Origin of the sequence: Desulfofalx alkaliphila DSM 12257 (assembly GCF_000711975.1) — a bacterium.
GTDB lineage: Bacteria > Bacillota > Desulfotomaculia > Desulfotomaculales > Desulfohalotomaculaceae > Desulfofalx > Desulfofalx alkaliphila.
Map to the genome: position 1 here is coordinate 1 of NZ_JONT01000002.1, position 115,343 is coordinate 115,343.

The 115,343-nt window shown below is 45.0% G+C and carries 109 protein-coding genes, 7 tRNA genes and 5 riboswitches (1 of these 121 running past the window's edge); of the genes, 94 read left to right on the forward strand and 22 right to left on the reverse strand.

What is annotated here, in order from left to right; all coding sequences use genetic code 11:
• The first annotated feature begins 796 nt into the window (after positions 1–796).
• From BR02_RS0101770 to BR02_RS0101780, 3 genes are all read left to right on the forward strand, one after another.
• A complete protein-coding gene (locus BR02_RS0101770) occupies positions 797–1,312 on the forward strand; it encodes a CBS domain-containing protein (RefSeq protein ID WP_031513625.1) in 516 nt (171 codons plus the stop codon).
• A gap of 323 nt (positions 1,313–1,635) precedes the next feature.
• Positions 1,636–1,884 carry a hypothetical protein gene (locus tag BR02_RS0101775; RefSeq protein WP_034638676.1) on the forward strand — a complete coding sequence of 83 codons (249 nt, stop codon included), beginning with the start codon at positions 1,636–1,638 and terminating at the stop codon, positions 1,882–1,884.
• 21 nt (positions 1,885–1,905) lie between these two features.
• Entirely contained in the window at positions 1,906–3,339 is a 1,434-nt protein-coding gene (locus BR02_RS0101780; RefSeq protein WP_051688072.1) for an FMN-binding glutamate synthase family protein, read from the forward strand.
• Positions 3,340–3,409: 70 nt separating this feature from the next.
• On the opposite strand, the gene BR02_RS0101785 is transcribed toward BR02_RS0101780, so the two are convergent.
• Positions 3,410–4,480 (reverse strand): GerAB/ArcD/ProY family transporter, encoded by a 1,071-nt coding sequence (locus BR02_RS0101785; RefSeq protein WP_031513631.1) that lies wholly within the window; start codon positions 4,478–4,480, stop codon positions 3,410–3,412.
• Between the two features lie 196 nt (positions 4,481–4,676).
• Between BR02_RS0101785 and BR02_RS14660 the strand changes: the two genes are divergently transcribed.
• Positions 4,677–4,865 (forward strand): hypothetical protein, encoded by a 189-nt coding sequence (locus BR02_RS14660; protein WP_051688073.1) that lies wholly within the window; start codon positions 4,677–4,679, stop codon positions 4,863–4,865.
• A gap of 62 nt (positions 4,866–4,927) precedes the next feature.
• Positions 4,928–5,497, forward strand: a complete 570-nt coding sequence (locus BR02_RS14250) for a methyl-accepting chemotaxis protein (RefSeq protein ID WP_274377099.1) — start codon at positions 4,928–4,930, stop codon at positions 5,495–5,497.
• Between the two features lie 10 nt (positions 5,498–5,507).
• Here the strand turns inward: BR02_RS14250 and BR02_RS0101795 are convergent, their stop codons facing one another.
• A complete protein-coding gene (locus BR02_RS0101795) occupies positions 5,508–5,825 on the reverse strand; it encodes a hypothetical protein (RefSeq protein ID WP_031513633.1) in 318 nt (105 codons plus the stop codon).
• Positions 5,803–7,026 carry a DNA polymerase IV gene (gene dinB, locus BR02_RS0101800; RefSeq protein WP_337999109.1) on the reverse strand — a complete coding sequence of 408 codons (1,224 nt, stop codon included), beginning with the start codon at positions 7,024–7,026 and terminating at the stop codon, positions 5,803–5,805. Before dinB ends, BR02_RS0101795 begins: the two co-directional genes overlap by 23 nt.
• A gap of 199 nt (positions 7,027–7,225) precedes the next feature.
• Between dinB and BR02_RS0101805 the strand changes: the two genes are divergently transcribed.
• The 39 genes from BR02_RS0101805 to BR02_RS0101995 all read left to right on the forward strand — a co-directional run bounded on the left by BR02_RS0101805 (position 7,226) and on the right by BR02_RS0101995 (position 50,124).
• Positions 7,226–7,777, forward strand: a complete 552-nt coding sequence (locus BR02_RS0101805; protein WP_031513637.1) for a helix-turn-helix domain-containing protein — start codon at positions 7,226–7,228, stop codon at positions 7,775–7,777.
• A gap of 44 nt (positions 7,778–7,821) precedes the next feature.
• Positions 7,822–8,313 carry an NADH-quinone oxidoreductase subunit NuoE family protein gene (locus BR02_RS0101810; RefSeq protein WP_031513639.1) on the forward strand — a complete coding sequence of 164 codons (492 nt, stop codon included), beginning with the start codon at positions 7,822–7,824 and terminating at the stop codon, positions 8,311–8,313.
• Positions 8,314–8,352: 39 nt separating this feature from the next.
• The gene (nuoF, locus tag BR02_RS0101815; protein ID WP_031513641.1) at positions 8,353–10,233 is read left to right on the forward strand and encodes an NADH-quinone oxidoreductase subunit NuoF; all 1,881 of its coding nucleotides are present in this window, start codon (positions 8,353–8,355) and stop codon (positions 10,231–10,233) included.
• A gap of 36 nt (positions 10,234–10,269) precedes the next feature.
• On the forward strand, positions 10,270–12,297 hold the full coding sequence (locus tag BR02_RS0101820; protein WP_031513643.1) for a [FeFe] hydrogenase, group A: 2,028 nt from the start codon (positions 10,270–10,272) through the stop codon (positions 12,295–12,297).
• Positions 12,298–12,386: 89 nt separating this feature from the next.
• The gene (locus tag BR02_RS0101825; RefSeq protein ID WP_031513645.1) at positions 12,387–14,120 is read left to right on the forward strand and encodes a [Fe-Fe] hydrogenase large subunit C-terminal domain-containing protein; all 1,734 of its coding nucleotides are present in this window, start codon (positions 12,387–12,389) and stop codon (positions 14,118–14,120) included.
• A gap of 7 nt (positions 14,121–14,127) precedes the next feature.
• Complete coding sequence (locus tag BR02_RS0101830; RefSeq protein ID WP_031513647.1) at positions 14,128–15,279, forward strand: SpoIIE family protein phosphatase; 1,152 nt, start codon at positions 14,128–14,130, stop codon at positions 15,277–15,279.
• 23 nt (positions 15,280–15,302) lie between these two features.
• The gene (locus tag BR02_RS0101835; RefSeq protein ID WP_051688075.1) at positions 15,303–15,641 is read left to right on the forward strand and encodes an NADH-quinone oxidoreductase subunit NuoE family protein; all 339 of its coding nucleotides are present in this window, start codon (positions 15,303–15,305) and stop codon (positions 15,639–15,641) included.
• Positions 15,642–15,773: 132 nt separating this feature from the next.
• Entirely contained in the window at positions 15,774–16,739 is a 966-nt protein-coding gene (locus tag BR02_RS0101840) for a polyprenyl synthetase family protein (protein ID WP_031513651.1), read from the forward strand.
• 36 nt (positions 16,740–16,775) lie between these two features.
• Positions 16,776–17,417 carry a precorrin-2 dehydrogenase/sirohydrochlorin ferrochelatase family protein gene (locus BR02_RS0101845; RefSeq protein WP_031513653.1) on the forward strand — a complete coding sequence of 214 codons (642 nt, stop codon included), beginning with the start codon at positions 16,776–16,778 and terminating at the stop codon, positions 17,415–17,417.
• Positions 17,392–18,780, forward strand: coding sequence for a glutamyl-tRNA reductase (gene hemA / locus BR02_RS0101850; protein WP_034638679.1), 1,389 nt, complete (start codon positions 17,392–17,394; stop codon positions 18,778–18,780). The genes BR02_RS0101845 and hemA overlap by 26 nt, the downstream gene beginning before the upstream one ends.
• Positions 18,764–19,699: a hydroxymethylbilane synthase gene (gene hemC, locus BR02_RS0101855; RefSeq protein ID WP_031513657.1), complete on the forward strand. Its 936-nt coding sequence runs from the start codon at positions 18,764–18,766 to the stop codon at positions 19,697–19,699. The genes hemA and hemC overlap by 17 nt, the downstream gene beginning before the upstream one ends.
• Before the next feature lie 2 nt (positions 19,700–19,701).
• The gene (cobA, locus tag BR02_RS0101860; RefSeq protein WP_031513659.1) at positions 19,702–21,219 is read left to right on the forward strand and encodes a uroporphyrinogen-III C-methyltransferase; all 1,518 of its coding nucleotides are present in this window, start codon (positions 19,702–19,704) and stop codon (positions 21,217–21,219) included.
• A 40-nt stretch (positions 21,220–21,259) separates the two neighbouring features.
• Entirely contained in the window at positions 21,260–22,441 is a 1,182-nt protein-coding gene (gene nirJ1 / locus BR02_RS0101865; RefSeq protein ID WP_031513661.1) for a putative heme d1 biosynthesis radical SAM protein NirJ1, read from the forward strand.
• Positions 22,442–22,483: 42 nt separating this feature from the next.
• The gene (hemB, locus tag BR02_RS0101870; protein WP_031513663.1) at positions 22,484–23,446 is read left to right on the forward strand and encodes a porphobilinogen synthase; all 963 of its coding nucleotides are present in this window, start codon (positions 22,484–22,486) and stop codon (positions 23,444–23,446) included.
• Positions 23,447–23,448: 2 nt separating this feature from the next.
• Positions 23,449–24,441 carry a putative heme d1 biosynthesis radical SAM protein NirJ2 gene (gene nirJ2 / locus BR02_RS0101875; RefSeq protein ID WP_031513665.1) on the forward strand — a complete coding sequence of 331 codons (993 nt, stop codon included), beginning with the start codon at positions 23,449–23,451 and terminating at the stop codon, positions 24,439–24,441.
• Between the two features lie 102 nt (positions 24,442–24,543).
• Entirely contained in the window at positions 24,544–25,005 is a 462-nt protein-coding gene (ahbA, locus tag BR02_RS0101880) for a siroheme decarboxylase subunit alpha (RefSeq protein WP_031513667.1), read from the forward strand.
• Position 25,006: 1 nt separating this feature from the next.
• Positions 25,007–25,483 carry a siroheme decarboxylase subunit beta gene (gene ahbB, locus BR02_RS0101885; protein ID WP_031513669.1) on the forward strand — a complete coding sequence of 159 codons (477 nt, stop codon included), beginning with the start codon at positions 25,007–25,009 and terminating at the stop codon, positions 25,481–25,483.
• 106 nt (positions 25,484–25,589) lie between these two features.
• On the forward strand, positions 25,590–26,876 hold the full coding sequence (hemL, locus tag BR02_RS0101890) for a glutamate-1-semialdehyde 2,1-aminomutase (protein ID WP_031513671.1): 1,287 nt from the start codon (positions 25,590–25,592) through the stop codon (positions 26,874–26,876).
• A gap of 220 nt (positions 26,877–27,096) precedes the next feature.
• Positions 27,097–27,213, forward strand: a riboswitch (molybdenum cofactor riboswitch).
• Between the two features lie 166 nt (positions 27,214–27,379).
• Positions 27,380–28,222 (forward strand): ABC transporter substrate-binding protein, encoded by an 843-nt coding sequence (locus BR02_RS0101895; protein WP_114638770.1) that lies wholly within the window; start codon positions 27,380–27,382, stop codon positions 28,220–28,222.
• A 17-nt stretch (positions 28,223–28,239) separates the two neighbouring features.
• Positions 28,240–28,359, forward strand: a riboswitch (molybdenum cofactor riboswitch).
• Between the two features lie 116 nt (positions 28,360–28,475).
• A complete protein-coding gene (locus BR02_RS0101900; protein ID WP_207640973.1) occupies positions 28,476–28,919 on the forward strand; it encodes a hypothetical protein in 444 nt (147 codons plus the stop codon).
• A 10-nt stretch (positions 28,920–28,929) separates the two neighbouring features.
• Positions 28,930–29,370, forward strand: a complete 441-nt coding sequence (locus BR02_RS0101905; RefSeq protein ID WP_031513677.1) for a hypothetical protein — start codon at positions 28,930–28,932, stop codon at positions 29,368–29,370.
• A 129-nt stretch (positions 29,371–29,499) separates the two neighbouring features.
• Positions 29,500–31,071 carry a [FeFe] hydrogenase, group A gene (locus BR02_RS0101910; RefSeq protein WP_031513679.1) on the forward strand — a complete coding sequence of 524 codons (1,572 nt, stop codon included), beginning with the start codon at positions 29,500–29,502 and terminating at the stop codon, positions 31,069–31,071.
• Positions 31,072–31,097: 26 nt separating this feature from the next.
• Positions 31,098–31,904, forward strand: coding sequence for a 4Fe-4S dicluster domain-containing protein (locus BR02_RS0101915; RefSeq protein WP_031513681.1), 807 nt, complete (start codon positions 31,098–31,100; stop codon positions 31,902–31,904).
• 24 nt (positions 31,905–31,928) lie between these two features.
• Positions 31,929–33,071, forward strand: coding sequence for an NrfD/PsrC family molybdoenzyme membrane anchor subunit (gene nrfD / locus BR02_RS0101920; RefSeq protein WP_031513683.1), 1,143 nt, complete (start codon positions 31,929–31,931; stop codon positions 33,069–33,071).
• Between the two features lie 43 nt (positions 33,072–33,114).
• The gene (gene pruA / locus BR02_RS0101925) at positions 33,115–34,662 is read left to right on the forward strand and encodes an L-glutamate gamma-semialdehyde dehydrogenase (protein WP_031513686.1); all 1,548 of its coding nucleotides are present in this window, start codon (positions 33,115–33,117) and stop codon (positions 34,660–34,662) included.
• A 107-nt stretch (positions 34,663–34,769) separates the two neighbouring features.
• Entirely contained in the window at positions 34,770–35,012 is a 243-nt protein-coding gene (locus tag BR02_RS0101930; RefSeq protein ID WP_031513688.1) for a hypothetical protein, read from the forward strand.
• 304 nt (positions 35,013–35,316) lie between these two features.
• Positions 35,317–35,435, forward strand: a riboswitch (molybdenum cofactor riboswitch).
• Between the two features lie 112 nt (positions 35,436–35,547).
• Positions 35,548–35,874, forward strand: a complete 327-nt coding sequence (locus BR02_RS0101935; RefSeq protein ID WP_157834910.1) for a DUF3909 family protein — start codon at positions 35,548–35,550, stop codon at positions 35,872–35,874.
• Between the two features lie 36 nt (positions 35,875–35,910).
• A riboswitch (molybdenum cofactor riboswitch) is annotated at positions 35,911–36,029 on the forward strand.
• Positions 36,030–36,107: 78 nt separating this feature from the next.
• Positions 36,108–37,133 (forward strand): molybdopterin-binding protein, encoded by a 1,026-nt coding sequence (locus tag BR02_RS0101940; RefSeq protein ID WP_031513692.1) that lies wholly within the window; start codon positions 36,108–36,110, stop codon positions 37,131–37,133.
• Between the two features lie 65 nt (positions 37,134–37,198).
• Positions 37,199–39,976, forward strand: a complete 2,778-nt coding sequence (locus tag BR02_RS0101945; RefSeq protein WP_031513693.1) for a molybdopterin-dependent aldehyde oxidoreductase — start codon at positions 37,199–37,201, stop codon at positions 39,974–39,976.
• Positions 39,977–40,125: 149 nt separating this feature from the next.
• Complete coding sequence (locus tag BR02_RS0101950) at positions 40,126–42,429, forward strand: pyridine nucleotide-disulfide oxidoreductase/dicluster-binding protein (RefSeq protein ID WP_031513695.1); 2,304 nt, start codon at positions 40,126–40,128, stop codon at positions 42,427–42,429.
• Positions 42,426–42,614, forward strand: a complete 189-nt coding sequence (locus BR02_RS0101955; protein WP_031513697.1) for a DVU_1557 family redox protein — start codon at positions 42,426–42,428, stop codon at positions 42,612–42,614. Before BR02_RS0101950 ends, BR02_RS0101955 begins: the two co-directional genes overlap by 4 nt.
• A gap of 18 nt (positions 42,615–42,632) precedes the next feature.
• Entirely contained in the window at positions 42,633–43,373 is a 741-nt protein-coding gene (trsM, locus tag BR02_RS0101960) for a DVU_1556 family methyltransferase (RefSeq protein ID WP_031513698.1), read from the forward strand.
• Between the two features lie 4 nt (positions 43,374–43,377).
• Positions 43,378–43,809, forward strand: a complete 432-nt coding sequence (locus tag BR02_RS0101965) for a DVU_1555 family C-GCAxxG-C-C protein (protein WP_031513700.1) — start codon at positions 43,378–43,380, stop codon at positions 43,807–43,809.
• 23 nt (positions 43,810–43,832) lie between these two features.
• Positions 43,833–45,167, forward strand: coding sequence for a radical SAM (seleno)protein TrsS (gene trsS / locus BR02_RS0101970; protein WP_031513702.1), 1,335 nt, complete (start codon positions 43,833–43,835; stop codon positions 45,165–45,167).
• Between the two features lie 13 nt (positions 45,168–45,180).
• Positions 45,181–46,500 (forward strand): DVU_1553 family AMP-dependent CoA ligase, encoded by a 1,320-nt coding sequence (locus BR02_RS0101975; protein WP_031513704.1) that lies wholly within the window; start codon positions 45,181–45,183, stop codon positions 46,498–46,500.
• Positions 46,501–46,507: 7 nt separating this feature from the next.
• Complete coding sequence (locus tag BR02_RS0101980; protein ID WP_031513706.1) at positions 46,508–47,545, forward strand: XdhC family aldehyde oxidoreductase maturation factor; 1,038 nt, start codon at positions 46,508–46,510, stop codon at positions 47,543–47,545.
• On the forward strand, positions 47,545–48,663 hold the full coding sequence (locus BR02_RS0101985) for a DVU_1551 family NTP transferase (RefSeq protein WP_031513708.1): 1,119 nt from the start codon (positions 47,545–47,547) through the stop codon (positions 48,661–48,663). The genes BR02_RS0101980 and BR02_RS0101985 overlap by 1 nt, the downstream gene beginning before the upstream one ends.
• A 15-nt stretch (positions 48,664–48,678) precedes the next feature.
• Positions 48,679–49,281 (forward strand): alpha-ribazole phosphatase, encoded by a 603-nt coding sequence (cobC, locus tag BR02_RS0101990; RefSeq protein ID WP_031513710.1) that lies wholly within the window; start codon positions 48,679–48,681, stop codon positions 49,279–49,281.
• Between the two features lie 147 nt (positions 49,282–49,428).
• On the forward strand, positions 49,429–50,124 hold the full coding sequence (locus BR02_RS0101995) for a geranylgeranylglyceryl/heptaprenylglyceryl phosphate synthase (RefSeq protein ID WP_031513712.1): 696 nt from the start codon (positions 49,429–49,431) through the stop codon (positions 50,122–50,124).
• Between the two features lie 129 nt (positions 50,125–50,253).
• On the opposite strand, the gene trkA is transcribed toward BR02_RS0101995, so the two are convergent.
• The 3 genes from trkA to BR02_RS0102015 form a co-directional block, all read right to left on the reverse strand.
• Positions 50,254–51,606 carry a Trk system potassium transporter TrkA gene (gene trkA, locus BR02_RS0102000; protein ID WP_031513714.1) on the reverse strand — a complete coding sequence of 451 codons (1,353 nt, stop codon included), beginning with the start codon at positions 51,604–51,606 and terminating at the stop codon, positions 50,254–50,256.
• A gap of 23 nt (positions 51,607–51,629) precedes the next feature.
• The gene (locus BR02_RS0102005; RefSeq protein ID WP_238442380.1) at positions 51,630–52,727 is read right to left on the reverse strand and encodes a cation:proton antiporter; all 1,098 of its coding nucleotides are present in this window, start codon (positions 52,725–52,727) and stop codon (positions 51,630–51,632) included.
• Between the two features lie 234 nt (positions 52,728–52,961).
• Positions 52,962–53,384, reverse strand: a complete 423-nt coding sequence (locus tag BR02_RS0102015; RefSeq protein ID WP_031513718.1) for a chemotaxis protein CheW — start codon at positions 53,382–53,384, stop codon at positions 52,962–52,964.
• A 478-nt stretch (positions 53,385–53,862) separates the two neighbouring features.
• Here BR02_RS0102015 and BR02_RS0102020 point away from each other — a divergent pair, with 478 nt between their 5' ends.
• From BR02_RS0102020 to BR02_RS0102040, 5 genes are all read left to right on the forward strand, one after another.
• Positions 53,863–54,117: a TM1266 family iron-only hydrogenase system putative regulator gene (locus tag BR02_RS0102020; protein WP_031513720.1), complete on the forward strand. Its 255-nt coding sequence runs from the start codon at positions 53,863–53,865 to the stop codon at positions 54,115–54,117.
• A 27-nt stretch (positions 54,118–54,144) separates the two neighbouring features.
• Entirely contained in the window at positions 54,145–55,338 is a 1,194-nt protein-coding gene (hydF, locus tag BR02_RS0102025) for a [FeFe] hydrogenase H-cluster maturation GTPase HydF (RefSeq protein ID WP_031513721.1), read from the forward strand.
• A 50-nt stretch (positions 55,339–55,388) separates the two neighbouring features.
• The gene (gene hydE / locus BR02_RS0102030; protein WP_031513723.1) at positions 55,389–56,453 is read left to right on the forward strand and encodes a [FeFe] hydrogenase H-cluster radical SAM maturase HydE; all 1,065 of its coding nucleotides are present in this window, start codon (positions 55,389–55,391) and stop codon (positions 56,451–56,453) included.
• A gap of 36 nt (positions 56,454–56,489) precedes the next feature.
• Positions 56,490–57,926, forward strand: coding sequence for a [FeFe] hydrogenase H-cluster radical SAM maturase HydG (gene hydG / locus BR02_RS0102035; RefSeq protein WP_031513725.1), 1,437 nt, complete (start codon positions 56,490–56,492; stop codon positions 57,924–57,926).
• Positions 57,927–58,069: 143 nt separating this feature from the next.
• Positions 58,070–58,990: a hypothetical protein gene (locus tag BR02_RS0102040; RefSeq protein WP_031513731.1), complete on the forward strand. Its 921-nt coding sequence runs from the start codon at positions 58,070–58,072 to the stop codon at positions 58,988–58,990.
• A gap of 28 nt (positions 58,991–59,018) precedes the next feature.
• On the opposite strand, the gene BR02_RS0102045 is transcribed toward BR02_RS0102040, so the two are convergent.
• On the reverse strand, positions 59,019–59,861 hold the full coding sequence (locus BR02_RS0102045) for a zinc metalloprotease HtpX (protein ID WP_031513733.1): 843 nt from the start codon (positions 59,859–59,861) through the stop codon (positions 59,019–59,021).
• A gap of 128 nt (positions 59,862–59,989) precedes the next feature.
• Positions 59,990–60,310 (reverse strand): helix-turn-helix domain-containing protein, encoded by a 321-nt coding sequence (locus tag BR02_RS14665; RefSeq protein ID WP_031513735.1) that lies wholly within the window; start codon positions 60,308–60,310, stop codon positions 59,990–59,992.
• Between the two features lie 380 nt (positions 60,311–60,690).
• Here BR02_RS14665 and BR02_RS0102060 point away from each other — a divergent pair.
• From BR02_RS0102060 to BR02_RS0102075, 4 genes are all read left to right on the forward strand, one after another.
• Positions 60,691–60,767: transfer RNA gene (locus BR02_RS0102060), tRNA-Pro, on the forward strand.
• Positions 60,768–61,038: 271 nt separating this feature from the next.
• Positions 61,039–61,114: transfer RNA gene (locus BR02_RS0102065), tRNA-Glu, on the forward strand.
• Between the two features lie 9 nt (positions 61,115–61,123).
• Positions 61,124–61,209: transfer RNA gene (locus BR02_RS0102070), tRNA-Tyr, on the forward strand.
• Positions 61,210–61,222: 13 nt separating this feature from the next.
• A tRNA-Gln gene (locus BR02_RS0102075) sits at positions 61,223–61,297 on the forward strand.
• 39 nt (positions 61,298–61,336) lie between these two features.
• Here BR02_RS0102075 and BR02_RS15360 read toward each other — a convergent pair.
• Positions 61,337–61,495 (reverse strand): hypothetical protein, encoded by a 159-nt coding sequence (locus BR02_RS15360; protein WP_157834911.1) that lies wholly within the window; start codon positions 61,493–61,495, stop codon positions 61,337–61,339.
• A 128-nt stretch (positions 61,496–61,623) separates the two neighbouring features.
• Between BR02_RS15360 and BR02_RS15365 the strand changes: the two genes are divergently transcribed.
• From BR02_RS15365 to BR02_RS0102095, 3 genes are all read left to right on the forward strand, one after another.
• Entirely contained in the window at positions 61,624–61,776 is a 153-nt protein-coding gene (locus tag BR02_RS15365) for a hypothetical protein (protein WP_157834912.1), read from the forward strand.
• A 111-nt stretch (positions 61,777–61,887) separates the two neighbouring features.
• A tRNA-Leu gene (locus BR02_RS0102090) sits at positions 61,888–61,974 on the forward strand.
• 23 nt (positions 61,975–61,997) lie between these two features.
• A tRNA-Leu gene (locus BR02_RS0102095) sits at positions 61,998–62,083 on the forward strand.
• 27 nt (positions 62,084–62,110) lie between these two features.
• Here the strand turns inward: BR02_RS0102095 and BR02_RS0102100 are convergent.
• Positions 62,111–62,596 (reverse strand): hypothetical protein, encoded by a 486-nt coding sequence (locus tag BR02_RS0102100; protein WP_031513737.1) that lies wholly within the window; start codon positions 62,594–62,596, stop codon positions 62,111–62,113.
• Between the two features lie 132 nt (positions 62,597–62,728).
• Here BR02_RS0102100 and BR02_RS15370 point away from each other — a divergent pair, with 132 nt between their 5' ends.
• From BR02_RS15370 to BR02_RS0102145, 9 genes are all read left to right on the forward strand, one after another.
• Positions 62,729–63,112 carry a phasin family protein gene (locus tag BR02_RS15370; protein WP_034638688.1) on the forward strand — a complete coding sequence of 128 codons (384 nt, stop codon included), beginning with the start codon at positions 62,729–62,731 and terminating at the stop codon, positions 63,110–63,112.
• Between the two features lie 153 nt (positions 63,113–63,265).
• Entirely contained in the window at positions 63,266–64,414 is a 1,149-nt protein-coding gene (locus BR02_RS0102110) for an alkaline phosphatase family protein (RefSeq protein WP_031513739.1), read from the forward strand.
• Between the two features lie 82 nt (positions 64,415–64,496).
• On the forward strand, positions 64,497–65,027 hold the full coding sequence (locus BR02_RS0102115; RefSeq protein ID WP_157834913.1) for a 4Fe-4S dicluster domain-containing protein: 531 nt from the start codon (positions 64,497–64,499) through the stop codon (positions 65,025–65,027).
• Between the two features lie 6 nt (positions 65,028–65,033).
• Positions 65,034–65,897 carry a CoB--CoM heterodisulfide reductase iron-sulfur subunit B family protein gene (locus tag BR02_RS0102120; protein WP_031513744.1) on the forward strand — a complete coding sequence of 288 codons (864 nt, stop codon included), beginning with the start codon at positions 65,034–65,036 and terminating at the stop codon, positions 65,895–65,897.
• Positions 65,898–65,917: 20 nt separating this feature from the next.
• Positions 65,918–68,950, forward strand: a complete 3,033-nt coding sequence (locus BR02_RS0102125; RefSeq protein WP_051688076.1) for an FAD-dependent oxidoreductase — start codon at positions 65,918–65,920, stop codon at positions 68,948–68,950.
• The gene (locus BR02_RS0102130) at positions 68,947–69,366 is read left to right on the forward strand and encodes a hydrogenase iron-sulfur subunit (protein ID WP_031513747.1); all 420 of its coding nucleotides are present in this window, start codon (positions 68,947–68,949) and stop codon (positions 69,364–69,366) included. Before BR02_RS0102125 ends, BR02_RS0102130 begins: the two co-directional genes overlap by 4 nt.
• On the forward strand, positions 69,363–70,031 hold the full coding sequence (locus BR02_RS0102135) for a methylenetetrahydrofolate reductase C-terminal domain-containing protein (protein WP_031513749.1): 669 nt from the start codon (positions 69,363–69,365) through the stop codon (positions 70,029–70,031). Before BR02_RS0102130 ends, BR02_RS0102135 begins: the two co-directional genes overlap by 4 nt.
• Positions 70,028–70,927 carry a methylenetetrahydrofolate reductase gene (locus BR02_RS0102140; protein WP_031513751.1) on the forward strand — a complete coding sequence of 300 codons (900 nt, stop codon included), beginning with the start codon at positions 70,028–70,030 and terminating at the stop codon, positions 70,925–70,927. The genes BR02_RS0102135 and BR02_RS0102140 overlap by 4 nt, the downstream gene beginning before the upstream one ends.
• Before the next feature lie 65 nt (positions 70,928–70,992).
• On the forward strand, positions 70,993–72,132 hold the full coding sequence (locus BR02_RS0102145) for a glycerate kinase (RefSeq protein ID WP_031513753.1): 1,140 nt from the start codon (positions 70,993–70,995) through the stop codon (positions 72,130–72,132).
• Positions 72,133–72,196: 64 nt separating this feature from the next.
• On the opposite strand, the gene BR02_RS15375 is transcribed toward BR02_RS0102145, so the two are convergent.
• Together BR02_RS15375 and BR02_RS0102155 are read right to left on the reverse strand one after the other, a co-directional pair.
• Positions 72,197–72,349, reverse strand: coding sequence for a hypothetical protein (locus BR02_RS15375; protein ID WP_157834914.1), 153 nt, complete (start codon positions 72,347–72,349; stop codon positions 72,197–72,199).
• Positions 72,350–72,426: 77 nt separating this feature from the next.
• A complete protein-coding gene (locus BR02_RS0102155) occupies positions 72,427–72,873 on the reverse strand; it encodes a GNAT family protein (RefSeq protein WP_031513755.1) in 447 nt (148 codons plus the stop codon).
• Between the two features lie 153 nt (positions 72,874–73,026).
• On the opposite strand from BR02_RS0102155, the gene BR02_RS0102160 reads away from it, so the two are divergent.
• Both BR02_RS0102160 and BR02_RS0102165 read left to right on the forward strand, forming a co-directional pair.
• Positions 73,027–73,449: a hypothetical protein gene (locus BR02_RS0102160; RefSeq protein ID WP_031513757.1), complete on the forward strand. Its 423-nt coding sequence runs from the start codon at positions 73,027–73,029 to the stop codon at positions 73,447–73,449.
• A gap of 262 nt (positions 73,450–73,711) precedes the next feature.
• A riboswitch (cyclic di-GMP riboswitch) is annotated at positions 73,712–73,796 on the forward strand.
• A 199-nt stretch (positions 73,797–73,995) separates the two neighbouring features.
• Positions 73,996–74,406, forward strand: coding sequence for a hypothetical protein (locus BR02_RS0102165; protein ID WP_031513759.1), 411 nt, complete (start codon positions 73,996–73,998; stop codon positions 74,404–74,406).
• A 106-nt stretch (positions 74,407–74,512) separates the two neighbouring features.
• Here the strand turns inward: BR02_RS0102165 and BR02_RS0102170 are convergent, their stop codons facing one another.
• The 3 genes from BR02_RS0102170 to BR02_RS0102180 all read right to left on the reverse strand — a co-directional run bounded on the left by BR02_RS0102170 (position 74,513) and on the right by BR02_RS0102180 (position 77,503).
• The gene (locus tag BR02_RS0102170) at positions 74,513–75,187 is read right to left on the reverse strand and encodes a response regulator (protein ID WP_238442381.1); all 675 of its coding nucleotides are present in this window, start codon (positions 75,185–75,187) and stop codon (positions 74,513–74,515) included.
• Positions 75,188–75,208: 21 nt separating this feature from the next.
• On the reverse strand, positions 75,209–76,339 hold the full coding sequence (locus tag BR02_RS0102175; protein ID WP_031513762.1) for a sensor histidine kinase: 1,131 nt from the start codon (positions 76,337–76,339) through the stop codon (positions 75,209–75,211).
• A gap of 306 nt (positions 76,340–76,645) precedes the next feature.
• Positions 76,646–77,503, reverse strand: a complete 858-nt coding sequence (locus BR02_RS0102180) for an Mrp/NBP35 family ATP-binding protein (protein ID WP_031513763.1) — start codon at positions 77,501–77,503, stop codon at positions 76,646–76,648.
• A gap of 285 nt (positions 77,504–77,788) precedes the next feature.
• Between BR02_RS0102180 and BR02_RS0102185 the strand changes: the two genes are divergently transcribed.
• The 5 genes from BR02_RS0102185 to BR02_RS0102205 all read left to right on the forward strand — a co-directional run bounded on the left by BR02_RS0102185 (position 77,789) and on the right by BR02_RS0102205 (position 82,872).
• The gene (locus tag BR02_RS0102185) at positions 77,789–78,640 is read left to right on the forward strand and encodes a DnaD domain-containing protein (protein WP_031513765.1); all 852 of its coding nucleotides are present in this window, start codon (positions 77,789–77,791) and stop codon (positions 78,638–78,640) included.
• A gap of 19 nt (positions 78,641–78,659) precedes the next feature.
• The gene (locus BR02_RS0102190) at positions 78,660–79,388 is read left to right on the forward strand and encodes an ATP-binding protein (protein ID WP_031513767.1); all 729 of its coding nucleotides are present in this window, start codon (positions 78,660–78,662) and stop codon (positions 79,386–79,388) included.
• Positions 79,389–79,481: 93 nt separating this feature from the next.
• Entirely contained in the window at positions 79,482–80,189 is a 708-nt protein-coding gene (locus BR02_RS0102195) for a cell wall hydrolase (protein WP_031513768.1), read from the forward strand.
• Between the two features lie 114 nt (positions 80,190–80,303).
• Positions 80,304–82,379, forward strand: coding sequence for a transglycosylase domain-containing protein (locus tag BR02_RS0102200; protein ID WP_051688077.1), 2,076 nt, complete (start codon positions 80,304–80,306; stop codon positions 82,377–82,379).
• Between the two features lie 61 nt (positions 82,380–82,440).
• Positions 82,441–82,872 (forward strand): hypothetical protein, encoded by a 432-nt coding sequence (locus BR02_RS0102205; protein WP_031513772.1) that lies wholly within the window; start codon positions 82,441–82,443, stop codon positions 82,870–82,872.
• Positions 82,873–82,933: 61 nt separating this feature from the next.
• Here BR02_RS0102205 and BR02_RS0102210 read toward each other — a convergent pair whose 3' ends face one another.
• The gene (locus BR02_RS0102210; RefSeq protein ID WP_031513774.1) at positions 82,934–83,203 is read right to left on the reverse strand and encodes a hypothetical protein; all 270 of its coding nucleotides are present in this window, start codon (positions 83,201–83,203) and stop codon (positions 82,934–82,936) included.
• Positions 83,204–83,578: 375 nt separating this feature from the next.
• Here BR02_RS0102210 and selD point away from each other — a divergent pair, with 375 nt between their 5' ends.
• From selD to BR02_RS0102225, 3 genes are all read left to right on the forward strand, one after another.
• Positions 83,579–84,589, forward strand: a complete 1,011-nt coding sequence (gene selD / locus BR02_RS0102215; RefSeq protein WP_084170909.1) for a selenide, water dikinase SelD — start codon at positions 83,579–83,581, stop codon at positions 84,587–84,589.
• Positions 84,590–84,601: 12 nt separating this feature from the next.
• Positions 84,602–85,201: a sulfurtransferase-like selenium metabolism protein YedF gene (yedF, locus tag BR02_RS0102220; RefSeq protein ID WP_031513777.1), complete on the forward strand. Its 600-nt coding sequence runs from the start codon at positions 84,602–84,604 to the stop codon at positions 85,199–85,201.
• A gap of 63 nt (positions 85,202–85,264) precedes the next feature.
• A tRNA-Pro gene (locus BR02_RS0102225) sits at positions 85,265–85,341 on the forward strand.
• Between the two features lie 83 nt (positions 85,342–85,424).
• On the opposite strand, the gene BR02_RS0102230 is transcribed toward BR02_RS0102225, so the two are convergent.
• Genes BR02_RS0102230 through BR02_RS0102240 form a run of 3 tightly spaced genes read right to left on the reverse strand, consistent with a single transcriptional unit; the run spans position 85,425 to position 88,815 of the window.
• The gene (locus BR02_RS0102230) at positions 85,425–86,090 is read right to left on the reverse strand and encodes a flavodoxin family protein (protein WP_031513779.1); all 666 of its coding nucleotides are present in this window, start codon (positions 86,088–86,090) and stop codon (positions 85,425–85,427) included.
• Positions 86,091–86,147: 57 nt separating this feature from the next.
• A complete protein-coding gene (locus BR02_RS0102235) occupies positions 86,148–88,145 on the reverse strand; it encodes a sensor histidine kinase (RefSeq protein ID WP_031513780.1) in 1,998 nt (665 codons plus the stop codon).
• The gene (locus BR02_RS0102240; RefSeq protein ID WP_169738562.1) at positions 88,120–88,815 is read right to left on the reverse strand and encodes a response regulator; all 696 of its coding nucleotides are present in this window, start codon (positions 88,813–88,815) and stop codon (positions 88,120–88,122) included. The genes BR02_RS0102235 and BR02_RS0102240 overlap by 26 nt, the downstream gene beginning before the upstream one ends.
• A gap of 295 nt (positions 88,816–89,110) precedes the next feature.
• On the opposite strand from BR02_RS0102240, the gene BR02_RS0102250 reads away from it, so the two are divergent.
• The 4 genes from BR02_RS0102250 to BR02_RS0102265 all read left to right on the forward strand — a co-directional run bounded on the left by BR02_RS0102250 (position 89,111) and on the right by BR02_RS0102265 (position 97,087).
• Positions 89,111–90,325: a CNNM domain-containing protein gene (locus tag BR02_RS0102250; RefSeq protein WP_031513786.1), complete on the forward strand. Its 1,215-nt coding sequence runs from the start codon at positions 89,111–89,113 to the stop codon at positions 90,323–90,325.
• 216 nt (positions 90,326–90,541) lie between these two features.
• Entirely contained in the window at positions 90,542–94,840 is a 4,299-nt protein-coding gene (locus BR02_RS0102255) for a 2-hydroxyacyl-CoA dehydratase (RefSeq protein WP_051688078.1), read from the forward strand.
• A gap of 11 nt (positions 94,841–94,851) precedes the next feature.
• Positions 94,852–95,487: a TetR/AcrR family transcriptional regulator gene (locus tag BR02_RS0102260; RefSeq protein ID WP_207640974.1), complete on the forward strand. Its 636-nt coding sequence runs from the start codon at positions 94,852–94,854 to the stop codon at positions 95,485–95,487.
• 130 nt (positions 95,488–95,617) lie between these two features.
• Positions 95,618–97,087 carry a protein adenylyltransferase SelO gene (locus tag BR02_RS0102265; RefSeq protein ID WP_031513791.1) on the forward strand — a complete coding sequence of 490 codons (1,470 nt, stop codon included), beginning with the start codon at positions 95,618–95,620 and terminating at the stop codon, positions 97,085–97,087.
• Positions 97,088–97,098: 11 nt separating this feature from the next.
• Here BR02_RS0102265 and BR02_RS0102270 read toward each other — a convergent pair whose 3' ends face one another.
• The gene (locus tag BR02_RS0102270) at positions 97,099–97,881 is read right to left on the reverse strand and encodes an ABC transporter ATP-binding protein (RefSeq protein WP_031513793.1); all 783 of its coding nucleotides are present in this window, start codon (positions 97,879–97,881) and stop codon (positions 97,099–97,101) included.
• 156 nt (positions 97,882–98,037) lie between these two features.
• Between BR02_RS0102270 and BR02_RS0102275 the strand changes: the two genes are divergently transcribed.
• Both BR02_RS0102275 and BR02_RS0102280 read left to right on the forward strand, forming a co-directional pair.
• The gene (locus BR02_RS0102275) at positions 98,038–98,424 is read left to right on the forward strand and encodes a response regulator (RefSeq protein ID WP_031513795.1); all 387 of its coding nucleotides are present in this window, start codon (positions 98,038–98,040) and stop codon (positions 98,422–98,424) included.
• Between the two features lie 161 nt (positions 98,425–98,585).
• Positions 98,586–100,013, forward strand: a complete 1,428-nt coding sequence (locus BR02_RS0102280) for an aryl-sulfate sulfotransferase (RefSeq protein WP_031513797.1) — start codon at positions 98,586–98,588, stop codon at positions 100,011–100,013.
• Positions 100,014–100,031: 18 nt separating this feature from the next.
• Here the strand turns inward: BR02_RS0102280 and BR02_RS0102285 are convergent, their stop codons facing one another.
• A complete protein-coding gene (locus BR02_RS0102285) occupies positions 100,032–100,952 on the reverse strand; it encodes a LysR family transcriptional regulator (RefSeq protein ID WP_031513799.1) in 921 nt (306 codons plus the stop codon).
• A gap of 189 nt (positions 100,953–101,141) precedes the next feature.
• Between BR02_RS0102285 and BR02_RS0102290 the strand changes: the two genes are divergently transcribed.
• From BR02_RS0102290 to BR02_RS0102330, 9 genes are all read left to right on the forward strand, one after another.
• Positions 101,142–102,173 (forward strand): TRAP transporter substrate-binding protein, encoded by a 1,032-nt coding sequence (locus tag BR02_RS0102290; RefSeq protein WP_031513801.1) that lies wholly within the window; start codon positions 101,142–101,144, stop codon positions 102,171–102,173.
• A 41-nt stretch (positions 102,174–102,214) separates the two neighbouring features.
• Positions 102,215–104,167: a TRAP transporter large permease gene (locus tag BR02_RS0102295; protein WP_051688079.1), complete on the forward strand. Its 1,953-nt coding sequence runs from the start codon at positions 102,215–102,217 to the stop codon at positions 104,165–104,167.
• Between the two features lie 100 nt (positions 104,168–104,267).
• Positions 104,268–104,675: a glycine cleavage system protein GcvH gene (gene gcvH, locus BR02_RS0102300; RefSeq protein ID WP_031513805.1), complete on the forward strand. Its 408-nt coding sequence runs from the start codon at positions 104,268–104,270 to the stop codon at positions 104,673–104,675.
• A gap of 26 nt (positions 104,676–104,701) precedes the next feature.
• Positions 104,702–105,541 carry a glutaredoxin family protein gene (locus BR02_RS0102305; protein WP_031513807.1) on the forward strand — a complete coding sequence of 280 codons (840 nt, stop codon included), beginning with the start codon at positions 104,702–104,704 and terminating at the stop codon, positions 105,539–105,541.
• A gap of 12 nt (positions 105,542–105,553) precedes the next feature.
• Complete coding sequence (gene lpdA, locus BR02_RS0102310; protein WP_031513809.1) at positions 105,554–106,930, forward strand: dihydrolipoyl dehydrogenase; 1,377 nt, start codon at positions 105,554–105,556, stop codon at positions 106,928–106,930.
• Positions 106,931–106,950: 20 nt separating this feature from the next.
• On the forward strand, positions 106,951–107,643 hold the full coding sequence (lipB, locus tag BR02_RS0102315; RefSeq protein ID WP_031513812.1) for a lipoyl(octanoyl) transferase LipB: 693 nt from the start codon (positions 106,951–106,953) through the stop codon (positions 107,641–107,643).
• The gene (lipA, locus tag BR02_RS0102320) at positions 107,640–108,497 is read left to right on the forward strand and encodes a lipoyl synthase (protein WP_031513814.1); all 858 of its coding nucleotides are present in this window, start codon (positions 107,640–107,642) and stop codon (positions 108,495–108,497) included. The genes lipB and lipA overlap by 4 nt, the downstream gene beginning before the upstream one ends.
• Before the next feature lie 138 nt (positions 108,498–108,635).
• A complete protein-coding gene (locus tag BR02_RS0102325) occupies positions 108,636–109,541 on the forward strand; it encodes a phosphatidylserine decarboxylase (RefSeq protein WP_031513816.1) in 906 nt (301 codons plus the stop codon).
• Positions 109,542–109,701: 160 nt separating this feature from the next.
• A complete protein-coding gene (locus BR02_RS0102330) occupies positions 109,702–110,739 on the forward strand; it encodes a PHP domain-containing protein (protein WP_031513818.1) in 1,038 nt (345 codons plus the stop codon).
• 45 nt (positions 110,740–110,784) lie between these two features.
• On the opposite strand, the gene BR02_RS0102335 is transcribed toward BR02_RS0102330, so the two are convergent.
• Positions 110,785–111,639, reverse strand: coding sequence for a radical SAM protein (locus BR02_RS0102335; RefSeq protein ID WP_031513819.1), 855 nt, complete (start codon positions 111,637–111,639; stop codon positions 110,785–110,787).
• A 184-nt stretch (positions 111,640–111,823) separates the two neighbouring features.
• On the opposite strand from BR02_RS0102335, the gene BR02_RS0102340 reads away from it, so the two are divergent.
• The 4 genes from BR02_RS0102340 to BR02_RS0102355 form a co-directional block, all read left to right on the forward strand.
• Complete coding sequence (locus tag BR02_RS0102340; RefSeq protein ID WP_031513820.1) at positions 111,824–114,277, forward strand: EAL domain-containing protein; 2,454 nt, start codon at positions 111,824–111,826, stop codon at positions 114,275–114,277.
• 97 nt (positions 114,278–114,374) lie between these two features.
• Positions 114,375–114,758 carry a PCRF domain-containing protein gene (locus BR02_RS0102345; RefSeq protein WP_031513821.1) on the forward strand — a complete coding sequence of 128 codons (384 nt, stop codon included), beginning with the start codon at positions 114,375–114,377 and terminating at the stop codon, positions 114,756–114,758.
• Positions 114,725–115,024 (forward strand): DUF2250 domain-containing protein, encoded by a 300-nt coding sequence (locus tag BR02_RS0102350; RefSeq protein ID WP_031513822.1) that lies wholly within the window; start codon positions 114,725–114,727, stop codon positions 115,022–115,024. Before BR02_RS0102345 ends, BR02_RS0102350 begins: the two co-directional genes overlap by 34 nt.
• 66 nt (positions 115,025–115,090) lie before the next feature.
• Positions 115,091–115,343 carry the start of an amidohydrolase gene (locus BR02_RS0102355; protein ID WP_031513824.1) on the forward strand. Its footprint extends 1,115 nt past the window's final position, so 253 of the gene's 1,368 nt are visible here — the first part of the coding sequence; it begins with the start codon at positions 115,091–115,093; the stop codon falls past the right edge of the window.

The window sequence follows — 115,343 nt, forward strand, 5'->3', positions numbered from 1 at the left end:
ACACTCCTTTGGTAATTTGGGTTTTGCTCGACTTTATTTTACCAAAAAGAGTGGTCTCTTGTTTCTTTTTTTCCTACAACAATTTTACACTATGTTTTTTACTAACTATTAAATACCTATTTATATTTTCGTCGACCCCCAATAGTGCAAAAAACCCCGGAGGTCGACGAAAAAATTTAATAAGTTTTACTGGTTTTTGCAGGTTATTATGTAAAAATGTAGTATATAATAAAGCAAGTCTACATTATTTAGTCAGTTTTTAGTGTAAAATCAGCGTTTTAAGACCCCTAAAGTGGGTTTGTAGCCTACCTATGAGGAATTGAAACATGGATGGTATCAGGCAGCAGCAAAGAAGTGCAAAGTTTATAGCCTACCTATGAGGAATTGAAACTATACCTAAATTTGTAATAATATAACTGATAATTCTACCAGTTTGTAGCCTACCTATGAGGAATTGAAACAATTCGTTAATATTGTGTCATTTTTTGATTTACCAACGGTTTGTAGCCTACCTATGAGGAATTGAAACGCACAGTGTCGCTGATGCGAACTTTTACTTTGAACTGTTTGTAGCCTACCTATGAGGAATAAACGCCCCTAATTTTCTGATTAAAGAAATTTAGGGGCGTTTGGTTTGTTTATTGCGAATAGTGTTATGTCATTTGCCTAATGATAATGGAGTCTTTTGATGTAAGTTGCTAAAGGTTTCCTTAATTACCTAAACATGTTATGATAATATATAAGGTGGCATAAGCCATCTTGGGTTTATAAAAATTTATGATATGAGGTGTATTTCATGGATGAGGTAAAAAAGGTTAGTGACTTAATGATCCCTTTGTCTATGTATCCGGTGGTATACGACACAGACGGGATTAAAGAAGCTACCAAAGTTTTTCGGCGTCACCTACGAAAAAGTGGTAAGGAATACCGGGCAGTTTTGGTATTTAGTAAAACTGAAAAAATAGATGGTGAAGAGCGGCTGGTGGGCATACTGCGGGTGCGGGATATTATGAATGTTATTAAGATGAATGCTGCCCGGGAAGAAGTTAACCCGAAACCATTTGGTAACTCATGGGCATTTTTCTATAAGGCACCACAAGAGGAGCCTATCACCAAAGTAGCCGATGCTTTACTACCCCTAAAAAATTTTGGTGTAGGGCCCGATCAAACGGTGGACGAAGCTTTGGATATCATGATTGAAAATGGTTTGAATATGTTGTTGGTTTTTGATGGCAAAAAAGCGGTGGGTGTAATTAGGGTTTTTGATTTGCTAAAATATCTGACTGATTTGTTAGAAGATGATGATGAATAGTTAGTATATAAACCGGGCTTTTGTGTTACCGCAAGGTATAGCAAAGGCTTTATTGTTCCACGTGCTATGTGCAATCTATTTTCCGTCGACCCCCAATAGTGCAAAAAACCCCGGGGGTCGATTGGCTTTTGCAGGTTATTATGAACAATAGGCAGTTTGTAGTCTACCTATGAGGAATTTAAATCAATAGAGTGCAAAGTGACGTTCAAATCGCCTGTTATGGGCGATTTATTTTTGTCACAACCACTAAGCATGGGAAACTAAATAATTTTGTATTATTACGGTCAAAATATAATCAAACCAAAGAAAGGATGTGGATCTAAATGGAGCAGCGAAACGTAAAAAACACTTTAGAGTACATTCATTCTGAGCTTAATAAAATTCAAACCATAGCTGGTACCATCTCCACTGTGGAAACAGAACATTCTAAGGATTTGATGGACTACGGTGACGACAAATTAAATCAAATTGCCAGTGAAGAACAAAGTGCAGCCAGGCAGTTGGGCCAGGTTCAGCAAATTTGTATTAGTTTAGCCCAGGAGATCAATAATCTTAAGAAATCTTTAAACTAATAGTGAATGTGGGTGAAGTGGATGTATAAGATTGTTGAGAATATTGTCCGCAACATCATGAACGAGACGATAGATAAGGCCTTTCTTAGGATGGCTCGGGATCAGTACACTGAAAATATTTTTGAAATGATTCCGGTTACCCAAAAGGTGGGGGTGGTCAACCTAATGGAGGTGGTAATGCGCTCCAGCGGCGGACAACCTCCTGCCCGGCCTTTGGGCAGTTATATGCGCTTTTCCCCTTGGAATAAATTCTTATTTAATCCTGTTCATTTATTTCGTTTTCCAACGCCGGACAATGTTAGCATTACAACGGCTGTTACCATAGGTAAACGCGCCAGAAAACCTTTGGAGTTGGCTATCCCAATTATGATAGCCGGCATGTCCTTTGGTGGAGCTCTCAGCAAGAGTGTTAAAATTGCCTTGGCAAAGGGTGCATCTGCCTCCGGTACGGCAACTAATACCGGCGAAGCCGGTCTGATGGAAGAAGAGCGTGAGGCGGCAAAGCTTCTTATTGGGCAGTACAACCGGGGTGGATGGTTAAATGAGCGTGAAAAGTATTCCAGGTTGGATGCCATTGAAATTCAGCTTGGGCAAGGTGCCCAGGGGTCATCCCCCCAGCGGACGGCTGCCAAAAACATAGGGCCTGATTTTAGGGAGGTCTTTGACATTCCCGAAGGGGAGGACGCCCGCATTCATTCCCGGCTGCCGGGTATAGATACTAAGGAACAATTTATTGCCCTGGTAAGAAAACTAAAGGATGAAACCGGGGTGCCGGTGGGTTTAAAAATTGCAGCAACCCACCATTTAGAAAAGGAACTGCAAATTGCACTGGAAGCCGAGGTTGATTTTATTACCATAGACGGTGCCGAGGGGGGAACCCATGCAGCCGCCCCTACCTTAGAAGATGATCTGGGGCTGCCCACCTTGTTTGCAATTTCCCGGGCGGCTAATTTTCTACTAAATAAGGGTGCAAACCAAGACGTCAGTTTAATTGCTTCGGGGGGATTAATTACACCCGGTGATTTTCTAAAAGCTATGGCCTTGGGTGCCCACGCCGTTTATATTGGCACGGCTGCGGTAATGGCCACCTTGGGTGCCCAGCTGGTTAAGGCAATTCCCTTTGAACCGCCAACCAGTTTGTCTGTCTATAATGCTAAAATCACAGATAAATTTGATATTGAGGAAGGGGCTAAAACCTTGTTTAACTTCCTCAATGCCTCGGTTCTTGAAATGCAGTCCCTTTGTTATTCTTTAGGGAAAACCGGTCTCGCAGAGGTAAGTAAATCAGACTTGTGCTGCTTAGATCCCTTTTTAGCCAGGGCCACCGGTGTTGAATTGGCTTATATTCCCCATGAACAGCAAGATGAGTTTTTTAACTTCTTGGCAAGTTCTCCATACTTTGGCAGCCCTCACAAACATACGGCAAATGATCACCATCAACCACCCATAAACTAAGTCCTATTAAATTTTAAAACCTGCCCCAAGGGCAGGTTTTGCAGACTGTCGATGAAGGCGGCAGTCTTTTTTACTTTTTCAACTTTGCCACCGCCAATAGAATTGCAGGTATAAAGAGCTGTATTGGAATGGTGAATATTGGCCAAAATGTTAAAGCGTAATTAAATTGTTCTGCAATATTATTAAAACTTATTATGGCTAAAGAAATCATTACAATAGATGCGGGTATAATAATGGGCTTATAGCTATGGCAGCCGGTCAGATTAGAAAAACCTCTACAAAAGGCATATAGGCATACGGCAAATTTTATAAAGCCAAAGCTATACCAGTTAATGATAATAATAACTTCCAAGCCGCGGATAAAACCGAAGATTTCTATTTTTGCCGGCTCCATCACTGGGTAGATCAGTCTTTGTGTATCTTCCACTCCCAATACCAGAACCGTTCTAAACAAACCTAACAACAGCAAAATGGTGGCAACTAACAAGCCCTTTAATAAAACCTGCGTGCACTTCTCTTTATCCTTTAATGACGGCAGTATACTTGCTATCAGTACCATTTCGCCGAAGGGAAAGGCAAAAACTTGCATTGAACCCCAGATAATGTTATGAATACCTTGCTGCAGCACCGGCTGTAAATATCCAAAGTCAAATTGCGGCATCATGATAACCGTAACCATGATGAACAAAGACAATACCACCGGAGATATTATCTGAACAACATTTCCAAAGACTCCTATACCTGCAAAGAGCACAAGGATAACCGGTATGATAAAGGTGATGTAAATAACTATTTCCGGAGTGCGCGGCAGCATAGAAATCATAATAAAATCTGCAAAATTTCTTAGTACCAGAACCCCCAAATGTAAAGCAAACCAACACCAAATAATGCCAACAATTTTGCCCGCAAACTTACCCAAAATTAACTGGCTGTATTGCACAAGTGATTTTCCCGGGTAAAGACAGGACAGTTTAGTAACTAACAGCAGTGGTATTATACCTAGAAAGGCACCGATAATTAATGATAACCAGGCATCCTGGGATGCGGTACTTACCAATATACCGGTGATCAGCAGTATGGCGCTTCCTAATATAAAACCAACTATTATCCAAAACAACTGCCTGCTATTTAGAGCGGTCATAATTGTCACCAAAATTAGTCTTGACCTTAAAATTGTTATTTATGCAAATAAAGCTATTGTGGGCAAACCGTCCAGGATAGGCTATATGAATTATTACAACAATAATATATAAATTTTTACAATAGTATAGAGGATACCTGTTTGGGATGGCGAAATAAGCAATGTTTAGTATATTTTTAAGAAAGATGGTGTAAATATGCAGTCCCAGAAATTACAGGTACTATCTGAAATGGCAGAAATTATTCAAGGAATTTTCCCCATGGATTGTATGATTGCAATAACAGATAGGGAAAAGTTCCTAAAATATCTACCTGGTAACAGGATAGATGTTGGAGTAAAAGAGGGGGAAAAATTGCTCGGGGTGATGGTATTGATGAGGCCATAAGCACAGGGGAAAGAAATACTAAAATTGTACCTAAAGAAGTTTTTGGCATTACATTTAAAGCAGTGGCTATACCTGTCTTTGAAGAAGGCGAGCTTGTGGGTTGTGTGGGGGTAGGTTTTGATATATCTATACAGGAGGAAATTGCAAATATTTCAGAAACCTTAGCAGCTTCAACGGAGGAAATCAGCAGTAGTACGGAAGAGATGGCTGCATCTGCCCAACAACTTTCATCTATGCAGGGCCAGCTGAGTGCGGTTGCCCAAGAAACTAGCGATAGGTTAGAAAAGACCGACGAAATACTTAAATTTATTAATGACGTTGCCGGCCAGACAAAGTTGTTGGGGTTAAATGCTGCCATTGAAGCGGCTCGGGCCGGTGATGCGGGTAGAGGTTTTCATGTTGTTGCCGATGAAATTAGGAAACTGTCAGATCGCAGTACCCGTTCGGTAAAAGATATTGCGGATATTATTAGTCAAATTCGTGAAAACACTGATAAATTGATGAATTTGGTAGGACAAACAAACAATATCAGTGAAACCCAGTCCGAAACCTCACAATACATTGCCAAGGCCATTGAAGAAAATGCCCTTCTGGCAGAAAAACTAAGTAACATATCTAAAGAGATGCTTTAAATTTTCGGCATTACAATTTTTGAAACTTTCCGCACCCCACCTTGTGGGGTGAACTTTTTTCCACCAACTCTAACAAGCGTTCCCCTGAGATGTATTTTAATAAATGATAAATACTCACTTGCCGGGGAACGGCCTTTGTTTTGTTTCCGTAAATGTCAATATCCTTTACACAGCATAATTTATTTTCGTGCTTACCCTGCACCGTCACCAGGTAGAGGCAGTCTTTGCAGGTGTGGGTTACCTTTTGCTGCATCTCAGGCAGCATCATGGTGTGGCTGCGATATAAAAAGTTCTTTCGGTAGTAATTATCTATTTTTCTTCCTGTCATAAAAAACTCCCCGTTCCGTTAATGATACCGCCCTTTTTATGGCATGGTATCCCCAGCGGTTTTTGATGGCGTCGCAGGCTCTGTCTGCCTGTTCTTCTTTAAGGGTGTCACCGAGCATGCTCAGCTGGCGGGAGTAGTTATCGGTGAGATTAGAAAGGGTTAAAGCCACCGAGCGCACCCGTATATAGTTGGGCCAGTGTTTGTGCATCAGTGCCACTGCCCCTTGGTAAATTTCGTTGGTGATGTTGGATGGCTGTGCCAGAGTTTGGGAGTGGGTACTGCTAATCAAGTTGTGATCGCGCAGTGTCAGTGCTATGGTTTTGCCTAAGTAACCCGCCATTCTGGCCCGGTAGCAAACCTGCTCGGCCAACTCTAAAATGACCACACCGATCTCATCAAAACCGCAATAATCCCGGGGCAGGGTAATTTGGTTGCCGATGCTTTTTACCTGTTCCAGGCTTGAGGGATCCACCGGGCTGTGGTCAATGCCCTTGGCCGAAAGGTGCAGCACCTCTCCCATTAGGCCAAATTTACTCCTCAAAATTTCCACCGGGTAATTTGCCAAATCTCCAATGGTTTTAATATTTAATCTAGAGAAGTGCTTTTCATATCTGCTCCCCACCCCAAAAAGTTTGCGCACCGGCAGCGGCCACAGTTTTGAAGGTACATCTGAGTGGTTTAGTACCACCAGCCCATCGGGTTTTTGTAAATCTGCCGCCATTTTGGCCAGCAGTTTGTTGGGGCCTATGCCCACGCTGCAGGTCACCCCCACTTCATTTTTAATCCGTTCCTTTATCTTGACAGCCATTTCCCGGGGCGTACCAAATAGGCCGGCACATCCGGTTACATCAACAAAGGCCTCGTCTATGCTGAAGGGCTCCACCAGCGGACTAAAATCACGTAAGATGTTTAATATTCGAGTGGAAAACTCAAAATAATGGTGGTAACGGGGGGCCACAAAAACCCCCTGGGGGCAAAGCCTTTTGGCCTCATTCACCGTCATGCCGGTTTTTACGCCGTAGGCTTTGGCCGGGTAGCTGGCGGCCAACACAATGCCGTGCCGCTTGGCAGGGTCGCCGCACACAATTACCGGTTGCTGTCGTAGGGCCGGCTCCATTGCCTGATGTACCGATGCAAAAAAACTATTCATGTCGATGAGAAAAATAACTTTATTGCCCATGGCCCTATTATATACAAACATATGTTTGGTTTGCAAGGGGGATTAAGACAAAAAATATTTAACAAAAATGTCATTTAACTGACAAAATTGACAATTCAATTAATTTAAAATAATAACTGATTTAAAAATACAAAGAATTACTTGACAAGTGTAAAGTAAACATCTATAATAAAACAAAAATTCAGACTTTTCAGATGGCCCAAAAGTAGGAGGGCGACTTATGTCTTTAGGTGATCGACTAAAACAAATACGTGTCAACAATAATCTAAGTGTTAGGCAGCTGGCCCAACAGGTGGGCGTCACGGCCAGTTTTATTTATCAGCTTGAGCAAAACAAAGTTTCACCTTCATTTTCCACATTAAAGAGTATAGCTGCAGCATTAGATACTAATATGAGTTTGCTCATTGAGGATGAGCTGCCCGAGGAATGGGTAATAGTCAGGAAAGAAAACAGAAAGAGTATAGCTTGTGAAAGTGATGATGTAAAACTAGAAATGTTGGCTTTCCTGGGTACCAGAAACAAAAAAATGCAGCCGCTGGTATTTAATCTAGAGGCGGGCGAAACTAAAGTTGACCTGCCTTCATTTCCGGGTACCCATGAGGACTTTATTTATATCTTAAGAGGGAAGGTGGAAGTATCTGTAAATAACAAGAAGTATGTTTTAGAAAAAGATGATGCCGCTTATTTTATTTTTGATGATCCCAGCTCGATAACCAACATTGGTGACGAGCGGGCAACCGGTTTATGGGTGGTTAGCCCACCGGGGATATGATGAAGTTTTTTAATACAAGAAATGACATAAAGGGGGCTTTTGTGATGGAATCGCCGCAAAGAAAATTTCAAAAACTGCAGGAAATTATCAACAAGCACGAAGCAAAAACATCTCATCTGATTGCAATCCTGCAGGAGGTACAGGAAGAGTATCGCTATCTTCCTGAGGAGGTGCTCACTTACATAGCCACAGCTATGAAGTTGCCTCCGGCGACAGTATTTGGGGTAGCCACGTTTTATGCACAGTTTTCTCTCATCCCCAAAGGCAAGTACGTAATTAGAATTTGTGACGGCACAGCCTGTCACGTGCGGGGGGCTGGGCCCATCAACTTTGCACTGCGCAAAGAACTAAAGTTAAAGGATGACCAATCAACTACCGAAGATTTGCAATTTACTGTTGAAACGGTATCCTGCCTGGGTGCCTGCGGTTTGGCCCCAGTGGTAACGGTGAACGATGTAGAGGTTTACGGGCAAGCGACCCCGGAAGGTGTGCTGGAAGTTATCAACAAGATAAATTCTGCGGAAACTTCTTCTTAAGGCGTAAAACTAGAAACGCTACTACAAGGAGGCAGCGACATGCTTAAGTCACGTGAAGATTTAATTCAATTAGAACAAAAGGCCAAGGAAGCATTGAAAAGAGAAAAAATGCGCATCCTGGTCTGCGCGGGTACAGGCTGTGTGGCCGGTGGCTCACTGAAGGTGTATGAATCCCTTAAAACTAAGCTTCAAGACAAGGGTCTTCCGGTTAAAGTAATGTTGATGGAAGAAAAGGAAGGCGAACCCTGTGCAGTAAATGTCAGTGGCTGTCACGGATTTTGCCAAATGGGTCCGCTGGTGCGTATTGAGCCTGCCGGAACCCTTTATCACCACGTTAAAGAGGACGATGTGGATGAAATTATCGAAAAACATATCCTCGGCGGTCAGTTAGTTGAAAGATTAATGTATGTGCATCCCACCACCGGTGAGTTGGTTGAAACCCAGGACGAAGTGCCCTTTTATCAAAAACAAAACCGGGTGGCCTTGGAGCACTGCGGCAGAGTTAATCCGGATGACCTTTACGACTATATAGCACATGACGGTTTCCAAGCTCTTGCCAAGGCATTATTTGATATGACTCCGGAACAGGTAATTAATGAAATACTGGAATCGGGCCTAAGGGGACGTGGCGGCGGCGGCTTCCCCACCGGCAGAAAGTGGCAGTTTGCTGCAGCGGCCCAGGGCGATAAAAAGTATATCATTTGTAACGGTGACGAAGGTGACCCCGGTGCCTTTATGGACCGCAGTTTAATGGAAGGTGACCCCTACCGGGTATTTGAAGGTATGATGCTGGCCGGCTATGCCATCGGTGCAGACGAAGGTTATGTCTATGTGCGGGCGGAATACCCCCTAGCAGTTAAGCGCTTAAAGAAAGCGGTTGTAGAGTCTGAAAAGATGGGTCTGTTAGGTGAAAACATTCTCGGCACCGGCTTTAACTTTAAAATTAATATTAAAGAGGGTGCCGGCGCCTTTGTGTGCGGTGAAGAAACTGCACTGATTGCATCAATTGAAGGTGAGCGTGGCATGCCGCGTCCAAGACCGCCGTTCCCGGCCAACAAAGGTCTGTGGGGATGCCCCACCATTATCAACAACGTAGAAACACTGGCTAACTTACCGTCCATTTTATTAAAAGGCGGCAAATGGTTTAAGGCCTTTGGAACCGAAAGCAGCCCAGGAACCAAAACCTTTGCCCTGGCAGGTCAGGTGGCCCATACCGGTTTGGTGGAAGTGCCAATGGGTATGACCTTAAAAGAAATTGTTTTCGACATTGGCGGAGGCCTGTTGCCAGGCAAAGAATTTAAAGCAGTTCAAATTGGTGGCCCGTCAGGGGGTTGCTTAACCAAGGAACACTTAGATTTAAAATTGGATTACGATGAGTTAAGAAAAGCCGGGGCTATGATAGGCTCAGGTGGTTTGGTGGTAATGGGCCAAGACACCTGCATGGTTGAAGTGGCCAAGTTCTTTATGGGCTTTGTGCAAAATGAATCTTGCGGTAAGTGTGTTCCCTGCCGCGAAGGCACCAAGCGCATGCTGGAAATTTTAACATCTATCACCAAGGGTCAAGCCACCGAGGAAGACCTGGCACTGTTGGAAGAATTGGCTTACATTGTGCGGGACGGCTCACTGTGTGGTTTGGGTAAAACAGCACCGAACCCCGTTTTAACCACACTCCGTTATTTCAGAGATGAGTATGAAGCACACGTAAGGGACAAGAAGTGTCCGGTGGGAGTTTGTAAAGATTTACAGGATTACTTCATTGATGCTGAAAAATGTAAGGGTTGCGGGTTGTGCGTAAGGGTTTGTCCTGCCGGAGCTATCACCGGTGAGAAGAAGCAACCACATACCATTGACATTAGCAAGTGCGCCAAATGTGGAACTTGCATAGAGAAGTGCAAATTTGACGCTATTTACACGGCATAGTGTCCCGTTTTAACAGAGGATAAGGAGTGTGAAAAAATGAGTACCGGCAAAGTGACATTAGACGGTCAATTAGTTGAGATAAACGGTGCGAAAAATATTCTTGAATTAGCGCGCCGGGTGGGTATTCAGTTACCTACATTTTGTTATCATTCAGAATTGAGTATTTATGGTGCCTGCCGCCTTTGTGTGGTAGAGGTAGAAAAAATGGGTGTGGTGGCCTCTTGTTCAACACCGCCCAGCGACGGTATGGTTATACATACCAACACCGAGCGTATAAGACGGCTGCGCCGCATGATTATCGAGCTGCTTTTGGCAAACCACGATCGCGAATGCCCCACCTGTGGCAAGAGCACTAGCTGTAAACTGCAGACCTTGGCTAAGCAGTTCGGTATAAGCAAAGTTCGTTTTGGAAAACGTGATGTTAAACTGCCCCTGGATGAATCCGGCACCAGCATTATTAAAGACCCCAACAAGTGTATTCTCTGCGGCGACTGTGTGCGGATGTGTAAAGAAATTCAAGGTATCGGTGTTTGGGACTTTGCCCACCGTGGCAGCCAAACTCAGGTTACCACTGCCTTTGGCAAGGATCTTACCGAAGTTAACTGCGTAAACTGTGGCCAGTGTGTGGCTGTATGCCCCACCGGTGCATTGATTGTTAAGCCGGAAGTAAATGAAGCCTGGGCAGCCATCCATGATCCTAACAAAACCGTTGTGGTGCAAATTGCTCCTGCGGTGCGGGTGGCATTGGGTGAAGAATTTGGCCTGGGAGCCAGTGAAAAGTTAACCGGTCAAATAGTGGCAGCATTGAAGAAGATGGGTGTTGACAGAGTGTTCGATACTTTATTCACTGCCGATATGACCACCATTGAAGAATCTATGGAATTTTTAGACCGGTTAGAAAACGGTGGCAAACTGCCCCTGTTTACCTCCTGCTGCCCCGGTTGGATTAAATACTGTGAACAGACCCACTCAGACTTGTTAGAAAATCTTTCTAGCTGTCGTTCACCACAGCAAATGTTTGGCTCATTGGTGAAAAAGCACTATGCCAAGAAAATCGGCAAAGATGCCAAAGATCTGGTGTGCATTTCTATAATGCCCTGTACAGCTAAGAAGTTTGAGGCTAAACGTCCGGAGTTTAAAACCGATGGCAATGCTGATGTAGATATTGTACTCACCACGGTGGAACTGGCTCAAATGATTAGGGAAGCAGGCATTATTTTTGAAGAGTTAGAGCCGGTGGGCTTTGACAATCCGCTGGGAATGGGTTCCGGCAGTGCCTTAATCTTTGGCGCATCCGGCGGTGTGATGGAGTCTGTGGTACGTTTCGTGGCCGGTTATGTTGGCGGCGAAGAAGTTGGCCGGGTAGATTTTCTACCGGTGCGCGGTGCTGAAGGCATCAAAGAAACAGAATTAGAAGTTGAAGGCAATGTGTTAAAGTTGGCGGTGGTTAACGGCCTGGCCAATGCAGAAAAATTAATTCAAAAGGTCAAGAACGGCGAGGCTTTCTATCATGCAGTTGAAGTAATGTGTTGCCCCACCGGTTGTGTGGGTGGCGGCGGACAGCCTGACAAAAACGATACTGCTGCCAGAATCCAGCGTATCAAGGAAACTTATCGCCTAGATGCCATCAACCAGGTACACAAACCACAGGATAATATTTATGTTAATAAAATATTAGATGAATGGTTTGGCGGTCCTGCCACCAGTGGCACCCATGAAGATTTGCATACCCAATATACACCACGTCGGCGGATCAGCGGAAAACCCATAGATGTAAACAACATTGAAAAGGGTGATGCAACTGTGAATGTTTCGGTATGTGTGGGTACCGGATGTTACTTGCGCGGCTCTTACGATATCATGAATAGATTCGCCGAGTTGATTAAAGAATTAGGCTTAGAGGGCCATGTGCAGTTAAGAGGCACCTTCTGTCTGGAAAAATGTGACCAGGGCGTATCCATTAAGGTTGAAGACGACATTATCAGCGGTGTGACAATTGACAACGCAGAACAAGTTTTCAAAACTAATGTAGCCATTAGAGTGGATTTGCCAGTAAATAAATAATATTTAGGAAAAGGGTATTGTTATGTAAGTGTCGAATGGGTAAGTATGCCTAAAAGGCGTACTTACCCATTTTTGAAAGGGTGGAGGAAATGGGCTTAATTACTACAAATGAAGCCAAGTGTAGAGATTGTTATCGCTGTATTCGTACTTGTCCGGTAAAGGCGATAGAAATAACCTCCAACAGAGAAACCGGGGCACATCACGCCAAGGTAATAGATAATTTGTGCATTGAGAGGGGCTGTTGTATACTGGCCTGTCCCCAGAGTGCTAAAAAACTGTCCACCTGGGATTTTGACGAGGTGAAAAAACTTCTAACCCAAGGGGGACATGTGGCAGCTGCGGTGGCACCTTCCCATGCTGCAGCTATACCCCTTGATGATCCCCGTAAATTACCCGACCTCTTGCGCAGGCTTGGTTTTAGTATTGTGCAGGAAACTTCCATAGGTGCTGAATTGGTGATCCGTCATCATCTCAGGTTGGGTTTTTCTAAACCGCTCATTGGCAGTTCTTGCCCGGTGGTGGTTAATATTGTGGAGAGATACTACCCAGAGTTGATACCGATGCTGGCTCCGGTGGTTTCGCCCATGGTGGCCCACGGTCGTTATATTCGTTCTGAGCACCCGGGTTACCATGTGGTGTTTATTGGCCCCTGTGTTGCCAAAAAGGCTGAACGTAAGGTTGAGGGTATCGACGATGCGGTGGATTATGTATTGGGCTTTAATGAATTGATGGAATTGGCTGAGGAGCGGGGCATAGATATCGAGTCTCTAAAACCTGCTGAGTTTGATAATCCTCCATTGGGAGTGGCCAACCTGTTCCCCTTGGAGGGGGGAATGCAAAGGGGCATCGGCCACGGCTTGGTTGATCATGAGAAAAACTATGTGTCGCTCACAGGGGTGCAGGATTGTTTGCAGTATTTAGAGCACCTGGCCACCGGCGGAATTAAAAATCCTCCCCGTTTTATGGAGCTGCTTGCCTGTAGGGGCGGTTGTATTGACGGCCCCCTGTCCTTGTGCCGTGAAGAGAGTATTTATGTGCGCCGGCAAAAGGTATTGGAATATTATCGCTCTCTAAAACAAGATGATGCGGTTGAATTACAACTGCCTGCTGAGCTTCTTAAAAGAGAATATGTGAACAAAAAAATAATACAAAGTATGCCAAGCGAAAATGAAATTGAAGATATACTGCTGCTTACCGGCAAGACTAAGCCGGAGGATGAACTAAACTGCGGCGCCTGCGGTTACGAAACCTGCAGGGATAAGGCTGTGGCAGTTTACCAGGGTAAAGCGGAGATGCAAATGTGTATCCCCTATATGCGTGATCGGGCGGAATCGCTGTCTAATGTTGTCATGTCTGCCATGCCCAACGGTATTATTATTGTGGGTCAGGATTTAACAATATTAGAAATGAATTCAGCGGCGGAAAAATTGTTTAAATGTTCCGGCAAAGAGCTTGTGGGGGAAAAACTGGCTAAACTAATTAGTCCCGAAAACTACGTTCGGGTGTTGAATAACAAAAAAATGATGCATATTTCCCGGGAGTATCCCGAATATGGCATTACAGTAAATGAGATTATCTTCCCGGTTGAGGATCAACAAATTGTGGTGGGAATATTCATAGATATCACTGAAGAAAGGCGCCACCATGAGCAGTTTGAGTTAATGAAAAACCAAACCATTATGCAGGCCCAAGAAGTGATAGAAAAACAAATGATGGTGGCCCAGGAGATAGCGGGCTTGTTGGGTGAAGCTACAGCAGAAAGTAAAATACATTTGAGCAGGTTGATTAAGTTAATGAGGGAAGATGCCGTGCGGAAGGAGTAATCTGCTCATGAAACTGCGTTTAGATGTAGGTATATCTCAGCTGAAAAAACATAATGAAGAGTTGTGCGGCGACAGCGTAGAAGTGGTTCGCACTGAAAATGCCAATATAGTGGTTTTATCTGACGGTTTGGGAAGTGGAGTAAAGGCCAACATACTCTCACAATTGACGGTGAAAACCGCAGCCACCATGCTTAAAATGGGTGGACATATAGATGAAGTAATAGAAACCATTGCCTGTACCTTACCTACCTGCCAAATTAGAAACTTAGCCTACAGCACCTTCTCTATTGCACAGGTGATGGATGACGGTCGTACATACCTGGTGGAGTACGACAACCCGCAGGTGTTTGTGGGTCATCATAATAAAATGTTTAAGCCCCGCCGGGTGGTGCGCAATATTGGTGAAAAAACCATTAAAGAATATTTTTTTCAGATGAGAAATAATGACTGGCTGGTGATGATCAGCGACGGTGTGCTGCACGCCGGTGTGGGAAATGTAATGAACATGGGTTGGGGTTGGGAGCGAGTAAGCAGACACCTGGAAGAAAGCTTCTCCCCAGATAAAGATGCCACCGAATGGGCAGACGAGATAACTCAATTATGTTATAATTTATACGGAGAAAAACCGGGGGACGATACCACCGTGGTGGTGGTTAAGGCCCGCATACCAAATTTCGTTACCATTATGATAGGCCCTCCCCGAAGAAAAGAGGACGACGTTAAGGTTGTAGAGAAATTAATGGCTAATCCCGGTGCCAAGATTGTGTGCGGTGGAACTACCGGTAACATTGTGGGCCGCATACTGGGCCGTGAAGTGGCCGTGGATTTATCATCCAACTGCAATAAAATACCGCCCATGGGCATACTGCCGGGTATTGACCTGGTAACCGAGGGTGCGGTAACCCTGGTGTACGCCCTGGAACATTTAAAATACGGAACTAAACTTAAGGACTTAAAAAATAAAAAAGACGGGGCCAGCAGGCTTGCCGCCTTACTTTTACAAGCTGACGACATTCATTTTATTGTTGGTACCGCCGAAAACCCGGCACTGCTGGGCAGCGGAGTACCATCCATCTATACGTACAAGCAGCATGTTATTCGCGATTTAATTTATGTAATTAAAGAAAAAGGTAAACGGGTAACCGAAGAATACTATTAATGCTGTGGCGGGAGTGTTATGCTATGAAAGAAAAAAACTGCTGTAATTGTAATAACGATATTGTGAATGTGGTCTCACAACAACCAAGTATAGAAATTGAAAGTAAACCTCCGGCCAAGCATAGAATAGCAGTGTGCTTGGGCACTTCATGTCACCTGAGGGGTGGCTCAGATTTGCTGCAACAGTTGATAACTGAACTGGGAATACAGCCCGGCGAGGTAACCGAGGATGGTATTTTTGCCTTGGAAGTGGTGCGCTGCCTGGGTGCCTGTGCGGTTGGTCCGGTACTGATGGTGGATAAGGTCTTATACCCCAACATGGAACCGGGAAAGGTGCCAGGTGTGATAAAAAGTTATAGGTAGCAAAAAAACACCCCCAGCCTTATTAAAGGGGGTTTTTTCTTGCCCTAGGGAGGATTTTACCATAAATAAACGAATAATTATATGTTACTGCAGAAAAGCTAGAATTAGTAAAACAAGTGGGTGAACTGCGTCGTGCTTGATATTTTTAAAGAAATACGTAAGGACCTGAGGGCGGTGGAAGACGAACTGCAGCAAGTGGTGCAGCATCATCATCCGTTGTTAAATGAAACATCCAGTCACCTTTTAAATGCCGGAGGAAAAAGACTACGTCCGGCTTTTGCACTTTTGTCCGGAAAATTTTATAATTATCAATTAGAAAAGGTGCTGCCGCTGGCGGTGGCACTGGAATTATTACATATGGCCAGCCTGGTGCATGATGACGTGGTGGATTCTGCAGCCACCAGGCGGGGTATTCCCACCGTAAAGGCTAAGTGGGGCAATCGCATATCCATGCATACCGGCGACTTAATTTTTGCCAAAGCCCTGGTACTGATTTCCAAGTATGAAGATACACCCCTTATCACAAAGGTACTGTCTCAAATCAGTGTAAAAATGTGCGAAGGGGAAATACAGCAGCTTTCCAGCGCCTACCAAATAAATCAATCGATCAAGGATTACTTATACCGGGTCCAGCGTAAAACCGCCTTATTAATTGCAGCCAGCTGCCAGTTGGGTGCTGTTGCATGCGGTGCCCCCAAAGAAATATATATGCCTCTGCGCAGGTACGGGCACAAAATAGGTATCGCCTTTCAAATTATAGATGATATACTAGACATGGTTGCAGATCAGCAAAAACTTGGCAAAACCCTTGGGGCAGACTTGCGCCAGGGAATAATTACGCTGCCCATGCTTTATGCTTTAAAAAACAGTCCCCGTAAAGAACGTCTGGCTCAATTGATCAGCAAGGAAAGCAAAACGGAAGAAGAGGTTTTTGAGGCAATTGATATCATTAAGGAATGTGGAAGCATTGAGTATTCTAATTTAGTTGTGGATCGCTATATTTCAGGGGCCAAAAAGGAGCTGGACCTTTTGCCTGATGTACAGGCTAAAAATACCCTATTGGTAATAGCTGATTTTGTAAAACATAGAAAATTCTAGCTGGCTTTAATTATACTTTCCTAGGAGTTAATATCTATGGCACAGTTGTATCCCATATATCTGCGTTTGGCGGGAGAAAAATGCCTGGTGGTGGGCGGTGGCAAAGTGGCCCAGCGCAAGGTGAAATCGTTATTAAAGAGTGACGCCTGCGTCACTGTGGTTAGCCCCCGGTTGACTTCCGAACTGCACAGATTAAAGGAAGAGCATAAGATTACTTATCATGCTGAAGAATTTAAAGAAGGACACCTGGAGGGCATGCAGTTGGTAATCAGTGCCACCGACAATGAAGAGGTCAACCGCCGGGTGGCAGAACTGTGTTTTTCTAAAAATATTTTAGTAAATGTGGCGGATGATCCTGGCAAATGCAGTTTTTTTGTACCGGCGGTGGTACGCCAAGGAGATCTTTCCATTGCAGTATCCACCGGAGGTAAAAGTCCCCTTTTAGCCGCTCGCATTAGGGAGCAGTTAGAAAGGACCTATGGACCAGAATATGCTGAATTTCTAGAATTATTGGGTCAGGTGCGTATCGATTTGATACAAAACATAGACCAACCTGAAAAAAGACGAGAAATTCTGGAGGATATAGTACAATCGGATATTCTTTCTTTAATAAAGGAAAAAAGATACGAAGATATAAAGGAGCGAATTCAAAATGCTTATCGTGGCCGTGGGCGTTAACCATCGCACCGCGCCGGTTGAAATTAGGGAAAAGCTTTCGTTTCTACCCCACTCATTGCCGGCCAACCTCAAGAAATTGCACCATTATCCCGGTATTGAAGGCTGTGCTATCATTTCCACCTGTAACCGCACTGAGATTTATGCTGTACCCCGTGAGCTAGATGAAGGGCTACACGCCATTTGGAACTTTTTATCTGAGTATTCCGGCCTAGATATTTCAGAAATAAAAAATTGTACCTTTTGCCACACCCTCTACGACTCTATCAGACATTTGTTTCGGGTTTCAGCCGGTTTGGATTCAATGATACTGGGCGAAACTCAAATATTGGGCCAGGTGCGAGAGGCCTATGAGGTTGCACTGAAGGCGGGCACCACCAATAATGTTATTAATACGCTCTTTCAGCAGGCCATTGTGGTGGGTAAAAGGGTGCGCACTGAAACGGGCATTGACAAAAACGCCGTATCTGTAAGTTATGCGGCAGTGGAGCTGGCCAAGCAAAAATTCGGTGAATTAAACGGCCGTTCTGTGCTGGTGGTGGGGGCAGGTAAAATGAGCGAGCTCACCGCCAAACACCTGGTTTCCAACGGAGTATCGGGAGTAATTGTGTCCAACCGCTCCTTTGACCGGGCTGAGATGCTGGCAGAAAAATTTAACGGCAAGGCCGTTAAATTCGAAGAACTCTCCAGTCACATGAAAGGTGCTGATATTGTAATTAGTTCCACCGCTGCCAGCCACTATGTTATTCGCTATCCGGATATACAAGAGCTGTTAAATGACAACCCAGGTAAAAAGGTAATGCTGATAGATATTGCTGTGCCGAGGGACATCGACCCCAGAATTGGCGAACTGCCCGGGGTATCCCTATATGACATTGATGACTTACAGTCGGTGGTGGATAACAACTTGGCCGAGCGCCGCCAAGCGGCGGTGGCGTCGGAAAGTATTATCGAAGATGAATTAAACGAGTTTATGAGGTGGCTGGCCACTCAGTTTGTGGTGCCCACCATTGCCGCCCTTAAAAAGATGGGCGAAGAAATAAAACAAAAGGAGCTTGAGCGGGCACTAAATCGGCTGGGCGATGTATCAGACCGCCAGTACAAGGTGATTAGCTCAATGGCCAATTCCATAGTAAAACAGTTGTTGCATTTCCCGGTGGTCAGATTAAAGGAATATGCGGTCACCACCGAAGGACACCTGTACACAGAGGTGCTGCAAAATCTCTTTGATTTGGAAGTGGACGGGCAGCGCCCGAAAAAGAAAGAACCGCCTAAACAAATTGACTTATCTGCCTGGGTCAGTGAGGAAGAATATTACCGGAGCAAGGGACAAAACGGGGGTGCCAGCCTTGAAAAAAACTATTAGAGTAGGGACCAGGGAAAGTGCGCTGGCCCTGTGGCAGACTAATTGGGTGGTGGAGCAGCTAAAAAAACACCACCCCGACAAAAACTTTGAAGTTATTAAAATGAAAACCCAAGGGGATAAGATATTGGATGTGGCCCTGGCCAAAATTGGCGATAAGGGGCTGTTCACCAAAGAATTGGAACAGGGAATGCTGCGGAATGAAATTGACTTGGCAGTGCACAGCATGAAAGATTTACCCACCCAGCTTCCCCCGGGCTTAACCATCGGAGCAATCTGCGCCCGGGAACACCCCGGTGATGTGCTGATCACCCCCGATGGCAAGGAGTTGGCAGAGCTGCCTAAGGGGGCCCGGATAGGTACATCCAGCCTTCGCCGCTGTGCTCAGTTGCTCAGATATCGCCCTGATTTAAAATTGGAATCAATTCGCGGCAATCTAAGTACCCGGATGAAGAAAATGAAATTGGAGAGCTTAGACGGAATTGTGCTGGCGGCAGCAGGTGTTATTCGCATGGGCTGGACCGACAGCATCAGCCAATATATACCCTATGACATTTGCCTGCCGGCGGTGGGCCAGGGTTCGGTGGGTATTGAAATAAGGGAAGGCGATGAAGAGATACTGCAGCTGGTAAAGGCGGTGGAAAATCGGGAAGCTTACCTTTCTATCACCGCAGAGCGGTCCTTGCTGCGCAGGTTAGAGGGTGGTTGTCAAGTTCCCATTGGGGCCCTGGCCCAGGTGGATAGGGATAATTTGCATATGGAAGCCACCATTGTCAGCCTGGATGGAACCAAGGCGGTACGTGATACAATAGCCGGCCCTGCCCATAGGGCTGCCCAATTGGGCTTGGAACTGGCCGTTCGCCTGTTGGAACTGGGCGGTAATGAAATATTGGAAGAAGTGCGTAAGGAGAATGATCAGTAATTATGAAAACCGGTATTGTTTATTTGGTAGGGGCCGGGCCAGGGGATCCTGGGCTGATAACCAAAAAGGGTTATCAGTGTATAGAAAAGGCAGATGTAATTGTGTACGACCGTTTGGCCAGCCCCAGACTGTTAACGGCAGCTAAACCCGATGCTGAGCTTATATATGTGGGCAAGTCGCCGGACAGGCATGCCATGAAACAGCACGAAATTAACCAACTGTTAGTAGATAAAGCCCGCGCCGGCCTGGTGGTGACCCGGCTAAAGGGAGGCGACCCCTTTGTCTTTGGCCGGGGCGGCGAAGAAGCTGAAACGCTGGTGGAAAACAATATTAAATTTGAAGTGGTGCCCGGCATTACCTCGGCGGTGGCTGTACCTGCCTATGCCGGTATTCCGGTAACTCATCGGGATGCCACCAGTAACTTTGCAGTGATTACCGGTAATGAGGATCCCACCAAGGAGGGTTCTAACATAGCCTGGGACAAAATAGCCACCGGCATTGGTACGCTGGTTTTTTTAATGGGCATGGGTAACCTGCATTTGATCTGTGAAAAGTTGATGCAATACGGTCGACCGGCTGATACACCGGTGGCCTTGGTGCGTTGGGGCACCCGCCCGGAACAGCGCACCTTGGTGGGCACACTGGAGGATATAGCCGAAAAGGCTAAGCAGGCGGAGTTTAAAAACCCGGCGGTTATTGTGGTGGGCGAAGTGGTGAATTTACGGGAAAAACTGTCCTGGTTTGAAAAAAAGCCCCTGTACGGCAAGCGGGTGCTGGTTACCCGCTCCCGGGAGCAAGCCAGTATACTTTCCCGGCGCATTGAAGAACTGGGCGGTGAGCCCTGGGAATTTCCCACCATTAGAGTGGCGGAGCCCGAGGACTACGGCCCCCTGGATAAGGCACTGAACCAACTGTCAAGTTACCGGTGGGTGGTGTTCACCAGCGTAAACGGGGTTAAATTATTCTTTAAACGCCTGCGGACCTTAAATAAGGATGTGCGTGAATTATACGGTGTTAAAATTTGTGCCATTGGGCCAAAAACCAGGGAAGCCTTAGAAAACTACGGCCTGCTGGTGGACTACGTGCCCGGGGAATACCGGGCAGAGCAAATCATCACCGGCCTGGAAGGAAAGGTGCAGCCCGGAGACAGGGTACTCCTGCCCAGGGCTGACATAGCCCGAAAAATATTACCCCAGGCCTTGGCTGAAATGGGTGCCCAGGTGGAAGACGTGGTTACTTACAGAACGGTGTTGAGTACAGGAAATGCCGGTGAATTAAAAGAAATGCTGGAGAGAAAGGAACTGCATGTGTTGACCTTCACCAGTTCTTCCACTGTAAGAAATTTTGTGGAGCTGTTGGCAGCGGATAATTTAAACGAGCTGCTGGAAGGAGTAACGGTGGCCAGCATCGGGCCCATTACCTCAAGCACAGCCAAGGAACTTGGCGTTAAGGTAACAGTGGAGGCTGAAGAGTATACCATTGAAGGTCTGGTGGATGCCATTTTGAAATCTAATATTTAGAATTACCAAAGGCCGGGCCTTTGGTTAACGGGGTGAACAAATGATTAGCGTAAGCAGGCTGCTCTTGGGCAGTGAACATTTTGGGGATTCTTTAAGGTATGCAAAGGATAGCTGTAGACAGACCGACGGTACCCACGGCGGTCATGGTCCGGTGGTGGTATGGAATATTACCCGTACCTGCAACCTAAAATGCAGGCACTGTTATTCCAGCTCGGAGGCGAAAAAGTATGAGGGTGAATTGACCACCGAAGAGGGTAAAGAGTTTCTGCGGGATCTGGCCCAATTTAAGGTGCCTGTGGTGTTGTTTTCCGGCGGTGAACCGCTCATCAGGCCGGATTTTTTTGAATTGGCCAACTACGCCCGGCAGTTGGGGCTAAGGGTAACCATTTCCACCAACGGTACCCTGATCACACCGGAGGTGGCCCAAAAGATTAAAGATATCGGTGTGGGCTACGTGGGAATCAGTTTAGATGGCATTGGTGAAAATAACGACCGATTCCGAGGTAAAAAAGGTGCATTTGATGCAGCCCTGGCAGGTATTCGCAATTGCCTTGGGGTGGGGCAGAAGGTAGGCCTGCGCTTTACCATCAACCGCCACAACTTTAACGAGTTAAATGACATTTTCGACTTGCTGGAAAGGGAAAAGATTCCCCGGGCTTGTTTTTATCACCTGGTTTATTCCGGTCGGGCCAGCCATATGAAGGACGAGGACATCAGCCATCAAGAATCCCGCCAGGCCCTGGATTTAATTATGGAGCGCACCGAAGAAATGCACAGCCGGGGATTAACCAAAGAAATACTGACGGTGGATAATCACGCAGACGGGGTTTATATCTATCTGAAATTAAAAGAAAAGGATCCCGCCCGGGCAGAAAAGGCCTGGGAGATGCTGCAGAGAAACGGTGGCAACCGCAGCGGCATCGCCATCGGCCAGGTGGACTGGTACGGTAACGTCCATGCTGATCAGTTTAGCCAGCACCATACCTTTGGCAATGTAAAAGAGCGCAAATTTAGTGATATTTGGACCAAGCCATCCCATCCCATACTGAAGGGCTTAAAAAACAGGAAACCCCTCTTGAAGGGGCGTTGTGCCAAGTGCTCATGGCTAAAGGTCTGCAACGGCAATTTTCGCCCCCGGGCGGAAGCAGTATATAATGATTTTTGGGCCGAGGACCCGGCCTGTTATTTGACTGATGAAGAAATTGGTCTTGGGGAGCAGTAGTTGACAAAAGGGCAGGTGAAATAATTGTTTCCTTATTTAAGAATGCGCAGGCTTAGATCCAGTGAGAACATGCGGCGTTTGGTACGTCAGCATCACCTGCGGGTTGACGACTTAATTTATCCGCTTTTTGTTACGCCCGGTGAGGGCATTAAAAAAGAAGTATCCTCAATGCCGGGGGTCTATAACTTTTCCTTAGATGAACTGCAGGCAGAACTTGAAGAAGTGGTGGCCTTGGGCATACCAGGCGTTATACTGTTCGGGGTGTTGGGTGACGAAGAAAAAGATCCGGTTGGTTCCGGTGCCTATCATGACAGGGGCATTGTGCAGCAGGCGGTGGAGGCAATAAAGGAAAAATACCCGCAACTGTTGGTGGTAACCGATGTTTGCCTGTGTGAGTTCACCGATCACGGCCACTGTGGCCTGATTAAAGGGGATCAAATAGATAACGACGCTACCCTGGAACTGCTGGCCAAAATTGCGGTGAGCCATGCCAAGGCCGGTGCCGATATGGTGGCGCCTTCGGACATGATGGACGGGCGGGTGGCGGCCATTCGCCAGGCCCTGGATGAGCATCACTTTGAGAATATACCCATTATGTCCTATTCGGCCAAATATGCGTCGGCCTACTATGGGCCCTTCAGGGAAGCGGCGGCATCTGCACCGAAGTTTGGTGACCGCAAAGCCTATCAAATGGATGCCGCCAACGGTGACGAGGCAATTCGGGAAACCTGGTTGGATATTGAAGAAGGTGCCGACATAGTGATGGTCAAGCCCGGTCTGGCCTATATGGATATTATTCGCCGTATCAAGGAAGAGTTTAAATATCCCACAGCGGTGTACAATGTCAGCGGCGAGTACGCCATGGTGAAGGCTGCCGCCCAAAATGGCTGGATTGATGAGAAAAAGGTGGTTCTGGAAACGCTCACCGCCTTTAAAAGGGCCGGGGCTGATATTATCATCACCTACCATGCCAAAGATGCTGCCCGCTGGTTAAAGGAGGAATAGGCATGCTGGTGTCATGGAATACCACAAACCAGTGCAACATGTACTGTGAGCATTGCTACCGGGATGCCGGGGCCAAGGTGGAGGATGAACTGAATACAGCCGAAGGCAAGGCGCTGATAGATGAAATTGCCAAGGCCGGTTTTAAAATAATGATTTTTAGCGGTGGCGAACCGCTGATGCGTGACGATATTGTCCAATTGGTAGCCTATGCTAAATCAAAGGGGCTGCGCCCGGTCTTTGGCACCAACGGCACCCTGATCACCTTGGAAATGGCAAAAAAACTAAAGGAGGCCGGAGCCCTGGGTATGGGCATCAGCCTGGACAGTGTAGATCCTGAAAAGCATGATCGCTTTAGGAATTCTCCCGGAGCTTGGGCAGCGGCGGTGGAGGGCATGCGCAACTGCCGCCGGGCAGGCTTGCCCTTTCAAATTCACACCACTGTGGTTGACTGGAACTATGACGAAGTGGAACAATTGACTGACCTGGCAGTGGAAGAGGGGGCGGTGGCCCACCATATCTTTTTCTTGGTACCCACCGGGAGAGCGGTTAACATAGAGCAGGAATCACTGCGGGCGGAGCAGTACGAAAACCTGCTTAAACGGATTATGAAGAAACAGCAGCAGGTGGATATTGAATTAAAGCCAACCTGCGCCCCCCAATTTATGCGCATTGCCAAGGAAATGGGCGTGGACGTACGTTTTACCAAAGGCTGTCTGGCAGGTACAGGCTATTGTATTATCAGCCCCAAGGGTGACGTGCAGCCCTGTGCTTACTTAAATATCCCGGTGGGCAATGTGCGGGAGGTGCCCTTCAGTGAGATCTGGAAGGACAACGAGGTATTTAACCGCCTGCGCAATGATAAACTGCAGGGCGGCTGTGGCACCTGCCGATACCAAAAAATCTGCGGCGGCTGCCGGGCCAGGGCCTATTACTACCACGGTGACTACATGGCCGAAGAGCCCTGGTGTTTATATCACGGCAGAAAAGGCTATTAGGTAATGCAGGATGACAGTGTTTGCCAAAGGGTGTTAATCTGCTTTAATTAGAGATAGAGGCGAACGGTGTTGACCGTTCGGCGAGGAATTGAGGTATAGGAAATGAAACTTGATGCTATTGACCGCAAACTTCTCAACATGGCACAATCAAATTTTCCCATAGTGGCACGGCCCTATAAAGAATTGGGCCACCGCCTTGGCATCAGCGAAGAGCAAGTGATTGAACGCTTGCAGCGGCTTAAAGATGAAGATTACATCCGCCGCCTGGGGGGAATATTTGATTCCCGCAAGCTGGGATACAAGGGTACCTTGTGCGGCATTAAGGTGCCCGCCCACAGAATTGATGAGGTGGCAGCGGTGGTAAACAGCTACCCCGGCATTACTCACAACTACTTGCGGGAGGGTGAATACAACATGTGGTTCACCGTATTGGCCAACTCTCCGGATAAGGTGAAAAAAATACTGGAAGAGATCAGCGAAAAAACCGGTATCACCGATATACTAAACCTTCCCTCTGAAAGAGTATTTAAGGTATTAGTAAATTTTGAATTGGATGAGGTGTAAAATGCTCACCAAGTTAGAGAAGAATATAATCAAAGAACTGCAAAAGGGATTGCCGCTGGTGCCCCAACCCTTTGCCCATTTGGGTGAAAAGCTGGGCTTAACTGAAAAAGAATTGCTGGAAATTATAGACCAATTGATGGAAAAGGGTTATATGAAAAGAATGGGTGCTGCCCTGAGGCACCACCGGGTGGGTTTTGTGGCCAATGCCATGGTAGTGTGGCAGGTGCCTGAGGATATGGTCGAAGAGGTGGGCAATAAACTGGCGGCACACCCGGAAGTAACCCATTGTTATCAGCGCAAAACTTATCCCCACTGGAAATATAACTTTTACACCATGATTCACAGGCAGAGCAGGGAAGAATGCTATGATCTGGCCGAAGAACTGTCCCGGTTGGTGGGGATAAAGGAGTATAAGCTGCTCTTTAGTACTAAAGAACTTAAAAAGAGCAGTATGGCGTATTTTGCAGATGAAAAGTAGGTAATTAAGCGGCCACCCTTGATTTGCCCTCTGGATTGTTTTGGTAGGCTAGACAGGCTCTCGGTCTACAAACTCCAGAATCTTTTGCTAAGGAGGTTTGAAAACAATGCCTACATATGAAAAATCTAAAAAACTTTATGCTGACGCCCAGCAGTATATACCCGGCGGGGTGAACAGCCCGGTGCGGGCCTTTAAATCGGTGGGCGGTGACCCCCTGTTTATAGAACGGGGCGACGGAGCCTATATGTGGGATGTGGATGGTAACCGCTACGTGGACTATGTGGGCTCCTGGGGCCCCCTGATTCTTGGCCACCGGCACCCGGCGGTGGTGGATGCCCTGCAGCACTGCCTGGGACTGGGTACCAGTTATGGTGCACCCACGGAATTGGAGACCCAACTGGCGCGCATGGTGGTGGACGCGGTGCCGTCCATTGAAATGGTGCGCATGGTGAACTCGGGCACTGAAGCCACCATGAGTGCATTAAGGCTGGCCCGGGGCTACACCAATAGAAACAAAATTGTTAAATTTGAAGGCTGCTACCACGGCCATGCGGATTTCCTACTCATTAAAGCCGGTTCGGGGGCATTGACATTGGGTGTGCCCACCAGCCCCGGTGTACCGGCCAGCATTGCCGGCAACACCATCACAGCACCCTTTAACGATTTAGATACACTAAAGAAAATATTTGAAATGGAAGGCGAAGATATCGCTGCAGTGATACTGGAGCCGGTACCCGGCAATATGGGGGTAATACTGCCCAAGGCCGGATTTTTAGAGGGACTAAGGGAATTAACCAAAGAGTATGGCAGCCTGTTGATTTTTGACGAAGTGATGAGCGGGTTTAGGGTGGCCTATGGCGGCGCCCAGTCAATTTATAAGATTGATCCTGACTTAACCTGCCTTGGTAAAGTAATTGGCGGCGGCCTGCCGGTGGGAGCCTACGGCGGTAAGCGCGAGATTATGGAGCAAATATCCCCGGCCGGGCCAATCTATCAGGCGGGCACCCTGTCCGGTAACCCCTTGGCCATGACAGCCGGCATAGCTACCTTAAAAGAACTGGCTAAACCGGGCGTTTATGAAGAACTGGAACGGAAATCGGAAAAACTGGCCCAGGGTTTAGGTGAGGCCGCTAAAGAGGCAGGGGTGCCGATGAGCCAAAACCGCGTCGGTTCAATGCTGTGTACTTTCTTTACCTCAGAAGAGGTGGTGGATTTTAAAACCGCTTGTTCCTCAGACACAGAAAAATTCGGCCGTTTCTTTAGGGCGATGTTGGATGAGGGGGTATACCTGGCACCGTCTCAATTTGAGGCAGCCTTCATGTCGGTGGCACACAGTGATGAAGACATCGACTTCACCATCGAGGCCGCCCGTAAGGCCTTTAAGAAATTGTAAAGCAGAACAATGCTGTACGCATGGGCCCCATTGCATGCTGCGGTAGAAATGACCGGATAAATTTAAAACCCTTTAATGAAGGTAGATACCATAAAGATCTATAGGTAACTATAACCTTAGCTTCAGAAAAGGAGAAAAAAATCTTTACTATAAAAAAGGATTTTTTGCATAAAGCTAGAATACACTATAGAGTTAGTACGAGATTTATATTATCAGCAAAAATCAATATAGCCTCCGAGTCTGTTAACCTACAGTGGGCCATGGTTTTCAGACCGTTAGGGTACATATGGAAACGTGTGTGCCTCCCGGTGTGGAAAGGAGAGTGATTGTTCAGCTTAGCTAATAATGCCAAACTTTGCCTATCTACAGCGGAGTTTGGTTTTTTATTTTCAAACTTATACCTTGCGTATAAGAATTGTTCTACAGGTGCCCCTTATTAAATAGTAATAAGACAGGAGGAATTATAATTGAAACGTTTTCTAGTATTATTACTGGCCCTGGTAATGGGCTTAGCCCTAATGGGTTGTCAGAGTCAGGAACCTGCCGATAACGATCAACAAAGTGCAGAGCCGGAAATTAAAGACGTAATACTGGCCACCACCACCAGCACCCAGGACAGCGGTTTGTTAGATGTGCTGGAACCAATGTTTGAGGAGCAAACCGGTTACAACATTAAGACCGTTGCTGTTGGTACCGGCCAGGCATTGAGTATGGGTGAAAAGGGTGAAGCAGATGTGCTGCTAACCCACGCCATGGCGGCAGAGAAAGAATTGGTGGATTCCGGAGCAGTAGTTAACTACCAGCTGGTTATGCACAACGACTTTGTAATAGTTGGGCCACCTGCTGATCCTGCAGGCATTAAAGAGCTGGCAACTGCCAAGGAAGCCTTAGCTAAAATAGCAGAGACCGGAAGCGTATTTGTATCCAGGGGTGACGATTCCGGCACCCATAAGCAAGAGCTGGCCCTTTGGAAAGATGCCGGTATTGAACCTGCCGGAGATTGGTATGTGGAAACAGGAAGCGGCATGGGTAAAACCTTAGCAGTGGCTAACGAAAAGGAAGGCTACACCCTTACCGACCGGGCCACCTACCTGGCACATCAGCAAAACCTTGAGTCAGAAATACTGCTGGAAGGCGACGCTGTGTTGCTAAACATTTACCACGTTATGCAAGTTAACCCCGAAAAATTTGAAAAAGTCAATGGACCTGGGGCAAAGGCCTTTGTAGAATTTATGATTGACCCTGCCACCCAGGATGTTATTAAAGAATTTGGTGTAGACCAGTATGGTCAGCCCTTGTTCTTCCCGGATGCCCATACCACTGTAGAGGAATTGTTAGGCCAATAACAGTTTAATCTAAAACTAAATACTAAGTTCTCCGAGCAATAACGCCTACAGCAATAAGCCATGGTGTTATAGCCGATAGGGTTAACAGGGAAACCCGTTAGCCTCCCCCTTTGGAAAGGAGAGCGTTTTCCGGACAATCTTGTAGAAAGGCTACAGTTGTTGATGCCTTCATTTTGTGATGCACAAAACAGTCTGGTCAGTGTCTGCTTTTTAAAGGGTACTGCCAGACTGTTTTTGTTATATAAGGAAAGAGGTGTTTAGTTTGAAGGGGCGATACCGGCTGTTGGTTTCTTTTCCTGTGGGGGATGTTGTGGGGCATTATGGTGCGGAAGAAAAACAGTTACATGACCTTGCGGAAACACTGGGCGGGTTTAAAGATCGGGTCTTTGATATGTACCTTGAGTTTTCCCTGTTGGCTGATAAGGGGATGCTAATTAGGCAAGAATACGGCACCTGCAGAGGAAATATGACCGTTTCCTTTTACTACCCGCCAACTGTGTCAGTGGATGAAAGGCGTCAACAGATAATTAATATATTGCTGAAAAAATACCTGCACGAGCCGGTGTACCCACGGCCCGGAATATATGTGGTTCAAGACAAGGATGAGAATTACAGGCTGCTTAAGACCTCAAACGAACATGTAATATCCAGCAGTTACAACAGTTCAAATAATACAGTATCTAAGTATTTACATTAGGGTGATTACTATGAATGTTTTGCTAAAAGAACCCTTTAATAATCAAAAACTGGTTATAAATATCGGTAAGGAGATTTGTAAGATTACTCCAAAACGAACCCGAGAGATATTTTTAGAAATGCTATATTATATCTACAGCGTTACTAAGCAAGTAAACGCCTGCCAAAACAAGGATATATACCTCAATCAATTGGTTAAGGGCTGTGCCTTATACTTTTATTTACGTATGCTGCGGCAGAGAATCATGCCGAATAATTTAAAAACTTCTGTTGCCGTTAATCTATTAATATTGAGCTTTGGTATTTTGAAAGAAGATTTGCTTTTTGTAGAGCACTGTAAGCATGAAAATGATGGTGAGGAGATCTTCTTCGCCCGTTATTTTGGGGAGGATAAAGAACTTGAAATTATCCTCGCACAAACATGCGAAGAATATCTTAAGCCTGCCATATAAATTTTTCCTGCCCTGAGCCCCCCTCGGGGTATCTTTTTAAAATAATGGTCAGGAGGTTTACTTCCAGCCCGAAGTATAGATTTTTATTATATTTAGCGCTAAAAACGCTAAAGTAAAGGGGGTAAGTATATGGAAAAAAAGGCACATGAAAAAGAAGTGACCAGGCGCGGTTTCCTTAAAATGATGGGAACACTGGGCCTGGTCGGTGCCACAGCTACCGCTTTAGCCGGCTGTGGTTCCAAAGAATCTGCCGGCGGAGGTGGATGGCTGCCCCAGCAGTACCAGGCGGCCGGTACATGGCCGACACAGGTGCGGGGGCGGGTTCCATTGGATCCCTTCAGTCCGTCGCTGAGTAGGGATGACAAGAAGTGTATTCTGTGTGGGCAATGTTTAGAGGTGTGTCAAAGGGTTCAGTCGGTTTTTGGATACTATGAGCTTCCGGTAAAAAATGACGTAATCTGTGTCAACTGCGGCCAGTGTTCTCTGTGGTGTCCCACTGCTGCCATCACAGAAAGGGATGAAACCCAAAAGGTTTTTGATGCCTTGCAAGACCCCGATAAGATCGTTATTGTGCAAACGGCTCCGGCCACCAGGGTGGCCCTTGGTGAGGAATTCGGTTTGCCCCCGGGTTCATGGGTTGAAGGACAGCAGGTTGCAGCATTAAAGGCCTTGGGTTTTGATAAAGTATTTGATACAAACTTTACCGCTGATCTGACAATTATGGAAGAAGGCATGGAGTTAATAGCAAGGGCCACCGGTAAAAAAGACCCCAACAAATATCCCCTACCACAATTTACATCGTGCAGTCCCGGTTGGGTTAAGTTTTGTGAATACTACTACCCAGACTTAATTCCTCATCTGTCAACTGCCAAGTCACCGCAGCAAATGTTTGGTGCACTGGCAAAGACCTATTTTGCTGAAAAAAATAATGTAGACCCCAAAAATATCGTATCGGTATCAATAATGCCCTGCACTGCTAAAAAGTTTGAAGCATCCCGGCCTGAATTTAACGATGCCCAAACCTACTGGGGTCTGGATGAAGAAATTAGAGACGTTGATGTGGTGCTAACTACCAGGGAACTGGCCAGAATGATTAAGGCCAAAGGCATTGACCTTCCTTCATTGCCTGAGGAAAAGTATGATTCCTTAATGGGTGAAGGTTCCGGGGCAGGTTTGATATTCGGTGCCACCGGAGGAGTTATGGAGGCAGCGGCCCGCACAGCATATTTTGTCATCTCCGGGGGGCAATCAGCGCCAATTCTCTTTAATTTGACCCCGGTTCGCGGCTTGGAGGGTGTAAAGGAGGCTGAGTTGGATATTCCGGGCTTTGGCACCTTGCGTGTGGCGGTTATTCATGGTCTAGGTAACGCTCGGCCCATACTGGAAGCGGTTCGTCGGGGTGAATCCCCATATCACTTTATTGAGTTTATGTGCTGCCCGGGCGGTTGTATATCAGGAGGCGGGCAACCGCGTACTTCACTGCCGCCTTCCGATGCAGTGCGTCAAGCACGCCTGGATATGCTCTATAAAAAGGATGATTCCTATGAACTGAGAGAAAGCCATGAAAACAAAGAAGTACTTGAACTCTACAAAAGCTTCCTGAAAGAACCTCTTAGTCCCTTGGCCTACGATCTGCTGCACACCGAGTATACCGGAAGGGGAAGTTATCTTAAAGCGTTACCCTTGGAAAAATTAAGTTAACCTAAAAGGGTTGGAGGTGAAATCTAATGGCATATGTTAAATTTGACACGCCGGGTAAGGGCGTGTTGGTAGACTTAACAAAATGCGTTGGTTGCGGCAGTTGTTCATTGGCCTGTAAATTGTGGAACGACTTAGGGCACGATGATGAGGTTCCCGACCAAGGCCCGGATGCTAAATTGAGCGACAAAAACTGGACGGCAGTTAAATTCTTTGCTTTGGAGAAAGATAATGAGCCGGTATATCGCTTTGTGAAAAACCAGTGCCTGCACTGTCAGCATCCGGCATGTGAATCTGCTTGTTTTTCCAGAGCATTTCAGCGTACGGAAAACGGCCCCGTCGTTTATTACCCGCATCTTTGTGTTGGCTGCCGTTATTGTATGCTGGCCTGTCCCTTTGATGTTCCTAAGTTTCAATGGGATAAATCCTTCCCGCTGGTTACCAAGTGCCAAATGTGCTCAAGCAGGGTAGATAAGGGTGAAGCTCCGGCCTGTGTGGGTGTGTGTCCCACCAATGTGATGACTTATGGCGATCGGGATGAACTGTTGGCAATGGCCAGAAAGACCATAGAAAGTGATGACAAATATATAAAACACATCTATGGGGAACATGAGGCGGGCGGTACCAATTGGCTTTATATATCTGACATACCCTTTGAAAAATTGGGATTCCGTACCGATGTTACAACCAGGCCGATACAGGAATACAGTCATGAGTTTTTGAAATATACCCCTCCTGTGATTGTTGCCTGGGGCGGCCTCCTTTCGGCAATGTACGTTTACACTAAACGGCGCAAAGAAGTTGCCGGTAAGGACAAGAAAGATGTACCAATGTAACGGTTAAGTAAAGGAGGTAAAAGGATGGAAGCTCAATCTTCCAAATGGGTATTTAGAATGACGCCAATAAGATTTTTGCTGCTTATTTTGGCGGGAGTGGCGGCGGCTTTGGCGGTGTATCGTTTGGTTGTGGGCTTAGGGGCCACCACCAATCTTAATGACCACTGGCCCTGGGGCTTGTGGATTGGGTTTGACGTATTAACAGGTGTTGCCTTGGCCGGCGGCGGCTACAGTGTGGCGCTGATAGCACATATTTTGCATATTGAAAAGTTTAACGTTATTGCCCGCAGTGCCATGCTCACTTCCCTCTTGGGTTATTTGTTGGTAATGATCGGTTTGTTCTTGGATATCGGTCAGTGGTTCAACTTCTGGCGTCCCTTTGTGTCATGGGGTTACCACTCAGTGCTCTTTGAAGTGTTCTGGTGTGTGTCACTGTATACCACCGTACAGGTGTTAGAATTCGGTGAAATTGGTACAGAGAAGGTTGCCAAGTCTTGGCACAGATTATTTGCTAAGGCCATGCCCTTTCTGCTAATAGTCGGTGTGCTTTTGCCCACCTTACACCAATCTTCACTGGGTGCCCTGTACTTAACCCAGGTGGGTAAACTGCATCCCCTGTGGTGGTCACCCTATATCGGCCTGTTCTTCTTAATGTCGTCATTTTTTGTGGGCCCGGCCATGGTAACGGTGGAGACCTCCCTTGCGGGCAGAGCATGGAAGCACTGGGTAGATGTTAAGATTATCCGCAGCTTACAAAGAATTGGTGTTACCGTCATGCTCATGTATCTAATTCTAAAAATATGGGACTTATTCGCCCGGGACGCCATGCAATATGTATTTGCCGGTGGACTGGAGTCAACGATGTTTCTAATAGAAATGGGCCTTGGCGTAATTATACCGATAATTATTTTCTTCATCCCCTGGGGTAAGACCAGGGCAGGTCTGATTACCGCCGGTGCATTGGTGGCCTTGGGTGTAATTATTAACCGGATGAATGTTGTAATTGTTGGTATGATAGGTTATAGTGGTGCAGGGTACATTCCTTCTGCAATAGAAATATTGGTCACCGTTGGTCTGGTGGCAGGCGGTGCTCTGGCTTACTGTTTCATCTGTGATAACTTCAGAATATTAGACCACCAGGAAGAACAACATAAAGTAGCACAGTAACAATTAAATATAGCATAAAATAATAACAACACGGGGTGACATAATGTTAAAAAACTTTACAAACGAACCATTATTAAACTTTAATGACGCTAAAGTGGTAGCAAATTTTAAGGAAGCATTGGAGGAGGCACAAGGGCAACTGGGTCAGCATTACCCACTGGTCATTGGCGGTGAATCCACCTATACCGATGAGAAAATAGTATCTATTAACCCCTCATCTCAAGAGCAGGTGGTGGGCTATGCATCCAAGGCTTCAATTGAGCAAGCACAAGTTGCCATTGACGCTGCGGAAAAGGCCTTTGACAGCTGGGCCAGGGTTAATCCCAAAGAAAGGGCGGCATGTCTTTTTAAAGCAGCGGCCATAATGAGGGAAAGAAAATATCAATTATCAAGCTGGTTAGTTTTAGAATCAGGAAAGAATTGGGCAGAGGCCGATGCAGATACAGCCGAAGCCATCGACTTTCTGGAATTCTATGGCCGAGAAATGTGCCGATTGGCAGAAACCCAGCCGCTGGTGAGGATTGACGGTGAAGATAATGAACTGGTGTATCTGCCGTTGGGTGTCGGTGTAGTAATTCCACCTTGGAATTTTCCCTTTGCCATTATGGCGGGTATGACAGCGGCCGCCATAGTTGCGGGTAACACTGTGGTGCTGAAACCTGCCAGCAATACACCGGTCATTGCAGCTAAATTTGTAGAAATACTTAAAGAAGCAGGGGTGCCCGACGGGGTGGTAAACTTCTTGCCCGGCAGCGGCGGTGCCATAGGTGATTTCCTAGTTAGCAGCCCACAAATTAGCTTTGTTAATTTCACCGGCTCAAAAGAGGTGGGCCTAAGAATAAATGAATTGGCTGCCAAATACGTAAAGGGTCAACGGGCTATTAAGCGGGTGGCCTTGGAAATGGGCGGTAAAGATGCTATTCTTGTGGACAGTTCAGCAGATTTAAACGCAGCGGCCACTGCCATTGTTGCATCGGCCTTTGGCTTCCAGGGGCAAAAGTGTTCAGCTTGCTCCAGGGCAGTTGTGCTCAGTGATGTTTATGACCAAGTGGTTGATTTGGTGCTGCAAAAGACCGGTGAGCTGACCGTTGGCCCAGCCACAGAAAACTTCCCCGTTGGCCCGGTGATAGACAAGGCTTCTCTGGAAAGAATTAAGAAATATATAGAAATTGGTAAAAGAGAAGGTGAACTGCTCACCGGGGGAGATACTCTTGAAAGTTTGGGTGGATTTTATGTGCAGCCCACTATTTTCGGCAATGTTTCACCCCAAGCGGTGATTGCCCAGGAGGAAATATTTGGCCCTGTACTGGCCTTTATTAAAGCAGACAGTTTTGACCATGCCTTGGATATTGTTAACAACACTGAATATGGTTTAACCGGCTCAGTCTTTGCTAACGATCGTTTAAAAATCGAAAAAGCAAAGAAAGAGTTTCATGTGGGCAACTTCTACGTTAACCGCAAATGCACCGGTGCCTTGGTAGGGGTGCATCCCTTTGGCGGATTTAAAATGTCAGGCACTGACTCCAAGGCCGGTGGGAGAGATTATCTGCTCCACTTCACCCAACCGAAGTTAATATCAGAAAAGTACTAAAGACAAAAAAAGCCCCAAAAGAAGCTTTTACTTAGGGATTGAAGAAAAACTTTAATGGACAGCTTCAAGCGGGCAATAAAGACCACATAGGAGTTTCTTATTCTCCTGTGTGGTCTTTTTCGTTATGCGTTAGTTGTTTTTCTACCATCAATGGATATAGGGACGGTGATGCAGACAAAGCCTTATTTAATCGCCCGCGGGGTGTTGCCATTGCTCCTGATGGTGCGATATTTATCACTGACACGGGCAACCACGCTATACGAATGATTTATGATGGCAAGGTATATACAGTTGCCGGGAACGGATTTCCCGGGCATGTAGACGGGCAAGTTTTAAAGGCGCAGTTTTAGAACCCAACAGGTATTGTCATTGATAAAGCCGACTATATTTATGTCAGTGACACATTTAGGAGTCCCCTTATGCTCAAAGACGCACCCTCCTAATGGGGCTTTTTTTCCTAATAAACAATTATTCATGAAGGAATATGCTTATTAACATAGAATAGAATAAGGCATTAACCATGTGCTTTTGGAACAAAAAGCATCCCAAAAAAGAACACTGTTATACCAAAATGTAACACTTTCCTGGTATAGCACTAAAAATCCAATTGGATAGCTTGTTTTTATTGGTACGCTTTTTGCTACGTTATTAATATAACTTAATAGTCTCCGAGCCGTCAGATCTAAGGTATTATACTATGATCTTTCGGCCGTTAGGGTTTGATGGGAAACCGTTAAGCCTCCCGTTCGGAAAGGAGTAAAGTAAATACTTGGTGTTTAAAAAGCCAGGATTACATGCTTCTTTGCTGTGATCCTGGCTTTTTATAAACCTAGCCGGAAGCCCGCCGATGATGGCTGTTTAGTAGTTAACTTGGAGGTAATAGTGGTGCAAGAGGTCATTGAAAGAGTCAAATCACATCTTGAAGGTGTAAGGTTACAAAAAATTACAGATGAACAAGAGGTTTTATTAAAAAACAACTATAATTGCAAGCTTTACTTTTTTGAGTACGGTCTTAGTCCAAAGGGTGATTTAGTGATCAGCACATCAAGTCAAAACTATAAAAACCTCCTCTATTATATCGGTTTTGAATGGGAGAAAAAGTCTTTCTTAAAGTTAAAAATAGAAGGCAACGATTCTGTGGCTGTTGTTTTAGATATGGAGAGCAAAAGGGTGAGTGAGTTAGCCAAGAAATTAGGTTTAATAAGGGAATAAAATAGTTTTATTTATAAAGCATAGATTTGTGGCACAATTTAATATGGACTCCGAGCTTGGCAGTTCTAAGGCCTTCGATAAGAAAGCCAAGCCGTTAGGGTTTAATGGGAAACCGTTAGGCCTCCCGCGTGGAAAGGAGTACAGTAGTATTTACTGGTTATAAATAAACCAGGGCGCTGTTTTAACCCTTCCACGGCGCCCTGGTTTTATTGTTAAAAAAGGGGGATGGAGCAGTGAAAGTTGTACCGGTGCAAGAGGCGGTTGGAATGGTTCTCTGTCACGATATTACCCAAATTGTCCCGGGTAAATTTAAAGGCAGGGCATTTAAAAAAGGGCACATTATACAGTTTGAAGATATACCGAAGTTGTTGGATATAGGAAAGCAAAATATATATGTATGGGAAATAAACAATGGGCTGCTGCACGAGGATGACGCAGCGCTGAGAATTGCAAAGGCGGCTGCCGGCAGCGGCATAAGCCTCACGGAACCCAAAGAAGGTAAAGTAAGTTTGCTGGCCGAAGAAAAGGGCCTCCTTAAAGTAAATGTTGATGCCCTATACAGCATTAACGAATTAGAAGAAGTGATGTTTGCAACTTTACATACCAATCAAATAGTTGAAAAAGGTAAGGTGCTGGCAGGCACCAGAATCATTCCCCTGGTTATTGAAGAAGACAAAATATGTAAAATTGAGTCCATATGCCAAACAAACTATCCCCTGGTTGAGGTTAAACCATTTAAGTCATTAAAAGTCGGCGTTGTTACCACCGGCAGCGAAGTATACCACGGGCGGATTAAAGATAAATTTGGCCCTGTGGTTATGAAGAAGATAGAGAGTTGGGGAAGTGTTGTAAGCAGACAAATATTTGTGTCTGACAGCACAGACATGATAGTTGACGCTATAAACCGGTTATTGGGAGAGGGGGTTGAAATGATTACAGTTACCGGAGGCATGTCTGTGGACCCCGATGACGTGACACCTGCAGGTATTCGGGCAGCGGGCGGGCGTATTGTTACATATGGTGCCCCCACCTTGCCCGGGGCTATGTTTATGTTGGCCTATATAGGCGATGTACCTGTGCTGGGATTGCCGGGCTGTGTAATGTACAGCAAGAGCAGTATCTTTGATCTGGTGGTGCCCCGCATCCTGGCAGGGGAAGAATTAAGCCGCAGGGATATTGTGAAGCTGGGCCATGGGGGACTCTGTGTTAACTGTAAAGAGTGTAGATATCCGGACTGTGGTTTTGGAAAAAGCTTGTAAAACAATCTGCTAGAAAAATTTAGGGTCGATAGCCTTAAATTAAATAATAAAAGGAGTGTGGTCAAGTGATTAAAAAGAAAATCAACATCAACGGCATAAATACAGTTGTCGTATGCGACCCGGAATCTATGCTGGTGGATGTGCTGCGCGGCCAACTGGGTCTAACCGGAACCAAGGTCGGTTGTGGTAAAGCCCAGTGCGGTGCTTGCTCAGTAATTTTAAACGGTAAACTAATTTTATCCTGTGCTTACAAAATGAAGCGTTTACCTGATGAGTCTATTATCACTACCATTGAAGGTATTGGCACTCCCACTAACCTGCACGCCTTACAAATGGCATGGGTGAAATACGGTGGCGCCCAGTGCGGTTACTGCTCACCTGGCTTTATTGTGTCTGCTAAGGCACTCTTAGACGAAAACCCATCCCCAACCCGAGAAGAAGTAAGAGATTGGTTCCAAAAACATAAAAACGTTTGCCGCTGCACCGGCTATATACCCTTAGTTGATGCCGTGATGGCTGCGGCTGCCTTTATGCGCGGCGAAATTACCGCTGAAGACTTAGACTTTAAAATGCCTGCCGACGGCAAAATTTTTGGCACTGACTATCCGCGCCCCTCTGCCATTGGCAAAGTTACCGGTACAATTGAGTTTGGCTCCGATTTTGGCCTAAAAATGCCGCCCGAAACCCTGCAGTTAAAGTTGGTTCAGGCACAAGTTTCCCATGCAAAAATTTTATCCATCGACACCTCTGAAGCTGAAAAAATGCCAGGTGTATATAAAGTTGTCACCCATAAAGATATTAAGGGCAGAAACCGGATTAACGGCTTGAACTTTCCAAACAACAAAGGGGACAGCTATGATCGCCCCATTTTATGTGATGAAAAAGTATTTCAGTTTGGCGACGCCATTGCCATCGTTTGTGCAGATACCGAGGCAAATGCCCAAGCCGCTGTAGAAAAGGTTAAGGTTGAGTTGGAAATTTTGCCGGCCTACATGAGTGCCCCTGCGGCAATGGAGCCCGATGCCATTGAAATTCACCCCGGCACACCCAATGTTTATTACAAGCAAGACAATATAAAGGGTGAAGATACGGCGTCAGTAATGGAAGAAGCAGATGTGGTAGTGTCAATGGAAGACCTGTATGTCGGTCGTCAGCCCCACCTGCCCATTGAGCCTGACGTTGCTGCCGCTTACTACGATGAAAACGGCAATTTGCAGATTTTATCAAAAAGTATCGGTCTGGACCTGCATGCAGCCATGATCGGTGAAGGACTTGGTTTAGAGCCTGGTAAAAACCTGTTCTTGTCTCAATTCCCCGGGGTAGGCGGTACCTTTGGGTATAAGTTTAGCCCCACCATTGAGGCCCTGGTTGGTGCTGCCACCATGGCCACAGGGAAGCCTTGTTTCTTAAACTTCAATTATTATCAACAAATTACCTATACCGGAAAGCGTTCACCCTTCTTTGTTGATATTAAGTACGGTGCTAAAAAAGACGGCAAGATTGTTGCCATGGAAGCCAACTGGGCAGTGGATCACGGTCCTTACTCAGAGTTTGGTGACCTGCTGACCCTGCGCGGTGCTCAGTTTATCGGTGCCGGCTATGGTATTCCTAACATTAAAGGTGTTGGCTACACCGTTTGCACCAACCACTGTTGGGGTTCAGCCTTCCGGGCTTACGGATCACCCCAGAGCTTCTTTGCCTCAGAGACTTTAATGGACGTATTGGCTGAAAAGCTGGGCATCGATCCCCTGGAGCTGAGATATATTAATGCTTATCGTCCCGGAGATACTACCCCCTCTGGCCATGAGCCGGAAGTATATTCTATGACCGCATTGATTGATGCCATCCGGCCCAAATACCAAGCAGCTTTGGAAAATGCTAAAAAGCTTTCTACACCGGAGAAAAAACGTGGTGTTGGCGTATCTGTCGGCGTCTATGGCTGCGGCTTGGACGGTGTAGATGGAGCGGAAGTATGGGTGGAACTGCTGTCCGACGGTCGGGTTCAGGTAAGTACAAACTGGCAGGATCACGGACAGGGTGCAGATATGGGCCTCTTGGCCACCTCCCATGAAGCACTGCGTCCCATGGGTATTAAGCCGGAGCAGATTAAGCTGGTTATGAACGATATGAACTTAGCCCCTGCCGGCGGCCCTGCCGGCGGTAGCCGTTCACAGGTGGTTATCGGCAATGCTGTAATTAACGGTTGTGAGCAATTGCTTAACGCCCTTAAGAAAGATGACGGAAGTTACATGACTTACGACGAAGCGGTGGCAAAGGGCATACCGCTAAAGTATGTGGGCCAGTGGAGCACTGCTGCGGATAACTGCACCGCATGCGACGAAAAAGGCCAGGGCAAGCCTTTCTCCAATTACATGTACGGTGTCTTCTTAGCAGAGGTGGAAGTGGATACCACCACCGGCAAGACTGAGGTCATTAAGATGACTTTAGCTGCTGACGTGGGAGAAATCGTCAACAAAACGGTATTGGACGGACAAATATATGGTGGCTTGGCCCAGGGCATTGGCCTGGCACTGACCGAAGACTTTGAGGACTTGGAAAAGCATACCACCATGCGTGCCTGCGGTATTCCTTACATTAAGGATGTTCCGGACAACATGGAAATCATCTACGTTAACTTCCCCCGCAAGCACGGTCCCTTTGGTGCTTCCGGCGTGGGTGAATTGCCGCTGACTTCGCCCCATGCTGCCATCTGCAACGCCATTTACAACGCCTGCGGTGTACGTATAACCCAGCTGCCGGCGTTACCGGAAAAGATATTGGCAGGCCTGCAGGGTAAAGAAATACCGGTGGTAAGACGTCCCATTAAAAACCCTGATTTCTAAAATACTGAACTTGCTATGTAGAGGGCGGGCCTTCATGCCCGCCCTCTACCATAATTGAAAAAGTTATTTTCACCGGCATGGTTGGATTGTAGTGGCGTACGATATTGTCCGCCCTTTATATACTTATTGCGGTATTGAGGTGGGATAACATGGATCACAAACGGATATTTGAGTTCGAAGAAAAATGTATTCAGGAACACCCCCCGGCTTGCACCACTGCCTGTCCTGTTCATGTGGACGTAAAAAGATTTATGTTGGAAGTTAAAAAAGGCCGCTTTGATGAAGCGATGAATATATATAGAAAGTCAGTTCCCTTTCCCAGAATCATCGGTTCAATCTGTGACCATCCCTGCCAAGAGGTATGTAAACGCAAAGAGGTTGGGGATGCCCTTTCCATAGCTGCCCTGGAGAAAACCTGCATTCAATTAAGTGAGGTAAAACCGCCTAATATAGTGCCTGCACCAAGCAAGAATAAAAGGGTGGCAGTAATAGGCGGTGGTTTAAGCGGTTTAACTGCAACCTTTGAACTGGCTAAGAAGGGCTATCAAGTTACGCTGTTTGAGGAAAAGGGAGTATTGGGCGGAAGGGTAAGGGATTTTCCGGAGTGGATGCTGCCCTCCCATGTCATAGATGAAGAATTGTCAGTATTGAAAAGCCTTGGGGTAATTATTGAATTAAACACCAAGGTGGGAAGTGATCTGGCCTTTGACACCATAGGCAGCCAATACCAGGCCGTTTATTTGGGCACAGGGGGGTCACCCTTAGAGGATAAGTTTACCATTGATCCCATCACCTTTGCCACAGGGAGCGAGGGTGTCTTTGCCGGCGGCACACTGCGAAATGCTAACAATTATTCTCCCATAACATCCCTTTCAGATGGCAAAAGGGCAGCCATTTCCATAGATCGTTATTTGCAGGGGGTATCGCTGACTGCTGCCCGTGAAAATGAAGGGTCTTACCAAAGCCGTCTTTTTACCAGCACCAAGGGGGTAGAAGCTTTACCGGCGGTGCCGTTGGGAAATGACAAGGGTTTTTACAGCAGGGAAGAGGCCATGGAGGAGGCAGGCAGATGCCTGCAGTGCCAGTGTTTAGAATGTGTCAAAGTATGTCAATACATGTCCCATTTTCAGGGATACCCCAAGAAATTTATTCGTCAAATTAACCATAACCTTAAAATGGTTAAGGGCAGGCATGAGGCTAACATTTTGATAAACTCTTGTAGCTTATGTGGCTTATGCCAGAAGGTGTGCCCGGAAGGGCTTAACTTAGGTGAGCTTTGCCACGAGGCCAGAATTGAGATGGTTAGAAAAGGGAAGATGCCTCCTTCGGCCCACGATTTTCCCATCAGGGATATGGAATTCAGCAACAGTGAGCAATGTGTGCTCAGCCGTCATCAGCCGGGTTATCAAAGCAGTGAATATATCTTTTTTCCCGGCTGCCAGTTAAGCGCCTCTGCACCCGACCATGTGGAGAGGGCCTATGCCTATTTAACCGAGCATATTTCCGATGGGGTTGGGCTGATACTTCGCTGCTGTGGTGCGCCGGCCCAATGGTCCGGGCGGTCGGATTTGTTTATGGCGGAATTGCAGAAGATAAAAGAACAATGGCAGCAAATGGGCAGACCTAAAATGATAATGGCCTGTTCCACCTGTTATCACTTGTTTAAAAAAGACCTGCCCGAGATTAAAATTATGTCTTTATGGGAAGCGTACCACCGGTATGGTTTGCCAGAGGCCGGCGGAATGCAAAGGTCAACTGTGGTTGCTGTACACGACGCCTGTACCGGTAGGGATGAAAGCCATGTTCACGAAATTGTGCGTAAAATACTGGGTCAAATGGGTTTCCAAATTGAAGAGCTGCCCACCAGCCGCGACAAAACCCAATGCTGCGGTTACGGTGGAATGATGCAGTTTGCCAACAAAGGCTTGGCCGATGATGTGGTGAAACGCCGGATAAATGAAAGTGCTGCCGATTATGTTGTTTACTGTGCAATTTGCCGCGACAATTTTGCTGCCAAAGGGAAAAAGACCTATCATCTGCTGGATTTAATTTATGGAGAGGCGAATCCCTCTGCCCCCGCTAGGCGTGGCCCTGGGTACTCCCAGCGCCGTGAAAACAGGGTCAGATTGAAGAATAAACTGCTCAAGGAGGTTTGGGGAGAAGAGGTCATGGGGGAAAAAAGTTCCTTTGAAAAAATTAAGCTAATCATTCCGGACGAGGTAAGGGAAATAATGGAGGATCGACTGATACTGGTTGAAGATATCCAAAGGGTGATCGAACACGCTGAGCGGACGGGTAAAAAGATGCTGAACCGCAATACCGGCCGCTATTTGGCCTACCACAGGCCGGTCAGTGTAACCTATTGGGTTGAGTACTTACCCCAGGATGACGGGTATCTTGTTTACAACACCTATTCCCACCGGATGGTTATTAATGAGGAAGTGAAGGCATGAGCATAGCACTGGATTGTATGAAATGCGGCGTTCCTATGGAGCTTGGAAAAGTTGAGGTTATGTATTTAAATAATAAGTTTCCCATTGAGCTTTTGAAATGCCCTAAATGCGGGATGGTTTTTATTCCTGAAGAATTGGCCACCGGTAAAATGCTGGAGGTGGAAAAGGCACTGGAAGACAAATAATAAGCTAAGGTGATCATAATGTGGGTAGACAAAATGTGCAGGTTATATGAGGGAAGTGCTGTCCGTCAGGTTACCGGTGACAGCATCAGACCCGGCGGTTTTCAACTTACAGACAGGGCTTTAGAAATATGTGCACCGGCGCCGGGGGCCGCTATTTTAGATGTGGGCTGCGGGACTGGCGCAACAGTCGAGTATTTAATTGAAAAATATAATTATAAGGCCGTGGGTATAGATCCGTCGGAGGTTCTGCTGGCCCAGGGCCGGCAAAGAAGGCCTGATTTACCCATATCCCAGGCAAGGGGAGAAGATCTGCCCTTTAAAGGGGGCGAGATGGACTGCGTTTTTGCTGAGTGTACTCTTTCGGTAACAGAGCACCCTGATGCCGTTTTAAAAGAATGCCACCGGGTATTGAAGGACAAGGGCCACCTGGTTGTGTCAGACCTATATATTAAAAACCGGGAATTAACCGCTGAACTGCGCAAACTGCCCTTGGCCAGCTGCATTACCGGTGCTACCACCCGGAACGAATTAGAAAAAAAGCTGGGGAAGGCGGGTTTTAAATTAATTTTTTGGGAGGATCATACCGATCTCTTAAAACAGCTGGTCTTTAAAATAATTATGAGCTATGGTTCCATGAATAATTTTTGGCAGCAGGCAGGCGCCGAAAGCTTTGACTGTTGTTGTGTACAGGGGATTATTAAAAGGGCCCGGCCGGGCTACTTTCTGTTAGTTGCCCAAAAACAGTGGGAGAGGAGTTGACCGCATGTCCGATGAAATGTTCCGCATGTTTGAACTGGCCCAACAAAACTACTCATGCAGTCAAATTTTAATGATAATGGGTTTGGAATCCCAGGGTAAGAATAATGACGATTTGGTTAGATCCATGGCAGGTTTGGCCGGTGGCATGGGCTTTTCCGGCGAAAGCTGTGGGGCTTTAACCGGTGGTGCCTGCCTCTTGGGCTTTTATGCATATCCCCATGACAGGTTTGACTTAATGGTTGCAGAACTGGTTGACTGGTTTAAAGAAGAGATAGGAGCCCAGTACGGTGGCATTAACTGCGCCGACATTTTAGGCGATGAACTGCAGTACAAGACAGTGTCTGTGGGCTGTGGCAGCATTGTTTCCGGAACCTTTGATAAGGTTAAAGAAATTTTGCTGGAGAATGGAATTAACCCCAGTGAGGCAAGGTCGTGACCAAGGTAGGCAGAAAAATCTTGATGGAGACAGCAAGCGTATGCCCCCTATGTTTAAAAAAAATACCGGCCCGCAGGGAAATGCATGGAAACAGTGTTTTTTTAGTTAAAGAATGCCAGGAACACGGTACCTTTAAAACTATTCTTTGGAGGAACTCCCCGACGTCACCGGATTACCAAAATTGGGCCAGACCCAAAATACCCAGCCAACCGCCGGTTTCTTTTACAGAGGTCAAAAGGGGCTGCCCCTTTGACTGCGGCCTATGTCCGGATCACAGGCAGCATTCTTGTACGGTATTGCTGGAAATAACCGCCAGGTGCAATTTGGGCTGTGCCTTTTGTTTTGCCAATGCCGGTGACAATATAACCAAAGATGCCGACCTTGATGTTATTAAGGGTTGGTATGAAAAGATAATTTTAGCCGGTGGCCCCTACAACATTCAGCTGTCCGGCGGGGAACCCACCGTTAGGGATGATTTGCCTGAAATAATCAGCATGGGTAGGTCCCTGGGTTTTAATTTTATCCAGCTAAACACCAACGGTTTGCGATTGGCGGAGGAGCCCTCCTTTGTGAAAAAATGCAAGGATGCCGGCTTAACTTCTGTATTTCTGCAATTTGACGGAACAGACGATGAAATCTATACTGCCCTAAGGGGCCGGCCTATTTTAAAGGAAAAGCTAGCCGCCATTGAGCATTGCGCCGAAAACAACATCGGAGTAGTTTTGGTACCCACGCTGGTGCCGGGGGTTAACCTGCATAACATTGGGGCAATTATTGACCTGGCCCTTAATTATTTGCCGACTGTCAGGGGGGTGCATTTTCAGCCGGTCAGTTATTTCGGCCGCTATCCCCAACCGCCCGGCGACAGTGACCGCATCACCATACCGGAGGTTATTAAGGAAATAGCAAGTCAAAGCAAGGGTAGAATTAGTATGGACGCTTTTAAACCGCCGGGCTGTGAAAATGCCCTTTGCTCCTTTCACGGGAACTTTATATTGATGCCCCATGGAGAGCTAAGACCTTGGACCAAACATGAGGGATGCTGTGGTACGGCAGAAAGGGCCGAAAAGGGAGCTGTTAAAGCCAGGAAGTTTGTGGCCAAGTACTGGTCGGCACCGGAGGAAAAGCCCGGCTCCTTAATTAATAGTGGGGGGGAATTTGCCCTTTGGGACCTTTTTATTGAAAGAAGCCGCACCCACTCATTCAGCATTTCCGGCATGGCTTTCCAAGACGCTTGGAATTTGGATTTAGAAAGGCTTAGGGATTGCTGTATCCATGTTATGTCTCAGCAGGGCAAACTAATACCCTTCTGTGCCTATAACTTAACCAACAGTAAGGGACAACCGCTGTACCGTTAAAGGAGGAAGGACAATGAGGGTTACTCCCCTGCATAGCTGGATAGCCGGTAAACTGGGAGTTTCTGACACCTTGTTAACAAGGGAAACCATTGCCCGTTACCAACTGTTAAAAGTACAGCAAACCTTGGAGTTGGCAGTTAACCGCAGCTTGTTTTATCAAAAATTGCTGGCCGGATTTAGGGGAAAGATAAATAAACTGGCAGATTTAAAGGACTTACCCTTTACCACCGCAGAAGATATTAGGAAGAGGCCCCTGCATTTCCTATGCGTTTCTCAAGATGAAATTAACCGGGTCGTAACGCTGCACAGTTCCGGCACCACCGGAGAGCCAAAGAGACTGTTCTTTACCAAAGAAGATCAGGAGTTAACAGTTGATTTTTTTCGTGTTGGCATGTCCACCCTGGTGGGGCCGGGGGACAGGGTGCTCATTTTGCTGCCGGGCAGCCGGCCGGGCAGTGTCGGAGACCTGTTGGCAAAGGCGCTAGAAAGATTTGGAGTTAATGCCCTTCCCCACGGCCCGGTGCAGGACGCCGGGCGCACCCTAAGGGTGGTGCAGGAGGAAGGCATCAATGCCCTGGTGGGTATACCGACCCAGGTGCTGGCCCTGGCAAGGTTTAAGGGTGCAGCCCGCAGCAGTATACCCCTGAGGCTAAAGAGTGTACTTCTCAGCACTGATTACGTTTCTCAAGCCATTCGCCGCCAGCTGCAGCTAACCTGGGGCTGCCAGGTGTATGCCCATTACGGCATGACCGAAATGGGGCTTGGGGGCGGGGTAGAATGTCAAGCCAGGGACGGATACCATCTGAGGGAAGCTGACCTATACTTTGAGATAATAAATCCCGCTACCCTTAAACCGGTTGAGGAAGGAGAAGAGGGTGAGGTGGTTTTTACCACCCTTACCAGGAGGGGGATGCCTTTGATCCGCTACCGCACCGGCGATTGGGCAAGGTTTATGCCCGGCCGATGCAGTTGCGGAACAGTATTAAGAAGAATGGGCATGGTAACCGGTCGTGTCAGAGGCACAGTTCAGCTGGCAGGTGGCTCTTTGACCATGGGCCAATTGGATGAGGCCCTTTTCGGGGTTCAATCACTGCTTAATTTTGAGGCCAGCCTATCATGTTCCCATGGTAAAGATAGGTTAACCATCAGCCCCATAATAAACAGTGAGTTTGATGACAGCATTTGCCAAGAAATCAGATTGGCTTTAAACACCATTCCCACCATCAAAAGGGCGGTAGACAGCGGTAACTTAGAGATAGACATCTCACGGCAACCGAACCATTTTACTGACACCGCCGCAAAGCGTTCCATTAAAGATCTAAGAAAAGGGTGAGGTTAATATGAACAGCTTGTATCAGTCTATGTTGCAATTGCTGGAAGGGGGAGAAAGCTTTGTACAGGCCACCATTCTGGCACAGTCCGGTTCTGCCCCCCGCACCGCCGGTGCAAAAATGATTATTAGGGCGGATAAATCCATAATCGGCACCATCGGCGGAGGACTGGTGGAGGCGAAGGTTCAGCAGTTGGCTGCGGAAGTTTTTAAAACCAGAAAGGCTGTGACCAAAGAATTTAACCTTTCGGGCAGTGATGCAGATATGGATATGATCTGCGGTGGTAATCTGGAAGTTTTGGTTCAATATATGGATGCCTCCAAGGAACAATTGCTTGCTATCTATCGAGAAATTATCAAGGCCATAGAAAACAGAAAAAGAATTGTTTTGGTAACCCCCCTTGCCGACTCCGCAATGGAAGGCAGCCATTCTTTTATAGTAAAGGAAGAAGGCACGCTTATTGGTACCTTTACGGTGCCGGCAGAATGGTTAAGTAAGTTTGCAAGCTGCACCACAGACAGGTACCCGCAAGTATTGAATATAAATGAAAAGCGTTTTCTGGTGGAGCCCGTCAGCACCTATGGCACGGTGTATATATTTGGTGCCGGTCACGTATCACAGAAACTGGCCCAATTAACAACTCTGGTGGATTTCAGAACGGTAGTTTTGGATGACAGAAAAGAGTTTGCCAACTCTGAGCGCTTTCCCACTGCAGATGAGGTGCTGGTGGTGGAGCACTTTGAGCGGGCATTTGAAAGCATACAATTGGAGCAGGAAAGTTACCTGGTAATAGTAACCAGGGGGCATGCCCACGATAAGACGGTGCTGGCCCAGGCTCTCAATACCAATGCCCGGTATATCGGTATGATTGGTAGCAGGAGAAAGAGGGATACAATTTACCGCGCCCTTTTAAATGAAGGGTTCTCCGAGGAGGATATTAAAAGGGTATACTGTCCCATCGGTTTAGAGATTGATGCCGAGACACCGGAGGAAATTGCCGTCAGCATAACGGCAGAATTAATTAAGGTGCGGGCAGGGCGTTGTTAATGGTCCATGGGAAAAACATTGCGGCGCTAATTATAGCGGCGGGCTTGTCTTCACGCATGGGTAGCTTTAAACCCCTATTGCCCTTGGGTGAAGGCACGGTTATTGAAAAGTCGGTGGCTTTATTTAGGATGGCGGGCATCGAGGATGTGACTGTGGTAACCGGCCACCGGTCTAAAGAACTGTTGCCGGTACTAACTCCGCTGGGAGTTAATCTTGTCTTTAACAGGGATTACTCCAAAGGAATGTTTTCATCCGTTAAAGCCGGCGTAGCCAGCCTAAAACCGTCCTTGCAGGCCTTTTTCTTTTTACCCGGGGATATACCCTTTGTGCAGCCACAAACTGTCATATCCATGCTGGAAACCTTTAGCAAAGGGCGGTCAGGCATTATATACCCTTGTTTTAAAGGCGAACGTGGGCATCCCCCCCTTATTTCCACAGCATATAAAGATAGTATTCTATCCTGGCATGGGGAGGGGGGGTTGCGGGCTTTGCTGCAAGAAATTGAAACTGATGCGGTGGATGTTGAGGTAGAGGATGGGGGAATATTGCAGGACCTGGATACACCCGAGGATTATCTAAGGCTTTATAAAAGCTTTGGTAGTTATACAGTGCCCACTGAGGAGCAGTGTTTAATGATATTAAACAAGTCAAGGGTATCGGAGCAGGTGTTGCGCCACTGCAGGGCTGTGGCCCTGGTGGCGGAAAAAATAGCCCTCTCTTTACACGCTGCAGGCCATAAATTAGATCTTGCTTTAGTTGCGTCTGCTGCCCTGCTACATGATATAGCAAAGGGTGAAAAAAACCATGCCCATCTGGGAGCAAAGCGCCTGTGCCAGTTGGGCTATCCCGCTGTGGCGGAAATTGTAGCAAAGCATATGGATATTGTGATGGATGGCCAAGTTACCATTGATGAGGCCGCTGTTGTTTATCTGGCTGATAAACTGGTAAAAAGGGATAAGGCTGTTACCCTGGAGCAGAGATTTAAACACTCAATTGAGAGATATTCATCAAATCCCATCGCCAGGGAGGCCGTAAGCAGGCGATTATGCCTAGCAATGGAGATCAAGAAAGAGATTGAAAGGAAAATATCCCAACCACTGGAAAATGTTATAAAATAATTAAGGAGCCTGGGCATGGTACAAAGAAACATCTACTTAATTAGGCACGGGGCAATAGATAACAAGGGCAGCAAAAGATTTATCGGACAGATCGACTTACCCATCAATGCCGAGGGAATTGCCCAAGCAAAAGGTTTAAAAGGCCGGCTGAGGGACGTCGGTTTAAGTGCTGTTTTTTGCAGTGATTTAAAGCGTTCCATTGAGACGGCAGAGATAATTGCTGAAGAATATGACTTCAAGCCGATTGTTAACCGGCGGCTAAGGGAAATTTCCCTGGGGAAGTGGGATGGACAAAGCTTTGATGAAATACGCCGTCGGTTTCCCAAAGAATTTGATCAGCGGGGCAAAGATATTTTCAACTTTTGCCCACCCGATGGAGAAAGTTTTAAGATATGTAGTGAGCGGGTGTTGGCTGAATATAAAAATATTTTGCAGTCCACCTCCGGCAATATCCTAATTGTTGGTCATGCCGGGGTAAACCGCATAATATTATGCCATCTGTTAGGTATGCCAATGGAAAACCTTTTTCGCATCGGACAGGACTATGGGTGTTTAAATATAATCAGCTACCTTGACAAAGAAAAATACAGCATTAAATTGTTGAACCAGACTTTGTAAGCCTTACTTAAAGCCCCGGGTTACCCGAGGCTTTTTTCAGTGGGCCCATGGCATGGAAGGGTGGCCAGGCCATCAAAAGGGTTATTCCCTTTTTAATTTTGACAGTATAATTAAAGATATACAGGAAAATTATTGGAGGATTTCGTCATGTGGAGCTATCAGCATTGGAAGGACTGGAAATTAGTGGCCAAACTGGATCCAGACAAGACACTGCCGGAGGAGTCCTTAGAAATTATAAAAGGCGGAATGATTGACGCGGTAATGGTTGGGGGCACACAGCGAATAACCTATCATAATACTGCGGGGCTAATTAAGGAGCTTCGAGAATATGGTTATGGGGGGCCCTTAGTACAGGAAATTTCTAATGAAGAGGCTGTGGTGCCCTGGGTTGATGCCCATTTCATTCCGGTGGTGCTAAACACCGGTGATAAGCGCTGGTTGGTGGATGCCCACCTAAATGCCATTAAAAAATACAAGGGCCTAATCAATTGGGACAAGGTGGTAACAGAGGGATATTTGGTTTGCAACCAAAAATCAGCGGTGGGGCGCCTTACCGGAACCGGAAAAGTAAATAGCGAGGATGCCGCCGCCTATGCAGTGCTGGCAGAAAACATATACCGCCTACCTGTTTTATACATAGAATACAGCGGCAGCTTTGGTGATTTAGAATTAATTAAGAAGGTGGCTGGGGTGACAAAAAAGATTCATTTGATATATGGGGGCGGGATTAAAAGCCCGGAACAATTGCAGGCAGTTTACCCACTGGTGGATACTGTTGTCCTGGGCAACATTTTTTACGAAAATGCTGCCCAGGCAAAAAAAATAATAACCACACAAGTATAAGGGCCGTCAGTATAGAAGAAAGTTTGAATTAACAGGGCTCCCTTGTAAATTGGATGGTGGGGAGGTCGCCTAAAAAAGACAGGGCAAGCCCTAGGAGCAATCAAACTCCTGAGGCTTGCCGGGAACAGCTTAAGCAAAGTACTTCTCTAATTTTTTGCTTATGCTTGGAATTGCAAAGATAACCAGGCTGTCATTGGCTTCTAAAACAGTATTCCCTGACGGTATGATTACTTTATCATCCCGCAGGATGGAACCGATCAGCATTCCCTTGGGAAAAGCACAATGGGCTAATTTTCTTCCTACCTTAGATGCAGTTTTAGGCAAAATCAGCTCAATTATTTCAGCTTCCTCATCCTTTAAAAGAGCAAGTGACACAACATCCTCTTTTCTTGTATAGCGCAAAATTTGTGCTGCAGTTGTTATATGAGGATTAATGGCAGCCTCAATATTAATTGAGGAGTATATCGAATGATAGCCTATTAATTCAATTTCAGAAATAATTCTTTTTACACCCAATTTTTGGCCCATAACTGAAGCTATGATATTTGTTCTGTCATCCCCTGTTACGCAAATTAAAGCGTCTGCATCCCCTATTTCTTCTTCGTTAAAATAAGAAAGGTCAGTATTATCACCCTGCAACACAAAGGTTTTTGTGAGATGACGGTGTAATTTCTCACACTGTAATGGATTTTTTTCTATTAATTTTACTAAAAAAGAGTGTTCATGATCTTTTTCTAAAAGCTGGGCCAGTTCAAAGCCAATCTTACCCCCGCCTAGAATTAATACCTTATGAATTCGAATTTCCTCATGGTGTAGTAGCCAACTTGCTTTGCGTATTACATCTGCACTGCCGATGATGTAAACCTTATCATCGGCTTTTACCACATCTTTTCCATTGGGAATAATAAACTTTCCGTCAGTTCTTTTAATGCCGACGATTATACAACCTGAAGGCATTGATAAATCCTCCAGGGGAATATTAGTAATCCCCGCCTCTGAACTGACAGTTGTGGCAATCATTTTAACTCGGCCTTGGGCAAAGTACTCCACTTCAGTGGCATCGGGAAAGTGAAGCATTTTTAGTATTTCATATGCCGCGGTTTTTTCGGGATTTATTATTAAATCAATTCCCAGCTGTTCATTTGTAAATCCTGTTGCAGTGGCATCCACAGCGCATTCAGGATTTCGAACTCTGGCCACTGTAATTGGAACATCAAATTTTTTAGCCAGCATACAGGCAATAATGTTTACTTCGTCCATTTCAGTAACCGCTATTAACATTTTTGCTGTCTTAATTTTGGCTTTTTTAAGAACATCTATGCTGGCACCATTATCATTAAGCACCAGTATACCGTACTCTTCTGTTAGTTGAGTAGCTTTTTCAGGATCCTTCTCAATAACAATTACCCTTTGACCCTTTTCGGTTAGGTTTCTGGCCAGTTCAGAACCTACTTGCCCTCCGCCTACAACTATGATATGCAAGTGAACACCCCTCTAAATGGTATTTATTTCTGTTTGCGGCTTTTATATAATAAGTTTGCTATTTTAGGTGCATTTTTAAATAAATACACTCCTATTAACGATGTTGTTATTATGTAAATACCTGCCGAAGCCCTCAGTGCAGGTTCTGCTAAAGCTGCTATAATTACAGAAAACTCTCCCCTTTGAAAAAAGGAGAATCCACATCTAATGGCCCCTTTAGAAGACAGACCATACATTTTTCCGCCGTAATAGCCGACTAAAAATTTGCCCACCAAACCCCAGATAATTAAAAGTGTTAACAGTGCCAGGGGGACACCGCCTTGTCCAAAGGAGATTGTTGTGCCGAACCAGAAAAAGAAAAAGGGCAGACTCAGGTCTTTCATTGGTACAACTATCTTCTGTAGTTGCTTAGAAGTACCGGTTTCAGAGAGCATTACTCCTGCTAAAAAAGCTCCTAAGAGCTGTGAAAGTCCCAAATAAATTGCCACCCCTGAGCAGATAAAGGCCACAGAGACAGCAAACAAGGGGATAAAGTCCGTTGACATATAGTGCTGTAAAAACAGATCCAGTCTTTTAAATACATAGTGGGCAATTAATATGGCAGCTGCGGAAAGTAATGCCACCTTTAGCAATATACCCAATAACAGTGTTCCTGTAATACTCTCATAAATAATCAGCCCGGTTAATACAGATACCAATATTTGTGAGGACAGGTCTTCAAATACTAAAAGTGCCAGACCGAATTCAGACTCCGGAGTGTTAGAACGCTTGGTTTCTTCGGTCACCTTTACTGTTATTGAAGAACTGGTACCATAAGCCACCCCTCCAATAATCAGTGCAGCCATTAAATTAAGGCCAAAGATGTATGCTAAAACAAAGCTTACACCAAAATTTAATACTATATCCAGTATTCCCACACGCCATATTCTTCTTGATATATTAAGGAGTCGATTTAAAGGAAATTGTAATCCCAAAGAAAAAGACAATAAAACGATGCCTATGTTAGCAACATGTTCGAGGGCAAAGATTTCTTTTTCAAATAGAAAATGCACCAATCCTATTCCCAAAAACATGTAGGCCAGCAAAGACGGAAACCGTAGTTTTTGGGAAATATAATTCACAACAAAAAATAAAAAGAGGAATAACCCTCCTAGAAGGAATAGATATTCCATTGTACCCCCCCATGCCGTTGACCTTGCGCACAAGTCATAAGGCACATTTTGTAATAATTGTAATTATAATTGCTCTTAAAAAAATTATCAAGAAAAAGCTTTGTATATTTAGGGACTGCAATGCAGGGTGAAGAAGCCCTTAAACCCTGCAATCCAAGGGTTTAAGGGCTTCTTTGTGTGCAGTTATAATACGTTATTTAGATCTAACAGCAGCCACAGCTGGTCGTCTTTCTTTACTACGCCTCGCAAAAAGTCCATGTTGTCGCCCACTGAGGTGGGAGGCTCGATTTCTGATTCGGAATAACGCCCCACTTCCAGTACACAGTCTACTATCATACCAACCTTTTGGCCTTTATTTTCCACCACCATAATGCGGGTTTCTTCGTCTGCTTCTTTTTCGGGTAAACCCAGACGGCGATTTAGGTTGATCACCGGCAAAATAGTGCCCCGCAGGTTGATAATTCCTTCTAAATAGTAGCTGCCGTTGGGTATACGTGTAACTTCGGTCATACGTATAATTTCTTGAGTTTCTTCAATGGGCAGTGCGTATTTTTGGTCGCTCAATTGAAATACAACCAATTGCCCTTCGCTTATTGCTACCGACATTGTAATGCCCCCTTTATAACGTTAAAAATTGGTTGGCCGCTTAACGAACCACTACCCCAGTGACCCATTGTGCCCTGTGGTAATGGCTTAGTATAATATGCAAGGTAATAAAACTATTTTTCGACATTAGTTATGGAGAATCCTTTCTACAAAGCTAAAATATGCAAAATTGGAGAAGTTTTCTTATTAAATTTTCAGTAAATTAAGATATTTGCTGTTGACTTAATAGCCAAATGCCGGATATAATGGGTGTAACAACCTGAGGAATGCGGGGTTATCTGCATCCAAGGGTGAGACAATTTAGGTAGTTCCCTAAGGGAAGGGCCTAGGCCTGAGCCAAGGGGTGCACCGGTGAGAGAGTAATGCATTTTATACCGTATATTGGTATGGCATTGCCTTGTTTACCGCCATTAGTGCGCCCGTTTCCTTAGGAAAGCGGGCGCTTTTGTATTTTCCAATCTTGTTAGGAGGGGTATTTATGGCTCGCAGAATAGGCGTGGTGGGCATTGTGGTGGAAGACCGCAACAAGGCTGCGCAAATTAATAATATCCTCAGTGATTTTGGGGACTTGGTCATTGGACGGATGGGGGTACCATATCGGGATAAAGAATTAAGTGTGATCTCCTTAATAGTGGAGGGTACCACAGATCAAATCGGTTCGCTGACCGGAAGATTGGGCAACATCAAGGGGGTTCAGGTGAAGTCTGCATTGAGCAATAAAACTATCTCATAAAAGGATAAAAAGAGGACGGTGATTACTATGCAAGACACCCCCAGGGGTAACAGGTTGCATATAGCCATATTTGGCTGCAGAAATGCCGGCAAATCCAGTTTAATCAATGCTTTAACCAATCAGTCAATTGCACTGGTATCCCAGGTGCCCGGTACCACCACTGATCCGGTATACAAATCGATGGAATTGCTGCCGGTGGGGCCGGTGGTAATTATTGATACGGCCGGCATAGATGATGTGGGTCACCTTGGTGAACTGCGGGTGAAAAAGTCAATGGAAGTGTTAAATAAAACAGACCTGGTGCTGTTAGTGATAGATGCTACCCGGGGGGTGACCCAATACGACCTTGATTTAATAGAGCGGTGTAAGGCTAAAAATTTGCCGCTTGTGGCGGTAATCAACAAGATAGATCTTGCTGCTTTTCAAGCTGAATTAGATGTGCCGGTGGTGGAGGTAAGTGCCCGCACCGGTCAGGGAATTAAGGATTTAAAAATCAGTATTGTTAAAAATGCTCCCTCTAAATGGGATGACCAAAGTATCATTGGTGATTTGCTGCAAGCGGGGGACACAGTGGTGCTGGTGGTGCCCCTGGATTTAGCAGCCCCCAAGGGCAGGCTGATACTGCCCCAGGTGCAAACCATAAGGGACATTTTGGACCACGGTGGTATTGCGGTGATGGCCAGGGATACTGAATTAAAGCAAACGCTGGCCAATTTGGCAGTGAAGCCGAAAATGGTGGTAACTGATTCCCAGGTATTTAAAAAGGCAGATGCCGATACCCCATCGGATATATTACTTACTTCCTTTTCCATTCTCTTTGCCCGCTATAAAGGGGATTTGGAAATGTTGGTGGCGGGAGCCAAGGCCATTGATGATTTAAAACCCGGTGATAAGGTGCTGGTGGCAGAATCATGTACCCATCACCGGGTGGAGGATGACATTGGTACGGTTAAGATTCCCAATTGGCTGTGCAAGCATGTGGGTGGTGAACTGCACTTTGACTGGGTGAGCGGTAGCCATTTCCCGGACAACTTAGCGGAATATAAACTGGTGCTGCATTGCGGGGCCTGTATGACTAACCGCCGGGAGATGCTGTCCCGTCTAATGCAGGTACAGGAGGCCGGGGTACCCATAGTGAATTATGGAGTGGCAATAGCCCATCTGCACGGTATTTTAAAGCGGTCCCTGTCACCCTTCCCCAATCTGGCAGGGCAGTTGTAGCGGTATTGCTCACACAACCACACAAAGGATTGCTAAAGGAGGGCTCATGAATGGATAACAAGTTTAAATCAGCTTTGAAAAAGGCAGTATTACAACATGATTTGTCCAAAGAAGATGTGGTCACCTTATTGAATGCGGCACCGGGTGATGAACAGCAGCTCTTATTTCAAAGGGCGGATCAGGTGCGGCAGCGGTACCATGGCAACGGGGTGCACCTAAGGGGTATAATCGAGTTCTCCAGTTACTGCAAAAATGATTGCTATTATTGTGGGTTGCGTCGCAGCAATAAGGACATACACCGCTACCGCATGACGGTGGAGCAGGTATTGGATGCCGCCCGGCAGGCTTTGGAAATGGGTTTCCGTACCATTGTGCTGCAGTCAGGGGAAGATCCCTGGTATAATGTGGGCACCATAGCTAAAATGATTTACGGCATTAAAAAGATGGGTGATGTGGCGGTTACGTTAAGCATAGGTGAACGGTCTAGGGCGGAGTACTACCTCTTGCGTTTTGCCGGGGCAGATCGGTATTTAATAAAGCATGAGACCAGCGACCGCAATTTGTTTAACAAACTGCGGCCCGGCACTGATTTTGACAGACGCATACAGTGTTTAGAGTGGCTTAATGAAGCAGGTTTTCAAGTGGGTTCCGGTAACATTATTGGTTTGCCGGGCCAGACAATTGAATCACTGGCCGATGATATTTTGCTGCTGAAACAATTAGATGTTGAGATGGCCGGCATCGGGCCCTTTATTCCCCATGACCAGACGCCCTTGGCCGGTGCCCCCCACGGTGATTTGCAGCTAACCCTTAAGGCTTTAGCGGTGACCAGGCTGATGCTACCCCAAACACACCTGCCGGCCACCACTGCGGCAGGGACACTGCACCCCAGGGGAAGGCATATGGCTCTGAATGCCGGGGCAAATGTAATTATGCCTAACGTTACCCCGCTGGAGTACAGACAGCTGTACCAAATTTACCCCAACAAGGCGGGCTCAACAGAGCAGCCCCGCCAATCACTGGAAAATATTATAAGCATTATCCGCGAGGTGGGCAGGGAAGTGGCCCAGGACAGGGGAGATTCCCCCAAGGAGCGGTTTCAAATATCCATTTAAATTTATCCGGATGACCGGAGGAAGGTAGGGATAATTATGGCAGTAAATTTACTGGAAAAGCAATGGCAGGCGGCGGATTTTATCAATGATGAGAAGATATATAAGGACTTAGAAGCGGCCAAGGTTTTATCCAAGGAGGAAGTTAAAGAAATAATAGAAAGGGCACGCAAGGCCAAGGGACTTACCCCCGGTGAGGTGGCCGCCCTGCTGCAAACGGAAGATGAGGAACTGGTGCAGTTAATGTTTGACGCTGCCAGTGAAATAAAAGATAAAATTTACGGCAAGCGGGTGGTCTTGTTTGCTCCCTTGTATGTAAGCAACTACTGTATTAACAACTGTGTGTACTGTGGCTACAGGCGGGATAATAAATTTGTGCGCCGCAAGCTTACCATGGAAGAGGTGGCAGAAGAGGTCAAGGCCCTGGAGGAGTTAGGTCACAAACGACTGGCCTTGGAAGCCGGGGAACACCCCACCGAATGTTCCATTGATTACATCCTGGAATGTATTGATACCATTTATAAGGTGAAATTAAACAACGGCAGCATCCGCCGGGTAAATGTAAACATTGCGGCCACCACAGTGGAAGACTATGCCCGCCTGCTTGAAGCCGGCATTGGTACCTACATTTTGTTCCAGGAAACATATCACCGGGAAACCTATAAAAAAATGCATCCCAGTGGACCGAAAATGGACTACGACTGGCACACCACAGCCATGGATCGGGCCATGCAGGCAGGGATAGAAGATGTGGGCATTGGAGCCCTCTTCGGCTTGTATGACTATAAGTATGAAGTTTTGGGACTGATATATCATTCACTGCATTTGGAAGAAAAGTTTGGCGTAGGTCCCCATACAATTTCAGTGCCCAGGCTGCGGGAGGCTGTGGGGGTATCTATAAAGGACTTCCCACACTTGGTATCAGATGAAACTTTTGAAAAGATTGTGGCTATTTTGCGTTTGGCAGTTCCCTATACCGGTTTAATTTTATCCACCAGGGAAACCCAGCAGACCAGGGATAAACTGCTAAATTATGGCATTTCCCAAATTAGTGCCGGCTCCTGCACCGGTGTGGGCGGCTATAAAAAGGAAGCGGAGAAGAAAAACTGTGGCTGTAAAGTAGAAGAGAGGCCTCAATTTGCGGTGGAAGACAATCGCAGCCCCGATGAGGTGCTGCGCAGTGTGTGCCAGTCAGGCTTTTTACCCAGCTACTGCACCGCATGCTACCGCCAGGGCCGTACCGGAGATCGCTTTATGTCGCTGGCTAAAACCGGAGAGATACAAAATGTTTGTCAGCCAAACGCCTTATTAACCTTTAAGGAATACCTAATGGACTATGCCTCCCCTGAAACCAGAAAGGTGGGAGAAGAGACCATTAAACAACACCTGGAAGAAATAAGCAACGATAAAATTCGCAAACTCACCGAAGAAAGGCTGGAGTTAATAGAGCAGGGCCAAAGGGATCTTTACTTCTAATCATGCAAAGGGAGATTAAGCCCAGGCGAGCCAAATGGTTTGCCTGGGCTTAATTTACATAAATCTGCCAGCAGGGAAATGCCGCTTACTTTAGAATTTATATAGCTGTAACAATTAATTAACAAACGAGGTATCAAGACACAATGTTTGGTGCATCAAACTACGGCAAAATACTTTTAATGGCTGTGGCATTGATGTTAATCACCGGGGCCCATCCAATTAACAGTGAACCGGAAGTTGATGATATGACCACTGCCGATAGGGGTGTAACCATTGTGGACACTGTGGATGATCGGCATGAGGAAGAAGTTGCGGATGCTGAGGAAGAAATAGAAGAAGAAGCAACAGAAGAAAAAAGGGAAGAAGAGCCTGAACAAGAACTGACACAAGAACCGGAGCCGCAAGAAAAGGCAGTGCAGGCGATTAATGATCTGGCTCTACCTGCTTTTAACCAATATGTGCTGAAGATCATCAATACATATCAAGGCAGAAGCTACCCTTACCTACTAAATAACGACTACCAGAATTATAACGGTGTAACCACCACCTTGGAATATCAGGGCCAGGTGCTGGCCCGGGCCCATCCCAGCGGCAACAGGGCCAGCCATTGTTCCGGCATTACCTTTGAAGTATTCTTCAAGGCAATGCAACAGAGAAACAAAGACCTGGGCCTGGATCCCAATAACTTTAATGGCTTAAGCTACAAGCAACTACAAGATTTTTTACTCACCTGGTATGTGGCCAGCGGTAATAAGGCCAACAGCAACATTGCCGTTGCAGTGGAAAGGTATGGCCTGGGAAGAAGAATTGACAATCTTGAAGATGCCCTCCCCGGGGACTTTGTGGACTTTAGCAGAGAAAACGGCACCGGCCACACGGTGGTGCTCATGGATTGGATAAGGGATGCCCAGGGACGTATCATTGGTATTCATTACTGGTCAAGTCAACAGTCAACTAACGGGATAGCCTACCGTAAAGAATATTTCAATGTGCGCAATGCATCCGGAAATAAATATGGCAAGGTGCGTACCGATATGGTGTATATAGCAAGGGTACAAGCCTAGAAAAAATGCGACAGGAGGCCCTGTCGCATTAAGCCATTTGTTTTAGTCTTTCTACCCGTTCCTTAATTGGCGGGTGGGTGCTAAATAGCCTGGTTATGCTGCCGCCGGCCAGCGGGTTGACGATGAAGAGGTGAGAAGCGGCAGGGTTTGCCTTTTCCATCCTGATTTGGCGGGCAGCCTCTTCTAACTTCAGCAGTGCATTGGCCAGGCCATGGGGATTGCCGGCAATGGCAGCCCCTTCGGCATCGGCGCCGTACTCCCTGGAACGGGATATGGCCAATTGAATGATGGTGGCGGCCAATGAAGACAATATGGCTACAAACAGCAAACCAAAGGGATTGTTGCCCTGCTCATTATTACCGCCAAAGCCGCCAAGAAATGCCGTCCACTGCAGCATATTGGCTATCATGGTAATGGCACCGGCCATACTGGCAGCAATGGTGCCCACAAGAACATCACGGTTTTTAATATGTGCCAGCTCGTGGGCAAGAACCCCCTCCAGTTCCTCCCGGTTAAGCATTTTTATTAACCCCTCTGTCACTGCCACCGCAGAATTTTCCGGATTGCGTCCGGTGGCAAAGGCATTGGGCTGTGGAGATGGGGTGAGATACAAGCGGGGCATTGGTAAACCGGCCCGATCAGCAAGGTTGCGCACCATGGCATACAGTTGAGGGGCCTGTTCTTCCGAAATGGGTTTTGAATTAGTCATTTTAATTGCTACCTTATCACTGTTATAATAGGTATAAAAATTTAAAGCAAAGGATATTAACAAAAATATTAATGCCCCGGTTTGCCCGCCAATGGCGTTGCCCAAAAGCACCAGTAAGATGCTCAGCAGGCCCATTAATAGAAATGCCTTGAAATTACTCATTTTACATCCTCCTGTTCCAAACTCCCATTAATTATTATGTATATCCTAAAAACAAATTTTTACGTCAGGTAGATTAAACCACCCAAATATTATAAAACCGCTCTGAACAGAGCGGCAAGGTAATGCTATCAGTAGCGTTTATTTTCTCTTGTTATACTGCATGCATTGTCTTTGGTGGCTTCGTGGATAGCCTTATAGTAATCGTCAGCCCCTTCAAACTCTTCCCCTACCAAAAACTCCATGGTCACCCCACATATTTTAGAGATTTTTTGCAGGTGTTCATAGTCGGGATAGAACCTGCCGGACTCCAATACATTGACTATATGCACATTTTCGTTTAGGTCGTCGGCAAGCATTTTTTTCGTATAACCGAAGCCTATCTCTGCTGATTTATTCATACGGGCCTTTCTTATATTCATCCCAATTAGTGAACTACTTAATAGAGCCAATTCGGTCACTCCTAGTTAGCATGCTAAAAGACACTTATGTATTGAATTATATTAAATATCACTTTAAAATGTCAAATAAAGAAAATGGTTGATATTGCAAGAATTGAACTATTGCACAAACAAAAACTGCTCATTACTCAAATTTTAGTGAAATTATAGTATAAAAAGCTCTTAACAGGCGCAAATTATAGTTACTCCGCTTTGGTGAGTTCTATCTCTCCCCGTCCAGCTTTTGCTGGACTTTTTTTTACGGGGAGTGCCGTGCCGGCCCATGGTATAATTTTGGGCAGTGATAAAAATATTAAAAAGGGCTTGAAAGTTGTTGAGCTTTCTGCTATTATAATACTTGCGTTCAATGAAGTGTGTGCAAAACAAGATGGCGGGATTTAGCGCAGTTTGGTAGCGCGCCTGCCTTGGGAGCAGGAAGCCGGGGGTTCAAATCCCTCAATCCCGACCAGTGTAAAAGAGACGAGAATTTTTTAATTTTCGTCTCTTTTATTTATCTTTTGGCAGTGGTTTGACTGAGCTTTTTTATCATTGCCTGTGCCCATTTAGACAAAATACTAATATATGCCAAGTATTATGCTGCCCCTATTGGCTAAATACTAATGTCGGACCACTTGACCGGCTAAAAACTGAATACTGTCGTTATTTCTACACAAACTGTCTTGACAGCAAGGCATATGTTTTGTTAAAATAACAATCGTCATGGCAATCGGGTGATGCACGGCCCCTTGGTCAAGTGGTCTAAGACACCGCCCTTTCACGGCGGTAACACGGGTTCAAATCCCGTAGGGGTCACCAGTTAATATCGGAGGAGTTCCCGAGTGGCCAAAGGGATCAGACTGTAAATCTGACGTCGGACGACTTCGTAGGTTCGAATCCTACCTCCTCCACCAAAAAAATAGATATTGGGGTGTAGCCAAGCGGTAAGGCAGCGGTCTTTGGAATCGCCATGCGTAGGTTCGAATCCTGCCACCCCAGCCAAAAAAGCAGCTCTAGATTGAGCTGCTTTTTAAATTTCACCTAAGTACTGGGGCGATTAACCCCTTTAGTTTTATACAGGCGCTTATAGTAAGAAGCCTTCCCTGTATCCCAGGGATTGCGGTAACCATATTGAGCGGTTTCGGCTGCGGGTTCGCCGCTGCCGGCCTTTTTCAAGATGCCTTTAACACGTCTGGGCATAAAAACAACCTCCCTAAGTTTTGTTAACTTAGTATGCCTTAAAATATAATAAAATATAGGATAAAGATAGTTGGTAGTAATCCTCTTAATTTGATATAATTTATTAAATGTTTGGTAGGGGGATGGGAATGAAATCAAATAAACTAATTTTGATGGGCGTGGGTTGTGCGGCGATTGCCGCTTCCGTTTTATTAGATTTAGGACAAACTGCAAGTTCAATACTGATGGGGATAGGCCTAGGAACTTTAATTGTAGCCGTAATTAGGGGAGGCGGTTGCTGACAGCGGTAGTGGCACAGGCCTGGCAGGTCTGTTATAATATATATATTACCGCTATAATATTGACAACTAATAGATACTGTGTTACCATAAAACTTGTCACTTAAACATAGTGCGGTGGTGGCGGAATTGGCAGACGCGCTAGATTCAGGTTCTAGTGGGCGTACGCCCGTGGAGGTTCAAGTCCTCTTCACCGCACCAAAACTAATAAAAACTAATACCATGCGGTGGGGCGGAATTGGCAGACGCGCTAGATTCAGGTTCTAGTGGGTGTACGCCCGTGGAGGTTCAAGTCCTCTTCACCGCACCAAAAGCCCTGTGCACAAAACAGGGCTTTTTATATTTGCTGCTGGATTGATTGGATAAACTCTCTGTTTACGGTGTTCCAATGGGCCACCAGGCGATAGGTAAACTCCTCCCACAAATTGTTGCTGGGTGATATTGTTTCATAAATAACTTGAAATAAGATGGTAAGGGCCTTGTAGTAATGCTCATCCCGCACCGTTTTAGAGATATTACTATGACGGATGGTGTTAATAGACTGCATTATTTCAGATTTTGTGCCTTCATCCATGCAATTATAAATGAATTGCTGGTCAAGATAAGGTAAAATTTCTTCAAACAGTTCGGTGCTCTTACATATTAACTCCATGGTGGCATGATTAGGTAAGGCCACCAGCGGTAGAAAGCCGCCTTTACCCATACATACCAACACCAGCAGCCGGTCAAAGGTTAATTCATCCGGCAGCAGCTTTCTAATTTGCAGCAGCTGCCTGCGAAATTCTTTGGATTTTTTTAAAAGCTCATCAAGGGCTAAGTGCATACAATCACCCCCTGGAACTTCAATTCTATAAATGGATAAAATTTCCTTTGGTATATTTTGACTAGTTTTATCAAGTATGATCTTATTTTCTGGAGAAATACTGTTGTTATAGAATATCAGGAGGTGATTAAAATGGATATGTCTAGAAAAATTGCCATGGCCGGTCTGGGTGCATTGGCTGTGACTAGAGAGAAAGCAGAAAAATTAATAGATGAACTGGCTGAAAAGGGGGAAATGAACAGCGAGGAAATCAAACGTTTTTTTAATGAGCTGGTGGATAAAGGGCGCCACACCAGAAATAAATTTGCCGACAGCATGGGTTACACCCATGAAAATGACTACCACAGTTTGGAATTAAGGATTAGCCGTATTGAACATATGCTGGGTATTGAAGCTGAGCACCCTGACCGGTCCTATGATGAGGCACATTTTCATCAACCACAACGGGGTAGCAGGCGGTACGGCAGGCAAAGATACGGCAGACAACAACAGCAGCGCTATTATACTCACCAGTGAAATAATGGCCGGTGGTACTCTTGGTGGGGTGGACAGACTTGTTCACCCCATTAATGCTTTTCGGTGTCGGAAAAGTGCGGTAGAATTGTATCATATTTGGGACAACTCCCCATATGTATATTACATAATACCGGTATGGGGGGATGATCACTGGTGAATAAAAGGGTAAATTATTGTATATATATTTTTACAATATTTATGATGCTGTTGGTGGCAGTGCCTGCTTACAGCGCAGCCGCTGCCGAGGAGCTGTCCCCTGAAGGGAATAAGCTACCGGAAGCGGAAAAGAATACCGAATTGGTTTTATTAATAATTGCAGACGGCTTACAGGCCAGTGCTTTAAGCAAAACCGCTTCACCAAATATAAAAGGTTTGGGAGCCGCCGGCCTTTATGCTGAAAGTGTCACTTCGGTGTTTCCCGAAGACACGCAATCAACAATAAGCAGCATCCTCACCGCTGACAACCCGGCAAACCGGCAAAATGCCACCGGCATTCTGTCAATCTTGAAAGAAAAAAATATTAGCAGCTCACTTTTTGACGGCAGTGAACAATTTGGCCACTTAAAAGACCTATTGACCTTTGTCGGAGAGGGCCCCTATAAGGGCAGTGATAAACTGGTTGCTGACAGCGTAATTGATCAATTGAGTAAAAATGAAACCTATTTTAATCTTGTTATCTTTCCGGAATTGAGGAAGGTGCTGGAAGAGCACGGGGCAAACAGTGATGAATATTTAAAACAAGTGAGCAACACCGATAATCAGGTGGGTCGTATTTTGCACTACTTGCACACCAGGGATATATTTGATAACAGCCTAATTGTTGTTACCGGTACACTGGGCCAGCCGCCCCTGGTAATGAAAGGGCCGCAGCTAAAGGTCGGGGCTGTTATACCTCCTGTTAACATCACTGATATCAGCCCCACCCTGGCCTACCTAATGGGTTTAAAACTGACCGGCGGCAAGGGTATGGTAATGTACAACGCCATCAAACCCAGGCAAGATCGTACCGAGGCCTATTTGCTCAGCCAGAGGGTTAATGACTTAAGCCATGCCTATGCCAATGCATTAAAGGAAAAGCACAGGTTAGAAGAAGAAAAGGCCGATGTAAATTTGCAGCAGCAAAAACTCTCCCATGAAAAACAGCAAATACAGCATGAAATAGATGTGCGGGATCAAGAAATAGCCGCCTTGACCGATAAGATTAGCCATATGAAGACCGGCGGTATAATTGTGCTGGTGCTGCTGGCTGTGGGATATGTGGTGGAATACCGAATATTGCGTAAAAAGTTCTTAATGTTTTAGCCGGAGTGCGCTCCGGCTGATTATTTGTTATAATGATCGCATGTTAAATAGTTAGCTACTTATTAGGAAACGGGGGGTTATGGTGGCAGTGCATGATTTGGCAAAACAGGTGGCGGTAGATACCGGTCAACTGACATTACGTTGCTATGGGTGTGCCAGGTGTAGTGCCGGTTGTCCTGTTTCCTTTGCCACGGATTTAAAAACCCACCAGGTAATAAGATTGGTGAACCTAGGTCAATTGGACAAGCTGTTGCAGAGCAAGGCAATTTGGCTGTGTGCCTTTTGTAAAACCTGTAAGCAGCGGTGTCCCAATGACATAGACGGTTCTGAGGTGATCGATTGGCTAAAGCATAAGGCCTTGGAGAAAAAGGTGACACCGGCCCTGCCCAACATACCGATTTTATATGAGGTATTTATGGATTCGGTGGAAAAGCTGGGCCGGGTGTATGAAGCCGGCTGGATAGGTGTTTATAAAATTAAAACAAAAACATACACCAAGGATTTAAAATTGGGTTTAAAAATGATTAAAAAGCGCAAAATCAAGCTCTTGCCGGGAAGAATTAAAAATTACCGGCAGATTAAAGAGATATTCGAGCGCGCCCGAAAGGGGTAATGACGGATGAAGTACAGCTATTATCCAGGCTGCTCCCTTTGCTCCACCGCTTCGGAATACAACCTGTCTTCTGAGGCCATATGCGCTAAACTGGGCATAGCTTTAGAAGAAATAAACGATTGGAACTGCTGCGGTGCCACGGTGGCCCATGCCACCAGTGCTCATTTGTCGGTGGCCCTGCCGCTGCGCAACCTGGTACTGGCCGAGCCCCAAGGCTTGGACGTGGTGGTGCCCTGTGCAGCCTGTTATCATTGGCTGCGGGTGGCCCACCACCAGGTGGTTGAGAACACCCCCGCCGGCAGGCGGGCCAACCAAGAAATGGCTGCGGTGATGGGGCAAAAATACCGGGGCAGTTTACAGGTAAAGCACCTTTTAGAGGTACTGATGGAGCCGCAGGTGTTGGCAATGATAAAGCGGCAGTTAGAAAAACCCTTAACCGGTTTAAAGTTGGCTGCCTACTACGGTTGTTTAATGCTTAGGCCCGGCCATGTGGTGGCCTTTGACGACCCCGAGCAGCCCAGGCAGTTAGACAATATCACCACTGCCCTGGGTGCAGAGGCGGTGCGCTGGTCAGACAAGGTGGAGTGCTGCGGCGGCAGTTTTACCCTGGCCGAGTCAGGGGTGGTCAGTAAGCTCAGTGCGGATATTATTTCTGCCGCCCGTCGGGGCGGGGCAGAGGCAATAGTAACTGCCTGCCCCTTGTGTCAGGCCAATTTGGATACCAGACAGCAAGAGGGCACACCGAAAATGCCGGTGTTTTACATCACTGAGCTGATGGGGGTGGCCCTGGGCATGCCCCAGTATAAAAAGTGGTTTAAAAAACACCTTGTGGACCCGATGCCATTACTTAAGGAAAAGGGACTTGTTTAGGACAGTGTTAAGGTTATTAAGTGTTTAATTTTTTACCAGAAAGGTTGATGGCTGTGAAACAGCAAAGGGTTGGTGCGGTGTTGGTGGTTGGCGGCGGTATTGCCGGAATGCAGGCTGCCGCTGACCTTGCCGAAGGCGGCTTTCTGGTTTATTTGGCCACTGCCGATGACTCCTTGGGGGGCCGCATGGCCATGCTGGACAAAACCTTCCCCACCAATGAATGCTCCATGTGCCTGTTAGGCCCCCGCATGACCGGGAGCCTCAGCCATGCTAATATAAAGCTAATAACCCGAGCCACCCTTGCGGAACTGCAAGGTGAGCCCGGCAATTTTAATGCGGTGCTAGATCGGCAGCCCCGGTATGTGGATGAAAGCCGCTGCACCGGTTGCGGTCAATGTGCCGAGGTATGCCCGGTAAAGGTGACTGATCAATTTAATGGCGGCCTTTCCCGGCGCAAAGCCATTTATAAGCAATTTCCCCAGGCGGTGCCCAACAAGTATGCAATTGATGCGAAAAACTGTATTAACTGCAAGCGCTGCGCCAAGGAATGCGGCACCGGTGCCATAGACTACAGCCAGCAGCCGGAACAACTAACCATCCCGGTGGGGGCAGTGATATTGGCACCGGGATTTCAGTCATTTGATGCCACCGTTCTTGGTCAATACGGTTTGGGCCATTACCCCAACGTGGTAAGTAACATCCAGTTTGAGCGTATGCTGTCTTCCACCGGGCCCACCGGCGGGCAGATCAGGCGCCCATCCGATGGGGAAGTGCCGAAAAAAATAGCCTTTATCCAATGTGTTGGCTCCAGGGATTGCCGCCCTAACCAGGGGGCAGAGTATTGTTCCGGAGTTTGCTGTATGGCTTCAATAAAGGAAGCGGTAATTGCCAGAGAACATCATCCGGAAATAGAGCCCACCATATTTTACTTGGATATACGGGCCCATGGAAAAAACTTTGACCGTTATGTGGAACGGGCTAAAGAGCAAGGCATTACCCTGAACAGGGCACTGATATCGTCAGTTAAGGAAGACCCTGCTACGGCCAACTTAACCCTGCGACATTATTGCCGGGGGGAGGTGCTGGCGGAGCAATTTGATCTGGTGGTACTGGCCAGCGGTGTTCGCCCGCACCAATCGGCAAAGGAGCTGGCCCGGGCGGCGGGAATAGAATTAAACCGGTATGGGTTTGTAAAAACAGATGAAGCAAACCCCGTTCAAACCACTAGAATGGGGGTATTTGCCGCCGGTGGTTTCATCGGCCCCCGTGACATTCCGGAAACGGTGGTGAACGGTGCTGCCGCTGCAGCCTCTGCGGCCCGGTTGCTAAAGGATGCCAGGGGTACCATGGAAGAGGTGGTGGAATATCCACCGGAGCTGAATGTTATGGATGAAGAAGCCCGGGTGGGGGTCTTTGTATGCCGTTGCGGCACTAACATTGCCGGGGTGGTTGATGTTCCGGCAGTGGTGGAGTGTATCGGCAAGCTGCCGGGGGTAGAGTATGCCTGTGAGTTTACCTACAGCTGCTCACAACAGTCCCTGCAGCAAATTACAGATATTATTCGCCGCCGGCGGCTAAACAGGGTGGTGGTGGCTGCCTGCTCCGTCCGTACCCATCTGCCCTTGTTTCAACAGGCCATTAAGCAGGCGGGGCTAAACCCTTACTACTTGGAAATGGCCAATATCAGGGACCACTGCTCCTGGGTGCACCGGGAATACCCCGATGCGGCCACCCGGAAGGCCAAGGATTTAACAGCCATGGCCCTTGGTAAAGTGCGTGAGAATAAACCACTGCACCCCCAGCAGGCACCGGTTGTCCAAAGCTCACTGGTGGTTGGAGGGGGCATTGCGGGCCTCACCGCTGCCCTTTCACTTGCTGACCAGGGCTATGGTGTCTATCTGTTAGAAAGGCAGCCCCGGTTAGGGGGCATGGTGCAGCGGCTTCCTTTATATAATAAAATCCTTGAGGATAAGATAGCGGCGGTGACGGAACACCCCAACATTACTGTCTATATGGATGCTCAACTAAGGGAGTGTGCCGGCAGAATAGGCAGTTTTACATCCACCGTACAAACAGCAGGCGGTCAAGTGCAGCTGCAGCACGGCACAGTGATTATTGCCACCGGCCATGAACCTGCGGAGGTGGACCGGTATCTGTACGGCAAGGATCGGCGGGTAATTACCCGGCTGGAAATGGAAGACCGTTTAAATAAAAAAGAACTTGAAGATATAGATAAGGTGGTTTTCATTCAATGTGTCGGTTCCCGGGAGAAGGGCAGGGAGTACTGCAGCCGCACCTGCTGTAACCAAACGGTGCGCCAGGCACTGGAAATAAAAAACCTACGCCCCCATACATCGGTGTTTGTCTTGTACCGGGATATGCGCACTTACGGATTTGCCGAAGGCGATTACCTAAAGGCCCGGGAGCAGGGGGTAATATTCATTAATTATGCACCGGAACAGCCGCCCAGGGTGCAGAGCAGTGATAGCCACCTGACGGTGGATATTTATGACCCCGTGGGCCAGGTGCAGTTAACACTGGCGGCAGAACTCTTGGTGCTGGCCAACGGTGTGGAAGCTGCAAAGGATTTGCACAAGCTGGCCGGTCTGTTTAAGCTTCCATTAAACGAGGACCGTTTCTTTGTGGAAACCCATGCCAAGCTATCGCCCTTGGATGTGCCCAGGCCGGGTATATTTATTTGCGGTGGCGCCCATTCACCCCAACATGTGGCTGAAACCATAGCCCAGGCCCAAGGGGCGGCGGCCAGGGCGGCGGCGGTGCTGTCTAAGCCCCACCTCTTGGCCGGCGGTTCGGTGGCCCGGGTGATAGCAGAAAAATGTGCCGCCTGTTTAACCTGTGTAAGGGTGTGCCCCTTTAGTATCCCAATCATTGGCGCTGACAACACTGCAGAAATAAATGGGGTGCAATGTCAGGGCTGCGGCACCTGTGCCGGGGCCTGTCCCAACGGAGCCATAGTGCTGGAACATTATCATACCAACCAGTTAACAGAAAAGGTGAAGGCCATGTTTGGCTTAGGAGGTGGCAGAGCATGAGCGACTTTAAACCGAAAATCATAGCCTTTTGCTGCTACTATTGCGCCTATGCTGCCGCCGATGTGGCCGGATCGCTGCGGCTACAGTATGCGCCGGAAGTAAGACTAATAGAAATGCCCTGCTCCGGGCGAGTGGACCCGGTGATATTGCTGAAGGCCTTTGAGGAAGGGGCCGACGGCGTATATGTGGCCGGCTGTTTAGAGGGAGATTGCCACTTCTTAAAGGGCAATCTGCGGGCCAAAAAACGGGTGCAATATGTGCAAGAAAAACTTGCCGAACTGGGAATAGAGCCGGAGCGGTTGGCCATGTATAACTTGAGCGGCGCCCAGGGTAATGTCTTTGCCCGGGTGGCCGATGAATTTACCCAAAGGATAAAACAATTGGGGCCCAGCCCCATCAGGGGGTGTGGTAGATGATTATTGCGGAGCAAAAGCCGATAAGCGAAGTGGCTGCCTTTATCGACAAATTTGATAGGGTGCTCTTGGTGGGCTGTGGGGGATGTGCCAGTGTATGCCTGGCCGGGGGCGAAGCCGAGGCAGAAATGCTGGCCACCGGGCTGCGTATTTTACGCAAAAAACAAGGGGGCAGCTTAGAAACCCTTGTCACCACCGTCACCCGCCAGTGCGACCCTGAGTTTATTGAAAAACTTTCAGATACTGTGGACACTGTGGATGCAGTGATATCTTTAGGTTGCGGAGTGGGCGTACAATTTTTGGCCGAGCGCTTTACCGATAAATTGGTGCTGCCGGCCCTAAACACCGCCTTTGCCGGCGGTACCGTCAGCCCGGGCCTGTGGGAAGAGCGCTGCAGCCTGTGCGGCCAATGTATGCTGCACCTCACCGGAGGAATTTGCCCAATAAGCAGATGTGCTAAAAGCATACAAAACGGCCCCTGTGGCGGTTCGCAGTTGGGCAAGTGTGAAATTCACCCTGATACCCCCTGTGCCTGGCAGCTGATATATGATCGTTTGGTAAAACTAAACCGGCTGGACTTAATGTTAGAATACCGCCCGGCCAAGGATTGGTCCCATGAGCGTTCCGGTGGCCCCAGACGGATGGTGAGGGAGGATGCACAGCTATGAAAAGCGGAAGTAAACTAGAACAGGTACTCACCGGGGGCCGGTTTGCGGTGACTGCAGAAATAGGCCCACCCAAACATGCCAATGCTGAGGGCATTATTAAACACGGCAAGGTGCTTAAGGACTATATTCATGCTGCCAATATCACCGATAACCAAACGGCCATTGCCCGGCTATCCAGCATTGCCGCCGGTGTGCACCTGCACAACTGTGGCTTGGAACCGGTAATTCAGGTAACCTGCCGGGATAGAAATCGCCTGGCCATACAGAGTGATTTGCTGGGGGCATATAGTTTAGGTCTGCGCAACGTCTTGTGCTTATCCGGAGACCACCAAAAATTTGGCAATCATCCCCAAAGTAAAAACGTTTTTGATATTGATTCCATTCAACTGCTAGATATGGTGCGGGGCATGCGGGATGGTAAAAAGTTTCAGTGTGGGGAGGAAATTAAGCAGCATCATCCAAAATTTTTTATCGGTGCCGCTGCCAACCCCTTTGCCGACCCCTTTGAGTTTCGGGTGCTGCGACTGGAAAAGAAAATCAATGCCGGAGCCGACTTTATTCAAACCCAGTGCATCTTTGACATGGAGCGCTTTGAAAAATTTATGGCCATGGTACGCCAACGGGGACTGCACAAAAAAACCTATATCTTAGCAGGGGTTACCCCGTTAAAATCTGCCCGGGCGGCAAAATTCATGCAGCAGCGGGTGGCAGGGATGCTTGTTCCCGATGAAATAATTGAACGGATGGAAAGGGCCGAAGACCAAAGGGCTGAAGGGATAAAAATATGCGTAGAGCAAATTAAACATTTGAAAAAGATAGAGGGTGTGGCCGGAGTACACATTATGGCCATCGCCTGGGAGGAAGTCGTGCCTGAAATAGTAGAAAAAGCGCTGTAACAAAGTACCCCTGTTGAGCAATAATAACAGGGGTTTTAAACTTATCTGTTTATGGGGTGAAGCTGATGAAAATAGTAATAGCACCTGATTCTTTTAAAGAAAGTTTAACGGCATGGGAAGCTGCCGCCGCCATGGAAAGGGGTTTTCGGGAGGAGCTGCCCGCTGCCGAAATTGTAAAGGTACCGATGGCAGATGGCGGTGAAGGCACGGTGCAATCACTGGTGGATGCCACCGGTGGTAAAATTCTTAAAAAAGTAGTTACCGGCCCCTTGGGGCAACCGGTGGAAGCCTTTTACGGCATATTGGGAAGCGGCAAAACAGCGGTGATAGAAATGGCTGCAGCCTCCGGCTTGCACCTGGTACCGGCGGCAAGGCGCAACCCGCTGGTTACCACCACCTGGGGCACCGGGGAATTGATTTTGGCGGCTTTAGACGAGGGAGTAGAACACATCATCATCGGCATCGGGGGCAGTGCCACCAACGACGGCGGTGCCGGGATGGCCCAAGCCCTGGGGGTAAAGCTGTTAAACCATGGGGGAAGTGACATCGCTTATGGCGGCGGGGCACTGGCTGAACTAAGCTCCATTGATATGTCGGTTTTAGATAAGCGCCTAAAGAAGGTAAAACTGGAAGTGGCCTGTGATGTGGACAACCCCTTGGTGGGTCCCAATGGTGCTTCGGCGGTTTACGGTCCCCAAAAGGGTGCCACTGCTGACATGGTAAACACACTGGATCAAAACCTGACTAACTACGCCAATGTAATAGAAAAACAATTGGGTAAAGAGGTGAAAAACCTTCCCGGTGCCGGCGCTGCAGGGGGACTGGGGGCCGGGCTGGTGGCTTTTTTTAACGCCGAGCTTAAAAGAGGGGTGGAAATTGTTATTGCTGCCACCAACCTAGAAGAAGATGTAAAAGACGCTGCCCTGGTTGTCACCGGGGAAGGTGCCATAAACAAGCAAACAATTCAAGGCAAAGTCCCCGTGGGGGTGGCTAAGGTGGCTAAAAAATATAAGATTCCGGTAATAGCTATTGCCGGTCTGCTGGCCGAAGACAGCCCTGTGGTGCACCGGCACGGCATAGATGCTATCTTTAGTTGTATAAATACTGTTTGCAGCTTAGAAGAGGCTTTGGCCAATGCAGAAGAAAATATCTACCGCTGTGCCAAAAACGTTGCCGCGGTCTGGAAAATGGGCAAAAGCTTTTAGAATTTGTTTTTACCTATAAAAAAAGCGACAGGGGCAAGACCCTGTCGCAAGCCTGCAAGTGCTTTTAATAATCCCCACCTTTTAAATTCTTACCTATCATATAACCCATATAGCCTACACCCATAATTCCTATCAGGTGAGAAACCCAAAAACCTGTTTTAGGGTAAGCCCAGGTGGTGCCTTCCAGTGGATAATTATCTTCCTGTTTGCGGTTCAAAAACAATTTTTCAACCCCCCTTTTTAATATGTAGTTTTTGAAAGAGGGAACAAAAGTAAACATGTAATATCAAGCAATTATATTTTTTTAACCATTGGGCAGGTATCATCATCTTTGTTTACTTTTACCAGCGGTTTAAAACCTAGTTGATGCCAAAAAGGAAGAGTGTTGTGATCCCAGTCTTCCGGATCTATTGTGGCATCAACAGACATAAATTGGCAACCCAGGGATTTGAGTTCATTTTCCAGCATGTAATAAACCTTTGTTGCCAGGCCTTTATGTCTCAACTGCCGGGGAATTTGATAATAGGTAATGTTACCTTGTTTTTGAAAACGGTTATTTACTTTAATATCGAAAATTAGCAAAAAAACATCTTCGGAATAGTGATCGCTGTTTTTGCTGCTGGTGATAAAAATGCTATTGGGAAATAAAATGTGACGTGCTAAGTGCAGTTTGATATTTAGTGTTTTTTCTGCAAAATGAAGCACCTTTTTTTGTACTGACAGCGGGATGTCACATGGCACCTTAGACCCTTCTTTCTGCTAATTTACATAAATGCTTCTACTAACAACGATTATTCCCTTCTTTAATTAATACGACAAAAAAACTAGAAATGTAACAATTACCAATTAATTGGCATATTAATACAAAAATGGAATAAAGGGGGGATTAATTATATGGATAATGCCCAATGGCTGATGGAGTTTAAAAAACAATATGAAGATAATCAAGGAAAATGGAAAGGTGGCAAGCCAATGAAAGAGAAAAAGGAAAACTATGGAAAGGCACTGGAGCATTGTAGAAAGAAATTTAAAGAGTGCGCCAAGTATGGTAAAGATGCCGATAAGTGTCGGGAGTACTATAAAAAAAGATATATGTACTACAAAGGCAAGTTAGAGCAAGGCAAAGGTGGCCCTGTAAAGGATGGGCCGGTTAAGGATGGCCCGCCGAAAAAGGATGCAGCTAAGCTACCCCCGAAGAAAGAAAAGCCAAAATGCTCACCCTCTAAACCAAGTAAAAAGCGCTGTCCTAAGGCTGAACGTTGTTTGTTAAAAACTCTCATAAATTTATGTCAAAAACAACAAAAACATAGCTGCTAGCTAATTAGGGGTGCAGGGGTGGACCTTATGGTTCACCCCTGAAACGATGACCCAGGTGAACCCCTTGCCGGAGAGTAAAGGCCTTAGCAAGGAAAAATTTCATCCGCAAGGTAATTTTTGCTTGAAATAATTAAAAATAGTTGTGATTATTAAACACTTACATTATTTAGTCTTTAAGTTATTCAAGAAATAACCAAAAAGCATTTACAAATATTATAAATACATGTAAAATTATATAAACGTATTGGCAAAAATATTATTTTGAAAATCCGGGCAAAGCGATCGAAAGGTCGTGACGCAAAGCTATGGGCCTAAGGCTATAATGCTATGGTTGCCAGGTTGCTTAAATAAGGTGACGTCTCTTTTCGCAGAGAGAAGATTTGTGACGTTTATTTGGCGACCTGTTTTTTATGTAATTTAACTAGGTCGCCTTTTATTTTATCTAAACATTTTCTGGTATAAAACAAGACTAAAATTTTACCGGTGTCCAAGTTGGACTAGCGTAAGCCAAGCTATTATCATGTTTGCGTTCAGGAGGTGAAAAACATGTCTCGCTATACCAGTAAAGATATACAAAAAATTGATGAACTCATACAAAGGGAATACGGCAAAAAAACTGCCTATACAGTGGCATGCCTGGCGGGCAGCAAATACAGTGCCTACCTTGTCAGGACCAGGGCCCATAAAATGGGATTTAAGGCTTTGAAAAAGAATGTGGAGTGGTCAAGTCAAGACATAGAGTATATAACCAAGAATCATCGGAAGCATTCGATGATGCACATGGCAAATTATTTAGACGTAGAAATTGGCTCCATAAAGTCTTTGCTGCTTTCATTGGGACTGGAGGTAAAGAAGGAGGTAGCGTCCGGAAAAGAAAGACGCTCCTTAAGAATGGCACTGGGTGGGGCTGTGGATGAAATAGATTACCTCCTGGGTTCAAGGTGGGATTTCCGTTAGTCTGTCCATTGGCTGAAATACAAACCCAGCGGCACAACCGGCTAAAAAATCTTTGGTTGGGCCGCTCTTAGGTTTATGACCGGTAAAGACCGTGTGCACCTTTTATTTAATCTTCTACCAAATTATGTTTAATGGCAAAAAGTGCTGCCTGGGTGCGGTCGTTAACCCCTATTTTTTGAAAAATATTGGTGAGGTGGTTCTTCACAGTCTTTTCGCTTATATAAAGCACATTGGCAATATCTTTGTTGGCCAGGCCTTTGGCCACCTGATGCAGCACATCCAGTTCCCGGTCAGTTAAGCCGTAATGACGATGTTGTTGATCCCGCTGGTTTGCCAGGCGGTTAAACTCTTGAAATACCTTGGTTGTGAGGGAAGGGGGAATAAAGGATTGCCCGGCTGCTACACCCCGAATGGTCTTAACTAAGTCGTCGGGGCTGACATCCTTTAACACATAGCCTGAAATACCACAGCGAATTAACTCAAACAAATATTCCTCTTGATCGTGTATGGTCAGCGCTATAATGCCTATATGGGGTTTTTCTTTTTTAATTACTCTGGTGGCCTCAATGCCATTTACATTGGGCATGTTTATATCCATTAAAATAATATCCACATCGATGTTCCGGGCCAGCTCAATGGCCTGGGCACCGTCTGCCGCTTCTCCTACCATTTTGAGATCCGGTTCCATAGAAATTATTTTTGCCAGCCCTTCTCTCATCAATATGTGGTCATCTGCTATTATAAACTTAATTACTTTCTTGTTCTTAGCCATCACATCCATTAATATCCTCCTCCCGGGCTCTTATATGGGTACAAACAAACTTATCTCTGTGCCCTGACCAGGGGCAGACTTAATATTTAACTTACCCTTTAACAATTGAATGCGCTCTCGCATACCGACCAAACCAAAGGCTTCATCTCTTTTTTCAGCCAGTATTCTTTCTTTATCAAAACCTTTGCCGTCATCCCTAATTAAAAGGCTGACTTTCTTAGACAAAAATTCTATTTTAATTACCGCTGTTTTAGCACCGGAGTGTTTTTTAATATTGGTTAATGACTCTTGTATTACCCTGAAAAGGGCCACTTCCAGCCAATTGTCTAACCGCCTTTCCCGGCCGAATACTGCCAATTCCACATATATACCATACTGTTCATTATACTGCTCTATGTATCTTTTTAAGGCAGGTATAAGTCCTAAATCGTCCAGGACCATGGGACGAAGATCAAAAATAATCTTTCTTACATCTTGTAAGTTGTTGCGTACCAAGTCTATTAAACTACATAATTCATGCTGCACCTGGGAGGGGTTTTGCTCCAGTAACTTAAGGCAAAACTCTGCCCGCATTACAATGTTGGCCATGCTTTGGGCCGGACCGTCGTGGATTTCCCGGGCTACCCGTTTGCGCTCTTCCTCTTGGGCTCTAATAATAGATAAGCCCAGTTCCTGTATTTGCTGGATGTCACCTATTTTTGCGCTTAGGTCTTCTAGGTCGTTTGTTAAAAACTTTAAGGCAACACCGATGTTAGAAATCAATTCCTCGGTACGAAGTACGGCCCTTTCTAACATTTTTAACTGCTGTTCTAAATTATCCCGCTGCTGGCGCAATAATATTTCTTTCTCACGCTGGGCATAGAGCTCGTCTTTTACCCTGTCTGCCCTTTCATAGCATTCCCTAAGCTTATCTTCGCCATAAAGATGAAAGTTTTGACTTACTTCAGCCAGCTTGTATCTGGCCTTTTCAAATTTTTTTTGTAGTTCATCCACCTTAATAATAATTTCGGTGGTTTCCTCTTGCACCTTTAACAACTCTATCTTAACCCGGTGGTAATCTTTACGGGCGTCTTCACCGATTTGATATATCTGTTCTTTACTGTTTTCCACTGCCCTAATGGCCTTTTTTATTACCTCGTCCAGTTGCTTAAGATCTAACATATTTTGTTCACCCTTATTTTTGCATAATACAGCCGGCGACTAACTAAGTATTCTATCGTTTTCTACAAAGTCCTGCCGTTATACCGTTTGCATACTTGTTAATAAAGTTAATTTATTAAAGATTAAAAAAACCGGTTACCAAGACCGGCACCGGTGACCCTGCTACTTTGGTCGTAGTCTTTTTGTGGGCCAAGAATGCTATTTTACTTTCAAAAACACAATAAAATACCAGGGCAGCTTGCCCTGGTATTTGTTAGTTTTATTGACAGGAATTTACCCCACCGATAGCGAAAGCTAATATATAACCTATGATACACCACTGTTTAATTGGTTCATCAGCTGTGGAAAGTTTTTAAATGCATCGGTTTCGTACTCTTCAATGCGGCCCTTATCACACAAGTCAGCAAATTTACCGTCTATAGGCAGTACAGCCAGCATAGGCAGATTTAACTTATCAGCCGATTCTCCGTGACCTTTACCAAATATTTGCGACTCTTCTTTACAGTGGGGACATACGAAGTAGCTCATATTTTCCACCATACCCAGTATTGGTACCGGAGGTTCTATAAGTTCTACCATGCGTACCGCCTTACGCACCACCATGGAGGCCAAATCCTGTGGAGAAGTAACAATTACCAGTGCGTTTAATGGAATTTGTTGCATTACAGTCAGTGGTACATCGCCTGTGCCCGGTGGTAAATCCAGCAGCAAGTAATCCAGTTTACCCCATTCTACATCGGTCCAAAATTGTTTAACTGCACCGGCGATAATAGGTCCGCGCCAGATAACAGGATCATCTTCGTTTTCTAAAAGCAGATTTAATGACATAATTTTAATGCCCAGCAAACTGCTTTTGGGTGGCTCAAAGCCAATGCCTGTACCTTTGCCGGGCCTTTCAACAACACCGAACATTTTGGGGATGCTGGGGCCTGTGATGTCGGCATCCAAAATGCCCACCTTATAGCCTTGTTTAGCAAGGCTCACTGCCAACAAAGAGGTAACCGATGACTTACCTACTCCGCCCTTGCCGCTCATGACGGCAATGATGTTTTTGACCATGGTAGAATCGTTGGCAGCTAACTTTTGCGGTGCGGAACAACTGTCAGGGTTTGAACTGCAGGTTCCCGATTGATTGTCTTTGCATGTGGAACAACTGTTACTCATTGTGTGCTTCCTCCCATCTCAAATGAACATTGTTTCATAACCATAATATTACTGCTTGCATTTAATGTCAATATATTTATTAAGATTAATTGGCTGCTATATTTGATGGTTAGACCGGAGCATTTGGGAGGCATTTTTATGCTAAAGCGGCCTGGGACAGGGAATAAGGGTGAACTGTTGATGTAAACCTGTGTTAATATGTTAAAACGGACTTAAGACCTGTGGACAAATTAACCTTAGGTGCCATAAAATATATAAGGTTAACTTAAGGGGGACGGTGACATCATGAAAGTTAAAAACAGCAAAGCGGTAAAAAAATACCGGGGCGGCAATATCACTGCCGCATTTGGAGCGGAACTACTGGTGCATGGAACCACCGGTATACCAAACCTCCTTTTAAAGTATTATAAAAAGATGGATCTTAGTGACAGCGAAATGATGCTCTTGATTAACCTAATTAGGTTTCGTACCAATGAACAAAATCTTTACCCCACAGTGGAGGAATTGGGCCAATGGGTAAACGGCGGGGCAGAAAAGGCAGCCTACTTACTGGAAAGGTTATTAGAAAAGGAGATAGTGGCAATTACCCAATATTATGACTATGGTATGGATGCAGTGGTGGACGGGCTGGACTTTGAACCGCTGTATGAAAAATTATCTGAGCTTTGGGCCTGTGACAAGGTGCAAGAAATTGAGCAAACCGAAAATTTATTAGATAAATCAACCCGGAACAGCAAGGTGATTTCGGAAGATGTGCCAAGCTCGACCCTTGATGAGGGACAAGTACTGAACATTTGTACCGTCTTTGAACGGGAGTTTGCCCGACCGCTGTCGCCAATAGAAGTGGATCGTATTCGTCAGTGGGTAAATGAGACCGACAGTGTAATTATTATGGAAGCACTGCGGCGGGCGGTGTTAATGGGCAAAAATAACTTCCGCTACATAGATGCCATAATTATGGAGTGGCGCAAAAATAATCTGCGTACCCTGCAAGATATTGCTAGGTATGATGAGGAGTTTCAGCAGCGTCGGGCCAGCCGGGGGACAGTGGATTTTAAAAGGCAGCAAAAAAGCACCGGGTCGCCCCAGGGAATGGACGAACGCAAAAAAATGTTTGATTCTTTGCTAATGAGTTAACTAAGGCGGTGTTCTTTATATGGCAGAATGTGAGTTATGTGGCGGCAGAGGTTTGATCATAAAAAAAGGAGTGGCTACCAGGTGCCCCTGTATGAAAAAAAAGGCCTTTAAGGCTGTTTACCGGCGCTCTGGCTTGACACCCTTGATGCAGCAGTGTACCTTTGAAAATTTTAATTTTCAATATTATGCCGAAGATAAGTTTGATGAAGTAAAGGGCTACAGCTATGCCCAAACAGCCCGCCTAACTTACAATGCAGCCAAGGAATTTACCGAGCGTTTTTTAAAGGATCCCCATACCGAGGGGTTAATGTTTACAGGACCGGTGGGCAGTGGTAAAACATATTTGGCCTGTTGTATTGCTAACGAGGTTATACAAAAGGGCAGCAGGGCCCTATTTGTGGTGGTACCCGATTGGCTCGATCAAATACGGTCTACCTATTCGCCCCAAGGGGCCCGGGAAGTAAATGAGCAAACCCTGATTGATGAGGCCCGTGAGGTACCGCTTTTGATTTTGGATGACCTGGGAGTACACAATTATACCCAGTGGACTGTTAATAAGCTGTATTCCCTTATCAATTATCGCCTTAACCATTGCTTGGCGACCATTGTCACCACCAATTTAACGGCTTTGGAACTTTCAGAGCATTTGGGTGAACGAACAACTTCTCGGCTGTTTCAAATCTGCAAGGCTTATCGTTTGCTGGTGGACAAGAATATAAGGTATGTGAATTATTTAAGAACCCCCTAATTGCAGGGGGTTTTTTATTTTTATGGTATAAATTTCCTGAATATGGACATACTTATCATGACAAAATATGCACGAGCCAGAAAGGAGGAAAAAATGAACATAAAAATCCGTTTGCTCGCCGTTACATTGGCAACTGCCATGGTACTTTTATTAGTGCTCAGTGGGGTGGCGATGGCAGGTGAGGATACGGTGCCGCCAGAAATTCAGATTGCCCTTGAAGAGCCGTCTGAATCTGGTAACCTTTACGTGGTACAGCAAGGAGATACGCTATATGCAATTAGCAGAAACCATAATATTACAGTGGGCACATTGATGAGGCACAATGGTTTGAAAACCACTACCATTTGGCCGGGACAAAAATTATACCTGCCCCACAGTGACCAAGCAAAGGTGGCAGAGGTGCTATCCCGCAGTAATTACAATGTCACCAGGGATGATATTATGCTGATGGCACGTTTGATACATGCCGAAGCCCGCGGGGAAAGTTTTATGGGTAAGGTAGCGGTGGGGGCGGTGATATTAAACCGCATTGATAGCCCACTTTTTCCAAATACAATTCGCGATGTGATAATGGAAAAAACATCGCATGTTTACCAATTTAGCCCGGTGGGAGATGGGTCAATTAATTTAGAACCGTGCGAGAAGTCAATTGAAGCGGCACTGGAAGCTTTAAGCGGCGTAGACCCCACAGGCGGCGCACTGTTCTTTTATAACCCAGAAGCCACCACAGACCAATGGATTCGTTCATTGCCTGTGGTAACGCGAATTGGCAATCACTTGTTTGCATCCACCCGGGCGTAAAGGGTATGGCTCGTTGTAAACGGCGGACTTTGTCCGCCTTTTTAGTTTGTGCAGTAATTTGCTTAATTATTGGTAATAATTTTAATAGCTAAATATTTCTAAAGGGGTGAGCCGGTGAAAAATAAATGGCATCTTATCTTGCTGATATTTTTATCTTTCTTAATGCTGACAGGATGCAGCCTAAAGGGCTTGCCTGACCCACAGGTACCCGAGGCCTCAAGGGTGCTGGACTCCTCCGGGCAGTTAGTCACCACCATAGGGGAGCAAAACCGTATTCCTGTTAATTTAGAAGATGTATCACCCCATATGAGCCAGGCCCTGTTGGCAATAGAAGATACCCGGTTCTACAATCATAAGGGAATAGATGTGATGGGACTGGCCCGGGCGGCATATGTGAATTTGCGCGCCCGGAAAGTTGTAGAAGGTGGGAGCACCATCACCCAGCAGCTGGCTAAAAACTTATACCTTACCCATGATCGTACAGTGGTACGCAAACTGAAAGAAATGTACTATGCCATACAACTGGAGCGGCATTATACTAAAGATGAGATATTAAATCAGTATCTAAACGCCGTTTACTTTGGGCAGGGGGCTTACGGTGTAGAAGCGGCAGCGAGGATTTACTTTCAGAAAAAGGCCTCAGAGTTGACATTGGCCGAAAGTGCCATGTTGGCCGGTTTTGTTAGGGGGCCGGGCATTTATCCTGAACCGGGCAACTTTGATCTTGCCAAGGAAAGGCAGGCCCTTGTGCTGCAGCGAATGGCGGAGGTGGGATATATTTCAGACACCGAAAGGGAGCAAGCGGCAGATGAAATTATTGAATTAGCTGTGGCACCATTGGCTACCCGCCGGGCAGCATATTTTGTGGCTGAAATTATTGAAGAGCTGGGAAGCATTCTGCCTGGCGGTAAAGAAGCCATATACACCCAGGGCTTGCAAATAGAAACCACCTTGGATTTAAAAATGCAGTTGGCTGCTGAACAGGCTGTGGCTGAAATACTGGAAGACAGAGACGATGAACTGCAGGCAGCCCTGGTGGCCATAAACCCAGAAAACGGACATATAACTGCCATGGTGGGTGGCAGAAATTACGGAGAATCACAGTTTAACCGGGCCTTGGCTAAGCGACAACCGGGCTCTGCCTTTAAACCATTTGTTTATGCCACTGCCCTAGAGCAGGGATTAACGGCGGCAAACACTTACTTTTGCAAACCCACAGAAATACCTCAACCGGTGGGTGAACCATATCGTCCATCGGATTATGGGGAAAAATATCACTACAGGTCTTTCACCCTTAAAGAAGCCTTAAAGATATCCGATAATGTGGTGGCAGTGCAGGTGAACAATCAGGTGGGGCCCAGGGCGGTGGCAGATCTGGCAAGGCGTTTGGGCATACAGAGCAAACTGGACCCGGTGCATTCTTTGGCCCTGGGTACTTCAGAGGTATCCCCTTTAGAGATGGCCTCAGCCTTTGGGGTCTTTGCCAATGGAGGCATTGCCGCTAAGCCAATTTACTTCACCAGGGTGATGGACAGGGACGGCCAAGAGTTGATCAGCAGGCGCACTGAACTTAGCAGGGTGATGGATGAGCGTCATTCCTATATTATTACCGATATGATGAAAAGCGTATTTGAGCCGGGGGGCACTGCAGAACATTTGTCTAGGATAATAAACCGTCCGGCAGCGGGCAAAACGGGCACCACAGATAACTATAACGATGCCTGGTTTGTGGGTTATACCCCCCAGGTTACGGCAGCGGTTTATGTGGGTTACGATGTTGGTAACCAGGAGGAAGGGGGTACCAGACCGGTGGGTACGGGCAGCGCGGTGGCAGGTCCTATCTGGGCCAGTTTTATTAGCAATGCCTTGAGCGATGAAACTCCCGAGGATTTTACAGTTCCGTCGGGCATTGTTTTCCGGGAAGTAAGTGCAAGGGACGGTTTACTGCCATCCCCGGCCACCGCCGATACTATAGAAGTGGCCTTTATAGAGGGAACAGAGCCGGTGATAACTTCCACCGGAGACAGACGCAGGCCTGGGCCGGGGCAGTCTCTTAGGGAGCCGGACCGATTTGGAGAGGATGAGGATGAAGACGAAGGAGATGAGTTAGATTTAGAAAGGCAGCGATTTACTTTTCCCTGGAATACTTTGTTACGGGGCAGGAAATACAACTTTTTAAATGGAAATTAAATAGTATTCCTTAAATTAATTACACGGCCCACCGATGGCGGCATTACAGGGGGTTAGAGAGTTGTCAAGGGACCTATCTCTTCTGCTGGCAAAAAAGTTTAATCTTAATGAAGAACAAGGGCAAATTTTAGTCACCCCCATAAGAAATTTAAACCGCCGCCAAAGAAAGATATTGTTTGAGGAATTAAGGCCCAAGCAGCGGGATATGCGCATCTATTTAGAGGAACAGTACTACCTGCAAGGTGAAGAGCAAAGGCAGCGATGGGTAGATGAGACAGTAACCAGTATATTTAATAACGGTGGCGAGCCCAATACAGTGGATGCACTTATGATGGAAATTGTAGGAAGGATAGAAATATTGCACCGGGTAAAAAAGCGCAGTATAAAAACCCAGCAACCCTTAAAGGCCATGTCCGGCAGCGGTAGCTTCACCTTTTTTATAACCATTGTGGCAGTGCTTACGGCAGTTGTACTGCTGATTATGAACATATAAAATCCGAGGCAGCTACCTCGGAAATCTATTTAAGCGGCTGTGTCCGGCAGTCACCAAGACCTTAGCTCAGAGAAGCTTTCTGTGCTGCCAATGCCGCTTCAACCATGTTTAATGGGTTGGTATCACCTATATAGCGCAGTGTGCCATTTTCCTGAAATCTAACGGTTGCCTGATAACGCCCGTCGGAAAAGGTTAGTAAACCGGTGCTGGTGCACCAGCTTAAAGGGCGTAAATCCAGGTGATTACCTTCCCAATCCTTGCCAAAGGGCGATGCCTCAACATAGGCAATGGCTTCTTCGGTGGTTAAGTTCGTAAACCAAGTTTCTTTCATTGATTTTCACCTTCCTTGAGTAGTAATTTAATATATGGACTGATCTAATATATGGTATCTTGTCCGTTAATTCACAAGAGTATACAAATTATTGCAGGCGATGTCAAAAGGGAAGAAAGGTTTTTATGGTGCAAGTACCTTAAATAAAATATAAAAATCCGGTGATAAGTGACAAATGTTTGTACTTTTAATCTCAAATCATATAACCGCCGGTTAACAGCTTAGTAATTTGAGTTATATATAACAAAGAAGAATAATACGAATAAAGGACAATCCAAGACAAAAGGGAAAATACTTATATTATTCTCATGTTTGGCTTAAACTTTTAGGAAAGGGGGGACGAAGGTGGATAAGAAACAAGCAAAATTAACCCAAATGACCAAAGCTTCCGGCTGAGCGGCCAAAATCGGGCCCGATACCTTATCGCAAGTTTTGCGATGCTTACCTCGAATAAATGACCGGAATCTATTGGTTGGCCTTGATACGTCAGATGATGCCGCCGTCTATCAAGTAAGTGCTGATGTGGCCGTCATCCAAACGCTGGATTTCTTTCCGCCCATGGTCGATGACCCCTTTGTGTTTGGCCAAATTGCAGCTGCCAACGCCCTCAGTGATGTATACGCCATGGGTGGCAGACCGGTACTGGCTTTAAATATTGTTTGCTTTCCAAGTTGCCTACCCACCGATGTGCTTGCCGAAATTCTAAAGGGCGGTGCTGATAAGGTTAATGAGGCCGGTGCAGTGATTGCCGGGGGTCACTCGGTGCAAGATGATGAACCCAAATACGGTTTGGCAGTCACTGGCTTGGTGCATCCGGATGAAATGTTATCAAATGCCACGGCGGCACCGGGTGACGTACTGGTACTTACCAAACCCCTGGGCACAGGAATAATAAATACCGCAGTGAAAGGTAATTTAGCAGATGATGAAGCTATTTCTCAGGCAGTAAAGTATATGGCGATGCTAAATGCAACCGCTGCCCAAGGGATGATTGAAGTGGGGGTAAATGCCTGTACCGATATTACCGGCTTTGGCCTGCTGGGCCACGCCGCAGAATTGGCCAGGGCCAGCAAGGTGGCCCTGGAAATATGGGGCGATAAATGTCCGGTGCTGCCGGGGACAAAAGAGCTGGCCCGAATGGGCATGATCCCTGGGGGTGCATATACCAATCGACAGTATTTAGGTGATGATGTTAGCATTAAAGAAAGTGTGGCCAGAGAAATACAAGATATATTGTTTGACCCCCAGACCTCCGGAGGGCTGCTGATCAGTGTGCCGGAAGAAAGGGTTGACCAACTGCTAAAGGAAATGCAACGAAGGAAGGTGCCGGCAGTGGCGGTGGGAACTGTTAAACCTGCTGCCCAACACCTAATTTCTGTAATATAGGAGTTGTTATAAGTGAGCTACAGAGAAATTGATAACTGCAAGCTGGCCTGTCCACAACCGGTAATCAACACAAAAAAGGCCTTAGAAGAAATAGAGCAAAACGGCACAGTGGTGTCTGTGGTAGACAACCGGGTGGCCAAAGAAAATGTAACCCGATTTGCTCAAAATGCCGGATATGAAGTTTCATCCGTTGAAAAAGAAGGCAAGTTTTTTATTACTATCAAAAAAGGGGAAGGCGCCCAGCCTTTTAAAACAGAAAGTGGCCCAGAAGCGGCCGGCGGTACCATTTATTCCGTTACCACCGATTCTTTGGGCCAAGGGCCACCGGAATTAGGATTTGTGCTTATGAAGGCCTTTATGAAAACCATTAATGAACTATCGCCGCCCCCGGCAGCTATAATTTTTATGAATACCGGAGTAAAACTGGCCTGTAAAGGTTCTGCAGTCTTAGAAGATCTAACGTCATTGCAGCAAAAGGGCGCTGAAATACTGGCCTGTGGTACCTGCCTGGACTTCTTTGGTTTAAAAGATGAATTGAAGGTGGGCAAGGTCAGTAACATGTTTGAAATAGTGGAGAAGATGGGTTCAGGGAAAGTTATTACCATAGCTTAAAAGACTGCCACAACTGTCATTGACATTTATTAAAATTTATAGCATAATATAAGTTGTCGCTGACGGGATGTGGCTCAGCTTGGTAGAGCGTTCGGTTCGGGACCGAAAGGTCGCAGGTTCAAATCCTGTCATCCCGACCAGTATATAACCCCCATCGGAATTGTCATTCCGGCGGGGGTTATTTTGTGTCCGAATGTTAAAAAGGAGCCTTTTCTATTATCAACTAGTTGTTGAGGAGAGCTTTTATGTTACTTTCCACTAGGCGGGCACCCATCTCAAATGCCTTCTGGCAATCGATGGGGAACTGTTTTGCCCTTACCTGAGCCTTGTGCTTCTCATTGAACATGGAGGCCTCGTATTTGGAGTAATCATCGAACTGATAGGTATCGTTGCTGACAAGAATTTCAGAAGGGCCGCCCAAGCGTTCCAACAAGGATTTATAATGATTGAACAGGGCCTTGTAACCAAGCTTTTCCATTAAGTCCGAAGGGACGTTCATTGTATAAATGAAAGCGGATGAAAGCTTTCCTTGGAAGGTGGAGCGGTCCCCAAGGTTATAGGTCATGGTCGAAAACAGCAGTCGCTCTAAGAATGACAGCATCATCCCCGTGATGTTTGAAAAATAGATTGGAGTGCCCAGTAAAAGCAGGTCACAAGAGCTGATCTTATCCAAAACATTTGTCAGATCGTCCTGCATGGCACAGCGCCCCAAGGCGCCGCCTTTTCTTTTGCAGGAAAAACAACTGATACAGCCCCTGTATTTTAAGTCATACAGGTGAGTTATTTCCGTCTGTGCCCCCACAGAAGCTGCACCGTCCAAAGCCTTTTGCAGCAAGGTTGCGGTATTCCAGTTTTTCCTCGGACTTCCGTTTACAGCAATTACCTTCATAAGAATACTAACCTCCTAATCTTTCAATACCGGTTCTAACCATTTTGTATCCCTAATTTAACCGGCCTTGGGAAAGGTTACCCTTAGCTTGAATAAATCCCCGTCGATGATGATATCTAATTGGCCCTCTTGTAGGTCAACAAAACTTTTGGCGATGGCCAGGCCTAGGCCGGAACCTTCAGTGTTGCGGGATTTGTCTCCCCTAAAGGAACGTTCTATTATTTTGGCCGGTTCAAAATTCATTTCATAGGCTGAAATATTTTTAAATACAAAGCTGATTTCTTTTTCGTTTTCCACTGCATCAATATACACCCTGGTATTGGGCATGGAGTACTTTAATATATTGCTGATTATATTTTCAAAGACCCGATAGGTTCTGGCACCGTCCAGTTGGCAGATCACTTTGTTTTCCGGCAGTTTTACTTTCATCTGTAGTGAACTATCGTTGATTCTTTCTTCCATCTCGCCCATGGTTTGTCGCAACAGTGCAACCACATCCACCGGTTCTAAATTCATTTCAATATTGCCGCTGCTGGCCTTGCTGGCTTCAAATAAATCTTCTATTAACACCTGCAGTCGCTTAGATTTTTCATCCAGCACCCTTATATATTCCCTTTGGGTTTCTTTTTCTAAATCCTCATTTTTCAACAAATCTACATAGGTGATGATGGAGGTGAGCGGGGTTTTAAGATCGTGGGAGACATTGGAAATCAGTTCTGTTTTCATATTTTGACTCTTTATTTCTTTGTCCACTGCCACTTTAAAACCCTCTTTAATATTGCTCAGGTTTTTGGCAAAGGGGCTTAGTATTTCCATGTCTGCCGGCAGCACAATATCAAAGTTTCCTTTAGCCAATTGGCTACTGGCTTCATTTAGTGCCCTTGCCTTATCCAGCACCTTTAACAAGTAATTAAATAATAATGCGGTATACACTAAAGCCAGAAATACTCCAAAGCCACCCGTTAAAGCGATAATGATTAAAACAATCAGATTTAATCCCAACAGCTTAAACAGCTGTTGATTAGAGTCGGTGATGTCCACCTCAACCACTTGCTTCAAAGTTCTTTTAACGCTCTTGATAACATAGAAAGATAGTTTGCCAAACAAACTGTTTTTAATTAAACCTTCCTTAATGCCCACATGGTAAATATGTTTAAGATTGGTAATGCTCAGATAAATCAGGGTGTAGAATATCAGAGTTACCGGAATGCCGATGGCGTAAAAATATACATTGGCGTCATGGATGATGTTTAAGTAATTAATGGCGGCATTATTTGTTGACGTAATTAAGCTTAAAATACCAAGGCAGATTAGGAAAAATGCCAGCCAAATTATTAGTTTGAGTTCTAAATATAGCTTGTTAAACACCTTAACCAGACTTGCCTGCTTTTGAGCTGAGTAGGGGAGGGCAAAGGTTAAGATTGTTAAAAGTAAAATGCTTATTCCTCCGATTAACAAAATCAATAACAGGTCTTGTATAAGAGTATACTCTTTAAGGTCCCTGATAAAAAGGTCATTGTTGTTGGTCAATTTTTGCGGTACGGTATAAACAATATCTAAATTCGCCAAATAGAGTGCTTCATTTTCTGTATCCGGTTGTAATAGGTGACTTAAATAGGCTATGAATTGGCCTTTTTTAAACCAGTTGGGAGCACTCTCTATGGTTGGTTTACCCTGATCGTCGGTGATTATATGGAGGTAGAATTGACTGTTCTTGATTTCGGATTCCCTTGATTGACCCTCCATGTTGCTGGCCAGGGGTTTATTATCTTTATCCTGCCAGTAATACTTAATATTTTCTAAATTGTTATAGTGAGGACGATAGGTATCTTGATGCTCTATTTCGGTTTGGATGAGGTAGTGGGTTAACCCCCCCAAAGTATAGATGAACTCATGACTCTCTAAAAACTTTTGGACATCGTCTTTAGATTTAGCATCTTTAATTGGTACATAAATAGCCACCGATATCACCGCTATAATTAAACCGATCAGTAAGATGCCCCAGCTTGTTGATATAAGTTTATTATGTTTATCTTTTTTCAAATTTGTATCCAATGCCCCATACCACCTTTAAGTATTTTGGTTCCCTTGGGTTAATTTCAATTTTCTCCCTAATCCTTCTGATATGCACTGTGACAGTATCCGGATTATAGGCCGGTGCCTGCCAAACCTTTTCATAAATCTCTTCTATTGAGAAGACCCGATTGGGATTTCTCATCATTAAATACAAAATTTTATATTCCAAGGGAGTGATTCTAATGGGCTTGCCGTCCACCAGAACCTCTTTTGTGGCATCATTTAATTCAATGCCGCCTATTTTTAGCACATTTTCCTGAGGAGGGCTGTCGTTACTATAACTGGTGTATCTGCGGATATTTGAATTCACCCGGGCCAGCAGTTCCAGAGGGTTAAAGGGTTTGGTGATGTAATCATCGGCACCGATGTTCAGACCGAAAATTTTATCCATATCCTCGGACTTTGCCGACAGAAAAATAATTGGCACCTTACTTTGCTCTCTAATTTTCATGGTGGCTTTAATGCCATCTAATTTTGGCATCATAATATCCATCAGCACCAGGTGCACTTCCTCTTTATCAAAAATATTTAAAGCCTCTTGGCCGTCATAGGCCTTAAAAACATTGTAGTTTTGATTTTTTAAATAAACCTCAATGGCAGCCACAATTTCCTTCTCATCATCCACAACCAGAATATTATACATGTATATATTCACTCCTCAGCACTCTGAGATATCTCATACCGATATGATAGCATGGACTTTCTAAATTTCTACCATTATAATTCTTACAGATTTATTAAGAAACAGTTAAAACAATTTCTGTCATATGCCAATACCGATTTTGATAACGTGAAGCTTAAGAATGCCCTTCCGGACCATATGCAGTTAAAACAATTAAGAATACATAAAGAGGCATTAGATAAAAATAATAGCAGCCGGTTTAAAATAACTTAATTAGGGTGGGTTTGTTTTGGCAGCAGAAACCACATGGCAGCTTATATTGATGTTTGTTCTCTTGGCTACTTCAGCTTTTTTTTCGTCTTCGGAAACGGCCTTAATGTCTATAAATAAAATCAAAATACGAAATATGGTTGATGAAGGGGTTAAAGGTGCAGAACTGGTAGTTAAACTAATAGAAGACCCCGGTAAACTATTAAGTGTCATCTTGGTGGGAAATAACCTGGTAAATATTGGGGCCTCAGCCTTGGCAACATCACTGGCAATAGGCTACTTTGGTAATGCCGGCGTGGGTATTGCCACAGGGATTATGACCTTTCTTTTGCTAGTTTTTGCAGAAATAACTCCAAAATCACTGGCGGCAGTAAGGGCAGAGATGATATCTTTAAAGGTAGCAAAGTTCCTTTATTATATTACCTTGCTATTAACGCCGGTGGTTATAGTGCTGACCTTTATAACCAATAACCTTATTAAGTTGTTAGGGGTTAGGCCAGAGGCAAAAAAGCCCTTAGTAACAGAAGAAGAATTGAAAACCATAGTCAACGTTGGTCATGAGGAGGGAATTTTAGAGAGCGAAGAAAGGCAAATGATCCACAATGTATTTGAATTTGGGGATCTATATGTTAAAGATATTATTACCCCCAGAACAGATTTGGTATCCTTCAGTGTCAAGGCGTCATACGAAGAAGTTGTGGAGGTAATTAAAAGAGAGCAGTATTCCCGGTATCCGGTATATAAAAAGAACATTGATAATATTGTGGGGGTATTGCATGTTAAAGATTTAATATTTTTTGATATAGACAAGGATAATTTTTCCATAACCGATTATGCGAGGGCTCCCTACTTTACTTATGAATACAAACATATTAGTCTTTTGTTCGAAGAGATGAGAAAGGGCAGAATGTCAATTGCTGTGGTATTAGACGAATACGGCGGTACTGCCGGTGTGGTTACAATCGAAGATTTAGTGGAAGAAATTGTAGGTGATATCAGTGATGAATACGATAACCCGGTTAAGGCGATAGAATTGATCAAAGATAATCAATATCTGGTGCAGGGCAGCACCGGTCTCGATTTAATTAATGGGGTATTGGGAATAAATATTAGATCTGAATGCTTTGACAGCATTGGTGGGTTTGTAATGGGTTTATTTGGCAGGATGCCTGATGTGGGGGAAGCAATTGAGTATAATGGCATAAAATTTACTGTTGACAAGGTGGGCAGAAATAGAATTACAGCTATAAAAATAACTATAATGTAATTTGACGAAAAGTGCGGATTTTATAATTTATAAACATTTTTTAACGCTTTGTTGATTAATCAACATTATAAAATTAATTGGTTATTGTATGAAAAGAATGATATATAATAATATACATATAGATCATTAATAAACAGCCTGTTGATTAAAATGTGTTGATTTAAATAATCAATATATTTTTTAGGAGGTGAACGCAGCATATCTTGCTGTGGTTCTATGAATAATTTGCTACATGTTGGTATCGATATCGGTTCTACCACAGTTAAAGTAGTTATTTTAAACAGTAAAAGGGACATAGTGTATAAAAAATATGAAAGACATTATGCGGATATAAAGAACAAACTTATCGCTATTCTTAAGGATGCCTATAATACCCTAGGGGAAGCACAGCTAACCATTATGGTTACAGGCTCCGGCGGAATGGCAATAGCAAACAACATGGGCATTTCTTTTACCCAGGAGGTTATTGCGGCCACAAAAGCAATTAAGACCTACTACCCGGAAACAGACGTAGCTATTGAATTGGGCGGCGAAGATGCAAAGATTACATATTTTAAAGATGGAATGGAACAGCGAATGAATGGCACCTGTGCCGGCGGCACCGGATCTTTTATAGATCAAATGGCCTCTTTGTTAGAGATTGATGCCTTAGGTCTTAACCAGTTGGCTAAGAAATACAAAACCATTTATCCTATCGCTGCAAGGTGTGGTGTTTTTGCCAAGACCGACGTTCAACCTCTGTTAAACGAAGGCGTTGCCAGGGAAGACATTGCAGTTTCGGTGTTTCAAGCTGTTGTTATTCAAACCATAAGTGGCCTGGCATGCGGCAGACCCATAAGGGGGAAGGTGGCCTTTCTAGGCGGTCCCTTATACTTTCTTTCGGAGCTTAGGAAAAGATTTATAGAAACTTTGAAATTAGGGGACGATCAGGTTATATTTCCTGACAACTCCCATTATTACGTGGCAATTGGCGCGTCCTTATCTTCGGTAGATGAACAACCGGTGTCTTTTAAAACCATAATTAATAATATGAAGAAGCTTAAAAGTGTATCCATAGATGAATCAAACAGGTTGGAGCCTCTTTTTTCCACCGAAGAGCAGTATAAAGAGTTTAAACTTAGACATGATAAAAATTCCGTTAAAAGAAAGGACATATCCACTGCCGCCGGGGAGTGTTTTTTAGGCATAGATGCGGGCTCAACCACCACAAAGGTTGCCCTTATAGATGGTGAAGGCACACTTCTTTATACCTATTATGGAAGTAACGAGGGAAGCCCGCTCAATTCTACCATTAAAGCATTAAAAGAATTATATGGTTTGTTGCCGGCCAATGCTAAAATTGTAAAATCCACAGTCACCGGCTATGGGGAGGGCTTAATAAAGGCGGCTTTGGGCATAGACATTGGGGAAATTGAAACAATTGCTCATTACAAGGCAGCGGAGTTCTTTTGCCCCGGTGTTGATTTTATATTAGATATCGGCGGGCAGGACATGAAATGCCTTGAAATAAAAGACGGCAATATCCAAAATATACTATTGAATGAGGCATGCTCCTCGGGCTGCGGTTCGTTTTTAGATACCTTCGCCAAGTCATTGGATATGACCATTGAGGAATTTTCATCGGCAGCCTTATTTGCTGAAAAACCGGTGGACCTGGGTTCAAGATGCACGGTTTTTATGAACTCAAAGGTTAAGCAGGCCCAAAAGGAAGGGGCAACAGCAGGTGAAATATCCGCAGGTTTATCCTACTCGGTAATTAAAAATGCACTTTACAAAGTAATAAAGGTAAAAAGACCGGAGGAGTTAGGGAAAAAAATAGTTGTGCAAGGCGGTACCTTTTATAATGACGCTGTGCTGAGAAGCTTTGAATTGGTATCTCAAAGGGAAGCTATCAGGCCGGATATAGCAGGTATAATGGGTGCCTTTGGTGCGGCATTAATCGCCAAGGAAAGGTATAAAGAAAATGAGGAAACAAGTTTATTAAGCCAAAGCCAATTAAATAATTTTCAATTTCAAATCACCACTTCCAGATGTGGAATATGTGCCAATAAATGTTTGCTAACCATTAACAGTTTTAGCAGTGGAGAAAAATTCATAACAGGCAACCGGTGCGAAAGGGCCACCGGTAAAGGCAAAAGCGATAATAGCCTGCCAAACTTATTTAATTACAAGTATAAAAGAATTTTTAATTATAAGCCTTTGGCTCTTTCAGAAGCAAAAAGAGGTAGAGTGGGGATTCCCAGAGCGTTAAATATCTATGAGAATTACCCCTTTTGGTTCACCTTTTTTACCAACTTAGGTTTTAGGGTGGAACTGTCCGGCAGGTCGTCCAATGAGATATATGAAAAGGGCATGGAGACAATACCGTCAGAATCCGTATGCTATCCTGCCAAGCTTGTTCACGGCCATGTGATGGATCTGGTAGATAAAGGAATAGACTTTATCTTTTATCCCAGTATCACCTACGAAATAAAAGAACAAGAAGAAGCGGATAATCATTTTAATTGTCCCATAGTAATCTCCTATCCCGAGGTTATCAAAAGTAACCTTGATATCATCAGGGAGAAAAATATATTATACATGAAACCCTTTCTTCCCTACCATAACAAAAAGGGATTAATAAAGAGGCTGCATGAAGAATTAAGGCCCTTTAACATTGCCTTTAACGAAATTAGAGAAAGTGTAGAAAAGGCTTACCGGGAACAGCAAGCCTTTAAAGAAGACCTACAGAGGGCCGGGGAGCAAGCCTTAAAGCTTATCAAGGAAAAGGGTGCCAGGGGAATAGTCCTTGCCGGGCGCCCCTACCATATAGATCCCCAGATACATCATGGAATACCGGATATGATAAATTCACTGGGTATGGCAGTATTAACAGAGGACTCAGTGGCTCACCTGGGGAATGTTGAAAGACCGCTAAGGGTGGTGGATCAATGGGCCTACCACTCAAGGCTCTATGCCGCAGCCAGCTATGTGGCAGAACAAAGGGATATAGAGCTGGTACAACTAAATTCCTTTGGATGTGGTATAGATGCCATTACAACAGACCAAGTACAGGAAATTTTAAATGGAAATTCAAAAATTTACACCACTCTTAAAATTGATGAAGTAAATAATCTTGGGGCGGCCAGAATAAGATTGCGCTCTTTGAAGGCCACCATGAGGGAAAGGGATAAAACCGGCTTTAAACTTAAAAGGGTGGACAACCGGTATAGGAGAATTCCTTTTACCGAGGAGATGAAAAAAAATCATACCATTTTAGCCCCTGAAATGTCTCCCATACATTTTCGCTTATTGCAAGAGGCATTTAGAATAGAGGGCTATAATGTGGTTGTTTTGCCCACCATAGATAATAAGGCCATCGATGAGGGGTTAAAATATGTCAATAATGATGCCTGTTACCCGGCAATTATTGTTATTGGGCAGCTGATAGCAGCCTTAAAATCGGGTAAATATGATTTAAACAATACTTCGGTTATGATGTCTCAAACCGGTGGCGGCTGTAGGGCCACCAATTACATTGCTCTGCTGAGGAAGGCCTTAAAGGATGCCGGTTTTGAAAATATTCCGGTGATATCCGTTAATCCAAGCGGCATAGAGAAAAACCCGGGATTTAAATTTACCCTGCCCTTGCTGCATCGTTCTATGATGGCATTGGTTTATGGGGACTTGCTGATGAATGTCTTATACAGGGTCAGGCCCTATGAAAAGGTAAAGGGTTCAGCCAATGACCTCTACGAAAAATGGGTCAAAGTATGCTTAGAGTCTTTAGAGGCTGCCGAAAGAAGTGTTTTCAAGAAAAACATTTATAGCATTGTCAATGATTTTGAAGAATTAGAGCTAACTAATCAGATTAAACCCAAGGTAGGCCTGGTTGGGGAAATACTTGTTAAATATCACCCCACCGCCAATAACGATGCTGTCAAGGTGGTGGAATCTGAGGGTGCAGAGGCAGTGGTGCCCGGGTTAACAGACTTTTTCTTATACTGCCTTTACTATAATAATTTTAAATATAGATATTTAGCAGGCAGTAAGCTATCACAACTTGTAGGAAACGCAACAATTAGGTTAATTGAATCGTACAGGGGCATCTACAGGAAAGCACTGGCCAAAAGCCAGAGATTTTATGTTCCCAGTACAATAAAAGAGATAGCCGATGGGGCATCACCGGTTATTTCTTTGGGCCACCAAACCGGAGAGGGATGGTTTTTAACGGGTGAGATGATTGAACTTATTAACAGTGGCGTTAACAATATTATTTGTATGCAGCCCTTTGCCTGTTTACCAAACCATGTGACCGGAAAAGGAATGATTAAAGAACTAAAAAGAGTTTACCCCAAGGCTAATATAGTGGCCATAGACTATGATCCGGGGGCCAGTGAAGTTAACCAGTTAAACAGAATAAAACTAATGATCTCTACCGCCTTTGAAAATATTGAGCAACTCCATATGGATAGGAAAAAGACCTGCAATGGGGCAGACTATAATCAGCTTAGGGGCCTTGCATATGAAAGCTAGTTGGGTAGAGAATGAAAAAGGAGTTGCATAATATGTCGGGTCGCACAACAGATAGGCGCGTACTGCGAACTAAACGCATGATTAGGGATGCCCTCACCGAGCTAATGGAAAAGAAGGGTTTTGAGAGGATTACAGTAAGCGATATAACAGAAAAGGCTGATATAAATCGGGGCACCTTTTATTTGCATTATCGCGATAAGTACGATTTACTGGAGCAAAGTGAAGATGAATTAATCAGGGATATAGAAAAAATTTCCCTGGCAGCCCAAAATAATATTGCAAAGAATCTGTTTAACAACCGCAAGGAAGAGTTTTTTCCTTTTATGGAAAAATTATTTGAGTATATACATGAAAACTACAATTTCTTTAAAATTGTATTGGGCCCCAACGGTGATCCCTCATTTCAAGTAAAGCTTAAAGAGGTAATGAGAAGGAATATAATTAAGAATATAATGGCAAGAAAAGGAAAAATGTTAGTTCCAACAGAATATTTGGCTGCCTATGTATGCTCAGCTCACCTGGGTGTCATCCAACACTGGTTAGAAAGCGGCATGGAGAAGTCACCGCGGGAAATGTCAGTGATTTTGTCAAGAATGACATTGCTGGGGCCGGGTTATGCCGCCGGTTTAGTTAACACCGCCAACTGAACCCATGGTTTGGTCAGCATCATTCCGGCATCTGCCCTTGCCTTTCCCCACGGAAATTCAGCCGGTAATTAATAATGGTTTAAAAAAGGTGACAAGCTAGTGTTAATACTAAAATAAGAGAGGAAAAACTATGACAGTGAACAAGGCAGCGGCAGAGGCAGGCTGGAACTTAGAGCATACTTATGCCCAACTTCCGGGAATGTTTTACAGTAAGCTTAACCCCGTTGCAGTGCCGGCACCAAAACTGGTGATCCTCAATCATTCCTTGGCGAAATCTTTGGGGCTGAACAGCCAAGTGCTGCAAAGGGAAGATGGCGTAGCGGTGCTTGCCGGCAATCGCCTGCCTAAGGGCGCAATACCCCTGGCCCAGGCTTACGCGGGCCATCAATTTGGGTATTTTACCATGCTGGGGGACGGTCGGGCCATTCTTCTCGGCGAGCAGATCACGCCTTCAGGTGAACGGTTTGATATACAGCTAAAAGGTTCGGGTAAAACGCCCTACTCACGGGGGGGTGACGGCCGGGCGGCCCTGGGGCCCATGTTGCGGGAATATATTATCAGTGAAGCAATGCATGGACTGGGTATTGCCACCGGCCGCAGCTTGGCAGTGGTGACCACAGGGGAAACGGTAATTCGTCAAACCCGGCAGCCCGGTGCCGTGTTGACCCGTGTGGCCGCCAGCCACCTGCGTATTGGTACCTTTGAGTATGCTGCCAGGTGGGGCACAGTGGAAGATCTCAGGGCTTTAGCCGATTATACCCTGAAAAGACATTTTCCTGAAGCTGACCATACCGACAACCCTTATCTTTATTTACTGGGCGAAGTAATCAAGCGCCAAGCTTCTCTTGTGGCTAAGTGGCAGTTAGTGGGCTTTATCCACGGGGTAATGAATACCGACAATGTCACCCTCAGTGGGGAAACCATTGATTATGGCCCCTGCGCTTTTATGGATACCTATCACCCGGATACGGTATTTAGCTCCATTGACCGGCAGGGTCGCTATGCCTATGGCAATCAACCGATTATCGCCCAATGGAATTTGGCACGATTTGCTGAAACGCTGTTGCCCTTAATTGATGATAACCAGGCGGAGGCAGTTAAGCTGGCCCAAGGGGCACATTCTGATTTTGCTAAGCTGTATCACAGCAATTGGCTGGCAGGAATGAGGGCAAAATTGGGCATTTTCAATGAAGAGAGCAAGGATGAATCCCTTATTCAACAACTTCTTGATCTGATGCAAAGGTATGGGGCAGATTTTACCAATACCTTTCGTGCATTAACTTTAGACCGGCCGGGGGATGCCCCATTATTCGACAGTGCAGAATTTAAACAGTGGTATCAGTTGTGGCAGGCAAGGTTGGGCAGGCAGCAGCAATCGAAAGAAGCCGTACATCAGCTGATGCGCAAATCCAATCCTGCCGTTATACCCCGCAACCACCGGGTAGAGGATGCACTGGCAGCGGCTGAAAAGGGGGACTACAGCGTGATGAGGCGGTTACTGGCTGTTCTTTCAGACCCCTACCGGTACTCGGCTGAACAGGACCAATACTCTACACCGCCGCCGAAAAATCAACGGTACGTAACATTTTGCGGTACATAGGGCCTTTAGGGTCAGGCCTTATGTACCGCTTTTAGTATATAACGGCCCTTTACCTTTTCGCAGCTTACCGGGGTTTCAAAAAAACCACATAGATTTTCTTGGGTTAACACGGTGTCTGTTTTTCCGGAAGAATAAACTTGCCCCCTGCGCAGTAACAGTGTGTGGCTAAAGGTTGGTAAAATTTCCTCGGTGCGATGGGTAACATAAATAATGGTGGGGGCTTGATCTTGGTTAATTAATTTTTCTATTGTTTTAAGCAACTGCTCCCTTGCAAATATATCCAGTCCCGTACAGGGCTCGTCCAAAATAAGCAGGGGCGGTAAGGTAATAAGAGCCCTGGCAATAAGTACCCTTTGCTTTTCACCTTGTGAAAAGGTTTTATAGGCCCGCTTTGATAAATGGCCAATACCTAAACTTTCTAATAAATTTTTGGCCAAATCCCTGTCCTGCCCATTTGCATCTTCAAATAGACCTATGGAGGCAAACTTACCGCTTAAAACAATATCCTCTGCAGACTCACTGCCGTAAAGTTTTTCCTGTAATGCGCTACTTACCCAACCAATGGACTTTCTTAAATCTCTCAAATCATATCTGCCAAAGGTTTTACCAAGCACTTGCAGCTTGCCCTTTGAGGGAAATATGTAGCCATTGATCATATTTAACAGGGTGGTTTTACCGGAGCCGTTTAGTCCTAAAATGGCCCAATGTTCACCGGCCTTCACCGACCAGCTAACATCCTTGAGAATATACTTACCATTCCTAATAACCGATACCTCTTTTGCATCAATAACCACAGTAATCTCTCCTTTTTTAGATTATACCATAATTAATCAAAAACAAATAAACACTGATTATAGGCTAATGGTGACAAAAGGGTTTTGGTTTTAATAGTATACATTATTGATACTTATCGCATTTTTACGTTTTTACGGAAGGAGAGGGCGAAAAAGATGGGGAAGATAAGACTGCTGGTTGTGGGTGACTCTCCCTTTATTCACAAACTTATTGAGAAGATTTTGCCAAGTGAAGATTATGAAATATGTGCTTATGCAAACAAGGGCAAGGAAGGGGTGGATCTTTATTTAAAGTTACAGCCGGATGTGGTTGCCATTGATGTAAACAGGCCGGCACAGCATGGATGGGCAAATGCTGCGGAGATTTTAAGAAGGGACAGTAAAGCAAAGATTATCATGCTTGTTGACCGTGGCAATGAAGAAATGATGAAGAAAGCTCAAAAAACAGGGGTTATGGCCTGCATTGAAAAACCTTTTAAGCATGAACAACTGTCAGCACTGTTAAGATTGGCAGCGGAAAAGGGATATCAAAGGATAGTTTGAGGGTGGACCTGGTCCACCCTCTTTTGGTATAGCACCATGTACCACAACAAATAGTTGTGCTAGCTCTAAAATACTGTTGTTTGAAAAGGAGAACCGATAATATTATCATTGTGATAAAGATAACTAACACACCACGGTAAAAACACAAAAGGAGGAGAAAAATGACATATCCTAGCGTTTATCCAACAGGAGTAACAATATATAATCCGGAAAAATGTTGGAACGGCTATACCATTTTACCTGCCAGGGAACTTGGTGCATTACTGATTAACATGAACGGAGCAGAGGTAAATCTATGGAAGGGTTTACATGGTTTTCCAAACAAGATGCTGCCCGGCGGTTATGTTCTCGGTCATACCGGAGAGAGATCACATAAATTTGGCATCCAAGACCAAAGGGATCTTGTTCAAGTGGACTGGGATGGCAATATTGTTTGGAAATTTAATCAATATGAGTTCATTGAGGATCCCGGAGAAGAACCCCAGTGGATGGCCAGGTTGCACCATGACTACCAAAGGGAAGGTAACCCTGTGGGTTATTATGTACCGGGTATGGACCCGCTAGTTGATAAAGGCAATACCCTGATTCTAGGTCACAAAAATCTTGTCAAACCTGAAATTTCATCCCATGAGCTCATGGATGACGTTATCTATGAAGTTAATTGGCAGGGTGACATATTATGGGAATGGGTTTGCAGTGACCACTTTGAAGAATTAGGTTTTAGTGAGGCTGCAAAAAACATTATGCATCGTGATCCTAATATTAGATTGACGGGCAAAGGCGATTGGATGCATATTAACTCCATGTCAGTGCTGGGACCTAACAAGTGGTATGATGCAGGTGATGAACGTTTTCATCCTGATAATATTATCTGGGATTCACGGGAAACTAATATCGTTGCAATAATTTGCAAGAAAACAGGTAAAATTGTTTGGAAAATTGGGCCCGATTACGATACCAGCCCGCAATTGAAGGAACTGGGTTGGATTATCGGCCCCCACCATGCCCACATGATACCGAGAGGGCTGCCGGGTGAAGGTAATATCTTAATTTTTGATAATGGCGGTTGGGCAGGATACGGTGCACCCCATCCCAGTTCTCCAACCGGCAGAAAAGTTGCCCTCAGGGATTATTCAAGGGTATTAGAATTTGATCCCACTACCCTAAAAATAGTTTGGCAGTATACACCGGCAGAGGCAGGTTTTATCATGCCCCATGACGCAAACCGTTTCTACAGTCCCTTTATCAGTGGCGCCCAAAGATTGCCAAACGGCAACACCCTAATTACTGAAGGTTCCGGAGGCCGAATAATAGAGGTTACCAAAGACCATGAGATTGTTTGGGAGTACATCAGCCCCTACTGGGGTGAGAAGTTGAATATCAATATGGTTTATAGGGCCTATCGATTGCCTTACCACTGGGTTCCACAGATTGAGCAGCCCAAAGAAACACCAATCGAGAGGATTGATGTCAGGAAATTCCGTGTGCCGGGAGCCGAGTATAAACGGTTAAAAGAAACCGAAGTAGAAGGCGTAACAGGCTTTGAGGGAACAGGCTTTTGTGTAGCCACAGACGATGAATTAGAATAAAGGTTCATTAACCGGTCTTTACCGGCTTGAATTCCCTAATGGTAACTTTTTTAATATTTTAATAAAGTCGTTTAAAAAAGGATTTATGGGCTGCTTTGAAGGGGTTATATAACCAACTAAAAGATTAAACTCATTGCCGGTTTCTATGGGAACATTTACAAAGGGCCCGTTTTTTTGAAAATCCTTGGCCAAATAAGTGGAAACACCGACGGCTATCCCGCTGGCAACGGTTTTTTGGTAAAAATCCCAATCGGTGGTAACCACCTTAAAGTTTGGTTTGCCGTCATTCTGAAAAAGCTCTTGCAACATTTGAATGTGGTGTTCTGAATTATACACAACAATTGGATACTTAATAAGTTCTCCGGTGGTTATGGCTGATTTATTTGCAATAGGTAATGTTTTAGCAGCACAAGCAAAGACACCACATTCAGTTATTTTATTAAAAGTTATATCCCGCCGATTTAATACCGCATACTTGTTAAGAAAATTCTTCCGGGCAGACAATATGCCCACGGCATTTTTTAAGCCAATGATTTGGTCAATTATTTTGTGCGGTTGTTGTTCCACAATATTCATGTTAATTTGTGGGTATTTTTTAAAAAAAGCAAAAAGCACCCTTTGCAGTATTGTTTTACTCAATAAGGGAGTAGCAATAATATTCAGCTCTTGACCATGAGCTTTAATAGAGGGTTGTAGCTCCATTAAAAGCTCCTCATATATAAGTAAAATATCTTTGGCCTTTGCCGTCAATTTTTTCCCTTCTTCACTTAAGGAAATTTTATTTACCTGGCGGTTTAACAAAGGCACACCCAGCTGTCTTTCCAAACGTTTAATTGCCTGGCTTAGGCCCTGTTGGGATATATGAAAGAACTCAGCTGACTTTGTGATGGAGCCTGTTTCGGCAATATGCACTAAATATTTTAGGTGCTCAATACGCATGAAAAAACCCCTTACTCTATAATAGTTCTGCTAGTTAATAATTTAGACTAAATACTTATAATATGCAAGTTGTTAAGGCTGCAGTGTAGTCTGGACTACAAGGTAAAAATATGTAGTTACTGTAAACTTTAATTAAGATAAGAAAAAAATCACGAACACATAACAAATAACTTAAAGGAGCGGATGGTAATGAAAAAACAGCGGCTAATTGCATTTTTAGTGAGTATTATTATGTGCGGCCTCTTGTTGACAGGATGCGGCGGAGATTCTGACACGGCAGATGGTGAAAAAGTTTACGAGCTGACATTTCAAACCCAATACATGAACAACCACCCCGTTGTTGAAAATGTTGTTATGCCATGGATAGAGGAAGTAAAAGAGCGCAGCGATGGTAGATTAATTATCACACATTATAATCCCAATACATTGACATCGGTACAAGACACCTATAATGCTGTACTCAGTGGAACCCTAGATATTGGCTCTGCGCCAATGAGTTGGAGCCCGGGCAAGTTTCCCTTATCCGAAATTGTAGAAATGCCCTTTCTAGTTTCTAATTCAAAGGAAGGAAGCAGTTTGTTATGGGAAATGTATCAGACCATGCCCGAATATCAAAAGGAATTTGAAGAATCAATAGTGCTGTGGCAGTGGACAAGCCCCCCCACTGAGGTACACACTAAAAATAAACTTGTGACAAAATTAGAGGATTTAAAAGGGTTTAACGTTATTGCCCTGACCTCATTTGCTGTGGATATTGCTACCCATCTCGGTGCGTCACCTATTAATATGACCCCCAATGATGCCTACATGTCATTGGAAAGAAATATGGCTGACGGATTGTTTCATGCCACTGCCCCTATGAGGTCTTTAAGAATCGATGAAATAACAAAATATCACACTAAAGTAGGTATGTCATCAACCGGTTTTTATACAGTTATGAATAAGGACGTATTTAACAGCTTACCTGAGGATTTGCAACAAATTCTCTTAGAAACAACCGGAGAGAAATTGGTAACGGCCACTGCCGAAGTGTTAGATGCAGCATCTGAAAATGATGAAAAATGGATGATTGAACAGGGTCATGAATTTTATGAACTGCCGGCGGAAGAAAGGGCCCGTTGGATTGAAGCAGTTAGCCCGATCACTGAAAAATGGCTAAGTAATATGGAAAACAAAGGTTACTCTGGATTACGGGAAATAGTTGAGCGTTACTACAATTAAGGCTGGCTTAAAAAATAAAAACGCTGGGAAGGTGGGCGCAAATGACTACAATGACTAAGGCAGAAAATAATCAGCCGGGGTTGGCAAAGACGGTAGGAGAAACTTCGTGGCTGGATAACACCGCGGATTATTTAGAAAAGTTAATCGCCCCCATATGCAATGTAATGAAATATATTGCCATAGCAATACTTGCGATAATGACTGTTCTAATATTTGTTGATGTAACAATCCGCAACTTATTTGATAAATTTATCCCGGGGATTATGGATCTGCAGGCCTTTTCTTTAGTATGCATGTTTTACTTTGCCTTTGCAGTACTGCAGTTAAAAAAGCAGCACATGGAAGTTGACCTGGTGGTAAAATTTTTCCCGGTCTGGATCCAAAACTTAATTCAAAGTTTTGTTTACTTGACATCCCTGGTTTTCTTTGCTGTGATGTTTTGGCAGGTGGTTGTGCAGGCCCTCAATAGAATGGGTATACTGAGCTCAACCCTGTCGATACCAATTTCCTTTTTCATGTTTGTAACTGCACTGGGTGTTTTTATGCTGTCAGCCGTGCTGTTTATTGATAGTTTGCGGAGTATTTCCACTATTATTAAGGATGGGCGTGGCATTTGGCTTATTCCAGTGTTTGCCTGTGTGGCTTTGTTTATGGTTTCACCCTTTATAGTGAAGAGCTTTTTTAACCTAAGTGGGGTTTCATTGGGTTTACTGGGCCTGCTTGTGATGCTGGTTCTAATTATTGTGATTAAAATGCCCATTGGTTTTGCCATGGCAATGGTAGGATTTTTTGGCCTTGTCATTGTCAGGGACAACATTCAAGGGCCCCTAAGCACACTGGGATATGCACCGTATAGCAGCCTTGCAGATTTTGTTTTAGCTGTGATACCTATGTTTATATTAATGGGTGCATTGGCTTATGAATCCGGTGTTGGTAAAGGTTTGTTAAATGCAGCCAACGCCTGGTTTGGCAGACAACCCGGCGGTTTAGGTATATCTGCCATCGTGGGATGTGCGGGATTTTCCGCGGTGTGCAGTAACAGTATGGCCTGTGCCGTGACCATGGGTAAAGTTGCCCTGCCTGAAATGAGAAAGCATAAGTACTCTGATACCTTATCCACCGGCTGTCTGGCAGCCGGTGGGACGCTGGGTATCTTAATACCTCCCAGCATGGCAATAATATTTTACGGGATTGTCACTGAGCAGTCCATTGGCAAGCTATTTATGGCCGGGATAATTCCGGGCTTACTTTTAACCGCCCTGTTTTGTCTCACCGTATATATTATGGCCAAAATATACCCCGATGTGGCACCCAGGGGTGAAAAAACCACCCTCAAGGAAAAGTTCCAATCCCTTAAGGGTGTGAGGGGCATGCTGTTTTTAATCATCTTGATTTTTGGCGGAATTATGGGAGGGTTTTTTAGCCCCACTGAAGCAGGTGCCATTGGTGCCGTAGGTGCTTTCATTTATGCCCTGGCAATTGGCAAGCTTACTAAGAAAAACTTTTTAGAATCCTTAGATTCATCGCTGCTAACCACCTGTAATCTGCTGACTATCTTAATGGGTGTCGGTATTCTGGGTTATTTCTTTGCAGCCACACAGCTACCTTTTAAATTGGCGGAAGTTATTACCGGGTTCTCTGTGAATCCTTACTTAATATTGGCAGGGGTAATACTGTTTTATATCCTACTTGGATGTGCATTAAATATTATCCCCATGCTGTTGCTTACTTTACCGGCCATTTACCCAACAATTACGGCTCTAGGCTTTGACCCCATATGGTTTGGGATTGTGTTGGTTGTAGTAATGGAAATGGGACAGATAACCCCGCCCGTTGGCATCAATGTGTTTGCACTTAAGAGTATAGCACCGGAGGTGCCAATTGAGAGAATATTTATAGGAACCTTACCCTTTGTATTTACAATGCTGGTTTGTGTTATTATTCTCGTTATTTTCCCGAATATAGTAACATTCTTACCTAACTTATTGTTCTAAGCCCTATATTTGAAAAGGGAAATATGAAATAGGCCGGATATGCCGGCTTATTTCATTAAAAAAATAGTATTTAAAGCTGATTTGAAAGGAAAGATGTGAGATGGCCAATAAGCAGATTGCAGAACTTACCTTTTTAGATGATATTTATTACTTTGAGGAACACACCTGGGCCAAGCTTGAAGGTGACACAGTGCGGGTGGGAATTACTGATTTTGCCCAGGACAACCTAGGCGATATTATTTTTATCGAACTGCCCCAGGTTGGTGAAAGTTTTGATAAAGGTGAAGAGTTTGGCCAGGCTGAGTCAGCCAAAACAGTTTCTTCATTGTATATGCCGGTTAGCGGTGAAATTGTAGAGGTTAACGACCAATTGGAGGATGCTCCTGAAAATGTAAACAGCAGCCCCTATCAAGAGGGTTGGATGATAGTGGTTAAAGCCAGAGATCCGGAGGAGTTAAAAAACCTATTGTCTAAGGACGATTACATCAAGATGATCAGCAATGGTTAAGGGCTGGACAAAGGGAGGATATAATAATGGTTTTTGCAATTTACACAGCAACGGGCTGTACCCGTTGTAAAATAATAAAAGCTTTTATGAACAGTAAGGGCATTGCATTTAATGAATATGATATGAAGGCTGAAGGCAAGGAAGAGTTTCAGAAGTTCTATAAAGAAAGTCGCAAGAGAATATTTCGCGGTCCCGACGGCGTAGAGTTTCCGATTATTTACGACGGTGCCGAAATTCGCCAGGGCATTGGAGCTTGCCTGGCCTATCTACAGGCAGGTACAGATTTAGACGGATTTTTTAGTGTCGGAAGGCTCCATAAAGAGTGGGTAGACGGCATCCATGTTTCAGGTGGGGACCCTCAATATGCGGAAGATTTTTTGGCGGTTTTGCGTTACCTAAAGGGCAACAACATGAAACTGCAAATTGACACAGATGGCAGAAACAGTGGTATACTAGAGAAAATACAGGCTGAAGCGTTGGCAGATGTGGTAATTGTAAAGGTTTTAGGAACCAAAGAAATTTACAGCGGAATCTTTGGCCCCGATTTTGACAGCGAAGAGCTTGCTAAAAGCATAAAACTGGCTGCTGGGTTTCCGGAATGTAAATTTCAAACAAGGGTGGCTCCGGTAAAGCGCAGTGACGGTGAGATAAGCTATATTACACCACAGGAAGTTGCCGAGATTGCCAAATTAATTGAAGATGTCACTGGCAGTAAAAAGAATAGTTATCTCCTTAAACCATTTGATCCTAAGAAAGCCGTGGACGAACAGTTAAAATCTGTAGAACCTTTGGCGGCAAATAACCTTTTTGCCTATCGCACTGCTGCGCGGGCCCATCAAGTACTGACCGAAATAGATAAAGCCTAGGGGGTTAAAACCATGAATTACGATGCTGTGGTAATAGGCGGCGGCCCAGGGGGTTATGTGGCTGCCATAAGAATAGCTCAATTGGGTGGCAAAGTGGCGGTTGTGGAAAAGAACAGCCTGGGGGGAACCTGCCTTAATAGGGGTTGTATCCCTACCAAATCCTTAATCGCAGCTGTTGAAAAGCTTTGTGCGGTGGATAATGCTGCTGAATTTGGCATAGAAGTGGGCAAGCCGGTGGTGAACTTTGAAAAGGTACAGGCCAGGAAAGAAGATGTAGTCAATAAACTGGTCAAAGGAATAGAGTTTTTGTTCAAAAAACACAAAATCGAGTTTATTAAAGGCGAAGCCAAACTAAAGTCTAACACCGAGGTGGAAGTTAAATCCGGCGATGAAGTAATTGCACTTCAGGCTAGTAATATCATCATTGCCACCGGTTCCAGTCCGGCCCTAATTTCTTCCTTAGGCTACAACGGTACCACTGTGATTACCAGTGAAGAGGCACTTACCTTAACTGAGGTACCCAAAAGCCTGTTAATTATCGGTGCCGGCGTAATAGGTTGTGAGTTTGCCTATATATATGGTAACCTGGGAGCAGAGATTACCATGGTGGAAGCAGCCCCCAATATATTGCCCTTATTGGATAAGGATATTTCCCGCCGTTTGCAGATGAATTTTAAAAAGAAAAATATTGTTATCAAGACCAAAATGACCATTAAACAAGTTAAAGAAACAGCTGCCGGCATTGAAGCAATATTAGAGAACGGTGAAGTTATTACTGCAGAAAAGGCCTTAATTTCTATTGGTCGGCAATTGAACACTCAAAATTTAGGACTGGAAGAAGTGGGCGTGGCCCTGGGTGAAAAAGGTGAAATTTTGGTCAATGATAAAATGGAGACCAATGTAAAGGGAATCTATGCCATAGGGGACGTGGTTAATAAATACCAACTGGCCCATGTGGCATCCAGTCAAGGGCTGGTGGCGGCAGAGAACATTATGGGTAAAGAAGCGCAAATGGAATATCATGCGGTACCCAGCTGTATTTTTACCAATCCGCAAATTGCCTCGGTGGGCATTACCGAGCAAGAGGCTAAAGATAAAAACATTCCGGTGCGTGTGGGTAAATTCAATTTTATGGCCAACGGTAAAGCCTTGAGCATGGGTGAAGCCGAAGGTATGGTAAAAGTAATTGCCTGCAAAGACACCGATGTGGTATTAGGGGTACACCTTATTGGGCCCAACGCTTCAGATTTAATAGCCGAGGCTGCTTTAGCCGTGCAAAAGGGTTTGACAGTTAAAGATATTACTAATACAATTCATGCCCACCCCACCTTGGCTGAGTCAGTTATGGAAGCGGCTGCAAATGTGCATGGCCTGGCTATTCACGGCTAGAGAATGGGGAGTATTATATAATGAAGCTACTGGTTTCGGTATTGGGTGAAACTGACTATTTGAAGGTCCTAAGTATTCAAGAAAGTTTATTGCGTTTAAGACAGGATAACAAGGTTCCGGACACCATGTTACTGCTGCAGCATCCTCCCACGATTACCTTGGGTAAGCGAGAAAACAGGGAAAATATTTTACTGACGGAGGAGCAGTTGCAGGAAAAGGGTTGTGTGGTTGTCAAAACAAACCGGGGTGGGGATGTAACCTATCATGGCCCCGGGCAGATAGTTGGTTACCCAATACTAAACCTAAAAAACCACGGCAGCAGTATTAAGGGTTACGTTAATAAAATTGAAGAGCTATTTATTAATTTGTTAAAGGAAGAGTACAAGCTCACTGCCCAAAGGGATGCTCTGCACCATGGGGTATGGATAGGTGATAAAAAAATCACTGCCATAGGCTGCGCTGTTAAGAAATGGGTAACAATGCACGGTTTTGCTTTCAATGTCAATACAAATCTTGAACATTTTAAGTGGATTAACCCCTGCGGTATCACTGATAAGGGGGTTACTTCCCTGAAAGAAATATTTGGACAAGCCCAAGACCTGGATAGGGCCCATCAACTGGTGGTTGACTATTTTTGTGAATACCTGCACCTGCAGCCAAAGATGATCAGCCCACAGCAGTTATATCAAATTGTTGGGAGAGATGGCTCATGACTAAACGCAAACCGGAGTGGCTAAAAATTCAATTAAAAGGTGCTGAAAGGCAACTGGGTGTAAAAAAAATGCTAAACAGGCTTTCTTTACACACAGTTTGCGAAGAGGCTAACTGCCCCAACAAAATAGAGTGTTTTGGGCGAAAAACGGCCACCTTTATGATTTTAGGCAGCATTTGTACTAGAAATTGTACCTTTTGCAATGTTACCAAAGGCCGGCCCAGGGATGTGGATCCCCTGGAACCGGCCCATGTGCTTGATGCAGTGAAAGAACTGGGTTTAAAACACGTGGTTATCACCTCTGTAACAAGGGATGATTTGCCTGACGGCGGGGCCGGGCATTTTGCTGCTGTAATTAATGAACTACATAAGATTAAAGTGACAGTGGAAGTGCTGATTCCGGACTTTCAAGGGAAGGTAGAGGCCCTGCAATTGGTGGTGGATGCCAGGCCCCAAATTATCAATCATAATGTGGAAACGGTGCCCCACCTCTACCCCAAGGTGCGACCCAAAGCTGATTATTTGCGCTCATTGAAATTATTAGAAAGGGTAAAAGAAATGAACCCCCAGATTTTTACCAAATCGGGGATTATGTTGGGTTTAGGGGAAAAGACACAAGAGGTCATTGGGGTGATGAAAGATTTAAGGGGTGTAGGCTGCGATATCTTAACCATTGGACAGTATTTAGCTCCATCCAATAAACATCACCCGGTGGTGGAATATGTGCATCCGGAGGTGTTTGAGGAATACGGGGAAACAGCCTCTGATTTTGGTTTTAAACATGTGGTTTCCGGTCCGCTGGTAAGAAGTTCTTATCACGCCGACGCAGTAAAGAACAAGCCATTTTTCGAATAAGAAAAATGGCTTGTTCTTTAATATGTTTTTTTACCGGTCATTCTATTGCAACATTATATTATAAAAGCTATTATATGGTGGATGTATGAACACTCTGACAAGGGTTCCCCAAATCATTTATGTTAAGAGGAAGATTAAATGGAAATCTACTATATTGACAGAAAAACTGGCGAAAAGAAAAAAGAAGTGGTGGCCGGTGGCAGAATTATCAACTGGGTTTACAACACAGCAAGCGGGAAAACTCTCCTGGAGACTATTATTAAAAGAAAGTTACTTACGTCATTAATAGGACATTTCTATAACACTTCCTATAGCAAGAAAAAAATTGCAAAATTTATCCGTGATTTTAATATTGATATGTCTGAGGCTGCCTTAGAGCTTCCGGAGCAGTACAAAGATTTTAATGATTTCTTTACCCGTAAACTTAAAGAAGATGCCAGGCCAATAAGTAAAGATAAAAATCACCTGGTATCCCCGGCAGACGGCAGAATGCTGGCATATCAAAACATTGACATTCACCAGTTGATTCAAGTAAAAGGCCAATTTTATTCATTGGAAGAATTACTGCAGGACAGCCTCTTGGCCGGCCAATATCAAGGCGGTGTTTGTATTGTTGTGCGTTTAAACCCATCGGATTATCATCGTTTTCATTTCCCGGACAGCGGGATACCGGTGGCATCTAAAAGTATAAGGGGCAGCTACTATTCAGTAAATCCGCTGGCCTTAAATAAGATACCCCAGGTGTACTGCCGGAATTACAGGGAAGTAACAATATTCAAAACAGATAATTTTGGGGAAATAATCTATACGGAGGTGGGGGCCTCCTGTGTGGGTTCTATAGTGCAAACTTATAAACCGGGTAAACCTGTTGCCAAGGGCCAAGAAAAAGGGTATTTTAAGTTTGGTGGCTCCACTGTAATATTATTTGTCAAGCAGGGTGCCTTGCAAATAGATGACGATATCTTAAAAAACACGAAAAATGGCCTGGAAACCAAGGTCTTGATGGGGGAGAGGATAGGTATTACCACAGGGGCATATCTATGAAGTTAACTTTGGGCTCGCCATTGCAGATGGCCCCCTTTTTTTCATATTTTAGTGATTTCTTACTGGGCTAATACTTTAATAGGTGTTGTGGCACTATCGGTTATTGTAATGAATAAGCTGTAGGGATATTGAAATAAGTAATTTGTTGGGGTGAGGAAAAGTGAATAAATATCACAGGTATTCCGGCGTAATCCACGTTCACTCTAGATATTCCGACGGCTTATCCGATGTGCCTACCATTATTAAAGCAGCCCGGCAGGCAAATTGTGATTATTTGATTGTTTCCGACCATGATACTCTAAGACCGTTTTCTTGCCAAGGCTGGTATGACAAAACAATTTTGCTGGTTGGCGAAGAAATCACCGTAAAAGACAATGGGGGTCATTACCTGGCTTTGGGAATAAATACTGTAGTACCCCCCGGTGGTGATGCCCAGCAAACAATTGATGAAGTTGCAGACCAGGGAGGCATTGGGATTATCGCCCATCCTTTTAGTGAGAAAAGGGAGGATCGGTTTAAGCTAACGCCGGTTGAATGGCAGAATTGGGATGTTGTCGGGTTTAACGGCATGGAAATATGGAATTACAGCCACGATTGGATTGATAATTTTCGTTTTCCCATCAGTTTAATCCGTCCGGAAGTGTATATAGAAGGACCGCCGGCAGAGGTCTTTAAGAAGTGGGATAAGCTCTTGCAAAAAAGAAGGGTAGTGGGTATTGGCAGTGTAGATGCCCACGGTTATTTTTATTCTTACAGGCGGATGTTTAAAGCCTTGCGCACCCATTTGTTTTTAGAAGCGCCCCTATCATTTAAAAGTGCTTATTTTGAAAGGGATAAGTACTTAATATACCGGGCAATAAAAAGGGGCAACTGTTATTTTAGCTATGACCACCTTGCGCCTTCCGACGGCTTTATTTACTGGGCCCATAACGGCATCAGGCCTGTAATTATGGGCGATGTGATAAAGGGTGATAGGGGAGTAACCTTAAGGGTATCCATACCGGAGCGGGCTTTAGTGCGTATTATAAATAGGGGCCGGGTGGTGGCCAGCGCCGATAATACTCAAACTCTAAAGAAAAAAGTATATAAGACCGGAGCATACAGGGTGGAGGTGCTGTTAAACACCTATAAAGGGGTAAGAAAGGCTTACAGACCGTGGATTTATAGCAACCCCATATATGTAAAAGCCTCTGCCTAGGAGGTTTTTACCACAAATTAAAAAATATTTAATAGGGCGTGATTGTCACGCCCTTAAACTATCTATCACCTCTTGTATTTCATCTAACAATAAATTTTTATCTTTTGGTAATACCGCCCTTGTGGGAAGGTAGTTCCAAGGGTGCATGCTGGTAAATAAGGTGGGTGTGGATAAATTTACATGCTCAATCATTAACTTTAACTCTTCCAATATTTCCATTGGGGTTAATGGATGAAATTTACCTGAATCGGCTTCGTCTTTTATAGGTGTACCCTCTTCTAAGGCCAGGGTAAGTACGGAAAAAACAGATGGTTCAATGGCGTTGATTAACTGGGCAGTATTAATTGCATGCCCTCTTGTTTTTTCTTTTCCACCGACGCCGAGAATCAACATTGTAGCCAACTTGATATCGGCAGCCAACACCTTTTGTGCAGCTGACAGCATTTGGTCTCTGGTTACGCCTTTATTGATGGCAGCTAACACCTCGGGATCACCGCTTTCAACCCCCAGGTAAACCATTTTTAATCCGGCCTTCCTTAAAACATTGAGCTCGTCAGCACTTTTCCTCAAAATATCCTTTGGCCCACCATAACAAGATACCCTGGTTAACTTGGGAAAGGTGGCGTACAGCATATTTAAAACAGTTAACAGTTTATCGGTCGGTAATACCAAGGCACTGCCGTCTGCTAGAAACACCCGGCGCAAATCAGGCAGCTGCCGCTGGGCAGCTTTAATTTGTTTTTCAATTTCTGCCATGCTGCGCACACGAAATTTAACCTTCTGATACATGCTGCAAAAGGTGCAGGCATTATGGGAACAACCAATGGTAACCCGTAAAATAAAACTGTTGGCTTCGTTTGGCGGTCTAAAAACAGTTCCTTCAGCGTTGTCAAAATGCATTTTATAAACCTCTCTTCAGTGGTATTAATAATAATTATACCCTAAATTTGTCGATTAACGGTGTATTCAATCAGCCAAGGCATTAAATTCTGAAATTTTTGCAATTTTTTAAAGGGTTTTGGAAACAAAATGCAGAAATATGTAAATATTCTAAACTTGTCTTTCCTAAGGGGAGTTTTGGGGAATGTTAAGGCTACCACAATTTAAGGCGATACGCTGGAGATTTATTTTTTATATTACTTTAGTGGTTTTTCTGGGTCAAGTGGTTACATTTATTTGGACTGCCAACAAAATTAAAGAAGATGCAAATTTGTCAGCCCTGGAAAACATAAAAAATCAAATGGCCCTTGCAGAAGCCCTGTTAGACAGTATTCACCCCGGTGAGTGGCAGATTCGGCATGATATGTTATATAAAGGTGATACCTTGATGAATGGAAATTATCAGGTTATTGATTTAGTTGGTAGATTAACAGGAAATACAATGACTATATTCCGAAAAGACATACGAGTAGCTACCAATCTAGTAAGGGAAGGTGAACGTGCCATTGGAACAACCATATCCCCGGAGGTGGCTCAAGTTGTCTTAGAAGAAGGCAATAGTTATTTTGGCGAAGCTGATGTGGTGGGCGTTAAATACCAAACGGTTTATAAACCGATCAAAAATGCTAAGGGTGAGGTTATTGGCATTTTGTATATGGGCGCCAATAAACAATTTATTGATAACATGATTATGAATGCCTACTGGACAACTATGTTTACCTTTAGCTTAGCCTTACTGGGAATGATATTAGTTATCTGGCTGTTAACCAATAAATTAACCAGACCCATTGAAGAACTGGTGGAAGCTGCCAACAGTATCGCCAGGGGTGATATGAAAAATAAAATTAGGGTTACTTCTAGCGATGAGATTGGTAAATTGGCCTGTTCATTTGACAAAATGCGCGTAAAACTACAGAAGCAGTATGACAAACTGCAAAAAACAAATGAAATGCTGCAGGAATCAGAACGCAGATTTAGAGATATGTTGGAAAATGTCCAGCTTATTGCTGTGATATTAGATAAAAATAATAACATTACCTTTTGCAATGATTATTTACTAAGAATAACGGGTTGGAAACAAGAGGAAGTGATAGGGCAGAACTGGACAGATCTCTTTATGCCAGAGGAACACAAAAACGGTTCCGGGGAGGGAGTGCAGGCAAACCAGGTAACTTACAAACCGCAAGTAATAAAAGAAATAATAACTAAAAGCGGTCAGCGATTATTAATTCAATGGCACATAACTGTGATAAAGGATTTAAACGGCAATATTATGGGCTCAGCCCGCATCGGTGAAGATGTTACCGAAAGGAGAAAGTATGAAGAAAAGATAGAGTATTTGGCAACCCACGATTCTTTAACTAACATACCAAATCGCTATTACCTGGAGGAAGAGCTAAAAAATGTGATTTCAAGAGCCAAGCCTGATAATATGGGAGCACTCTTATTTATTGATGTGGATAACTTTAAACTTATAAATGATACCCTGGGACATGATGCCGGTGATACGGTGTTAGTTGCCTTGGTAAATAGTTTAAAGATCCATCTACAGGACGGTGACTTCATTGCCAGATTGGGCGGTGATGAATTTGCTGTATTGCTAAAAAGAGCAAGCCATGAGGAAGCAACCCGTTTGGCTGAACAGATGCGGCTGGCCATTGATGAAAGTGGACTGTGCACAACAGCCTATCACAGCTGTTTTAATGTTAGTATCAGCATTGGGATAGTGATGATAGATGGCCGTTTAGATTCCCAAAAAGTACTTTCTTATGCAGATTCAGCCTTGCATAGGGCCAAAGAAGAAGGGAAAAACAGGATTATACTTATTGATAATAAAGAAGACCCCATATCAATATTTGCTGAAACCAATGAAATAATTAATATGATTAAAATTGCCCTAAGGGACAATAAATTTCAATTATATTTTCAACCGGTGGTTAGGGCCAAAGACAACAAGGTTATTTATTACGAAGTTCTTATTCGAATGCGCAACGGGGACGGCAATTTAATCCCTCCCTCAAAATTTATACCCATTGCTGAGCATTTTAACCTCATGCCCCAGATTGACCGCTGGGTGGTGGACTATGGCCTACGCGTTCTACAGGAATATCCCAATATAAAGCTGTTTTTTAATCTGTCCGGAGTTAGCATGGGGGACGAAGATTTGCTTGACCATATAGAGGCAGCCATAATTAACAGTGGTACAGATGCCAGCAGAATTGGTTTTGAGATTACCGAAACTGCAGCAGTTAAAAACTTAATCATGGCAGAAAAATGGATTAACAAATTAAAGAGTTTAGGTTGTCAATTTGCATTGGATGATTTTGGCATTGGTTTTTCTTCATTATCTTATTTGAGTATGTTATCGGTGGATTACTTAAAAATTGATGGTTCATTTGTGAGAAAAATTACCAAGGAGGCCAGTGCTGCCACTTTAATACAGGCTATCAATACGGCTGCTCACGCCATGAACAAAAAGACAATAGCAGAGTGTGTAGAAAACAAGAAAGAGTTAGATAAACTGAAAGGGATGGGAGTGGATTATATGCAGGGGTTTTATTATGACAAACCCAGCCCTATCCCCTTAGAAGTTAGATAACTAATTTAGGCCCCGGTTTGGGGTCTTTTTTTGTATTTGTCATCATGTGCTGATATTAGGTAAGATTAGAAATCGGTGCAAGGAGTGAAAGGACCTTATGCATATCTTTTGGTGGCAGATTTTAAGTGATGACGAAATTTTATCTAGGATAGAGAGCATTATTGATGAGAGAGACGAGATAGAAAATTTACTGGCCCAACCAAAGGTTAGCACAGATCCGGAAAAAGTGCCGGAGTTAGCCAAAAGAATGCACTGGCTTGATGATATATGCCTTGTGGCGGAAGAACTAAAGGAATATCTGTCTGATTTAAAGGAGTTAGAAGGAATAGTGGTACATGAAGGGGTTGAAGACCTGAAAAATGAATTCTATCCCCTTTACGAAGAATATAAAGAGATTTATAAGGAAAAGGCGGCACGGCTTTATCAATTATTAATGGGAAAAGGTATTTGGATGAAGAGTATGAGGATGAAACAGATATAGAAATTCTTAAATTCCTTGATTATGCCGGTGCAGAATATGCTTGGCGTTTAGGTATTAATGTTAATATAAGCCGGTGTGAATCCAGGGAACGTTTAGAAAAACTATTTAAAAAGGGTTTAATAGAGAAGGTTCAAGGCATAATGTTAGAAAATTATCACTGGGAAAGGGACTGGATGAAACATATGAACCACACCTATTATCGAATATCCAGGGAAGGGCGACTATATTTAAGAAAAATGCGCCGGGGATTAGAAAGCCTTGAATAGGATTGACATTGGACGTATTACGACCTTATACTTTTAGATGTGTATTAGTAAAAAAAGGAGATTATTATGGTTCAAAAGTTAATTAAAAATGCCCTTGTGATAACAATGGATAATAGGCGCCAGATTTTTGAAGGCGGAGATGTACTGGTAGACGGAGATACCATTGCTGCGGTGGGCAAGGTAAATGAAGCAGAAATTAAACCCGATGCTGAAATTGTAGATGCCACCGGCAAAATAGTTATGCCAGGCCTGATCAATACCCATGTGCATTTATCTCAGCAGTTGGGACGGGGCCTGGGTGACGACGTTGACTTACTTA

Bases quoted from the DNA above. Each gene is read 5' to 3' on its own strand.
- BR02_RS0102325 (WP_031513816.1), top strand. From the start codon at position 108,636: ATGGAAATCTACTATATTGACAGAAAAACTGGCGAAAAGAAAAAAGAA.
- lipB (WP_031513812.1), top strand. From the start codon at position 106,951: ATGAAGCTACTGGTTTCGGTATTGGGTGAAACTGACTATTTGAAGGTC.
- BR02_RS0102135 (WP_031513749.1), top strand. From the start codon at position 69,363: ATGATTATTGCGGAGCAAAAGCCGATAAGCGAAGTGGCTGCCTTTATC.
- BR02_RS0101845 (WP_031513653.1), top strand. From the start codon at position 16,776: ATGGCACAGTTGTATCCCATATATCTGCGTTTGGCGGGAGAAAAATGC.
- BR02_RS0102295 (WP_051688079.1), top strand. From the start codon at position 102,215: ATGACTACAATGACTAAGGCAGAAAATAATCAGCCGGGGTTGGCAAAG.
- lpdA (WP_031513809.1), top strand. From the start codon at position 105,554: ATGAATTACGATGCTGTGGTAATAGGCGGCGGCCCAGGGGGTTATGTG.
- BR02_RS0102190 (WP_031513767.1), top strand. From the start codon at position 78,660: ATGGCAGAATGTGAGTTATGTGGCGGCAGAGGTTTGATCATAAAAAAA.
- hemA (WP_034638679.1), top strand. From the start codon at position 17,392: ATGCTTATCGTGGCCGTGGGCGTTAACCATCGCACCGCGCCGGTTGAA.
- BR02_RS0102290 (WP_031513801.1), top strand. From the start codon at position 101,142: ATGAAAAAACAGCGGCTAATTGCATTTTTAGTGAGTATTATTATGTGC.
- BR02_RS0102260 (WP_207640974.1), top strand. From the start codon at position 94,852: ATGAAAAAGGAGTTGCATAATATGTCGGGTCGCACAACAGATAGGCGC.
- BR02_RS0102130 (WP_031513747.1), top strand. From the start codon at position 68,947: ATGAGCGACTTTAAACCGAAAATCATAGCCTTTTGCTGCTACTATTGC.
- BR02_RS0102265 (WP_031513791.1), top strand. From the start codon at position 95,618: ATGACAGTGAACAAGGCAGCGGCAGAGGCAGGCTGGAACTTAGAGCAT.
- BR02_RS0102335 (WP_031513819.1), bottom strand. From the start codon at position 111,639: ATGCATTTTGACAACGCTGAAGGAACTGTTTTTAGACCGCCAAACGAA.
- trsS (WP_031513702.1), top strand. From the start codon at position 43,833: ATGGAGACAGCAAGCGTATGCCCCCTATGTTTAAAAAAAATACCGGCC.
- BR02_RS0102345 (WP_031513821.1), top strand. From the start codon at position 114,375: ATGCATATCTTTTGGTGGCAGATTTTAAGTGATGACGAAATTTTATCT.
- BR02_RS0101955 (WP_031513697.1), top strand. From the start codon at position 42,426: ATGAGCATAGCACTGGATTGTATGAAATGCGGCGTTCCTATGGAGCTT.
- nirJ1 (WP_031513661.1), top strand. From the start codon at position 21,260: ATGATTAGCGTAAGCAGGCTGCTCTTGGGCAGTGAACATTTTGGGGAT.
- BR02_RS15370 (WP_034638688.1), top strand. From the start codon at position 62,729: ATGGATATGTCTAGAAAAATTGCCATGGCCGGTCTGGGTGCATTGGCT.
- BR02_RS0102020 (WP_031513720.1), top strand. From the start codon at position 53,863: ATGGCTCGCAGAATAGGCGTGGTGGGCATTGTGGTGGAAGACCGCAAC.
- BR02_RS0102255 (WP_051688078.1), top strand. From the start codon at position 90,542: ATGAATAATTTGCTACATGTTGGTATCGATATCGGTTCTACCACAGTT.
- BR02_RS0101995 (WP_031513712.1), top strand. From the start codon at position 49,429: ATGTGGAGCTATCAGCATTGGAAGGACTGGAAATTAGTGGCCAAACTG.
- BR02_RS0102175 (WP_031513762.1), bottom strand. From the start codon at position 76,339: ATGTTAGATCTTAAGCAACTGGACGAGGTAATAAAAAAGGCCATTAGG.
- cobA (WP_031513659.1), top strand. From the start codon at position 19,702: ATGAAAACCGGTATTGTTTATTTGGTAGGGGCCGGGCCAGGGGATCCT.
- BR02_RS0101895 (WP_114638770.1), top strand. From the start codon at position 27,380: ATGGGCTTAGCCCTAATGGGTTGTCAGAGTCAGGAACCTGCCGATAAC.
- BR02_RS0101980 (WP_031513706.1), top strand. From the start codon at position 46,508: ATGAACAGCTTGTATCAGTCTATGTTGCAATTGCTGGAAGGGGGAGAA.
- BR02_RS0102210 (WP_031513774.1), bottom strand. From the start codon at position 83,203: ATGAAAGAAACTTGGTTTACGAACTTAACCACCGAAGAAGCCATTGCC.
- gcvH (WP_031513805.1), top strand. From the start codon at position 104,268: ATGGCCAATAAGCAGATTGCAGAACTTACCTTTTTAGATGATATTTAT.
- BR02_RS0102250 (WP_031513786.1), top strand. From the start codon at position 89,111: ATGTTTGTTCTCTTGGCTACTTCAGCTTTTTTTTCGTCTTCGGAAACG.
- BR02_RS0101810 (WP_031513639.1), top strand. From the start codon at position 7,822: ATGGAATCGCCGCAAAGAAAATTTCAAAAACTGCAGGAAATTATCAAC.
- BR02_RS14660 (WP_051688073.1), top strand. From the start codon at position 4,677: ATGCAGTCCCAGAAATTACAGGTACTATCTGAAATGGCAGAAATTATT.
- ahbB (WP_031513669.1), top strand. From the start codon at position 25,007: ATGCTCACCAAGTTAGAGAAGAATATAATCAAAGAACTGCAAAAGGGA.
- BR02_RS0101910 (WP_031513679.1), top strand. From the start codon at position 29,500: ATGGAAAAAAAGGCACATGAAAAAGAAGTGACCAGGCGCGGTTTCCTT.
- BR02_RS15365 (WP_157834912.1), top strand. From the start codon at position 61,624: ATGAAATCAAATAAACTAATTTTGATGGGCGTGGGTTGTGCGGCGATT.
- BR02_RS0101975 (WP_031513704.1), top strand. From the start codon at position 45,181: ATGAGGGTTACTCCCCTGCATAGCTGGATAGCCGGTAAACTGGGAGTT.
- BR02_RS15360 (WP_157834911.1), bottom strand. From the start codon at position 61,495: ATGCCCAGACGTGTTAAAGGCATCTTGAAAAAGGCCGGCAGCGGCGAA.
- BR02_RS0102165 (WP_031513759.1), top strand. From the start codon at position 73,996: ATGTCTCGCTATACCAGTAAAGATATACAAAAAATTGATGAACTCATA.
- BR02_RS0101825 (WP_031513645.1), top strand. From the start codon at position 12,387: ATGGGCTTAATTACTACAAATGAAGCCAAGTGTAGAGATTGTTATCGC.
- lipA (WP_031513814.1), top strand. From the start codon at position 107,640: ATGACTAAACGCAAACCGGAGTGGCTAAAAATTCAATTAAAAGGTGCT.
- BR02_RS0102305 (WP_031513807.1), top strand. From the start codon at position 104,702: ATGGTTTTTGCAATTTACACAGCAACGGGCTGTACCCGTTGTAAAATA.
- pruA (WP_031513686.1), top strand. From the start codon at position 33,115: ATGTTAAAAAACTTTACAAACGAACCATTATTAAACTTTAATGACGCT.
- BR02_RS0102040 (WP_031513731.1), top strand. From the start codon at position 58,070: ATGTTTGGTGCATCAAACTACGGCAAAATACTTTTAATGGCTGTGGCA.
- BR02_RS0102170 (WP_238442381.1), bottom strand. From the start codon at position 75,187: ATGGATGTGATGGCTAAGAACAAGAAAGTAATTAAGTTTATAATAGCA.
- hemB (WP_031513663.1), top strand. From the start codon at position 22,484: ATGCGCAGGCTTAGATCCAGTGAGAACATGCGGCGTTTGGTACGTCAG.
- BR02_RS0101795 (WP_031513633.1), bottom strand. From the start codon at position 5,825: ATGACAGGAAGAAAAATAGATAATTACTACCGAAAGAACTTTTTATAT.
- BR02_RS0102280 (WP_031513797.1), top strand. From the start codon at position 98,586: ATGACATATCCTAGCGTTTATCCAACAGGAGTAACAATATATAATCCG.
- BR02_RS0101775 (WP_034638676.1), top strand. From the start codon at position 1,636: ATGGAGCAGCGAAACGTAAAAAACACTTTAGAGTACATTCATTCTGAG.
- BR02_RS0101965 (WP_031513700.1), top strand. From the start codon at position 43,378: ATGTCCGATGAAATGTTCCGCATGTTTGAACTGGCCCAACAAAACTAC.
- BR02_RS0102015 (WP_031513718.1), bottom strand. From the start codon at position 53,384: ATGTCGGTAGCAATAAGCGAAGGGCAATTGGTTGTATTTCAATTGAGC.
- BR02_RS0102120 (WP_031513744.1), top strand. From the start codon at position 65,034: ATGAAGTACAGCTATTATCCAGGCTGCTCCCTTTGCTCCACCGCTTCG.
- hemL (WP_031513671.1), top strand. From the start codon at position 25,590: ATGCCTACATATGAAAAATCTAAAAAACTTTATGCTGACGCCCAGCAG.
- BR02_RS0102045 (WP_031513733.1), bottom strand. From the start codon at position 59,861: ATGAGTAATTTCAAGGCATTTCTATTAATGGGCCTGCTGAGCATCTTA.
- BR02_RS0102145 (WP_031513753.1), top strand. From the start codon at position 70,993: ATGAAAATAGTAATAGCACCTGATTCTTTTAAAGAAAGTTTAACGGCA.
- BR02_RS0102100 (WP_031513737.1), bottom strand. From the start codon at position 62,596: ATGCACTTAGCCCTTGATGAGCTTTTAAAAAAATCCAAAGAATTTCGC.
- dinB (WP_337999109.1), bottom strand. From the start codon at position 7,026: ATGTTTGTATATAATAGGGCCATGGGCAATAAAGTTATTTTTCTCATC.
- nirJ2 (WP_031513665.1), top strand. From the start codon at position 23,449: ATGCTGGTGTCATGGAATACCACAAACCAGTGCAACATGTACTGTGAG.
- BR02_RS0102140 (WP_031513751.1), top strand. From the start codon at position 70,028: ATGAAAAGCGGAAGTAAACTAGAACAGGTACTCACCGGGGGCCGGTTT.
- BR02_RS0102195 (WP_031513768.1), top strand. From the start codon at position 79,482: ATGAACATAAAAATCCGTTTGCTCGCCGTTACATTGGCAACTGCCATG.
- BR02_RS0101805 (WP_031513637.1), top strand. From the start codon at position 7,226: ATGTCTTTAGGTGATCGACTAAAACAAATACGTGTCAACAATAATCTA.
- BR02_RS0101770 (WP_031513625.1), top strand. From the start codon at position 797: ATGGATGAGGTAAAAAAGGTTAGTGACTTAATGATCCCTTTGTCTATG.
- BR02_RS0102185 (WP_031513765.1), top strand. From the start codon at position 77,789: ATGAAAGTTAAAAACAGCAAAGCGGTAAAAAAATACCGGGGCGGCAAT.
- BR02_RS0101820 (WP_031513643.1), top strand. From the start codon at position 10,270: ATGAGTACCGGCAAAGTGACATTAGACGGTCAATTAGTTGAGATAAAC.
- BR02_RS0101985 (WP_031513708.1), top strand. From the start codon at position 47,545: ATGGTCCATGGGAAAAACATTGCGGCGCTAATTATAGCGGCGGGCTTG.
- nrfD (WP_031513683.1), top strand. From the start codon at position 31,929: ATGGAAGCTCAATCTTCCAAATGGGTATTTAGAATGACGCCAATAAGA.
- BR02_RS0102285 (WP_031513799.1), bottom strand. From the start codon at position 100,952: ATGCGTATTGAGCACCTAAAATATTTAGTGCATATTGCCGAAACAGGC.
- BR02_RS0101950 (WP_031513695.1), top strand. From the start codon at position 40,126: ATGGATCACAAACGGATATTTGAGTTCGAAGAAAAATGTATTCAGGAA.
- BR02_RS0101785 (WP_031513631.1), bottom strand. From the start codon at position 4,480: ATGACCGCTCTAAATAGCAGGCAGTTGTTTTGGATAATAGTTGGTTTT.
- hydE (WP_031513723.1), top strand. From the start codon at position 55,389: ATGGATAACAAGTTTAAATCAGCTTTGAAAAAGGCAGTATTACAACAT.
- BR02_RS0102275 (WP_031513795.1), top strand. From the start codon at position 98,038: ATGGGGAAGATAAGACTGCTGGTTGTGGGTGACTCTCCCTTTATTCAC.
- BR02_RS0101780 (WP_051688072.1), top strand. From the start codon at position 1,906: ATGTATAAGATTGTTGAGAATATTGTCCGCAACATCATGAACGAGACG.
- ahbA (WP_031513667.1), top strand. From the start codon at position 24,544: ATGAAACTTGATGCTATTGACCGCAAACTTCTCAACATGGCACAATCA.
- BR02_RS0101830 (WP_031513647.1), top strand. From the start codon at position 14,128: ATGAAACTGCGTTTAGATGTAGGTATATCTCAGCTGAAAAAACATAAT.
- BR02_RS0101835 (WP_051688075.1), top strand. From the start codon at position 15,303: ATGAAAGAAAAAAACTGCTGTAATTGTAATAACGATATTGTGAATGTG.
- BR02_RS0102180 (WP_031513763.1), bottom strand. From the start codon at position 77,503: ATGAGTAACAGTTGTTCCACATGCAAAGACAATCAATCGGGAACCTGC.
- nuoF (WP_031513641.1), top strand. From the start codon at position 8,353: ATGCTTAAGTCACGTGAAGATTTAATTCAATTAGAACAAAAGGCCAAG.
- BR02_RS0101915 (WP_031513681.1), top strand. From the start codon at position 31,098: ATGGCATATGTTAAATTTGACACGCCGGGTAAGGGCGTGTTGGTAGAC.
- BR02_RS0102340 (WP_031513820.1), top strand. From the start codon at position 111,824: ATGTTAAGGCTACCACAATTTAAGGCGATACGCTGGAGATTTATTTTT.
- hydF (WP_031513721.1), top strand. From the start codon at position 54,145: ATGCAAGACACCCCCAGGGGTAACAGGTTGCATATAGCCATATTTGGC.
- trsM (WP_031513698.1), top strand. From the start codon at position 42,633: ATGTGGGTAGACAAAATGTGCAGGTTATATGAGGGAAGTGCTGTCCGT.
- BR02_RS0102160 (WP_031513757.1), top strand. From the start codon at position 73,027: ATGGATAATGCCCAATGGCTGATGGAGTTTAAAAAACAATATGAAGAT.
- BR02_RS0102230 (WP_031513779.1), bottom strand. From the start codon at position 86,090: ATGAAGGTAATTGCTGTAAACGGAAGTCCGAGGAAAAACTGGAATACC.
- BR02_RS0101905 (WP_031513677.1), top strand. From the start codon at position 28,930: ATGAATGTTTTGCTAAAAGAACCCTTTAATAATCAAAAACTGGTTATA.
- hydG (WP_031513725.1), top strand. From the start codon at position 56,490: ATGGCAGTAAATTTACTGGAAAAGCAATGGCAGGCGGCGGATTTTATC.
- cobC (WP_031513710.1), top strand. From the start codon at position 48,679: ATGGTACAAAGAAACATCTACTTAATTAGGCACGGGGCAATAGATAAC.